Genomic DNA, 115343 nt, shown 5'->3' with positions numbered 1-115343 from the left:
GGTCCTGAAATACCGCCGACATGATCGGCTCGCGCTTAGCATGGGTAAGCGCACTGATTTGTCTCTCCTTAATGTAATCGTGATTACAGATTGCCAAGTAGTCGTTACTACGAAGTACTATCGAATCATCGTTTGGCAGCAAGCCCTGGACGATGTGTTTGCCGTTATTTCGTGAGTAAATGTTCTTCTCGAGGTAGTTCTCAAGTTTATTCTCAATAAAATTCGGCAGCGGTTTAGCTGTTAAGTTACTCATGATATTTCTCTTATGTGGATATTTGTGAGGTCAGCTGACCCTTTTATTAATATCCGGAGAAACTCAGTCGTCATTATGCAATATTTATGTTTTTGGTGCTTGTGGCAAAAATAGCTATCCTTTATTTATCTATTTATTTTCTAAAATACCCTTTCGGGGGTAGATACTTAATAAAATTTAAAAAATTTAATGAGCTTATTCCATTAGTTTCAGAAAAGCCTCTTAAGATTTGCGAATTTAAAGGGTAGCTCACAGTACATTTTGAGGTAATTGGCGGAAACCCAGACAACCAATATTGTCGCGATCGTGATTTCGAAAAAACCAAACCAATGTAGCCAGACCCAATTAGGGTGTTCTTCGGCAAACCAGGTGGTTAATCTTTGCATAGCGATTGCACTGATTACGGAAGGAAAGGTAACGGCAGCAATGGAAGGTTGGAATTTGAGCTTCATCAGCTTGATGTAACACAAATAAATCAGCAACGTCATGGTAATGGCGATACCCGCCAGCGCGCCCGCCAGAATGGGGTCAGGGTTGGGAAAGTTCACCAGATAAGCGGCAAGTGACAGGTTAACCGGGGCTGCCATGATTGCCAGTGTTGGTCGTGCGACTCTGGGTAGCTTTCCAGCAAACACCAGTCGATATAACACCAAAGGGAGCATGACGAAGTAGATTGCAATGCACACCATCGCCATGTTCTGAGAAAACACCGTATGCCCAAGCGCACTGCCTGCCAGCGTAGAACTGATAACGCCTACCGGATAAAGAAACCAGCTCGGTACAATGTTGGTGAACTTGAAGTTACTGATTTGAAAGGCGAAGAACAGCACCATCATGGTGATGTGCAGTGTTAAAGCGGCAAACCACAGAGGGTTAGCTATCTTGGGAAACAGTATGGCCAGGTAATCACACAGCACCAGCAAAGCCATGCTCATGGGCGCCATTAGGCTTCCCCGGAGCGGGTGTTTAATATCTTGCAGGAAAATCCGGGGAGCACTGATGTATCTCATCAAAACCGGGGCAAGAAGCAAAGAGCCAACAACAGAGCAGAAAGGGCGAATAAATTCACCAAAGGAAGGCAGGTAGAGAGCCCATGCCTGACCGAGACCAATAAAACCAAGTGCGAGTGAAGCTTGAGCGGTTGGGACGTGGTGGAAGTAGATAAAGCGTTTCCAGTCCAATGAAGTCATTCCTTATACTGCAAGATGTTGTAAGACTGACGTATTAAACCCAATCAGGCTTTTTGAGGGAAGTGAAATAATCGAAAAAACATCTTTCCAGAATCTTTTTCAGGAAATCGTTTGCAAAAGTGTGAATTTGGTTAATACTTAAGGAGTAGGGCTCGCGTGACCAATTCCATGAAGGAGAACTTCAGCCCTACATAAAATTTGGTAGGAAACATAAAAACATTAGGAAATCCTCGTAAGTTGTTAGTACCCGACTGGTAGCTAATTCGCAAACTCACGATTGAGAACGAGGTCTGAGGCGTATCACGTAAGTGATGCGCCTTTTTAGTTTGAGCCAAAGTGGAGTTGCGCCAGAACGTGGAGAATTTGATAAGTGTAACAATATAACAATTTGGGTATAATCTTGGGTTTGCTTACCGCTTTGTATTGCCCCTCAAGGAGAAACAATGGTCCCTACCAATATCATCACAGGTTTTCTTGGTGTAGGAAAAACTACCGCGATTTTGAACCTGCTAAAACACAAGCCAGAAGGAGAATCCTGGGCGGTACTGGTCAATGAATTTGGTGAAGTGGGTATCGATGGTGCTTTACTGACCGATCAGGGAGCCTTGATTAAGGAAGTACCCGGTGGCTGTATGTGTTGCACCGCGGGTGTACCCATGTCTGTGGGCATTACTGCTCTACTTAGACAAAAACCGGATCGACTGATTATTGAACCCACTGGGTTAGGTCATCCAAAGCAGGTGGTGTCTACGCTGACTTCTGACCAATACAAAGATCATATCGATCTTAAAGCCACGATTGCGTTGGTTGATCCTAGAAATCTTCTTGACGAAAAATACACGAGCAATCAGAACTTTGTCGATCAGCTAGACAGCGCAGATATCATAGTTGCCAACAAGGCAGACGAGTGCAGTGAAGATGTCATCAAGCACTTTGAAGCTTGGGCTAAAGAAAGAGAAGCGCTTTCTGACTACATTGTTACTTCTCTGGGCAAGATTAACCTGTCTGCACTGGATACAGATAAGCAACCAACTCAGCCAGTAGAACCTAAGCATTCCAGCACCCATTCACATTCTCATCACCACGCTATAGACGAACCAGAGTTCATTCTTGAACCTGGGCAGGCGTATATAAGAAAAGAAAACAAAGGACAGGGCTATTACAGTTGTGGATGGATATTTGGTGCCGAGCACCTATTCGACTTCGATATGCTGATGAGCATGCTAAGCGATCTGACCGCTGAGCGCGTAAAGGGCGTAATCAACACCAGTAAAGGTTGTTTTGCCGTTAACAATGCAAATGGTGTTATGTCCTATAACGAACTGAGCCTGGAAGGGTTTGAGACGCGGATTGAAGTGATCGATTCTCAGTTAATGCCATGGGATCAACTGGAAATGGTTCTGTTGAAAATTGCTGGAATGGAAAATTACAAATAGAGTGTTAAAAGAGCCTATCGATAGGGTCATCTTACTCTGACGGCGCAAGGTAAAGGCTCTGGTTTCGCAAACAGATACCCTTGGTAGAAATCGAGACCCAGAGCTTTCATCGCGTTGTACTGTTCCGGCTCTTCCACGCCTTCGATTACGGTTTTCGAACCTATGAATTTAGAAACCCGGACAATATCCAGCAAATCGGACTGCTCCCCCTTCATATAGTTCAGAAGAAGAGAGCGGTCGATTTTCACGATTTCAGGTTTCAACATTTTTAACCGATTAAAGTCTGAAGACTGCACGCCAAAGTCATCCATCGCTACCTGAAATCCGCTCTGTTGCATCGCAACGGTGGCGTCGACAAGCAACTGGTTGTCGAAAGCAGCACTTTCGACGATCTCCATAACCACCTGTTCGGTTTTCATTCCCAGTTCAATGATTCGCTTTTCCAGCAAACTGGCTTTAATCGCCATGAAAGCATTGTACTCACCAGAGACGGGGAGCACGTTCAGAAAGAGTTTGAGGTGGGTAACATTGGACTGTGCGAAATTACGGACATGTATGGCGCGGCTAAGGCGATCTATGTTGATTTTCTTAGCGATAGAAACCTGATCCGAATTGAACAGGGAGTCAGGGCGAATTGCTTCCCCAGTTTCTTCCGATTTAAACCGCGCCAACGCCTCAAACGCGAAAGGTTTCAGGTCTGGACTCATAATGGGTTGGTAAACGCTGGTTATAAGCAGGTTGTCATATTTGGCATAATGCAAGCCGTCATTGTCGATGAAACAATGGGCGTTAAAGTCTTCCCGGCTATTTAAAATCATAGGCAACCTGGCGAATACTAAAGGTTAAACAACAACCAATAAGCGACCTGCATTTGTAGATCATGCTTTACATCATGGAGCGAAAGCTCAGCGAAAAGTTTTCTCCCATAAGCTTAAGTACTATATCAAATTAATAGCAACTTGATACTGATACTTAACTGAGGTTTGAACGGTATCTCACTGAGGTGTCTCAATATTGATATCGATTACATATATCCGATTGCATTAGTGAATGTAACTCTAGTTAAGCATGGCACTATTCGCGTAAATTGCGAGGTTTTGTTGGAGTAAACTTGAGGTGAATGTGGCACTTAAGTTTGTTTTTAATGGTGTGGCGTACCTATAAAAAGTGCGAAAAAAGGCAGCTCGTGGCTGCCTTTTACTTGTTCTAATAACGTCTTAACGCTTGTTTTTGAGGTAGCGCTTACGTCTTTCTTCTTTCTTCTTGGCTTTTTCTTCTGCTTTTCGTTCCGCTTCTTTCTCTACTTCAATCAGCTCTTGAGTAATCATTTCTGGGCGCTCAAGGGTAATTTTACCAATGGTTCCACTGCGCAATTCATGAAGAAGGATTTCAGAAGCTTTGTGTAAATCGACACGACCACCAGAACGCAGTGCTCCCCGTTTACGACCGATCTCCTCCATAAGCTCTACGTCTGACTCAGGTAACTCGTCTAACTGATAGCGGTCTCTCAATAGATTTGGGTATTGCTCTGCAAGGTACTCGACGGTGTAAAACGCCACTTCGTCGTATTCCATCGCGGTATCTTTTACTGCTCCGGTCGCTGCTAGGCGGAATCCACTGTGAGGGTTTTCCACTTTTGGCCACAAAATTCCCGGTGTATCGGATAGCACGATACCGTTTTGCAAATTAATGCGTTGCTGGCGACGGGTCACTGCTGGCTGGTTGCCTGTTACCGCAATGGTTCTGCCTGCAAGGGTGTTGATGATGGTAGATTTGCCTACGTTAGGAATCCCCATGATCATAGTGCGAATGTTCTTGCCCATCTGTTCACGGTGTGGCGCTAGCTTACGGCACAGTTCCATGATCTTATGAACTTCCTGAGGATTAGTGGTGGTGATCGCCATGGCTTTCACCCCTTTTTCCTGCTCAAAATGCTCTATCCATTTCTCCGTCATTTCAGGGTCTGACAAGTCACGTTTGTTAAGCACTTTCACGCATGGTTTGTCTTTGCGTAAAGCAGAGATCATAGGGTTTTCAGAGCTGAAAGGAATTCGGGCATCCAAAACCTCGATGATCACGTCAACTTGTGGAATGACTTCTTCGATCTCTTTGCGGGCTTTGTGCATGTGACCCGGAAACCATTGGATAGACATAGTGAGAACCTAGAGAAATATTGAATTTGCGGTCATTGTAAAGGCAAAACCGCGAGAGTAAAGGAAGTATTGATTCAGGTGTTTGGTTAACGTACTGAGTAGAGCGGCTGAGGGTGAGCCAGGTGATAACCCTGAAACATGTCGATGTTTAATGAGACCATGTTTTCAAACTGCTCGTTAGACTCAATACCTTCAATTACCGTTTTTGCACCAACTTCAGTCGCAACGCTTAGGGCTGACAGTAGTGGAGAAGCGATACCACGCATGAAGTCATCCATCAGACTCTTATCAATCTTAACAATCGAAGGGTTAAGTAACTTCACTCTGTCTTTGGTTGAAGCTTGTTGACCGTAGTCGTCGACAGCAATCCCAAAACCGCTTTGGGTCAGTAGAGAGGTTACTCTGGACAACATGCTGTTATCGTTTACCTGAAGTTCCACAAACTCGATCACTATCTGGCGTGTACGAATTTTCAATTCGTCTAGGTGGCTAACAAGCAAAGCACTGCTCAGATCATGGAACATATTGTGTTCAGGATCGGGTAGGGCGTTGAGAAAGAGTTGTTTCTGGCGATGTTTTGACTGTGCAAAATTCAATATGTGGATGGCGCGGCTGAGTGCTTCAACATCAATGCGCGTTTCAATACTGAATGTGTTCGTATGGAAAAATAAATCCGGTCTTATGGTTTCGCCTTGTTGGTTTGAAATCCGAACCAAAGCTTCAAATCCAATAATGTCTTTACCTGCATTGAAAATAGGCTGGAATACGCTTTTTAATACGAAATCCTCGTATTCCGCGTAATGTTCGCCGGACTCATCCTGTTTAAGACACAGCGTAAAATTCTCTGAATTGGATAAGATCATACTTTCATACAAGCTCACGATATAACGGCGAGCAAACAGTTAAACTTTGGATTTACCTAAATACTATTCACTATTCTGGTCCTAAACTAAATATTGTCAAGCCTATTTATTTCGTATGTATAACCTAATTAATGATACCTGTTATTCACATTAGATAACCTTCTAATTGACTGTTATACATAAGTTTTAATGCATAAAGTATTTGCTAATATAATTATAAAATATCCCCGTTTTGTTTAAAGCTTTTGTGGAAAATACAGTATTCATCACAATATTTATAAATATTTAAAAGTATTAAATATTAAACGAAGCTCACATATAATTAGATATTGGTCGCATTAAATTTGTAACATTACCTTTCTAATATTATTAAATGATCATATTTACGATTTAGATCCAGAATAATAAATAATCTGTTAGAAAGATCTATACTGGATCTTTATTTAGATCTTCGAATATTAACGTTCATCGAAGAAATCTTTATTTCTTATGTATTTCCTCATTAAATGGTATGAGAAAGGACGGATCAACCAGCTGACGATAGATCTTACAAATCGGATCCCTGTAGGCGTATTTTCATAGATTTTCCCGTTGTAAAGCCAGAGCAACTTGCCAACATGCCAGTAAACAAATGGGAGAGGAGGCATAAATGTTACAATATCCAGGTCGCAACAGATTCGATATGTTCTCCTGGAAAGTTGGTAGTTTTTTCGAAACTTAAAGCTACCAACTGCAGGTTGCCCGAATGTCACAACCCGCTTTATACAGTGTGGATAGCGCTGTTCCAGATAATCCGCAATTACATTTCCAATCGCTCCACCAGATGAGTGTCCGGTTATAGTTATACGCTTTTTGTCGTTTTCTATAAGGGGTTTAACTATGGCTTCAATTCTCTCCATAACGGAGAGACCAAGGGTATCCTTTTTGTGGGCGGGTGTGCTTTCCTGTTCAAGTAGATAGTGGAAACCGGCATGAATGGAGTAATTGAGCCCCCAGTTTTTACAAGACTTTAGCCACATGACACTGTTGAGAAGCCAGTCCCATAGATTATGAGAGCCTTTAATGACGATAATGACTTCGTCTCTCTCCCGGCTCCAAAGTATCCTCATCAGAACTTTGCCAAATCGATTATTGACGATTCGTTGTCCGTTAGGGTCAAATCCGTAGCGGGTTTGTTTGAATGTCCTTGGATATGCAAGCTCGCATAGGACGGCATAGCGTTCGTACTGGTAGCGTTTAAGTTTTTTCACAACCGTTTCAAGGTTTTTGTTTTAGCTTGAACGCGTTTCATTAAAGCTTTATGACATCGTCTACCTATGCCATTCGAGAATTGAGTATAAATGGATATATTTGAGGATAGGATCTTGGTTGTTAGGTCTTCTTAGTGGATGGGCAAAGTTCATATAACAGGGGCTAATGGAGAACCGTTTTTCCAGCTCTTTGTAAATGGATTGCTCCGATTCCCAGAGCATCACACCCTGTTGTTTATAACGGTCTGTATCTTCAGGCAATTCCGTGTTCCACCAGCTGAATATTTCTCGGCTCCACTTACTTTTAGTAAACCAATGATCGGCGATCACAACCAGAAGATCGTTCGGTTGAATGGCGTATCCGTATTCTGCCTGCCATTGATGGATATCTCGCATCAGTTTTTCACGGCAGCTTTTGCTCGCGCTGATCAAATGGTGGCTGTGTACCCAAACGGTACCAATGTCTGACGACACCCTGAAGTGGAAAGGTTGGTCTGGAACTGGCAGGCTTTCTATGGATTCAAAGTAATTTGGATGGTCGTATTCTGTGAACTTACTTGCCATTCTACGGGCGAATGCAAGACCGAGATGATGCTCGCTCATGCCTCGGTTATGTACAGTAGGGTAGTGGCTCTCACACAGTTTCAGGCAGTCTTCCTGAAAATCAATCAGTCCTTGAATGACTAGGTCTTTTAACAAGCAAAATTCTCCCAGAGTAAGGAGAATTGACGCTCTCCTTACTTAACTAACCAACGTTTTACTTTATCTTTTCTAAATAATAGTAGTAAAAATGAAGAAGTTAGATACAAAACAGGCTCAATTCCTGTTGATTTAACAGACCAAAGATAATGGATCGGAATCAACAAGACTGCGATATAGACCCAATTATGTAAAGCTTGCCAGCGTTTTTTGAGTTTTCTTTGTGCTTGTTGCGTTGATGTAACTGTAAGAACTAAAAGAATAATCCAGCTAATCGCCCCGACAATCAGATATGGTCTGCTGATAATCTCATCAAAAATTAGCGCCCATTCATAAGCCAGATCAAGGGATATGTAAGTGATTAAATGGAGAGCTGCCCACATAAAGGTAAATACGCCAAGTAGTCTACGCGTTCGAATCAACTGACCGGCTTTGAGCCAGCGAACAATAGGAGTCACCAGCATGGTAGCAATCAAGGAGTTTAACGCCGCTTTCCCAGTAAAATGAATGATTTCGTCCACGGGTTCCGCACCAAGGTGACCATTCAAAGCAGCCATGAAAAGCCACACTAAAGAAAACCATTGAACAGCATGAATTAGGGTTTTGACGATCAATATGTGGGCATTACTCAGCGTCATTAATAGTTCCTGTTCAGATCAAGCCCAGTGTACAAGTTAGCGACTTCGTCTTCGTAGCCGTTAAACATCAGCGTATCCTGTCTTGTTGAACTGAATATCTTCCCTTCTCCGATAAAGCGTTCCGACGCCTGACTCCATCTAGGGTGATCCACATTGGGGTTAACGTTCGCGTAAAATCCGTATTCATGCGGCGCAAGCTGACTCCAGGTTGTGGGCGGTTGATGTTCAGTCAGGACAATTTTGACTATGGATTTGATGCTTTTAAACCCATACTTCCAAGGAACCATAAGCCTTAGCGGAGCGCCGTTTTGAGGAGCAAGTGTTTTCCCGTAAAGCCCAACAGACATGATCGCTAACGGGTGCATTGCTTCTTGAATGGTCAACCCTTCAACGTATGGGTAATCGATGCCTCCGCCAATACTGCGGGATTTCTGACCGGGCATTCTTTCAGGATCGTAAAGGGTTTGAAACGCTACAAACTTGGCGTTGCCCTTGGGTTTTGCTTTTTCTATCAATTTACTGATGGGGAAACCCAACCAAGGTACGTTCATCGACCACGCTTCTACGCACCGGAAACGGTAGTATCTGTCCTCTACCGCGAATTGATTCAGAATATCAGCAAAATCGATGGTATAAGGTTCATGCACTTCACCACCTATTTCCACTTGCCATGGGTCTGTTTTAAACCCCTTCGCATTTTCTGCTGGCTGATGTTTGGCGGTTCCAAACTCGTAAAAGTTGTTATAGGTAAGAATTTTTTCTTCTGGGGTCAGAGTCAGGGTGCGATTGGTGTACTTAGATGGAACTGATTTAAGAGGCTTACGAGGATCAATGGTTGGTTCCGGCTCTTTTGATTTAAATACATCGAAAATCCCAGCGTTTGCGGTTCCTGCTATAGGAGCTGTCGCAGCAAGAATACCCATCTTTTTCAATATATTCCGGCGTTCATTATAAACTGACTCGGAAGTAATATCGTTGTCTTTCAGCTGCCAAGATTTTGCGATCCGGATTAGCATAGTGGGCTCCTGGTATTGATACAATGCTTTCAATTATAGACCTGAAGGTATTAGAAAAACTTTCATTAGGTCAACAGACCCTAGTAAGCATAGGAGAATACGGCAATGACCGATATTAAGATCGAACGCGACAAGAAAAATGAATTAATAGAAGAACTTCAGCGGTATCTGATCGATGAACTGGATACAGAAGTAGGTCAGTTTGAAGCAGAATTTCTTCTAGACTTTTTTGTAGAAAAGGCAGGTCCTGCAATCTATAACCAGGCTTTAACGGACGCAAGAGCTGTAATTGAACGAAAAGTGGCTGACATTGATGATGAACTGTATGGTATTGAAAAATGAAGATTAAGTTTGATTCCCATCCAATTTTTACACTGTAAATTCTGTATCGACCTTCATCATTTGCAATAGTTCATCAAATTTCGTTCAAATTTTTCGAATGAGTCAATCAGTTTGTACTACTTTTTGGTAAGTAAATTTTGGTAAATACTTTGTTGCAGCTGACACAGGTTAGCTAACATGTGACAAACATAAATAATAACGAGTAGCAAAATGAGCAACAAACCAAAAAATTATTCGCTTACTGCAAGGATCATACACTGGGTCTCTGCACTGTCAGTCATAGGGCTGTTTGGTGTGGGTCTCTGGATGGTTGATCTGACCTACTACAGCGAGTGGTACAAGACAGCCCCATACTGGCACAAATCTGTCGGTTTGATCCTCGCGGTTGTAACCTTGTTTCGTTTGGTATGGAAGCATGTCAGCGCTCAGCCTTCTATTGAAGGGAAAGCGTTTGAAGTACTTGCGGCTAAATTGGCTCATATAGCGATGTACTTGTTACTGTTTACCTTGTTTGCATCAGGATATCTAATTTCAACGGCCGATGGTCGTGGAATCGAAGTATTTGATTGGTTTGTAGTGCCTTCTATGGGCGAGTTGTTTGCCAATCAACCAGACATAGCAGGGGCAATCCATTATTACGCGGCTTTCGCTTTAATCGGATTGGTGGTTATTCACGCTGCTGCTGCACTTAAACATCACTTCATCGATAAAGATGACACGCTACGCAAAATGATAGGAGTTTCAAAATGAAAAAATCGATTTTCGCAACAGGATTAGCTTTGGCAATGGCACTGCCATTCGGAGCAAGCGCAGCGGATTACGCCATTGATACTAAAGGTGCACACGCATCAGTGAACTTTAAAGTTCCGCACCTTGGTTACAGCTTTATTAAAGGTCGTTTCAACACGTTTAGCGGCGACTTCTCTTACGATGCAAACAATGTTGCGGCATCTAAAGTTAACGTTGTTATTGATACAACTAGCCTTGATTCAAACCACTCAGAGCGTGATAAGCACTTGCGTAGCTCTGACTTCATCAATACAGGTAAGTTTTCTCAGGCGACTTTCAAGAGCACGAAAGTAACTGATAAAGGTAATGGCAAACTGGCTATCGAAGGTGATCTTACTCTTCATGGTGTAACAAGCCCAATCACTATCGACGCTGATTTCATCGGTGAAGGTAAAGACCCGTGGGGCGGTTACCGTGCTGGTTTTGTTGGAACAACCCGTCTAGAGCTTAAAGATTTCAACATTGCTGTCATGGGTGCGTCAAGCTACGTAGACATGGAACTGCATGTAGAAGGCATCCGTAAGTAATTCATATCACATCCCTTCGTGTATGAATGAAGCCCCCAGAAATGGGGGCTTTTTTAATCAACAATGCTAGGCGATTTCTAAATTAGCTTTCTCGGCGTCCTTCTTTTCACCATAGATGGGGCGTAGTGCCTGGATAACATCCATTCTTGTCACCATTCCAATGTATTTTTCACCTTCCAGAACCGGGTAGCACTTCGGCTTATGTGTTTTCATGCTTTTTGCTCTTTCTTCAAGTGAAAGGGTGCTAAAACTGGTCGCGATGCCCATATCTGTTGTTGGGTAAAGCTGGTTTTTGTCGATACACACATACTCGGCAATGTTGAGAAGAGAATCTGAAGCATCTAACGCGACTACATCTCGGCTCATCAGGTCGACGACTTTTTGCCCTTTTGGTGGAATGTAGTCCTGACACCAAAGATCAACCAGTACATCATGTATTGAGAAGAAACCAACAAGGCGATCGTTTTTATCGGTTACTGCCGCACCTTGTAGCCCTGATTCAATCAACGTATCAATAGCTTGTGCAGTTGGTGTTTCTGCTGATAGAGAAAAAGCGGGAAGAGTAATGAGTTCCTTGATGGTGACGTTAGTGTTCATAGTGGTTTCCTTAAGCGAAGACGTTGTTAGTGTTGTTGTAATTGGGTGAATCTGGGCGGCTTTGAGTTTTGGACGGCTGTAAATGGACCAGTTTGCAAGCCCGACCAGGACTGCTCCGCCCACAATGTTGCCAAGCGTCACAGGTATTAGGTTTGCGGTAACAAACTGGACCCAGTTCAAATCCGCATACTGAGCGGGAGATGTTCCAACCTGTGTCCAGAATTCCGCTGGAGCAAAAGTCTGAATGCTCATTCCAAGCGGAACCATGAACATATTCGCAACGCTGTGTTCAAAGCCGCTACTGACAAACATGGCGACAGGCAATATCAACATGGCGGCTTTCGTTGCTGCATTGGTGGCGCAGAAAGACAACCAGATAGCCAGACAAACCAGCAGGTTACAAAGCACGCCAAGGGCAAAAGCCTGTAACGGAGTGTGGTGTACCTTGTGCTGAGCGATGTTCAGGGCGTTCAGTCCCCATTGCCCATGGTCAAGTTGGTACAAACCAGCTGCAGTAACTAACGCCAGAAGAAGCATTGCTCCGAAGAAGTTGCCTATGTACACCTTGCCCCAGGTTGCCAGCATCTTTTTGGCTGAAATCTGGCGGTTTGCCAGCGCTATCGCGGACAAAACAGAACTGGTAAATAGCTCGCCACCACCAATTACTATTAAGATCAGACCCAAACTGAATGCGATGCCGCCAGCCAGGCGACTTAGACCCCAAGACGAATTTTCACTTCCTGTTGTCACAGTGATATAGAAGAGAAAAGCCAGACCGATAAATGCACCCGCCATCATGGCAAGGTAAATAGTGGTACTTGTGGACTTAGCTGTCTTATTGACTGCGTATTTCTCTGCTTCCCCCATCATTTCAGGTGGGGTATTCATTAACTTCAAATGAGAGTCAGGTGCAGACATATTTGCTCCTTATACTCGTGTTCATGACGTGTTCTCCTTTATGAATCTGTGCACTTATCTGCACGGCTCATCTCCAGAATAGGGCGAAGCGTAACTCGATAAAAATTGATAATTTTCAGGATCCACATCAGTTTTATTGATAAGCGTTTGGATGCATGTAAAATAGCCAAAAAAAGATATACCCAAACCACCTCAAGATACTGGTTCAGCGAGAATTGCTTGGTTTTCAGACAAGAAATCGATTTGAAGGTCTAGTGGGTCTAAATCAAAAATCGATACCGAAGTATGAAAGCCAAGCAAACTCGCCCTTGGGAGCTCATCTTCTCTTCCATTTCATCGTCTAAGAACTTGGAAAGGACTGGTCATTACACTGCGTTCTTCTCCTTGAACTGAAAAAGAAGATGAAGCTCTGAACTCAGCATTTTGAGGTGGTTTGGGTATAAGAAAAACAAAGTTCTTCAAAGGAAACCTATGAGATACTCACTCAAACAGTTGGCTGTTTTTGATGCGGTGGCAGACACAGGCAGTGTTAGCCAGGCTGCTGATAACCTTGCCTTAACCCAATCCGCCACCAGCATGTCTCTCGCTCAACTCGAAAAAATGCTCGGTCGTCCCTTGTTCGAAAGGCAAGGTAAAAGGATGATGCTCACCCATTGGGGTACGTGGCTTCGCCCTAAAGCTAAAAAGCTATTACAAGACGCGCAGCAGATAGAGCTGGGTTTTTTCGACCAGCATTTGCTAAGTGGGGAAGTGAGGTTGTGCGCCAGTCAGACGCCTGCAGAACACCTTGTTCCAGACCTTATCAGTATTATTGATAACGACTTTCCAGAGATGCGCATCTCGCTGAAAGTGAAAAGTACGCGCAGTGTAATAGAGGGTGTTCTTGACTATAAATTCGACCTTGGAATCATAGAAGGGCGCTGTGATGACAACCGAATCAACCAAGAGGTTTGGTGTCGCGATCATCTGACGGTAGTAGCGGCGGCGCATCACCCATTTGCTAAAAGAGAAAAGGTGAGTCTCGCTCAATTGGAGCAAGCGAAATGGGTACTCCGAGAACACGGCTCAGGCACACGCAAAGTTTTTGATAGCAACATTCATAATTTAATTGCCGATCTGGATGTATGGCGTGAGTATGAGCACGTCCCCGTTTTGCGGAGCATGGTTGCCAATGGATCTTACTTAACTTGTTTGCCATACCTAGATGTAGAAAGGTTTATCGAATCGGGGCAACTGGTCGCTTTGAATGTGCCAGAACTTAAAATGGAGCGTACATTGTCGTTTATATGGCGAGCAGACATGGTTGATAACCCACTTATCGATTGCATCAAGCGCGAAGGTTTGAGAATGATGAAAAACAAACCAGCGCTTTTGTAGTTTCGAATGTTTAAGTAACAAAACCGAGCAGCATTGAATTGCTGCTTTTTTTGTATCAAAAGAATTGATGTATTCGATTGCCTTAACAGAATGATGCAATAACCCTAACTGAGTGATATATAAATGTGATGTAAGTCGTTTGAAGCGGTGATTGGTTTATATAACATCGCTTTTTGACTGCAATACAGGTTTTACAATGAGCGTACTTTTTGCCATTGCTATCACAACAGGCATTCTCTCGGGTATCTGGGGCTGGTTATCGGTTACTCTCGGCTTAATTAGCTGGGCTGGTTTTTTAGGCTGTACAAGCTATTTTGCGTCTCCTCAAGATGGATTGAAAGGGCTTGGAGCCTCAATTCTAACCAATCTCTCTGGCGTCTTCTGGGCAATGGTTATCATCACCTTTTCTGATTTACTGAGCGTAGAAATTCTAGGTTACGTTGTCACAGCAATTGTGGCATTCATCATGTGTATTCAGGCTAAGAAAAGCTGGCTAGGTTATATACCTGGTACCTTTATTGGATGCTGCGCGACGTTTGCAGCAAACGGGGATTGGGGCATCGTTATCCCATCACTGATTTTGGGTGGAGTGTTTGGTTTTTCCATGAAAGCCAGTGGACAATGGCTTCACACTCACCTTAAGCGTGAAGCCCAACCCACTTCTTAACGATTGCCATTAGCTAGGCTAACGACGCGTTTAAGCGTCCAACGAATCAATATAGGCACCAGCTCGGTGCCGTGATCTTCACAGTAACTCACAATCGCGAGTGCCAGGTCTGGTTTGGCGTACTTTTTGAGTGCCCGAGCGATGACTTTTTTAGGAGGAATAGGGTGATCCAAAGGGATTTTAACCAACTCTTTAAAGAAGGGTTCAAATCCGTTGGCATAAAGAAAATGTTCTATGTCTCTGTCGGGTAGCTCTGTTAACCGGTGCCGTTCCTGTTCGTGATCGAGCAAGCTCCTTACCGAAGCCGCGTACTTTTTACCAGCGGCATCTCCGTCGGTAATCACGTGCCAGTCTATATTGAACGACTGCGCGACCTTCACGAGCGATTTAAGCCCAGACTGAGCAAACTCAATAATCTGAACCCCCTCGGCTGCCAAGTTGTAATCAAGTAATCGGGCAAGCTCGTTAAATAGCCATACTTCCGTTTCGCCTTCTACCAGTAGCCAACAACGCGCAAAGAGTGCACTTGAACGATGAAAACGAATGTGGAATCCAATCTTTCGAAGTTCGTCTGCTGAAAGTCTTTTTAGCGAAATAGCGTGCGCAACGGTACGGTCAGAATGTCGGGACAAGCGACGAATCGAGGAAAGCGGAACGGCTCCAAGCAATTCGGCACTGTTTGTTGTAATGATTTTCTGCATCGGCAGAAGCTGAAAAATACTCCAGGCACGTATTAAGTGCGTTGGGTGCAGGCGTCCTTCGGGATCTTCTATGATAAGAATTGGCCTTGCACAGCGGCGCAACTCACCGGGTCCCTTTGCTTGCAGGTAGGCACTAAGTAACCCCATCATTAGAAGACGAGTCTGTTTATTGTTGTTCTTATCCGCCATTTGAGAAAGCGCGGTTTTGTCCGTGCTGGTGCTGCCAAAGAAAATGCGGTCACGCTGCCTTCTGGGGTTACCTCGGGATTGGCCTTTCACATTAAAGTAGTGTTCTACCAAGTTTTCCATGGAATTTAAGCTACTTCGCATTTCCCCCTTATTTACGTGCCCAGGCATAGCGAGAAGTCGACGGGAAGTGTTCTCGATACGCTTTTCGGCACGTGAGTTGATCTCTTTCTGTTGTTGACTGGCAATTTGCTTGCGGGCATCACGTAAACGGATCACCGGATGAAGTGCCATAAGTTCCTGAGCCAGCTTGTAGGCATGGTGAAGATGCAGTTGGTTACCAGAGCTATCGAGGAACATGTAATTGGTCGAGATCTTGTACTGGTCTCTGGTGGCACTAAGACGATAGATAATGCGCTTGACCCCATCGTCATCAGTTATCCAGACAGGTTTGATCTTTCGGTATCTTCCGGCTTTTTCTTCACCCTCGAAACTGGCTTTCCAGCTCAGAATAATCTGAAGGTGCTGGGTTTGGGGTTCAGAGATGGAGTAGTCGACATGAAAATCCTGCATCACAAACTCGTACGGTTCGCAGTCACTTGGTAAAGCAATCGACAGAGCGTCCAACAGGGAAGATTTGCCCCAGGTGTTCTCGCCAACCAAGGTAGTCAGCTCATCAAAAGCCAAAGATAAGCGCTTAATTCCACGAAATCCTGATATTTCAATTCGTTCTAACTGCATACACACCATACATGAATCAGAGGCTATGCTTTAAGCTTATACCATTTCGAATTTTAGAAGCAGTGATAGGATCACAATATCTAATAAACAATGACTTAGCGAGAGTTTCTAGATAGTTCATAAATATGTCATTAAGGTATAGCTATGATAGAATGGCAAAAAGACAAAAAGAAAAACAAATGAAAAAACAAAACAAAAAAGCCACGCTTACCATAGCGCACATCAACGACACGCACTCCTATTTCGAACCAAGTACCATTCAACTTCACTTAAATATCGGCGGCAGACAAATGTCTCCGTTTATCAGTGTGGGTGGCTTTGCTCGAATCTCAAATCGGCTTCACCAAATTCGCAAAAATGCAGAATCTCAAAACCGGCGTTTTCTCTTTTTCCATGCCGGAGACTGTTTTCAGGGCACGCTGTATTTTTCATTATTTAAAGGACGTGCGAACGCAGAAATGCTCAGCGCATTGAATCCAGATGCCATGGTGGTAGGCAACCACGAACTGGATATGGGTAACGAACCCGTTGCCGATTTCCTGGACCACATCAGTTTTCCAATGATCGCCAGTAACTGGGACCTTTCTTCTGAACTGGACAAGCCAAACCGTCTGAGTGAGAAAGCTAACCTTCATACCTACAAAAAAGAAAAAAGCCACGGCAGTTGGTTAACGTTTGATGCGGACGGAGAGGAGATTGCTGTTTTCAGTTTGTCGCTAGATAAAATGGCAGACATCTCAAACCCAGATGCAGATACGCCTTTCCTGAATGCTAAAGAAACGGCAGAGCAGACAATCAAAGCGATTCAGTCTTCTGGAATAAATAAGATCATTCTACTTAGTCATCTTGGTTACGAAGAAGACAAACAGTTAGCTGAAGAGATTGACGGGGTAAGCCTGATCATAGGTGGGCACACCCATGTAATTCAGGGTGATTTTACGGACATCGGATTAACCAAGCACGATGACTACGGGCTCCTGATAAACGGAACCAGAGTTGTTCAGGCAGGTTGCTACGCTCAGTTTATGGGGCATTGCGAAATTGACTTCGACGAATCTGGTAACGTTACTCGGTTTGAAGGCAAGAACGAACTGCTTGTTGGTCGAAGGCTGGCAATGGATGCAAGCCTGGATGAACTGGTTGATGACAGTGTGTACGACAGAACTCAATCTGTCATTTACTCACACCCTAATGTGATTCGCTGTACAAAAGATCAAGCCATCAAAGCCATACTGGACGACAAGTACCGACCTCAGGTTAATGAGATAAGAGCGAGAGTCATAGGGGAAGCGTCAAAAACTTATCGCCATGTGCGTATCCCAGACGAAGAGGGACCAAGCGAATTAGCGCCAATAGTTTGTCGTTCGTTTGTTGAGGTGATGAATAATGACGGTTATAACGTCGAGTTTGCGGTTCATAATGCCGGTGGGGTTAGAAATTCTCTTCCTGAAGGAAAGATAACGGTAGATGAAGTGGCAGGAAAACTTTTGCCGTTTGCCATTCCGGTGGGCTATTACGACATTAAAGGCAAGTATGTGCGGCAAATGTTGGAAGGTGCAATTAACAATGCACTAAGCAATGGTGTAGTTGGAACAGGCTCTGGCAGCTATCCATACACTTATAATCTCAGATTTGAATATGACGCAGACGCTGAGCTTGGGAACAGAATGTCAACATTGGAAATCAGGCGTGGCGAGCAGTGGGAAGAAGTTGAAGACGACAAAATATATCGTGGTTGTTCAACGGCTTACACCATGAAGGGCAAAGAAGGCTATGACGCTGTGCTGAAGATGGAAGACAAGGGATATGTTTCCAATCATTCCATGGCAGATTGCATGATTACACTGATCCAAGAGAATCCAGAAATATTTATTTGATCATAAATTGAACAGTTGGTCTGTATTTTGCTTTATGTAATTTGAGAGATGATTCACTGCCGGCTACTGAGTAGCCATGAGCATCACTTTTTTTGCATTGGGAGAGTACCTATGTGGAGTAGAGACTGGCTAGACACCGTTATGGTGTGTGTATGGATTTTTGCTTGGTCTGCATTGGTCTATTTTATTCCTTTGACTGGAATGTAATTGCGTATCGAATCCAGACGTTTCTGGAGAAGATACAATTAAGGAGCCGTTCGGCTCCTTTATTTTTTTAGTTAGATTTGAACTGTGACTGACGCATTCTGTTGAGTGCGGCCATTACGTCAATAACACGCGGTTTAGCAAGATCGCCATTATTTGGCATGGTGCTAAACCACTCAGGGTTACTGAGCATTTGTTCAATATCTTTGGCAGGATTTTTAGACCATCCCTGAATTTGAGCTAACTGGAACCAAAGCCAGCCTACAGCGTTAAGCTGGCTTTCGGATTCAATCTGCTCCAATGCACTAAGATCGACCCTTTCTTTGCCAAAACGCAGGCTTGACTTGCCTTTGGCACCGACTCGGAATTTACCGTCAGCCAGAATATTTTGAAGTGCTTTTGCATTGAAGGAGCGTGGCGACAAACGTTCTAGAGAATCAGTGGCTTCCTGAACGCGCTGCGTCGGGTGAAGTTTGATCACTTCTTTCGCTTTCTCGGTCACGTCAATGGCTTGGTAATCATGCATCTGAATCACAGTATCTGCGACATCAAGATAGTCTCCAGAGCCGCCCATAACGATCAGCGTTGAAACTGATAGTTCATCACGGATCTGACCAATTCGGTCAACCAAAGGGGTAATAGGTTCTTCGCCTTTACTGACTAAAGCCTGCATACGCTCATCGCGAATCATAAAGTTCGTCGCAGACGTATCTTCGTCAATAAGCAATGCAGTTGCTCCAGACTCCAGAGATTCCTGTAGCCAAGCGGCTTGCGATGTAGAGCCGGAAGCATCCTGAGTAGAAAACGACTCAGTACTTTTTCCTTGGGGCAGATGATTGATGTAGTTCGATAAGTTAAGCTCGTGCACGCATCGACCGTCTTCTGCACGAATTTTCATCGCATTGGCATCGGTCACGATTCTTTCGCGACCATCTCCGGGAATATGGTCATAAATGGAACGTTCCGCCGCATTGAGCAGAGTCGATTTTCCGTGAAAACCGCCACCCACAACAAGCGTAATTCCATTCGGGATACCCATGCCTTTTATTTTTCCTGAATTTGGAGTGTCCAATTCAACTTCCAAAGAGTCAGGAGATTGAAAAGCAACCGCATCTACCATTGGCAAATCGATGTTGCCCGCTTTACGCGGCAGCACACTGCCGTTAGCAATGAACGCAAGAAGGTTATGTTCAGCGAGTTGACTGCGCAGCGCAACCTGATCTTCCACTGCTTCACAATGTGCTTTTAATCTTTCAATGTCCAGTTCGCGGTTCAGGGTCGCTTTGCGGATGAACTTAGGTAGGTGGAAGGTTAGGATATTTATGGCTTTCTTACCCAACACAGTTCGACCGTCTGCTGGTAGATCAACACGGAATCTCAGTTCAATGCCTTCTTCAGTGAAAATCACAGCCGTTTGATCAAGCACAGTTTGACCGGTTAACGCGATTGTCACGCTGTTTTCCTGGGCAGCAAAATGGGAAAAGGAGCGTGCGATAAAATCTCTTGCGGCTCTTTGGTACGCTGATGAGGTGTCTTTTAGCCATGCGAGTTCGGTTAAAGACCATTTTCGGAAAGCGCGTACACGCGAAGGTGGAGCATATGGATCGGCTTGAGTGTTGTCTATGAACAGCTCAAAATCTCCGAAATCGTAGTTGCCTTTTATTTGCTGGTAACTGCGATAGTTTTGTTTTTCTATTTTTTTCAGTTTGGAGATCAGTTGATCCATGGAACGAGTCACTATTCAGAAAGGAATTAGGGCGAGATTATACCTGAGTACCCTTGAGATTCTAGAGGTAACGTGACGGAGTTCAACGAAAGATAAATCAATGACGCGCTGCGATTCTTTGCCCGTTGAATTTCTTGCTGATCAAGCTGTTCTCAAACTCTCGACTGTTCATTGGTTTTCCATACAAGTAGCCCTGAACATAATCACAGCCTTCATCAAGAATGAACTGCTCTTGGTCATGGCTTTCGACACCTTCCATCACAACTTTGAGTTTCAGCTTCTTCGCAACATGGATAATTGAACGGATGATTTCCTTGTCCTGCTCGCTACCTGAAATTTGATTGATGAAGCTTTTGTCAATTTTGATGCAGTCGAATGGGTATTTTTTTAGGTAACTAAAGGATGAATAGCCCGTTCCAAAGTCATCTAGTGACAGTGTCACACCTAGACCATGAAGCTTTCTTAGTGTCTGCCCGGCAAGAAATTCGTCGGCTATCAGGCTGGACTCGGTCACCTCAAGCTCTAAGCTGTTAGGATTTAGCTTATAGTAATCAAGGAGTTGTTCTATCTGGTCGACAAAATTAGGATCTCTCAACTGCACCGCTGACACATTTATCGCAACTCGAAAATCTTTCATGTATTTGGTCCATTCAGCTGCACGCTGAATGGCGCTGCGGAGTACATAATTACCGACCTCGAAAATCAGACCATTTTTCTCGGCGAGCTGAATTAAAGAGTCGTTCGAGACCTGGCCAAGTACGGGGTGGTTCCACCGAAGCAACGCCTCTGCACCCAACCAATAGCCATTTCTCGGTGAAACCTTAGGTTGAAAATACAGAGTTAAATCATCGTTTCGTACAGCTTGTAGCAGGTAGCTTTCAAGCTGGTTATTGGTGGGGGTAGTAATATTGGAGTTGGCATAAAACGCGTACTTTTTACCGGAATCCTTGCACGCCAGCATGGCTTCTCCCGCATGCTTTAGCATCAGATTGGCGTTGTCTGCGTCGTAAGACGTTGCCACGCCAATAAACGCATGTAGGTGCAAAGGCTGCCCATTAATGAAAAATTCCGACTGACCAATATCTACTAGCTTTTGGCAGAGAGCCGCGAGGTTATGCTGAGCTTCGTCGATTTCAAGAGCAAAGACCAGATCGATGGTCGATGTGCGTGCGGTTATGCTGTGTAACACATCGATGAAGCCAACTCGCTTTCGATACTCCTTGAGCACAGTATCAAACACTTCGTACCCATGCTTGGCAAGCAGGCGGCGACCATTGGTAAAGCCGACATGCACAAACGCCAATGTGTGATCCGTTGATTTCATCTGACCCAGCAAAGTCTGAGCTTCATCGATAAGCGCAAGACGATTCAGAAAGCCGGTTCCCAAATCATGCGACTGTTGGTACAGCACCTTTTGTTCTGCGGCTTTACGTCGGTCGATCTCAGTTCCCAAAGAATAGTTAAGACTGGCGAGATCTTGTGTGCGGCTCTGAACCCGGCTTCTCAACTCTTTATTTGTTTGTTCTAACTGATATTGCTGGTAGAGCAGCGTCAACTGAGATTCAACGGACTCCCGAAAAGAATCCAACAATGCCATTATTGTCGGAGTGAAAGCGTTTTCTTGGTTATCCAGAATACAGATGGTTCCAAATGGTTCGCCGCAAGGCCAGTTGAGAGGAAGACCGTGATAGGCGATCATACCGAGCGACACATCAGGGTTGTCATCCCATTCTTTATCTTTCAAGGCATTGGGAACACTCAATGATCGTTGTTCGGTGATGACCGTTTCGCAGTAAAGCTGACCATTAAGAGGCTCACATTCGTTTTCCCGGTAGGGTGATTCGGTAGAATCGTTGGCTTTGTAGACTTCGATAGAGTGTCGATGCACTTTCATGATCAGTGCAGACGGAACGTCCGATAATTCCGCGACTAAGTTTACGACTTGCTGCCAGCTCTTTTGCATGTACGCTGGGATTTCTATCTGACTGACGTCAATTTTCGACATGGAGTCCTTTCCGTTACTGCGATTACCTTGCTTTCATATGATCATTATATGACGGCGGATCGCCGTACAGCGGGTTAGATGTGGAATTGTCGCAAAATAGAGTCAGTACACCATTTTTTCACGGCGGTTTCAGTTCAATGCGTAAGTTTGAGATCTGAGTCTGAGCTTTTTAATAGGAAATGTTGTTTGAACATCATTAGAAACTAGCAGGCACTCTTCCCAAATAACAAAGAGTTAGAGTGCCTGACTGGTTTATCAAACGTTTAATTTAGCTTTGCTCAGAAAGGTAACCGTTAAGCTCCAGAAAATCCGATTTATACCCTTGGAAGTCGCCAAGCTCTTTGAAATTGTCAGCATTCATGTTTTTAAGTATTTGCTGAACTTGATTTTGTGTATCACTATCCAGCTCAAACTCGTCCAAGCGAATCAATCGTTCGCAATCCACGGGTACAGTGTCCATAAACAGTTTGTCACGGAATAAACGCTGCATCTGTTCGATACACCCTTCATGTGTTCCTTTTTCTTTCATGATTTTGTACAGCGCCAAAATATAAGGGCTGAACGTCGGAATAAACACAGAAGCCTTGGTGACAAGTGCTTTACAGACACAGGCATAGGCACCGCCTTGATACTGTGAAAGCTTAAGATTTAAGGAGTGACTGGTTTGGTGTAGATCGATTTTGGCGTGACCAAGTGTGCCATCGAGATAAATAGGGTGGGTGACCTCAGATCCAACATAAGAGAACGCGACGGTTTTACAGCCAGGGGCTATGGAATCGGCGTTAATCAGCGTGTCTATCCAGCTTTCCCAGTCTTCACCGCCCATCACTTTAACTGTGGATTCTAGCTCTTGAGGTGTGGCTGGTGGAATAGTTTGTTCTTCCCAAGTGTCGTTATCCAAGCGAATAGAGGCACCGACAACAGCTTCATCCAGTGGTTTAATGGAGGAGCACCAAAAATCGCCATTTCCAACAGGTCTTCTGCCTGCCGCGATACTGTATACGATGAGGTCGACTTCACCTTCAAAATACGTTTCGATGGCTTCAACCACCTGTTCGCGGGTTTGGGAAGAAAACGCATCGCCATTAATGTTTACGGCGACTCGACCTTCTTCGCTAGCGACCTGTTTAAAGTATTCATTATTGTGCCAGCCAGCACTGCCGCTGAATTCTTCGGTAGGGGCTTTTTCGTATGAAACACTGATAGTGTCTGCATTGGCACCACCAAAAGTCAGCGCAATTCTAGCTGCAAGTCCAAATCCAGATGAGCCGCCCAATATAAGTACACGTTTGGGTGAAGTGTTTACAGATTGACTGTTTTTTACACTTTCAATTTGTTTATCGACCGTTTTGCGACAACCTTCGGAGTTTGCTGAGCGTGCGATAACACCTTCAATGATTGGCTTGTTCTGCATTTTTTTTATCCTAGTTATATCGGCAACTGTTTAACCTTAACTTATTTGAGGATATATGGAATTGAGCTAGAACAGCAAACCGTTAGTAATTGGTGTCATTTTTTAGAATTGGGGCGATTTGTTGTGCTACAAAATCAGAAATCCAGGGTTGAGCTTCTGGTTTTGGGTGCAAACCATCACTCATCATCCATTCAGGTTTGATTATGACCTGTTCTAAAAAGAATGGAATGAGTGGAATTTTATACTCATCGGCGAGGTCTACGTAGATGTCTGCGAACAAATTGCTGTAGCGTGTACCATAGTTAGGTGGAACACGAATTTGCATTAAGATTGGGGTCGCTCCAGAATCTTCGCTCAATTCAATCAGTTTGCGAAGGTTTTTGTTGATCGTTTTGGGTGGAAAACCTCGTAAACCATCATTGGCACCAAGCTCAATGAGAACCCAATTTGGACTGTGTTCCTCAAGCAATCCTGGAAGTTTCGCCAGTCCATTACCTGTTGTGTCACCTGAAACACTGCCGTTCTGTATTGAGACATTCAGGTCATATTCATTTAGAGAATGCGAAAGTAAGGATGGCCAACTTTGTTCGGCTTTCATTTGATAGCCCGCACTTAAGCTGTCACCCAAGATGAGTAGGGTCTGTGCAGACGCTATAGTAGAAAACAGAAAACAAAATAAGACCGAAAGGAAACGTAACATGCCATCATCCGTCATAAAAGCTGATTCAATTTCTAAACAAGTTACTACTAATCAAGAACATTTAACAATCCTTGAAAACGTAAATTTAGAAATTAATCGTGGTGAGAGCGTCGCAATCGTAGGTACTTCTGGTGCAGGAAAATCCACTCTCATGACCCTACTGGCGGGGCTTGACACACCCACTTCAGGTGAAATCACTTTACTGGGTAAACCGCTTTCAAAATTAGATGATGAGGCACGAGCCGCTTTGCGAAGCGAAACCGTCGGCTTTGTTTTTCAGAGCTTCCTTTTAATTCCAAGTTTAACGGCAATCGAAAACGTGACGTTACCTTGCTTGCTCAAAGGTGAAGAGGAAGATATTGACCGAGCGCGCTCCCTTCTGGAGTCTGTCGGGCTTGGTCATCGTGAAAACCACCTTCCTACTCAGCTTTCTGGTGGTGAACAACAGCGTGTCGCCCTTGCCAGAGCTTTTATGATCAAACCGCAGATCCTGTTTGCCGATGAACCTACAGGCAATCTGGATCAGCACACCGCTTCTAATATTGTGGAGCGTCTTTTTGACCTCAATAAACAACATGGAACCACGTTGATTCTGGTTACTCATGATCCGGAATTAGCGAAACGATGCGATCGCACCTTCCACATGCAAGCTGGTCAGTTGGAGGTCGCGTAATGGAAGAAATTCAAGCTCAGGTTGTTCAACCTAAAATTAAAATGCCAAATCGGCAGCTTTTCAGTTGGAGTTTGAGAGAAATTCGTCAGGGTCAGTTGTGGCCTATTTCTGCTGCACTCACTCTTATCATCGCTTGTATTTTTGCTCTGACGGCACTCGCAGACCGAATGGAGCAGGTAATCGTAAAGCAAGGCAAAGACGCTCTTACTGCCGATTCTGTGTTTGTTTCCGCTAATCCCATTCCTGAGTTACTTTTGGGTCAGGTAAGAGATAACAATTTGGAAACCACCACTCTTACTCGCTTTGCCACCATGGCGTTCAGTGATGAAGACATGCAGCTTGTGACCGTCAAGGCAGTTGGCGATGCCTACCCACTGCGTGGTGAGCTTATCCTAACCGATGAGAGTGGTAATAAATCATCGGTGTCGCAAGGTGAACTCTGGCTTGAACAGCGAGTCATGGATCAGCTGAATGTAAATATTGGTGACAGCGTCACTATAGGTGATGCTGACTTACAAGTTACAGGTGTGATTACTGAAGAGCCCGGATTATCTTTTAACCCGTTTCAGCAAATGCCGTCAGTGATGATCAACAGTGCTGACATAGAAAAAACAGGAGCGTTACAGCTTGGTAGCCGTGTTCAGTTCCGGTTATTTCTAAACGGCGATTCCAATGCAATTCAGTCAATCGTCGACAGCACGGAGTTAACGCCGAGCGATCGTTGGTTAACTGAAAATACCCAAAGCCGCACGTCTGATGTCTTTTCCAGAACAAAACAATATCTTTCACTGACTGTTGCCATTGTAATATTGATGGCGGCAACGACGTTGGTATTGACCTGCCAGCATTATGTCTCTAACCGCCGGCAGACAATTGCAATGCTGAAGAGTATTGGTGCGAGCAAAAACTGGATTGCTCGCTGGTTGTGGGTGCAGTTAGGGGTTTTGTTTGCTATTGGAATTACTTTTGGTATAGCGATCGGAATTGGTTTAGAGGTTTTACTTCGATTGCCAATGGCTGACTTACTGCCAGACCCACTGCCTTCGTATGGCATCTCTCCATACTTATATTCAGTCGTGACTTGTATTCTGATCAGTGTACCCGCACTGGGGATTCCTTTGCTGCATCTTTTAAACACACCTGCGTTGAGTGTGATGCAGGATTCGGCACTGAAAGTTAATAGAAAATCACTATTGCTTCTTTTGGTTCCAGTGATTCCGATGCTTGTGGTTTATGGTAGCAACCTAATGGTGTGGATGGTGCTCGTCGGTATTGTCGTTTTGTTCGCGGTGCTTGGCTTGGTCAGTTCATTACTGACTCGATTGGTCAGCAAGCTTCCCATGAACACCACGATGAAGCTCGCAGTCAGCCGACTGAACCGAACCAGCGTAGCAAGTGGCGTACAGTTTGCTGCTCTGGCACTTTCATTAATGCTACTTTCAGTGATTTGGCTGGTCAGAACAGACTTGTTATCGGACTGGCAGCAAACATTGCCTGATGATGCACCAAACGTGTTTGCGTTAAATATTGCCTCTACCGAAGTCGACAGCTATCTGACCACGTTGGATGAAAATGTTCAGGATCGATCTGAGGCTTATCCTATTATTCGTGGTCGTGTAAGCACCATCAATGGTATCCCTGCGAAGGATTACGTTCTTAATAAGCGGGGAGCTGAAGAAGAGACTGATGCTCTGAGTAGAGAATTGAACTTTACCTGGGCTGATCAGATTCCGGCGCACAATGATTTGCTGGAAGGTGAGTGGGTAGGGAAAGGTTCTGTATCTGTTGAAAGCGATGTCATGTCAGAGCTTGGGCTGGAGATAGGAGACACTCTTACGTATGTGATAAATGGAGTTACTGTTGAAGCAAAAGTGGATTCGGTGCGTCATGTAGAATGGCGTGAGATGAAACCGAACTTTTACTTCATTTTCTCACCTGATGTGTTGGAAAGTATTCCTTCCACTTACCTAGTTAGCTTTCGCATCAATGATGAACAAAAACCATTCCTGAACCAGCTATCCAGAAGCTATCCAACGGTCAGTGTGATGGATATCAGTACCATGGGCGCTAAGATACAAGAGCTCCTCAGACAAATCGTCTGGGCTATTACTGTGCTTGCTGCATTAGGAGTGATTGCCGGTTTAATGCTTATTTTCACTTTGCTGCGGTTAAGCCTTTCACAGCGCCAGCAGGAAATACGCCTCTACCGCACGCTCGGAGCGTCGAAAAAGCGTATTTCTAATACTCTATGGTGCGAATTTGGTTTAATGGCAATTATTGCAGGAATAATTGCAAGCTTTGGTGCCGAGGTCAGTGTAGCAAGCTTAATGAAATGGGGATTCGAATTAACACCTAATGCACACCCTTGGTTGTGGTTAATTCTTCCAGTGCTCAGTTTTGCGACACTTGGATTAGTTCTTAACACCCTGATAAAACGGTTATTAATTCCTGTGAATAAAGGTGCATACTGACCTGCTGTGAATAACTAAGGGTGACTTATCCACAAAATCGGTGGATAAATATTGGGATAACTTTGGGCGAAATATCACTTGATATTCGCCCAAGCCAGTAGCTTAGGAACTTTGCAGCAATTTGTTATTCACAAAACTGAAATGTCCTTATCTTCAAGCCTATCGGTCAAGTATTTTTTAAGTTTTTTTTGATCCTTCTTTATAACTAATAAGTACAAGAAAAATGTGATTTTCTTCAAAACAATATCTGAGTAAAATACTTAGGTAATTAAAATACTTAGCAAAGACATGACCCTCAAAGCATTCAAAGAACACGAATCAGTTAAAGTTGGCATTATTGGTGGTGGAATAGCAGGTTCAACGGCCGCTCTGAAATTATCTGAGATGGGGTTAGACGTATCGCTTTTTGAGAAGCGAGACAGTTTAGTAAGTGGTCCACCCATCTGCCATTTACATGCAGGTGGCAATTTATATCGGGAGATTTCTGAAGTCCAGTGTATTGAGCTGCTTAGGCAATCCATAGATACGGTAAAATTGTATCGTCACACCATTAATATCCGACCTACCGTTCTCGCAGTTCCAAACAGCGATTCGGGCAGTGCGACAGAGATATTGCCTCGCCTAAATGCAATCAAAGCTTATTACCAGTCTCTGGTAAATCAGGACCCCACAAATAAAGTGCTTGGGGAGCCAGAAAGCTACTTTGTTGAATATTCCAAGGAAAAATTACTTTCCTTGAAAGACAAAACTCAGCCAAAAGAACCTGTGACCTTCGATGACTGGATGATTCCGTTTGCCCAACACACCGATCTTGAACAAATCAAGTTTCCAGTCATAGCGGTTCAGGAGTTTGGGTGGAGTGTATTCCGTCTCTCATCTACGGTTGATCTGGCTTTAGAGTCTTCAAGCCACTGTAAGGTTTTTCTTGAAACTGAAGTACAGTCTGTGAAACAGACAAATACGGGATGGGAGCTAGCGTACGTACACCGTAATGAATTGAAACCTGAAGTGGTTGAAATTGACTACCTCATTAACGCAAGTGGTTATGAAACGGGAACAGTTGACGACTGGGTGAACAAACCTAAGCAACGTCTGGTGGAGTTCAAGGCCGCTTACGTGACGAGATGGGAAGAGTGCGGGCAACTTTGGCCAGAGGTTATTTTTCATGGTCCAAGAGCAACTCCGGCAGGAATGGCGCAACTAACGCCCTACGCCAACGGTGTATTTCAGCTCCACGGGATGACGGAATCTATTACCTTGTTTGATGATGGGTTGGTCGCCAGTACCGAAAAAAGTTCGCAGCCAGAGTTGCCGAGTTATCTTTCCAACAAAATTAAACACGGTTGGACAGTAGAGCAACAATCGGAACGTACAAACCGCGCGATTCAGCATATGTCTAAATTTATTCCCTCATTTTCTGGTGCTAAAAGTGAAGGAAAGCCGTTGTTTGGAGCGCAGCAAGTGCCCGGAAATGATGTCACGCTTAGGGCGGCAGACGTATCATTTGAAGGGAGTAACTATGCCCGAATGGAAATTGTGAAAGGATCATCTGCCTTGGAAGCTGCCGATCGAATTGCTCGACACATGGCTGAGCAAGGTCTTGTAGGTCGAGGGGAACAATCTTTCAACTGGCAAATTTTGGATGGAATTGAGGAGTCGGATGTTGTCGGCAGAGCCGTTGAGCTAGCTAAAATGAGACAATACCCTGATGAACTCGCGCTTATTGCCGGGGTGTCTAAACCTATCTAGCTTTAGTTAATTTAAATTGAACTTGATAAGCCCGCTTACAACAGCGGGCTTATTCGTTTTACTTTTTAAATCAGCTTTTTACGAATTTGGATAACTAGAGCTTCTGCCAGTACAACCACAACAAATATACTGAGTAGTACGACTGAAACCTTCTGCCATTCAAACAGGTTCTGAGCGTCGTTCAATACAACGCCGACACCGCCTGCACCAACCAATCCAAGTACTGCCGATTCGCGAACATTGATGTCCCAACGGAATAGCACAATGGAATAGAACGCTGGCATTACTTGAGGCCAGTATCCTTTTAGCAAAATACTTGTTGTTGATGCCCCGGTTGCTCGGAGAGCCTCTATGGTTCCCATATTGACTTCGGTAATGGCTTCAGCGAGCAATTTGCCTACAAAGCCGATGCTTCTAATCGCAATGGCCATTATTCCGGCTAGAACGCCTGGTCCAAAGAGGGCGATAAAAAGCAATGCCCAGACTAAAGAGTTAACAGAGCGAGAAGACACCAGGAAGAATTGCGCAATCCAGTTTAGTGTTTTGCTCGGTGTTATGTTTGGCGCATTGAGCAGAGCCAGCGGCACAGCAAACATTAGGGTGAATAGGGTGCCCAGCGTAGCAATGTGTAGGGTTTCGATTAGGGCTGCGTGAACAGTTTCTGGGTAGAAGGGATAATCCAACGGCACCATTCGCTCAAACATATCAGCAAATTGAGCTGGCGCGTCGTACAGAAACTCAGGAATGACCTCCACGGTTTGCCACGACCAGACCAAAGCCAGTACAAAGCAAAAGTAGGCGGAAAAGCGCATCAGTTTTTCTGATAGCGTAAATCTTTGCCAGTGATGATCGATATTCTGGGTGGTCATCAGAAAATTCTCCTCACAATGTTTGACAGGAATTCACCTATCAAAATCAACGAAATAATGGTGATAAGAATTGCCGCAACAAAATCGTAATCAAAGCGCTGAAAAGCGGAGAACAATGTTCCTCCTAAACCACCAGCACCTACAATCCCGACCATGGTGGAGTTACGAAGATTCGAGTCGAGTTGGTAGCTTGAAAAACCAATAAACCGAGAAAACACCTGAGGCATGACCGCGAACAACACGACGCTGGCGAAGCTTGCTCCCGTAGCGCGAATGGCTTCCACCTGCTTGAAGGAGATTTCTTCTATTGCTTCTGCAAACAATTTTGCGATGAAGCCTATTGATGCAAATACTAAAGTTAGTATCCCAGCAAGCGCACCGAAGCCCACTGCCTTTACAAACAGAATGGCAATTATCACAGGGTGGAAGGATCGACAAAGTGCGATAAATCCTCTTACGGGTGCGTTGATGACTAAAGGCATCATGTTTCTGGCTGCGAGTAAACCCAGAACGAGGGAGATAACAATCCCGAAGAAGCTGGAAATAATCGCAATCTGCAAGCTTTCGGCAAGACCACTCAGCAGCAAGTTCGTACGTGAAAAGTCGGGCGGAAACATGCGAGACAGAAGTCTTTCACTTTCACCAATACCAATCACTATTCGGTCAATGCTTATGCCTAAAGAAGAAAAACTGTAAAAGAGATACGCGAGAACCCCAATCCAAATGGCTTTGCTGGACCAGTGGCTTTTAAATGGATTCTCATGGTGATGAGTTAGTCCAGCCATGATTCCCCTCCATAGATGATTTTTAAGTCCTCTTCGGTAATGCCATCAGGATGACCGTCGTAGTGCACTTTTCCGCCACACATCCCTATGATTCGCTTGGCGAAGCGTTTGGCCAGATTCACATCATGAATATTCACCAGAACTGGGATCTGGTTCTTCTCCGCTAATTGCTCCATCAATTCCATGATTTCGACCGCTGTTTTAGGGTCAAGAGAAGAAGTCGGTTCATCGGCGAGCAAAATGTAAGGGTCTTGCATTACCGCCCGGGCAATTCCGACTCGCTGCCTCTGACCACCAGATAAACTGTCGGCTCGCTGATTTGCAAAATCGTATAAACCAACAAACTTAAGTAGTTCAAACGCATTGTTGATGTCTTTCTGAGTGTAGTTTCGTCTCCAGGCATTCCATGCACTCATGTAGCCGAGGCGACCTGTTAATACGTTCTCTAACACTGAGAGTCTTTCGACTAGATTGTATTCTTGAAATACCATGCCAATGTGACGGCGTAACATACGTAGTGGTGTACCTTGAAGTTTCGTTAAGTCCTTGCCGTCAAAAAGAATTTCGCCTGAAGTTGGATCGTTCAGTCGGTTGATACAGCGCAACAGTGTGCTTTTACCTGTGCCTGAAGGACCGATAATCGCCACAATGCCTGGTTCGTCGATCTGAATATCGATGCCTTTTAAAATAGGTTTTCCTTGGACATAAAAATGTTGCAACTCATTGATGGCAATGCCACGTGGACTCGCTATTGTCATCGTTATTTCCTTGTTTTTGAGAAAGCCTATGCCCTACCCATAAGGGCATAGGAAATAAATGAATATAGGATTAGTGGGTTAGTTGTTTGCCTGTTTTGCTAATTCAGCGGCTTTCTTTTTAGCGCGCTTAGCGGCCTCTTTTTCCGCCAGCTTTTTAAGCCCGGTTTTGGTGTAAGCGGTACCTGTTGCGTGTGCAATGTTTCGAATCACTTCCCACTCTTCTTTGTAGGTGATGGGAGAGAAACGGTCAGCACCTTTAAAAGTTGCGCTCATTTCCGGAGTGAAGCGGTAGGTGGAAAAGGCTTCCTTGATTTTGGCAACCAGATCAGGGTTTAGATCGTGTGAATATCCGAACGCGGAAGTCGGGAAGCGGGGGCTGCGGTAAATGATTTTCAGCTTGTCGGCGTCGACTCGACCGGCATCAACCATTCGGTCATACACATCTGAAGCAACCGGTGCCGCGTCATAGTCTCCATTGAATACCCCCAAGATTGACTGATCATGTTTACCTGAATAAAGCACTTTGTAGTCCTTGTCAGGCGTTATACCTTTGCTTGGGAACAGGGCGCGAGGAGCAAGGTTACCCGAGTTAGAAGATGCAGAGGTATGCGCAACACGTTTGCCTTTAAGATCATCCATGGTGTTAATACCACTGTCTTTACGTACGATCGTGATCAGGTTGTATCCCTGGAATCCGTTTTCGTCACCTTTTACCGCAATTGGCACATAGCCAGCTAAGTTTACGGCGTATCCCGTTGGACCAGTTGAAAAGCCAGCGACGTGCAGTCTACCGGAACGCATTGCCTCAACCTGTGCTGAATTAGAGTGCACCGTGTAGTAGATCACTCGCTTACCAGTAATGTTACTTAAGTGCTCCTGAAAATCAGCAAATGCATCTTTGTAGATAGCGGGATCTTCAACAGGAGTATAGGTAAATACCAGGGTACTTGGGTCTCGCCAGTCGTCTTTATTTTTTGGCGTGTCAGCCACAAGGTCATTGTTCTCATCGCAGTATCTGTCGTCGAGAACGCCTTTATGGTTACAGGTATCTGCCAACGCAACGGAAGGCAGGAGTAGGGAGGTAGCAATGAGCAGTCCTTTATATGCTAATTTCATCTTGAAACCTTTTGTTTGATTATTTGTAAAGGGTCACTATTGCAATAGCGAGGAGTGTGCCAATTAATTATTTCTTTAATATCAATGATATGTGGCTTGTTGGTATTTTGTTTTTTTACATTTGTGTCACATTTGTCCCTAAGGTTCTTCTGTTTTGGGTCAAATCTGTCCAGTCGTTTTTGAAACTAACATTAACTTGGTGAGAAGGCTGAAAATGCTCAGCCTTCTCAGAATAATTATTTTAAACCCATGCAGTTAGCGTAGTAGGTCACGGTTGAAGGCCAGTCGCTGAATACGCCCAACACACCAACATCCTGTGCTAACGTATCAAGCATAACCATCATGTCACCATCGTTGTTGATGCTGTCAGTAACGCTCTGGTAGTACCATCCGCCGCCATTATTTAATGGTCCAGAACGTTCCAGTGTCCATGTGATAATGTCTAGCCCTGCTTCTTTTGCCAGCTTGGTGTAGTCTGACGCGACGATGTGTCCCTTTTCATCAAGAGTTACCAGGGCATACATCGGAGGTGCGATGATATTAACTCCAGAGTCTTTAAGCGCTTTCATATCAGCCAAATCTGGTTTGAAACCTTCTTGATTGTAGACACGGTCATCCAAGTAGACGGCTTGCTTACCAAACTTAGGGTTGTGCTTAATCCAGTATTTAACGTCTTCTAAATTAAACGACTGAACATAGGCATCTTGCGCTTTGATTCCAGCAGCCTTCAATTCATCGATCAGCTTCTGTGCGTAGTCTTGCTGAGAGAACCCATTAAATGGCATTGAGACGGCGGGAGATTTGAGTTCAGGTGTGACTTTAACCCCATGCTGTTTGAAAAGAGCGACACTTTCTGCGTGTGTCATCAATGTACCGGTGCTGGCATAAAGATCGGTTCGCCAGCCTGCGGTCCCATCCATGTACTCTTCAACAGTGGTTGCCATAGGGTTGAAGCCATCCATCTTACCTTTAAGCGATTTGAACTCCGCAAGTGTAAAATCAGAGGTTCTGCATTCAGCCTGCGCTTTTTCTCCTGCTTCAAGGTTGGCAGGTTTAAAAGGAACGGTACATTTTTTTGCAAGTTCAGGAATAGCTAAAACGTTAGTCGTGGTATGCAGGTCGCTTTGAGAATGTCGGCAGACAAGCTCTTTATCCTTGGTAAAAGTTACGTCACATTCGAGCACGCCCGCACCCGTGCGAATTGCAGCCAGATAAGACTCTTTTGTGTGTTCAGGAAACTGCATCGCGGCACCGCGATGACCAATCGAAAAATCACTTCGGTAAAATGGCCCTGCTTCACAGGCTTGAAGCTTGGCTTTTAAAGGGCTTTCATCCATGTTGTCGACTAAGTACATAGGACGAGGTCCTAAATCGGCGGTGACTTTAGCCTGCGCTATTCCAGCAGTTAAACACAGGCAAACAAGCGCCGATCCCTTAAGTACGTTATTCATTGTTTTCTCCATTTTTTAATAGCACCTTGTGTGCAAATGGAGAATTGCAGAGGATATGCCAAAATTAATTTCATTGAAAAACAATGAGATAAAAATCCTATCGAATGATTTGGGTCAAAAATGTCTTAGGGTCAACAGACCTTAATCACTTCGACACCTTGAAGCTTTCCTTACTGAGTTGATGCTTTTTCATTTTCCGATAGAGCGTTTTTCTTGGAAGATCCAATATTTCAGACACATGGTTGATGTTACCATTCGAACTAACCAGTGCTTTTGTCAGCAAGTCTTTTTCGTATTGATCCATTTGCTCTTCAAACCCAAGAGCTTGTTGAGTTTTAGACTGATTCATAGGGGCTTGAAGGTCGAAACCATCACCCACGATGCCCAGAACAAAACGCTCCGCTACGTTTCTGAGTTCACGAACATTGCCCGCCCAGTCATGTCTGTGAAGTTGCTGTATGTGCTCTGGATACAGGCTCGGAGCACGGGTTGAATACTTTTCACAAGCTTTAAGCACAAAGTGGCGAAACAAACTCTGAAGATCTTCTTTTCGATCTTTAAGAGGGGGCAGATGAATACTCGCAATGTTTAGCCGGTAGAAAAGGTCGGCACGAAAATCGCCTGCATCACTGAGCTGTGCCAAGTCCACTTTGCTTGCTGCGACAATGGTTATGTTGACCGTGATTAATTCGTTGCTGCCCACGCGCTCAATCACGCGCTCCTGTATCACTCTTAGCAGCTTAATTTGAATAGCGATGGGCATGGTTTCTATTTCATCGAGAAACAAAGTCCCGCCGTTGGCCTGTTCAATCTTGCCAATGCGTTTTCGGTTAGCGCTGGTGAAGGCTCCGGCTTCATGACCAAACAATTCGCTCTCAATAATACTTTCACTCATGCCACCACAGTTGATCGCCACAAAGGGTTTGCTCCTCCTTTTACTGAAAAGGTGAAGTGCTCTGGCGATGACTTCTTTTCCGGTTCCTGTCTGACCGTTGATGATGGTGTCGACATTGGATTTAGCCAGTGCGAGAACCTGAGAGCGGATCAGCTCCATTTTGTTGGAGTCACCAATAATTACGTCCTCGATATGAGTGGATGATGGAAGGGGGTGTTTCTCAAGTTGTAACTGACGAGACTGACATGCCATGAGTAACTTTTCAGTCAGTGTTTCAGGCTCAAGAGGCTTTTCAAGAAAATCATAAGCGCCATTTTTCATGGCTTCAATCGCCATAGGAATGTCGCCATGACCACTCATCAGAATCACAGGAACGCCAGGTGCTCTGTTCTGAATAGCGGCGAGCAGACTCAGCCCATCAAGTGTCGGCATTTTTACATCACATAAAACTGCACAATTGCTTTCTGGTTTGAGTTGTTTTAAACCCAGTTCTGGGTCGGTATAAGAATCAACGTCAAACCCTTCAAGTTCCAGCATTTCGCTGACAGCGTCGACAACATCATGTTCGTCGTCAATAAGTAAGATAGTGTGTTTCATTGTAATCGTTATTGGTGTCGTAGAGTTAAAGTAAAAGTGGTTCCAGTTGTTTGGTTGGAATCGGCAGAAATGGATCCTCCAAAGTCTTTAATTATGTTGTATGCGATAGAAAGCCCCAATCCCAAACCATCCCCAGTTTCTTTGTTGGTATAAAAAGGATCGAAGATATGGGGGATCTCGCTCTCTTTAATGCCGCTGCCATTGTCTCTGACGGAAACGACAACGTCGCCATTTTGTGAAAGTGAGCCGGAAATCGATATATCAGGTTCGGGTGTGGTAGAAATGGCATCCAATGCGTTACCGAGAATATTGACAAAAACTTGTTCCAGTCGAATCGCATTGGCACTGACCATTACGTCAGGTAAATCCTTTACCTTAATGATGTTGGAAGGTGTCCGGCTTTCAAGTAATTGTATGGCATCGGAAATGGTGCGTTTTAGCTCGACCTTTTCCATATGCCCGTCACTTTTTCTGGCGAAGGCTCTGAGGTGTTTGGTGATTGATGCCGTTTTGGCTAGCAGCACCTGAATTTTTTCTAAGTTAGTGATGGCTTTTTCAGGGGAGTTTTTACCAAGCCACAGTTTGGCGCTTCTTACATGGCTGGTGGCTGCGGTCAGAGGTTGGTTAATTTCGTGTGTAATACCAACACTGAGCTCTCCGAGGGCGGCTAATTTCCCTGCCTGAATAAGCTCGTCTTGTGTTGATCGGAGTTTTCTCTCAGCGTTTGTTCTTTCAATAACTTCCTGTTCTAGTCGCTTGTTGGTCTGCTCCACTTCAATGGCGGTTTGCTGGAAGAACTGAAGATCTTTGGCCATTTCTGTTACTTCGTCGCCCCCTGAAATGGCAACTGGAGTGAGCAGATGCCCGCTCGAAATAGCTTTCATATTCATTTGAAGCTGCCTTATGCGTTGCAGAATGTTTCGCTGAACATAAAACCATGAGACGGCTATGGCAGCTGCTACGCTGATAAGAGAGAAAAACAAGGCGATTCGTTGATTCGCTGCCAGAGAGTGCCTGGCGGTATTCAAAGAGCGGTCGATATCCGAATTGACCGTGTTTGTGTAGCGCTCAATTTGGACAGCTAATTGGTGAAGGTGGGTATTACTGTTCTCAAGAAAGAATTGTTGCTGATATTGCCTGTCAATAATTTCGTCTTTTAGGGCAAACAGACGCCCACCTCGAGACGTGAGGTTGTGGATCACGGTAAGTTGATCATCCAAAGTCGGGTTTTGTAGTGAGATGGAACTGCTTTTCCATATTTCCCACCACTGGTCGCCAATTGACTCAAGCCTCTGAATTGTGTCATCCAGTTCATTGAAGCTGTTATCGTTGTACAACTTCTCAGCCAAGCCAGATTGATAATAGAGGAGCGAGCGAAAGGTGGCGTAATCTATGGATGCCTTATCCTGGGCTGAAAGTTCGTCCAGCGATTCACCAGCGAGTTCTAGCAATGGGAAAAGCCCTTCAAGCAGAAAATTGAGCTGAGAAGACAGTTGTTCGGACTGAGCTTCACTTTGAAAAAGCAGACTCAGGCTATTTCCGATTTGAGTAATGACGTCTTTGAAATAGGCATGATAGTCCGGAAACTGAACCATGACCTGATTCATCTCGCCAATGGCCTGGTTGATGTCGTCCATAGCGCGATTACGAGCGACATTGGAGTCTGCGGTTCCGAGCAGAGGTGCAGTGGAAATGATTAGACGGACTTTATCATTGAGTTTTGCTGCGTAGTCGAGTGCTTTTAGGTCAGTGTTATTCAGATGTTCCAGCCGGGTATTAATGTCCGAAAACGTGTAGGAGGAGAGTGCTGACACGATGAGAGTAGTCAGAGACAACATCGCCATTGCCAACGCAAGGCGCAACCCCATACCTTTCCATCGAATTTTCATAACGGCAACTTGCTTAAGCGAACAGAGCTCTATATGACCAACTTTAGCTCTTTTATTCTAGCGAAGTTACGGTTTTGTTAATGAAATTCGGCGCTGGGTCACCAAACCTTTAAAAGCTCAGGGTTGAAGTAAGGGGGCAATGATCACTCAAACGATAGCTTAACGCTTCTTTTTTACTGAACGTGATTTGCTTTGACTGACTTAAATTCAGATCTGAGCTGGAAACCACGTGGTCGATTAGGTTTCGGTATTGGTGGGTTTTGGTTGGGTTGGTTCGGGAGCGCACCCTACATTCAGCGGGTGTATTTTTACTGTTTAACACGACTCGCCCCTTGGTTCCTTTAGACAATATCTTCCACAGCCAGTCGTTTGGGTACGCGAGATTGTGATTAAAGTCGCCGATGATGACAAAGGACTGATTGTTAGTCAGCCTTTCCGTTATCCATGCGTTGATACTATTTCCCTGCTTAGCCAGTACTCGGCAAGCATCGGTCTTTCTTTTGGCGGCAAAACAGCCAGATTTTAGATGAATCGAGAGTAGGTGTATTGGTTTTCCTGCTTTTGGCTTTGCCACTATGTAGGTAGCAAACCTAAGCTTGTTGAACTGACCGGGAAGGAGATTCAAATCGTCAGGGTCACTGACCTCGATACCTTCTGATACTGCAAACCCTGTGTATTGGTTGATGTCTTCAAACTGAAGATCCTGATGCTTTTTTCTCGCCCTGTCTGAGAAATAATATTGGTATCCGGGTCCTGTTACCTTCATTAACGCTTCTTCACTGTCTACTTCCTGAAAAGAAAAAATGTGCATTGGTTGTTCCGATACTCTGGAAAAAACATCTCTTAATGCAACAAAATCGCGATCTTTACGCTGGCTTGGTTCAATTCGCTTACTTGGATTTGTTGTCAGCCACTCGATATTCCAGGTGGATAAAGTAAGTTCAGTTGCTAAAGCTGGGTAGTGAATGGCGGTAAGCAAAAAGAGTAAAAAGCGTTTCAAAATAGATAGACTATTGTTATTAGTATTTTTCAAAGATAATAACGAAATTTTAATAGATAAAGTATGACGTTTGGTTCGAATTTAATAAAGAATTCAAATGTGCGATCTTCGCCACTAAGATCGATTTGATCTTGCACTGTAGACATCGTTTGTTGATTTGGATCAAAACAGTCGAATAGGGCATCCCTTTTAATACGCCACAATATATTGTGTCTGTATGCGTTCATGTTGTGCATATAGTGTGTTTTTTGAACTACTCGAATACAAGGGGATACGGTGAATACAGTTGTCATTAAAAGGGATGGTGCAAAAGCACCTTTTGATAAGGAAAGAATCGTTGCCGCTGTTGAAAGTGCTTCACATACCGTTGATGAAGCCCTTAGCCGTTATGCCCAGCAAGTTGCCAGTGCGGTATACAATTCGTTAGAAGAACGAGACGAAATTTACATTCAGGACATTCAGACTCTGGTAGAAAATGAACTGATGCAGGGTCCATACAAAGGGCTTGCGCGTTCTTATATTGAATATCGTCATGATCGCGACATTGCGCGTGAAAAATCGAGTGCTTTAAACAAAGAAATCGAAGGACTCATCGAGCAAAGTAACGCCGACTTGCTCAATGAAAATGCGAATAAAGACGGCAAAGTGATTCCAACTCAGCGTGACCTTTTGGCTGGCATTGTGGCAAAACACTATGCCAAAACACACATTCTCCCACGCGATATTGTCCAGGCTCACGAAGCAGGGGATATTCATTATCACGATCTCGATTATGCGCCGTTTTTCCCTATGTTTAACTGTATGCTGATTGACTTAAAAGGCATGTTAACCCATGGGTTTAAGATGGGTAATGCTGAGATTGATACGCCTAAATCAATTTCTACCGCAACAGCAGTAACAGCGCAGATCATTGCTCAGGTAGCGAGCCACATTTATGGTGGCACCACCATCAACCGCATTGATGAAGTACTTGAACCTTATGTAATGGCAAGTTTTGAAAAACACTTAGACATTGCGAAAGAATGGGACATCCATAACCCTGAAGCTTTTGCCAAAGCTCGAACCGAAAAAGAATGTTTCGATGCTTTCCAGTCACTCGAATACGAAGTGAATACGCTCCACACAGCGAACGGTCAGACTCCCTTTGTCACTTTTGGTTTTGGTCTTGGGACAAGCTGGGCATCCAAACTGATCCAGCAGTCTATCCTCAAAAACCGTATTGCTGGTTTGGGCAAAAATCGTAAAACAGCGGTTTTTCCTAAATTGGTATTTGCGATTAAAGATGGGTTGAACCATAAAAAATCGGATCCGAACTACGACATTAAAACCCTTGCTCTTGAATGTGCTTCAAAGAGGATGTACCCGGATATTCTGAACTACGACAAAGTTGTCGAAGTTACAGGTTCGTTTAAAACCCCAATGGGTTGCCGCAGTTTCTTAAACACTTATGAAGAAAATGGGGAGCTTATTCACGAAGGACGAAACAATATCGGTGTTGTCAGTCTAAATCTACCTCGCATAGCGCTACAGGCAGAAGGTTGTGAAAAGCGTTTCTACGAACTACTGGAGGACAAGCTGACACTTGCACGACGTGCACTTGAGACTCGCATTTCGAGACTTGAGTCCGTGAAAGCTCGTGTTGCGCCAATCCTATACATGGAAGGAGCTTGCGGTGTGCGTTTACAAGCAGATGAAAGCGTCGCATCTATATTCAAAAATGGAAGAGCATCCATTTCCCTAGGCTACATCGGTATCCATGAAACCATGGTCGCGCTATATGGCGAAAATGAACACATGTACGACAGCGATGCCCTAAGAAACAAGGGAGTCGAAGTTGTTAAATTCATGAAGAAACGCGTCCAAGCCTGGACTGATGAAACGGGTTATGGTTTTAGCTTATATGGTACGCCAAGTGAAAACCTGTGCAGCCGTTTTTGTCGTATCGATACCAAAGAATACGGTGTGATCAATGGCGTTACCGACAAAGGGTATTACACCAACAGTTTCCACCTAGACGTTCAGAAGAAGGTTAACCCGTACGACAAGATCGATTTCGAGATGCCTTACCCTGAAATCTCAAGTGGTGGTTTTATCTGCTATGGTGAATTCCCGAATATGCAGCGAAACATCGAAGCGTTAGAAAACGTTTGGGACTACAGCTACACTCGCGTTCCATACTACGGTACGAATACGCCAATTGATGAATGCTACGATTGCAGTTTTACCGGTGAATTTGAGTGCACTAGCAAAGGCTTCACCTGCCCAAGTTGTGGTAACCATGATTCCACTCGCGTGTCAGTGACGCGTCGCGTTTGTGGTTACTTGGGAAGCCCTGATGCAAGACCGTTTAACTTTGGCAAGCAAGAAGAAGTGAAGCGCAGGGTCAAACACCTTTAATGAACTACCACCAATATCACCCCATTGATGTGGTAAACGGACCGGGCACACGCTGTACACTGTTTGTGTCCGGCTGCGTGCACCAGTGTCGCGGTTGTTACAACAAATCCACCTGGTCTCTCTGTTCTGGTCATCCATTCACACAAGAACTGGAAGACAAAATCATTGAGGATCTGTGCGACACACGCATTCCAAGAAGAGGGTTATCTCTGTCGGGAGGTGACCCGCTTCATCCTAAAAATGTACCTGATGTTTTACGTTTGGCGAAGCGTGTAAAAGAAGAATGCCCGTCCAAAGACATTTGGATGTGGACAGGTTATCTTCTGTCTGAACTCGATGCGCTTCAAAAAGAAGTGGTTGATTTTGTAGACGTATTAATTGATGGAAAATTTGAACAGTCGCTTGCCGATCCAAGGCTGGAATGGCGAGGAAGTTCTAACCAAATCATTCACTACATGAAAGTGTAAAACCTGATGTTCAGCGTCTGGCTTTAACTTGCTCAAACCAAACACAATTTCCTTTCGATTTTTTGTTGTAACAGTGTTAACGTGCTTACCACTATTGACTTTCAAAGGGTTGTGAATTTCATGTTATCTCATCTTCCGGAGCCTAAACAGGATCCGATTCTTTCGCTTTCTGTCGCTTATAGAAACGATCCCCGCAATGAAAAAGTGGATCTGGGCATTGGTGTCTATCGCAATAGCGAAGGGGCAACGCCAATTATGAAAGCAATCTCTCTGGCGCAGGAAAAAGTAACATCAACACAGACAACAAAAGCCTATGTTGGTCTTGCGGGTTGCGAAGAGTTCAACCAATGCATGGTTGATTTACTTTTGAAAGGCACATCGGCGTATGACAGGGTGTCTGTTATCCAGACTCCTGGAGCAAGTGGTGCCCTTAGAATGCTTGGTGACCTCCTTAAAGTTGCTCAGCCGGGCACTACGGTATGGCTAAGTAATCCGAGTTACGTGAATCACCAACCTGTTATGGAAGCGGCGGGTCTGAAAGTAAAACACTACCGCTACTTTAGCCCATCTACCAAGCAAGTTGATGTTCCGGGCATGCTTGAAGACATTTCAAAAGCAGGCAAAGAAGATGTGGTTCTGCTTCACGGTTGTTGTCATAACCCAACCGGAGCAGACATCGATTTTGATGCATGGAAAGCGATAACCGACATGGCAGTAAAACAAGGTTTTACTCCGTTCGTCGACATCGCGTATCAAGGTTTTGGTGATGGATTAGAGGAAGACGCAAAAGGTCTTCAGTTTATGGCAAACAACGTTGAAGAAATGCTGATTACCACCTCTTGTTCAAAGAATTTCGGTTTATATCGTGAGCGTACAGGTGCGGCAATCGTAGTCGGTAAGAATGCAAAGGAATCCGGGAATGCTAAAGGCAAGCTTCTTCAGCTGGCACGAGCAACCTATACCATGCCGCCTGACCACGGTGCGGCACTGGTCAAAACGGTATTGAGTGATGACAACTTGCGCCAGATTTGGCGTGAAGAGTTGCAGCAAATGCAGCACCGTCTTGTCTCCCTGCGTTTGGGCTTATGCGCGGAGTTAAAAAATACACACAACTCTGACCATTTTGACTTTATCCAGTCACACAAGGGCATGTTCACTGTGTTAGGCTTTTCTTCCGAGCAAATGCTTCGCTTACGAGAAGAATATGGGATCTATGGTGTTGGTGACGGGCGAATCAATATCGCTGGTTTAACTGAAAAAGACATCCCTTACGTTGCGAATGCGATATTTACTGTAGCAAACTGATAAGAGGGTGGAGATGAAGTCGAGCAGACCTATCATTTTTCTTGCAATAACTGGAGTCCTTAGTGCGTGTATCAACATTCAGCAGGGTGGAGTCCCTCAGGTTGTAGATGATGCAAAGGTTTCGGAAGAGAAGGTAGCAGGTATGCTAAAAACACAGGATGGAAAGCTGATCCTTGGCGAAAAAGAATGGGTTTACATTTCAGGATTGGATGAGAGCTTTAAGGCTCGAGTCGATACTGGTGCAACGACTTCATCCATCAGTGCTGTCGATATCGATAAGTTTAAAAGTGGTGGGCAAGATTACGTTCGTTTTCGAATTGCCCATGACGGAACCAAAAGTCAGCTTTTGACTTTGCCTGTTCAAAGATGGGTGCGGATTAAACAGTCCAGCAAAGAAGGTTATCAGAGGAGAGCTGTGGTCGAGGGTGAAATCCAGATTGGAGATTTAAAAACCTCCACGGAATTTACACTTGCAGATCGTTCCCACCTGACGTTCCCAGTATTGCTGGGAAGAAGTTTCTTCCGAGACGTTGCCGTTGTAGATGTCAGCAAACAGTATGTACAAAAGAAAGTAAACTAAACAAAGAAAGCCTTCAAAATGAAGGCTTTCTTTCTATTTGACCTGTACTTAAGGTCAGCAGACCCTAGAACATGAATCTTGCGCCCATGATAAGTTGGGAGCCGTAGACACCGTTATCGGCAATATTGGCACCAATGGATAATTGGTCGGTGGAATGGAATCGTCCGCCAAAGCTGTATGTTAGCTCGGTAGTATCACTGTATACCAACTGTCCGACTTTAACGTTTGCTTCGATGTTATCCAGTACCCAGATTCTGGCACCGATGTTTAACTCTGGAACAAACTGGTTACCAACAAACTTGTCGTCACTGGTTTTGATGTTGTGAAGTAGCATCTGACCGAAGATATCGGCAAAACCTGTAGCAGGACCATTGAAACCTACGCCAACGGCAATGTCGTAGTCGCCTTCAAATCGGGAATCTAGACGACCAATAAAATGTGTATTTTCAGTAAAGGTTAGATTACCTTCAACACCGTATGATGTTGGGCTAGCACCCACGCGAAACTCTACAGAAGAGTAATTAAAGTTGTTTGCTAGAGCAGCCGCAGGGGTTAGTGCAGTAAGTAAAAGTGCTAGGCGGTGTTTGCGTCCAAACATATGTAATCCATCCATTTTAGTGCTTTGGCGAAGTGCCGTAATACAGGTATACAAAAGGTCTGCAAAAAGCAGACCAATTATTCAAAACGGATGAGATTTCAATAAGATCTTAGAGAATTTGTAGATGATTAACTTCAATTTCTGGTGTTGAGCCACCTTCGTATTCTCCATAAAGACGGATTTTTGACTCCGCATTCAGCGGTTGTGTCAATGTAATGTCATCCAGCTCTATCTGAATTTCGGCTTGTCCGTCGGTGAAAATAAAGGTGTCTTTACTTATTTGCTTAACGATATGACCTTCAGTCACCACATCCATTTCGGTCATCCAGCTAGTGTCTTCTAGCATTTGCGATACGGGCGTGAGATCAACGGGGCCATTGTAGTTTAAGTAGGCATCTTCTCTGTCTTTGTCGCCCGCCAAAGCAATGGTCGGGAAAGCAATGATAGTTGCAGCAATGGCTAATACAGTGTTTTTCATCTTGGAATCCTTTTTTCCTATTGAGTTCGAGGTTAATTAAAGCAGCGTTTGTTTTAACCAACCGTGAGCGTAGGATTCATGTTGAATTCATTTTAGGTTGGGCTTCTGAGGTAATGAAGCTACTATTAGCCAATTCAAAATTAACAATAAAATGAAGCGATTATGATCCCAGCAGTTGAAGCTTTAATGGTTCAAGGCACCACATCTGATGCCGGCAAATCGGTACTAGTGGCAGGCTTATGCCGCGTGCTTACCAGAAAAGGGATAAAAGTTGCCCCTTTTAAGCCACAAAACATGGCGTTAAACAGTGCGGTGACCAAAGATGGGGGAGAAATCGGCAGAGCGCAGGCGGTTCAGGCACTGGCATGTCGTGTTGAACCGACTGTCCACATGAACCCAGTTTTACTCAAACCGAACTCAGATACTGGTGCTCAGGTGATTTTGCAAGGGAAAGCGATCACCAACATGGAAGCAAAGGGCTACCATGATTACAAAAAAGTTGCCATGGAAAGTGTCATGGACTCGTTTGGTCGATTGCGACAGGAATTTCAATCAGTAGTTATTGAAGGCGCTGGGAGCCCGGCTGAAATTAACCTTCGTGCTAATGATATTGCGAACATGGGTTTTGCAGAAAAAGCCAATGTTCCTGTCATCATTGTTGCAGATATTGACCGTGGTGGCGTTTTTGCTCATTTGTATGGCACGCTTGCTTTACTCTCTCAATCAGAGCAGGACAGAGTCGCTGGGTTTGTCATCAACCGTTTTCGCGGTGATATAAAGCTTTTAGAATCCGGTTTGGACTGGTTAGAAGAAAAAACAGGCAAACCTGTATTGGGGGTTTTACCTTACCTACATGGACTGAATCTCGAAGCAGAAGATGCAATTACCGCAGAACAGGTGAAAGGCTCAGATCAGCAATTGTTTAAAGTCAAAGTCCCTGTTCTTACCAGAATCAGCAATCACACCGATTTTGATCCACTTCGACTCAATCCAGATATTGATTTTGAATACGTAGGAAAAGGCGAGTCACTGCAGGGAGCCGATCTCATCATTTTGCCCGGAACGAAATCGGTGCGCCAAGATCTTGCGTATTTGCGCTCTCAGGGGTGGGATAAAGAAATTCTCAGACATATTCGTCTGGGAGGAAAGATAATGGGTATTTGCGGTGGTTATCAAATGCTGGGTAAAACACTGTCTGATCCAGAGGGTATAGAAGGTAAAACAGGAAGTAGTGCGGGGTTGGGGTTAATTGATTCCGAAACGATACTACTACGAGAAAAACAGCTTAAAAACGTGAATGGGCAACTTAGCCTGAATGGCAAGACGGTTTCTGTGTCTGGTTATGAGATTCATGCCGGCGTGACTCAAGTCAACGAATCTCAGCCAATTACTCTAGACAATAACGAAAGTGATGGTGTTATCAGTAAGTGTGATCAGATATTTGGCAGCTACCTGCATGGTATATTTGAAGAATCTGAAGCGATGCAACTGATTTTGGGTTGGGCGGGTTGTAAAGAAGTTACACCTGTTGATTTTGAATTGCTCAAAGAGCAAGCGATCGACCGCATTGCGGACGCTATTGAAGATCACATGGACTTAGAAAAGCTTTGGGGCAAAGATTGGTCAAAACACGTTTAAGGTTATTACTCGCTCTTATTGTTTGTTTAACAACTGGAGCGGTTAATGCGGAAGTCAGAATATTAGCTGCTTCGTCTATGACAAATGTCATCAACGAATTAGCGAAGAACTATAAAGAACAAACGGGTCTGAGTATTAAACTTGTGTTCTCTAGTTCTTCTTCTTTGGCGCGTCAGATTGTTCAGGGCGCTCCCACTGATCTTTATTTGTCTGCCAATACCAAATGGGCAGATTACGTGATGAATAAGCTAGCGCTAGCAAAAGACAGAAAGTCAGACTTTGCTGAAAATCGACTTGTGTTAGTTTCACCTGCCAATAGCAATATAGAAACAGCAGAGCTGGATTCGAAAAATTGGTGGCAATCTGTGCTTAAAAGTGACCGTATTGCCATCGGCAACCCCAATGCCGTCCCTGCTGGGATATACGCTAAAGAAGCACTTCAGTCACTGAATGTCTGGGATGAAGTGAAAAACAGGCTTGCACAAACAAATAACGTGAGAGTTGCTTTGGCGTTGGCAGAAAGAGGCGAAGTGCCTTTGGCGATTGTATATCAGACGGATGCCTTGCAGAGTGACGCTGTCACTAAATTGATGGTTTTCGATAGTCAACTTCATCGCAACATTACTTACCCGTTGGTCAACGTATCCGATTCGAACGATGCTAGATTGTTTCAAAGTTACTTACTTTCAGATGAAGGTAAAGCCATACTGACTAAATACGGTTTCTTGATATCACACTAATGCTGACAGATTTTGAATTAGAAGCGCTTGTTCTGAGCTTAAAAGTCGCTATATACGCCGTTGTATGGCTAACACCTTTTGGTGTGGGGATAGCGTGGCTACTGGCACGTAAACACTTTTTTGGCAAAAGTGTGGTCGATGCCTGTATTCATTTACCGCTTGTTTTACCCCCGGTCGTCATTGGGTATTTGCTACTTGTTGCCATGGGTAAACAGGGGGTTGTAGGAAGCTGGCTTAATGAAACTTTCGGGATAGCTTTCAGTTTCAACTGGAAAGGGGCTGTATTGGCGTCTGCTGTAGTTTCACTTCCTCTAATGGTTCGAGCTATCCGGCTAAATTTAGAAAGCATAGATAGGAAACTAGAACTGGCAGCCAGAACATTGGGGGCTTCACCAATCAAAGTGTTCTTTACCATCACTCTACCTCTGATCCTACCGGGGATCATCACGGGGATGATGCTTGCTTTTGCCCGAAGCCTAGGAGAATTTGGCGCTACCATCAGTTTTGTATCTAGTATCCCAGGGGAGACTCAAACTCTGCCGTTAGCCATGTACAGTTTTATTGAAACACCCGGAATGGAATATGAGGCTGCCCGGTTATGTGTTATATCCATTGTTGTCGCTTTAGGATCTCTACTTATTTCAGAAGCGCTGACCAGAAACGCTAATCGGAAAATCGGAAACACGGGTAGGGCAAACCGATGATTGTTCTCAAATTTAAGCACCAGCTCGGAGACTTGTTACTCAACGTAGATACCCAATTACCCAAAAAAGGGGTTACGGCTGTATTTGGTCGCTCTGGGGCGGGTAAAACTTCTCTTATCAATGTTCTTGCCGGGCTGACCAATCCTGACGAAGGGGAAGTGTCTATAAATGGCGCCATCGTCTATTCAAGTCAGGAACAAATAAATACCCCTATTGAGAAACGCAACATAGGCTATGTGTTTCAAGATGCACGCCTGTTTCCTCATTATTCTGTTAAAGGCAATCTTCTTTATGGCGTAAAGGAACAAGATCCTAGTCATTTTCAGTCAATCTGTAATTTACTTGAACTCAACCACTTATTAGACAGAAAGCCTTTTTCGCTGTCAGGAGGTGAAAAGCAAAGAGTGGCAATAGGGCGAGCGCTGTTGTCAAAACCTGCGCTGCTACTTATGGATGAGCCATTGGCTTCGCTTGATTTACCTCGAAAACGAGAGGTCATGCCATTCTTAGAAAAGCTTGCTCAGGATATTCAGATTCCTATTGTCTATGTCACTCACAGCTTGAGTGAAATTATCAGGCTTGCCGATCACATGCTTCTTCTGAATAACGGAATGTTAGAAGCCTCAGGACCGCTGGTTTCTGTCTGGGATTCGAAAGCCATGCGACCGTGGCAGTCTTTTTCCGAGCAAAGCACGCTGTTTGATGCCACAGTAAAACAACATCACGACCAATATTCACTTTCTCAGCTTATGTTGTGCGAGAACCGATTTCTGTGGGTGCAAAAAGTTGATGCCGAATGTGGGGCGTCTGTTCGAGTTCAGGTAAGGGCAAACGATGTGTCAGTGTGCTTTACGGAGCCTAAAGATACGTCCATTCGAAATGTGATCAGAGCAGAAGTAGGAGAGATCGAATCCCAGAGCCCGGCACCTGACAGACAAAGCGTTTCAATACGGCTTTTACTTAATGAAGAGTGCTCACTTTGGTGCAACATAACCCAATGGGCTGCAGACGATCTCTCGTTAAAAGTCGGAGATACCGTCTACGCCCAAATCAAAGGGGTGAGTGTTACTCAAAGGGATGTTATCCAGCATTGACCAGTGACATGCTATCACTGGGAGAGTAGCCAAACTGCTTTTTGAAGGCGTTAGTAAAGTTTGAAGGGTGTTGGTAACCCGCGTCATACGCCGCTTCAGTTATGGTTTTGTACCCTTGATCTAATGCCTGTTTCGCTCTTGCTAATCGTCTATAGCGTATATAACCCAAAACCGTGTATCCCACTTCCTGTTTAAAACGCCTTTGTAGATTAGAAACACTCATTGCCGCATAAGATGCGATAGTTTCAAGCGTAAGATCTTCATCCAGTTTGGATTCCAGATACGTAATAAGGTGTGTAATATCCCCATTAAACTGAAAAGGTTGTTCGCGTTGATTGGATGCGTGAACCCCCGAAGCTACCTGTTCAAAAACCAAGGACATTACCTGAAGTGCGTGAGACTCAAACATCAAAGTCTCAGTAAGAGATTGAGGTTTTCTCATGTCTAAAATCGGTTGAATCAAGGACAAAATATTCTGATCGATATTGATGATTTGATGCGACTTGTCAGCGTTTAAAAATGCCCAGAGCGAGTCGTCGGAAGACAGCTCTAGCCTTGCGTTAAACCATTCAGGTTTGATCACGATATTGATCTTCTCAACGCAATTTCCTTTCAACGTTCGCTTATGAAATGTAGCAGGCTTTTTAAGGTTGGTAACTACAGCCTGAGGCGCATTAATGGCGTCAAGCTCAAAGTGCAAATCATCGTAGCCAAATACCAGCTTGCCTTTCAAAAGGACGGTAATAATGACAGATGAGGGCGAGGTGGCAACAATATGTCGTGATGCAAGATCTAAAGTTTCGCCTCCATGAACGGTTATACCATCCCTAGATTGGTAACTGACAAATTGTCCTTCTACAAGCACGTCTGGCTTAGATTGATTACACGTAATAACGCTCTGTTTTTCGGAACCTGAATCTACGAATTGGGTGATAGCAACTGGCTCGCGTAACGGTGTTTTGGAAACATCATTAGCGGATGTCATCTTGTATATTCCTAATAATATTTTAGCGATTTTGGATAAGGGTTTATTCTTTCCAATAATAATATCAGCAAATACCATATCTGCGAATAATTATCATTTATGAACTAGGATGTGGTAAATCATGGACAAGTTTCGTTCAATAAAAGTGCGTAGAACGATGTTAAGCCTTGCTGTAGCAGGTATTTGTGCTCCTTCTGCTGTTTTGGCAGAGGAATCTAAATCTCACCTTGAAGAAGTTATGGTATGGGGAGCAAGCGTAAACAGTAGCTCTGAAGCACTAAGCTCTGACGATTTTGCATTAAAGCAAGCTGATCATATGTCTGACTTATTGCGTGACATCCCAGGTGTGGATGTGGGCGGTACGCATTCCGTTAACCAGCGCATTAACATTCGCGGAATGGGTGAAACGGATCTCGATATTCGACTCGATGGTGCTTCACAGAATGCAAACATGTTCCACCACGTCGGAAATCTAACGCTCAATCCAGATATCATTAAATCTGCTGACATTCAGGTAGGTGCGAACTCAGTAACGAGCGGAGCCCTTGGTGGTGCAGTTTATTTTGAAACCAAAGATGCTAAAGATCTTCTGCGCTACGACGAAACTTTCGGTGCGCGTATTTACGGTGGTTATGGCTCCAACGCTTTTGCTACTGGATCTTTAACAACCTATGGCAAGCTGGGTGAAAATGCAGACGCTTTGGTTTACCTATACGGTATCAAACGCGACAACTTCAAAGATGGCAACGGAGACGAAACTTTCGGTGCAGAGGGTAAAGTGAACAACTTGCTAGCCAAGGCGGGTTGGGATCTTAGTGATACTCAACGTATTGAGTTCTCATACGACTACTACAAAGATCATGGTGACTACAACCCTCGACCTAACTGGGGGGCTGCGGGGAACGCAACTCGCTCAAAAGACGCATTGATCGACACTCGCTATACTCGTCACACATACACTCTTGGCTATGAGTGGACTACAGAAAAGCATCTTTTAGAAGCCTCTTTGTATCAGAACAAAATCGATCTTTACCGTAATGAAGTCGGCGTTCCAGGTTTCTGGCCAGCCGATCGTGTCGGCGAAAATACCGGCAAAAATACGAATACTGGTGCCCAGGTGAAAGGTCAATCAAACCTGGCACTGTCTGGTCTCGATCAAACTCTCGTCTATGGCTATGAGTATAAAAAACAAGATACTGAGAATGAGTATGCGAAAGGTGACACAAATGAGGCAAGTCTGAGTTCTCACGCTATCTACCTAGAAGACAAAACTCAGGTAGTTGAGAGTGTTGATGTGACCATTGGCGCTAGATACGACTACATCGATCGCGAGACTAAGCTCGATAATAGTTCTTACAACAAGGTAACTTGGGCAGGGGCAGTAGATTGGCATGTCACGAGTAACATCACTCTATTTGCTAGTACAAAGACTCTGTTCAAAGCACCAGAACTGATTGAAACTTTCATCAACTACGAAGCAAAACTCGCTCAGGATTTAAAACCTGAAACAGGTTACAACCACCAGGGTGGTGTTAAGTTCAACCAGGAATTTGGCGCTCACACACTAGGTGCAAACCTGACTCTGTTCCAGACAAGGGTAAATGATTACATTCTTAAGCGTGACGTTGACCCTTCAAGAGCAGTCAGCTACGAATTCCAAAATGTTGATGACGCAGAGTTCACCGGTTTCGAAGCAAGCGTTAATTATGCATACGATGCGTTGCTAACACGCGTGTCTTACTCACGATCTAACAACAAGTTTTTGGAATCTGGTGAGCCTATTAATACACAAGATCGCTCGGCGAGAAGTACCGATATCGGTGACAGTATTTCATTAAACCTTGAGTATGCTGCTTATGACTTGGATCTATTGGTAGGCTGGAACTCTAACTTTGTATTGGAAGAATCCAATGTACTGGAAGGTAAACCAGTGAAAGAGGCGTACAACGTTCATAAACTTTACGCACAATGGGCACCTAGCCAGGTAGAAGGGTTAGCCCTGACGTTTGGGATCGATAACCTATTCGATGCCGCTTATGTTTCTCATGCGTCTACCACTGGCAGTTCGAAACTAAGAAATGGTTCGGAGTTCGATTTGGATGATTTAGAGCCAGGACGAAATGTAAAGCTGTCAGTTGCTTACCAGTTCTAATTTTAGAAATAGTCTGAAGAAGCAATAAAAAACGGCCCCCAATATGGGAGCCGTTACTTTATTCAGGTCAATTTACTCTTCAACAGTAAATTCTTCGATTGTCACTTCTACACGACGGTTTTGTTCACGTCCTGCAGCTGTGTCGTTTGATGCCACTGGGTTAGCTTCACCTTCACCTTTAACAGTGATACGGCTTGGATCTACGCCTTTAGCAATCAGGTAGTCAGCAACCGCCTGAGCTCGTTGCTCAGAAAGTTTCTGGTTGAATTTAGCGCTACCACGGCTATCTGTGTGACCAACTACATCCACTTTAGATTGAGGGTAAGTGGTTAGCAGAGTGGCAACAGACTCAAAACGACGAGTACCAGCAGCACTTAGCTTGCTGCTACCTGTTTCAAACAGGCTAACATCTTGCTGTGACTGGAATGTAATAGTCTGCTTTTTAGGCGGCTCTGGTTTCTTCTCTTCAACAACTGGCGCTGGCTCAGGTTTCGGCTCTGGAGCCGGACGTGGTTCAACCTTAGCAACCGGCTCTGGACTTTTAACACCGAAGTGGTAGTTCAAACCCAGTGTAAACATGCTTGCAACTGTATCGTCAGCAGGACCTGCATTTATTTCGGTCATAAGTTGATATTCGATACGCGCACGCAGTGCTTCCGTTAGTTTTCCTTCAAATCCTAATCCAGCCAAAAGATTTAGATCGTCTTTTGCTTCTTCGTATTGTGAGTATCCAGCACCCAGTTTACTGAAGAAATCCAGATCATCCGTTAGAGGTATGTTGAACTTTGGAGCGAAAGTAATGGCTGTCATAGAACCATCAATAACATCCAGAGTGCCACCATTTTGGTAATTAGAAACAAATTTACCGTAGTCATCGTAACCCAACTCTAAGGCTACATTGTCTAATAGTTGGTAGCCAACATAAGCACCAAACGCTGAGCTAGCATCATCACAATTACTGTCGACAGCACAGGAATTGCTTAGAGAGGATGCCCCGGCTTTACCACCAATGTAGATTTGAGAGCTGGCAGTAAACGGTAACGATGAAAGTAGCGTAAGAACAACTAACTGCTTTTTCATAGATAATTCCTTTTTATAATATACAATGCGATTATGTGTACAGATTGTTATAATCAGGCATCATTATGAGAATCCAATTTCAGGAAAGCAAAACTCCCAATGAGAATTGTATTTTCAATCTCATAATCAAGACGCTTTTGTTCTACAGCTCAAAATAGACAAAAGGCCGCGAATTGCGACCTTTTTATGAAAGTTTTCAGTGTTTACTTAAGAAATACCTGATTGAAGTCACGTTTAAGTATGGCATCTCGTCGTGCTTTCTTAAGTTGTTTGGTCATGTCCTTAACGCAATTGTGAAGTACTTGATCCAAAAGAGAGGCGCGATAATCTTCTTTTTCTTCCTCTGTCATGTCCTTTGGAAGGTTCAGAGTCGGAAACTCTTCCATAACATTTAAGCCAGCGAATGCCTGACTTACAGAAATCAGGGCATGAAACTGCTCAAAGTTATCTAGTACATTTTGTGCACTTGCTGGAAGGGCATCCCAAGCTTCTCTTACTGCTTCTTCGGACACCTCATGTATAGATGTCACCATCAGGTACATTTCTTCAGGAACATTGTCAAACTCAATAACTTGACGTAATTCTGCAGACACTGCGGACAAGTCGACTTTCTGTTCAGTATTTGGTGTTTCGTTTGACATAAAAATTTCCTGTTACTTCAAAAGGGCACATCCTAGGAATATCGCGATAAAAGTCAACAAATTACTGACAATATCTAGGGGGCGTTGCGCGTCGCATGCTATATTCATTTCATACCGAGTGAAATTATAACAGCAAGAGTTTATGAAATCTCCGAATACATCTATGCGGGTACTGTTGGTTGATGATCTTCAATTTGAGCGAATGCAACTTGCCATTCGCCTCAAACAGTTGGGTCATATTGTGGAAGTAGTAGAAAGCGGACAACAAGCTCTGGAGATGTATACCTCATTTGACCCGGAACTCATATTACTTGATATCAACATGCCTGAGATGGATGGGTTTGAAGTTGCCCATGAGATTCGGAGTCGGTTTGAAGAGTGGGTTCCTATCATCTTCCTAAGTAGCCATGAAGAGCCAGAGACCATCGCTAAAGCCATTGAAACAGGGGGCGATGACTATCTGGTTAAGCCTGTAAACAAACTGGTTTTAGGCGCAAAGATGAATGCGATGCAGCGGATCGCCCAAATGAGGCGAGAACTTAAACTGGTGACTTCGCAGCTTGAACAAGTGAATATGCATTTGCAACAGCAAGCCAATGAGGATGGACTTACCCAGGTTTATAACCGTCGCTATGTCGATAAGGAATTGAGAGACATGGTATCTTGGCATGGTCGACATCAGTTACCTCTCACAGTTATTTTGCTGGATGTCGATCATTTCAAAGCCTACAACGACCACTACGGGCATATTGAAGGTGACAACTGCTTACAGCAAATAGCGTCAACCTTGGATAAATGCTTTGCACGCTCAGGAGAATTGGTGGGGCGATATGGTGGTGAAGAATTTATCGTTATTGTCAGTAATGCCGATCAAGAAGATGCGCTAAAGCAAGCTGAACGTATTCATCGCTCTATCCATTCCTTGGGTATCCCGCATTCTAAGTCTTCTACAAGTAATTACGTTACCCTGTCACAAGGTGTCTACTCCTTTATTCCTACCGGACGAGAGACGGTTGAAGACGTCTACAGTGCTGCAGACGTCTTACTCTATAAAGCCAAGGCGGAGGGGCGAGACAGATATGCGACAGGGTAAGATTCACGGATTTCGAACAAAGATCCTAATGAGTTAGGAAGAACAGCTCAGCGCTAGCCCTTGTGCCCATTCTGGAGCGGGCTTAGTATCTTCCTCAGTTCCTGAATTCTCATCAAATGGGAAGTCTAGTAGCTTCTTCAATCGTTTCACTTCTGAAAAATCACCTTCCTGAGCACGTTCAATAGCCGTTTGAGCCATGTAATTTCTTAAGATGTACTTAGGGTTGTTAGTTCGCATTTGGTTACATCGTAACTTTTCATTACTTTCCTCGCTTTCAAGCCGTTCTTGGTACGAGCTAAACCATTCTAGAGCAGAGTCACTATTTTTAAGCTCTGCCAAGAATTCGCTTTTACCCACCTTATCTACGTTTGACAGAGCCCTGAAGGTATTTGTGTAATCCGCTTGGTTTTCTTTCATCAAAGCGAAAAGTCGATTGAAGAGTTCAGTATCCTCTGGTTTAGATTCCAGTAAACCAAGTTTATTCCTCATTAAAACGCTGTATTCCTTAGTTAGAGTGGTGTAGTAGGTATCCAGCGTTTTCTGAAGATCTTCTTTTGCAATAAGTGGTGAAAGTGCCTGTGCTAATGCAGTGAGGTTCCAAAGACCAATAGACGGTTGATTGTCAAAAGCATAGCGACCCTGATAATCAGAATGGTTGCAAATGAAACTTGGATCGAAATTTTCCATCATCCCGAAAGGGCCAAAATCAAAAGTTTCCCCTAATATAGACATGTTGTCGGTATTCATAACCCCATGCGCGAAACCAATAGACTGCCATTTTGCAATCATAGATGCAGTCCTGGAGACGACTTCCTGAAACATTGCCAAATATGGGTTGGGTTCGTCCGTAATGTTGGGAAAATGATGGTCAATAACGAAATCTGAAAATTGCTTTAAGTCTTCAATTTGATTGGTGTAGTACAGATATTCAAAATGACCGAACCGGATGTGGGTAGTTGCAACACGCACGCATATTGCACCAGTTTCGATTTCTTCTCTGTAAACCGGTGTATCGCTTGTCAGTAAGGCTAGTGCTCGAGTGCTTGGAATTCCAAGCCCGTGCAGGGCTTCTGACATGAGATATTCACGAATGCTGGAACGAAGAACGGCTCTTCCGTCACCTTGCCGTGAGTATGGAGTCAGCCCCGCGCCTTTTATATGAATATCATAGCTTTTGTCATCAGTATCAACTTGAAAGAGGAGCAGTCCGCGCCCGTCACCGAGATCAGGGTTATATGCACCGAACTGGTGACCGACGTATTTCATCGCTAAAGGGGGGAAAGCGTCTAATACAGAATTACCTGAGAGCAGATCCAGCAGCTCGCCATCTGGTGATTCAGGTAGCCCTAATTCTAAAGCCAGGTTTTCATTCCAATCTACCCACCGAACGTTTTCAAGAGGGGTTGGTGTTACTTTAGAAAAAAAGTGAGAGGGCAAATGGGTGTATGGGTGTGAGAGCTTAGCGCCTTTATAGGTGTGCATACTGCGGTCTCATGCAAAGTCTGATGTTGTCATCGTAGCATAGGGGCAGCAAGTGAAAAACGCAGATATATTGTGGATATGAAAAAGCCACCTCAATAAGGTGGCTCTTCTAACTAGCAGCAAGCTAATAATAATCAGATGGCACTGACGTCTTCGGCTTGAGGTCCTTTTTGTCCGTCTGTCACAACAAACGATACTTTCTGCCCGTCTTCCAGATTACGACGTCCCGTACCCTGAATAGCAGAAAAATGAACAAATACGTCTTTACCACCCGCTTCAGGAGTGATGAATCCGAAACCTTTATCTTGGTTAAACCACTTTACCGTGCCATTGACTTTTTGACTCATAATTAAACTCTTCTATATACAAATTGATGCAGATTGTTAGCTGCAAAATCGAACTTACAATAAAGTCGGAATAGAGGCTAGTGAATAATGAATGAACAATTTAAAGGTGTGATCTTAGACCATGTTAGTGGTAAGAATGTTATAGAATGTGCGAAAAAAAAGAGAGATATCAAAAGAGTTAACTACAAACTACGCAGTTACGACCCTTTTTCTTCGCCTTATACAAGGCTTCGTCTGCCGCTTTCAGTACTTTCTTCGGGTGCTTGATTTCAGAGTTATCTGCAACTCCAATGCTGATCGTGACGTTTACGGTTTTCTCTGAACTGGCGGAACCGCGCTTTTTTGAGCCAAGCTTGTCGTCTTTTGGTCTGTCTGAGCGGTTACGCACAATCATATCGTAATCAGCAACGCTCTCTCTCAGGTCTTCTAAGAATTGCATGGTTTCTTCTGCTGATTTTCCTTTAAACAGCACCGTAAACTCTTCACCACCATAACGATAAACTTTCGCTTTACCTTCGACTTTTTTCAATTGCTTCGCAACCAGTCGTAAAACGTCATCACCAGTATCATGCCCGTGTGTGTCATTAAACTTTTTAAAATGATCCACATCCAGCATAGCGATTGAATAGCTCCGACCCAGATGTCCCATTTCATTTTCTAACGCACGTCGACTCGGAATTTCAGTAAGCTGGTCAATGAAAGCGAGAGAATGACTTGTCGACATGATGTTGTAGATCAAAAGGACTCCGGCAAGTGAAAAGAACACAGCAGAGATAAAAGATATCTGGAAAAAGCCAAAGGTAACGGTGGACAAAAGAAGGCAGTTGTATACGGCATAGTCCAATGCTTCACGGCGTGTTAACACCATGATGGCAGAGACTCCCACGAAAATCACGCTATAGAGCACAGCCAAAAAAGGCAGCTTGGATACTTGGGGGAGGCTGAAAAGAATGCCATCCCACAGTTCTTCCATACCATTTACTGAAAAGTGCTCAACGGTAAGAAAAGCCCAGCCAATAAAAAGACCAAGCAGTGCGAGATAGGCAAGCCCGGTATTTGAAAAAAAACGTTTATTTGGAAACAGGTAGACCGTCATACAAGAAACGGGCATTAGAAATGCCAAGATTGAGAATTCCAGTTTCGTTGTTCCAGTATTCAGTGGAACTTGTAATCTTTCCTGGATAACAAGATAGGCGAGCATCATGGCGACCGCTATCATGCCCATACGCCCTTGATTGAAGCTATGGCACAACACTAAAGCGATAGAAAACAGCACATAAGGGAGAAAACCGATTGCGCCCTGATTCTGGCTGACTAAAGGAGTGAGGTAGTCGATACCATACAAAACGCCTGTTACCAGGAATAGAGGAAAGAGAAATCGAACCAGATTTGCATTAATTGCAGGGATAGTCATTATTGTTCAAAAAATCCGTCGACAGCAGCCACATACAGCCGGATCAGCTTAAAGGAATAGGATACTTTTATTCCCATAATTTCCAAGCGTTTTGCTAAACTTATTATGAAAAATAGCGTATTAGCGCGCATTTGCCTCAATTTTTATGATACAAAGTGAATAATTCTGGATGTCAGTAAGCCACAATTTCTTTTTACTTGAGTAACTTATTGTGATTACTGGGAATATTGTCAATGAAGGATAGGGAAGTACATAGATGAAAATAAGCGTTGATGTGCATAACTATATGGAAACGTTAGTGGGAAATCGACTGGGTGATCCTGATTACGTAGACGCATACGACAGTGAACAGCTAGCGGATTTGGCTTGTATTGCGCTTAACCAACTCCGTCCCATCTACATAAGACACGACATTGATTTTCTTTCAGCCCTGCCCGAAGAGCGGCTGGTTGTTCTGAGAAAACAGGTGAACGACGCGCTTCAAGCCTCTGAAAGCATGATCAAAGACGATCGCAGAAGACGAACCGAAGACAACGTTCCGGTTGTCTTTACCAAACCTAGACGCCACGATGACGATGAATTAGAGTGGTACGAAGTACCTATTCTTAAAAAGAAAGATGATTAAGGAGTAAGTAGTGGGACTCTTCTCTCGTTTATTTGGTGGTTCGAAAGAGCAAGTTGTTCAGGAAGCTGAGCCAGTGGAATACAAGGGTTATCTGATTTATCAGGAGCCTAAAGCAGAAGGTGGTCAATACCGAATCGCAGGTCGAATCATCAAGGAGTTTGAATCTGGAGAAGTGAAATCACACACCTTCATACGATCAGATGTTTTAGCCAGTGAACAGGATGCAAATGAGTTCATGCTAAAGAAAGCTCAGATGTTTATTGACCAAATGGGCGACAGCATTTTCAACTAAAATAGTTTTTTTGCAGCACATCGAATTGATTTTAGTCACCTTTTTGCGAGCCATTAAGCAGTATGCTTAATGGCTCTTTTATTTGTTTTTGAATTTTTCAAAACTTTTTGAGTGACGAGCGTCTTAAACAAATTGAATTGCGTTGTTTTTTAACAAACTAATGGCAGGGAAATCTCATTCCATAGGGTTATATGTAATGAAAAACTGTATTTTTCTTTCACTTTACTTGAACTTAGCTCTGTCGTTAGATAAAAAATGAATATTAATTGTGCATTTAGTAGGGAATAGCTATGCAAATTGGTGTGCCTAAAGAAACACTCGCGGGTGAAACGCGGGTGGCTGCAACGCCGAAAACGGTTGAGCAGTTATTAAAACTGGGATTTGATGTCTCAATTGAGAGCCAGGCTGGGGTACTGGCGAGTTTTGATGATGCTGCCTTCGAAGCTGCCGGAGCAAAAGTAGTCACTAAAGAAGAAGTATGGTCCAGCGACTTGATTCTTAAAGTGAATGCTCCTGACATCGACCCAAGTACGGGGACCGATGAGTTTGATTTGATAAAGGAAGGCGCGAGTTTAATAAGCTTTATTTGGCCTGCTCAAAATGAAGCGTTGATGGAAAAGTTGTCCTCCAAAAAAATTAACGTGATGGCAATGGATGCAGTTCCTCGTATTTCCAGAGCTCAGGCATTAGATGCTTTAAGCTCCATGGCAAATATTGCGGGCTACCGAGCTGTGGTAGAAGCAGCTCATGAATTTGGTCGTTTCTTTACTGGTCAAATTACTGCGGCAGGTAAAGTACCACCAGCCAAGGTACTTGTTGCTGGGGCTGGCGTTGCAGGCTTAGCCGCTATCGGTGCGGCGGGAAGCCTTGGCGCAATCGTAAGAGCGTTTGATGTTCGTCCAGAAGTAAAAGAGCAAGTCCAGTCTATGGGCGCAGAATTCCTCGAAGTAGACTTCAAAGAAAATTCTGGCTCCGGCGACGGTTACGCTAAAGAAATGTCTGATGAGTTCAACAAGAAAGCGGCAGAGCTTTATGCTGAACAGGCTAAAGACGTCGATATCATTGTTACTACCGCATTAATTCCTGGTAGGCCTGCTCCAAAACTGATTACCAAAGAAATGGTAGACAGTATGAAGGCAGGTAGTGTGATTGTTGATTTGGCTGCGGCTAACGGTGGTAACTGTGAATATACGGTTGCGGACCAAGTAATCACCACGGAAAATGGTGTGAAAGTTGTCGGTTATACCGATATGGTTGGACGCCTTCCTACCCAGTCTTCTCAACTTTACGGAACCAATCTGGTTAACCTTCTCAAACTTCTGTGTAAAGAAAAAGACGGTAACATCGATATCGATTTCGAAGATGTTGTGTTGCGTGGTGTAACCGTAATTAAAGAGGGTGAAATTACCTGGCCAGCACCACCGATTCAGGTTTCTGCTCAGCCAGAGGCAAAACCTAAGCCTCAGCCACAAGCGGTTGAAAAAGTCGAAGAGCCGAGTTCACCTTTCAAGAAGCTTGTCGCCATGGGTGCAGGTGTCCTTGCTTTCGGTTGGGTTGCATCTGTCGCACCTGCTGATTTCCTCGCTCACTTTACAGTATTCGTCTTAGCGTGTGTGGTGGGTTATTACGTGGTTTGGAACGTATCTCATTCACTCCATACTCCTTTAATGTCGGTAACAAATGCGATTTCAGGGATCATTGTTGTTGGTGCTCTGTTGCAGATAGGTCAGGGTAGCGGTGTCGTCACCTTCCTGTCGTTTATTGCCGTATTGATTGCAAGCATTAACATATTTGGTGGCTTTACCGTGACCAAACGCATGCTTGAAATGTTCCGTAAAGATTAAAGGAGAAAGAAATGTCTGCAGGATTAGTACAAGCCGCTTACATTGTTGCCGCTGTTCTCTTTATCATGAGTTTGGCGGGGCTTTCTAAGCAAGAATCTGCAAAAGCAGGGAATTACTATGGCATTGCCGGTATGGCAATTGCTCTTATCGCAACAATTTTTGGTCCTGACACATCAGGTGTTGTATGGATTATTCTAGCGATGATCATTGGTGGTGCGATTGGTATCCACTACGCTAAAAAAGTTGAAATGACTGAAATGCCGGAACTGGTGGCTATCCTACACAGTTTTGTAGGTATGGCTGCTGTACTCGTTGGCTACAACAGCTACATCGATCCACCGGCAATAGCAGTAACCGATGTTGATGCACACGCTAAACACGTTATCCATTTAGTTGAAGTCTTTCTAGGTGTGTTTATTGGTGCGGTGACATTTACCGGTTCTGTTGTAGCGTTTGGTAAGCTAAGAGGTGTGATCAACTCTGCCGCTTTAAACCTTCCACACAAGCATAAAATGAACCTTGCCGCTATCGTGGTTTCTGCTTATCTGATGATTCACTTCGTTCAGGCAGACGGAAGCATGTTTGCGTTGATCGTCATGACGCTGATTGCTTTTGTTTTCGGTTACCACTTAGTCGCGTCGATTGGTGGTGCAGATATGCCAGTAGTGGTGTCCATGCTTAACTCTTACTCAGGTTGGGCGGCTGCAGCTGCAGGATTTATGCTAGCCAATGATCTTCTGATCGTAACTGGTGCTTTGGTTGGTTCTTCAGGTGCGATTCTTTCTTACATCATGTGTAAAGCGATGAACCGCTCTTTCATCAGTGTGATTGCTGGTGGATTTGGTCAAGAAGTTTCTGTTTCTAGTGGCGACGAAGAACAGGGAGAGCACAGAGAGGCGTCAGCGGAAGAAGTAGCTGAAATGCTGAAAAACTCTAAGTCAGTAATCATCACTCCTGGATACGGTATGGCCGTAGCTCAAGCGCAGTATCCAGTGTATGAAATTACTGAAAAGCTTCGTTCACATGGTGTCGAAGTGCGATTTGGTATCCACCCAGTAGCTGGGCGTTTACCTGGTCACATGAACGTTTTGCTGGCAGAGGCGAAAGTGCCATATGACATCGTTCTAGAAATGGATGAAATTAACGATGACTTCTCCGAAACTGATACAGTTTTGGTTATCGGCGCTAATGACACTGTTAACCCAGCAGCGCAAGAAGATCCAAACAGCCCGATTGCAGGTATGCCTGTCCTTGAGGTCTGGAATGCTCAGAATGTTGTTGTCTTCAAACGTTCGATGAATACAGGCTATGCAGGCGTTCAGAATCCGTTGTTCTTTAAAGAGAACACACAGATGCTGTTCGGAGATGCTAAGGAATCTTGTTTACAGATTTCAGCACACCTATAAATCGCTGAAAACCTCTATTAATAGAAGGGAACCATCGGGTTCCCTTTTTTCTTATTGAAATAGGTGACGCCGTCACAATGTTAGATGAATGTAAGAAGGGTGACCATAAACACAGCAAATGTCAGGTATTGGTTAATAACGCCGAGCCGCAGTTATAATCGCAAAGTTATTAGTGTTATATTGACTCTCCATTTACAAATGCCATAGAGATCGAACCCGCTTTGCTAAGGAACCTTGTTTATTTGTCTTTAAGCTGCCTTGTTTCTTCGGGCGCTTACGCACAAAGCTTGCCGGAAAGAATCGAGGAGTTCAAAAGCCAATTTGACACTTCCAAAGCAATAGATTCCTATGACATGCGAGTAATCCAATCGGATTTCCCAAACAAACTGTTGACACCAGAGTCAATGCTTCCTCAAACAGCCAGCTATCCTCTTCGCGATATTCAACGCTTATACAAACTGTCTGAATCCTGTAAGGGGAAATTGCCTTTAAGCCCTCTGATCACTGAACCACTGGTATTCACACGTGCAATATGTAAAGGCACGAGACTTCCTATCAAGTGGTTTGCGCGTTCTGGGTTGATTCACCCAGGTGGTGGTACTTATGCTGCACGTTACGCTGTAACATATCCTGCAATGTATGATGAACTTGAATACTACATGCACATTGAGGAAAGACCTGAAGCCAGTCCAAATAGCTTACTAGGTCGCCTTCAGAGAATGGATTACATCGCGATGAAGGCTCTGCTATCTGGCTCAGAGATGCTGATCAGTGAAAATGAACTTTGGTTAAGGCAAGGGGATGATTATCTACTGTATCAGGAGAATATTTGGAATCCTCTTCTCAAAGAGCTTCAAATCCAGGCATCGCTCTACAACGGAAAAGGTAACTGCTTTGTCAAAAGTGGGAACATTTGTTGGGAAGTAGAAAATCATTCCGATTTGTTGCTTCACGTCATGATTGGACTGGCAGTTTTCAATGTAGCATTGATTTTGGGTTGGGCAGTTACTCGATGGAATAGTAAACGGAAAGAGATGAAAAGCCGTATGTTGGTTCTTCAGATCTTAACCCACGAATTAAGAACACCTATTGCCAGCTTGTCTTTGACGGTTGAAGGTTTCAGAAGGGAGTTTGAGAATCTTCCGGAATCCGTATACGACGAATTTAGACGTTTGTGTGAAGATTCCCGAAGGTTGCGTCAATTGGCAGAAGCAAGTAAAGACTATCTTCAGTCTGATACCCAACAGCTTTCTACGGAATGGCTACCTTCTGTCAAAGAATGGTTAGATTTTAGGTTCGAAGATCTCGAACAGCCAATTGAAATTGAACTCGATAGGGACAGCGCAATCAAAGTTAATATTTATTGGTTGGGCACGTGTCTAGATAATTTAGTCAATAATGCGATCAAATACGGTGTCGCCCCGGTTTCACTTAAGGTCGATACCAAAAAGAATTGCGTCATTTTTAGTGTTACCGACCAAGGTAACTTGACCAAGAAAGATTGGAAAACACTCAGAAAGCCTTTTGTGAGTAAGAGTGGATTAGGGTTAGGTTTGACCATTGTTGAATCAATGGTTGAGCGAATGGGAGGCAAGATGTCTCTACAAGGCCCACCTACAACATTTAAATTGGAGATACCCTGTGAAACAGACACTGCTTCTGGTTGAAGATGATAAAAACTTAGCGGACGGATTGCTTGTTAGCCTGGAGCAAGCAGGATATGAATGTCACCATGCAGAAACTATCGCGGAAGTTAGCCCATTGTGGGACAAAGCTGACCTCGTAATTCTGGACAGACAGTTACCGGATGGTGATTCTGTTGGTCATTTACCTGAGTGGAAAAAGATAAAACAGGTGCCAGTCATACTGCTGACTGCTTTAGTTTCCGTTAAAGATAAAGTGAATGGTTTAGATGCGGGAGCAAATGACTACTTAACCAAGCCATTTGCGGAAGCGGAATTGTTCGCTCGAATTAGGGCTCAAATGAGAGCACCGGATGGCGAAGAGCTAGACGAAGCACGCGTAACCACTGACAACCTGATCATCGATAGAAATACCCGAGATGTTATCTACAAAGACGAGTCGGTTACTCTTACCCGCACAGAGTTCGACCTTCTTCTGTTTTTGGCTACCAACTTAGGACGCGTATTTACGCGAGACGAGTTACTTGATCATGTATGGGGATATAACCATTTTCCAACTACACGAACAGTCGATACGCATGTTCTTCAGTTACGACAAAAGCTACCTGGCATCGACATTGAAACCCTTCGCGGTGTTGGATATAAGATGAAAAGCTAATGGTAAAACACCTAATTGCCAGCTTGGTTTGTCTACTGCCACTGACTGGAAACGCCACCAATCAGTGGTTTGAGCAGCAGACTTCTTTAACTAGTGCGCATCAAAAGTTGCTGGAGGATAATCTCGAAGGCACCTTTGATGCGATCGTGGAAGTCTGGCAGCAAAACCCTTCCAAGTACGTTTCCGATCATCTTGATCAACTGTTTCTAAAGTCGATTGAAAAAGACTGTGGGCGGTCTCTGAATAGTGAAGGGCTTCCTGATTGGTTAGATGAAGTGGTCATTCGAAGACAAATGATCCAATCTCCCGGTAGAAACAACTCAAGTGTGATCATTGATGTACTAAGCAACAAAGACGTTGAGTCCATCGAGCTAGATCGATGGGGAGAACAAAACATTTCAAATGAGTCCACATTTGAGAAGTTGAGTTCAGAAACATCCGAGCAAAGTATCTATCAAAAAAGATACAGCTTAAATACTCGCCTTACGAGTGGTTTGTATTTATTGAAAATTAAGCCTGTCAACGAAGAGGCTTGGGTTACGTGGGCTGTTATGGCTGAACCCCAAGCGAAGCAAGTTGTGCGCTGGCAGTCAAAAGACAACTGGAAGGTGGAGAAAACGAGTCTCCTGAACAAACATTGCCCTCTACCTGTTTTGAACATTTCTTTGTTTGATTACCTTGATGGCAAATATCAAAAAGTTTGGACTCAAGACTATGAAAGCGACTACCCAAATTCCATTCCGTTAAGAGACTTAGACCCCGATAGATATGTTTTGGCGGTTTCAATAACTCATAGACGCTGGCAAGGTGCAGTTTCTATTGAAGATCAACAAGTAATTAGTAAAACCTACGACATTTCGGTGGATTAAAAATTCTAAAGATCTGATAATTTAAGCCGATAATGAATAAAAGGACAAAGTTACGGTTTGATTATGAAAAAAATCAGTTTATCCATATCCACTGCGGTTGCGTTAGCTCTGGCTACTTCATCAGTTTCTGCGGCTAATTACTCTGTTGATGGTCGAGGGGACGCGATGGGAGGAGTGGGTGTTGTATCGGCTGATTTCCTGTCAGCACCATTTTATAACCCTTCACTTGCTGCGTTATATCGTCGTGATGACAATGCAGGGATGATCATTCCAGGTGTCGGTGTCAGTTATGTCGACAACGGCAAGATGCTAGCCGATATTAAAAATGCTGCTGATGCAATTGATGGCAATGACCCTGCTCAGATCTTATCCGTTTACGACGACCTTGTCGGGGATGAGATTGCACTTGATATTGGTGTAGTCGGTGCTTTCGCTATCCCCAATCAGTTTGTTTCGATGAATGTTTTTGGCAAGGTCTACACAGAGTCATACATTACAGCGGATATGGCACCTAGCTCAGTGCCGGATATAGACAAACTCGACCAATCTCTGATTAAAGTGATGGGGATAGGTGTTACCGAGCTCGGAGTTACTTTCGCAAAATATTACACGCTATTCGGTCAGCATGTATCGATAGGTGCCTCACCAAAAATTCAGCGTGTTTATACCGTCGCAAGTCATGCATCGTTTTCTAACTTTGGGTTTGGCCGAATCACAGATTCCACGTCAGGCGAGACCGCATTCAACCTGGACTTGGGTGCAGTATGGTTTTACGGTCCTTTTCGCGTAGGCGCTTCAGCCATGAACATTATGACTAGAGATATCGAAACCGCGCAGGAAACGGTTAGCGCTGGTGGACGCAATGTTCAAATTGGTGATACCTATGAACTTCGACCAAATTACACCGTTGGTGCTGGTTTAGTTGGTGACTATTATACGTTCAGTGTTGATTATGATCTGGTTACTCGTAAGAAATTCCAGGGAATGTCCGGCGACGATTCCCAAATGCTTCGAGCAGGGTTGGAAGTTGATCTAATGAGGCAGCTACAATTGCGAGGCGGATACTACACCAACTTAGCCAAAGAAAACGATGAAGGTACGTTTACAGCGGGTATAGGATTATCTCCACTGGGCATTATTACTATGGACATAGGCGCGAGCTATACCAACGCAAACTCTATGGGTGTATACGTTAATTTCCTTGGCAACTATTAAAATATCCTGTAAATTTTGCCTCCTTTAAACGGAGGTAGAAATGTTTCAAGATTTACCTAATCTCACACATGAAGAACAGCAAGAAGCGGTAGAGCGCATTCAAAAATTGATGGAGCAGGGTGTGAGTACTGCAGAGGCAATTAAAATCATTGCCGACGAAATTAGAAATGAAAAGAAAGGCTAGGGGAGACCCTAGCTTTTTTGTTTTCTTGCACCTGCAAATTCCACCCGACCAAACTTAACTTTCCTCCTACCAATTCGCTTTTTCACGCCAACATTACCCTTACTAAGAATCCTTTAGTTTTTTCAAGCGGTATTTTTAACCCAATAAAAGTGACAGGGAAGATATGTGACATCCTGAGCTTTTAAGTAAAACAACGGATTTCGATGTAGTGATTAGTGCTGTATTTGGTTTATTTGCATTTAAAAACAATGGTTTATATATCAGGTGAATGTTCTGACCAAGTTTGAGTAGTAAGCACTTACTGCGACTGTAGAGGGGCATTGTGCTAGTTATCCACAGGATATTATCGGTCTTCATGCTTTTTGATTTTGGTAGGACCAAAAAAAGACCCGCTAAATGCGGGTCTCTAAATGAAATAGTTAAGTCGGAGTGTAATGACTATTTTGAGGCGATAATTTTGCAGTTAGGTAAGGTGTAATGGGTTTTCGTTAGGCATAGCCTTATTGCTGCTTCCTCTGCATCAACCTTAGAGCTTTCATCTGAAGAATAGCCAAGCAAACCCAGTTTGTTGCCAGCAATTGCTGAGTGAGTGGTTGCCTGACTAAAGCGTTCAAATACATCAATATCCTGCATGCTTGAAACTTCCTTCGGATAACCGTTTGTATCGACAGTAACCTGAGTTTCTTCATAAGCGACGACTTTGCATCCCTCAGGGTTAGTCGCACGGGCGCTGCATAAAAATAAAGCTTCTTTCTTTGCCGCTTCCAGACTTATTTTGTCGGTCGCAAAACCAAAGGACATCGCTCTTTTTCCTTTCCAGTAAACAGCGAACGCTTTATTACCGGGTTTTTCTAAATAGGCGTTATATCTTTGTGTCATCCATGAGTGGGGATAGTATTCAATACTTTCTTGAAGTGTTTCGGAGGCATAGCTATCTAAACTTAAGCTATTAACTTTCTCCGAGATCGTTGTAGCACAGCCTTGCAAAGCTAAAATGCCGGCAGCCAAAACCCAGCGGTATTCCATATAATTCTCGTGAAAAATTGCTTCTGTATAAAAGTGGATATTCGTTCAATAGTATGCGATTCGCCATAAGAAATGTATAGGTATTTCAACTGTGAACTGTGATGTTGGTGCGAATAATTCACGGCGTGAATTCCAAGTGCTTTAAATATGTCCTAGTAATTATTTTCTTGTCAGTAAAATTACTTGCGGACAGCATGCATACTTAAATCATGTATTCTTTTAAGAGTTCGATATTAGAATGAAATCCAAGGGAACAGCCATTACGAGATTGGTCATAAGTTCTTTGTGGTAGAGCTTTCCTTTATGATATTGTGGTGCGTATTATCTATCTTATGTTAAATGGAGTATCAATCTACGTCGATTCTGATGCATTCAGCTCTCCCTTTCCCTTCAAAAGCCATGCAATTTAACAATAAGCGTATTTACCATAAAATAGCTAATAATCATTTCTTTAATCAGAGATTAAGTAATGACTATTAGCTGTGAGTCCATACTATGACTGTTTGTCAGGCACAAAAAAGCCAAGCGCTTTGCTTGGCTCGAACTTCTTCTGAATTCTATCAACCGCCGGCTAACTTAACGGTGTGTCCTTTTTTCTCAAGGTGCGCTTTTATCTTATCGCGGTTGTCACCCTGGATCTCGATGTTGCCATCTTTTACTGAGCCACCGCATCCGCAAACCTTCTTCAGTTCTGCTGCCAATAGTTTTAAAGGTGCATCGTCAAGGTCCAATCCTGTTACGATGCAAACACCTTTGCCTTTTCTGCCTTTTGTTTGGCGTTGGATACGAACAATGCCGTCTCCTTTTTCTCGTTCTGGCTTGGCTTCTTCGGCTTTAATTCTTCCAACTTCTGTTGAATATACAAGAGACATTTCAATTTCTCGATTTCAAATAGTGTTGAGTATTTTAGCCTTTTTTGGCGGCGGCAGCCAAGTGCGCATCAATGTGTTTCTGAATAGCCAGCTTACCACCTTTGATCAGGCGACCATTGAAAAAACAGTACCATGCGTTAGGTGCACCAGTATCGTTTTTTAATTGAAAACCGTTATAGTTCTCTTCAGTTCCAGCTGCCACGGGTTTCGCTTCAAGAGAAGCAAATTCCTTCGGATCAATCAGTGACGCAGTTTCACACCACCAGTCAATGCTCTTTTTCACAGATGCTAAGCTTCCAGAAAGTACTCTGTTTTTAATCTTTACTTGCCAGACTTGTCCATTAGATGACTGCAAAGTAAATCCGCGATGCATGCTATTTGCCATAATAGTGAACTCTTAGTTCTTTGTTTCTATTAATAATAATTGTAATCCTTGGATTCGCAAGTAGAATTACTTAACAAATGCATGGTTATGGTGCGTTAAATTGAGAAAAAATATCACTCCGATCACAAATCTAGAAATTAAGACTGCAAGCATAAGGCAATTTTCCGATGCAGTTAACTTAGATATGCTAGACAGCTTGACTCAAGGGTGTTACTCGGTTAACTCGTTGAAATCCATGCTTAACGATTGGAATTCGTTCGTAGCATTTTGCCAAGATAGACATGTTTCTCCCCTGCCCGCTTCTGTCACCGCCACCAGATTGTTTCTTAGTACTGAGAGTAAAAAGAAAAAATTTCCATCCATAAAAAGATTCGCGTTGACGATTGGAACCATCCACAAAATTCACAACTTGAGAGACCCAGCAAACCATCGCCAGATAAAGTTTCTATTGAATGAGCTTCGCGCATCCAAAAGTGAAGACGTTAAAAGCGCAAGTGCTTTTACCAAGGCGTATCTAGACAAACTGCACACACTGCTTTCCCCCTCAATTCTGCTTAAAGATATGCGTGACTTGGCGATTTATCACGTGATGTTTGAATGTGCTTTGAAGCGTTCAGAGCTAAGGCAACTCAGTTTTGAAGACATTTCTTACGCTAATAGCCTTGCTCACATAGAGGTGCAAGACAAAGTGTATGAATTGAGTTCTCAAGCTTCGACAACATTGAAACGTTGGTTGAGCCACAATACGACGGACATCCCTTTTTGTCGTATCGATAAACACGAAAACCTTTATGACTCCAGGCTTGACGATTCTTCAATCTATCGCGTGTTTCGTAGGGCAAGTGATTTACTTTGTTTGTCGGACGATCAGAGGCTATCGGGGCAATCTAGTCGAGTTGGTGCGGCACAGGAACTGGCTTCTCAAGGATATCGACTTAAAGATATTCAAGATTTCGGGCGTTGGTTGAGCCCGGTTATGCCCGCTCAATACCTTGGAAGAACGGGCAAGTCCAGTGCTGAAAAATTAAAATTTATCTCGATCAAGCCGTGGGATTAGATAAAGCATTGTTTATAGCGTTACTCAAGAAGTCCTTGAAGCTGACGCCATGATGTTCAACCATTTTAGGGAACATGGAGATTGGCGTCATACCCGGGAAGGTGTTCACCTCGTTTAGGTAGATTTCATTATCTTCAGTTAGGAAGAAATCAATTCTGGAGAGATCTTTCAAACCCATTTGAAGAAAGACTTTTCTGGAATGTGACTGAATTTCTTCGATCTGTGCGTCAGTCAGCCCTTCTGCTTCAACTACCGTGAGTGAATGGCTGTCTGCTCCATACTTTTCTTCGTATGTGTAGTACCCATTCTCTGGAGCGATGACTTCTCCAGGCTTCGAGATGATCAGTTCTCCGTTATGTTCAAACGCTGCAACTTCCAACTCTCTTGGTTTCACGGCTTTTTCGATTAATACCTGATCCGAGAAAGTGAACGCTTTGTTTACTGCTTCACTTATTTCTTTCGATTCCGTGACCTTGTAACATCCGACTGAAGACCCTTGACGCGCAGCCTTTACAAATAAGACTCCCCACTCTTCAAATGCTGTTCTTGCCTTTTCATGAGCGTCTTCATTGTTTGAAGATAGGAAAACGTATGGCGTGTTTGGAATGTCTAATGCGTCATACCATAACTTAGAGGTAATTTTATTGAAGCTATTGATGCTTGCTTCAGGTCCGCAGCCAAGATATGGAATTTTTGCCAGCTCAAAGATTGACTGAACATCGCCAGTTTCGCCCGGAAAACCATGCAGGCAAGGAACGATATAGTCGATGTGAATTTCGTGAGATTCACCTTTAAGATTTGAATGCGAAATGTCCAGCTCAGTTTTTTCTCCAGAGCTTAGGCGCCACTCCTCTTTCGTCATTTCAACTCGAATGACATTGAAGCTTGGATCTAACTGAAGCTGTTGCTGAACATAGTTTGCGGAAACTAACGAGACTTCATGTTCGTTTGAGCCCCCGCCGCATAGCACAAGGATGTTTTTTCTAGTCATTGATGGGTTCTTTCCATGAAAAACTGCATGCCAATATTCTAATAGTTTGACTATTAATTATCAGTAATTTTTGAGTCAAATCTCGGCTAAACGGTTATTGCTAGCGCAATAGCCCGCGACTTTGGGTAAATATTAAACGTTAAATTTAAGTGATGAGCAACAAAAAAGGGCTGACGCCCTTCTTTGTTAATTTAGTTTATCCATTACCGGATATTCAGAGTTTTTAATCGCATCAATACTTTTCGGGAAAGGTTTAAGCTTTTGGAACTCTTCTGGCAGTGAAGCGATGGCAGCTTTAGCTTCCGCTGACGTTGCGTAGTCACCATAAAGAATGGTGTACCAGTTAGTGCCTTTCACTTGCTTGTAGTTACCCCAGATTGGCTGACCCACAGGCAGGCGTTTTGCGAAGTGCTCAAGCTTGCTTTCACGGTCCAATGCTATTACTTGGATCGTATAACCGTAACGAGGATTTGATTTTAGCTGATTGTCTGTTGGAGGGAGAATCTTGATCTTTTTCTTTTGGACTTGAGGTTTTGGCGCAAGTTTCACCACTTTTTTCTCTTCTTGCATTGGTGCAGCAGCCACCATAGCGGTATCAGGTTTTTCTGCCATAGGCATGATTTCCTTCACCGTTTCTTCTTTTATCTGTGCTTGCTGAGTAATCGGAGCTTGTATTGAGTCTACCTTGTAATCCTCTTTGTAGGATTCAGATGTCACTTCTTTTTCGTACGTGTCCGATGCACAAGCTGCTAGCAGCATAGAGAGACTGATAATTGATATCTTTTTCATGGGTCATTATTACGCTAATTAATTCTTTCCAAATCATGCACATTGATTCAAAGAGAATCAAGTGCAGCTCTAGATTAATTGTAAACTATCTCGTGACGATTCCCACATAATTCACGTGTCAAACCAAAGTGTTGAAACTTTTTGCGAGTATTGTGGAACCGACAACACCAATTGCTGTGACAGATCACATCCGCTGTATTCAGATCAGCGATAATAAACATGGATGCTTTACTATGCGGTGAGTCTAATCAACCGCTTAAACGTATTTGAGGTGTGAATGAACCGACTGGATAAGCTGCTAAAACCGACGTCTGTCGCCGTAATTGGCGCTTCGCAAAAGCCCTACCGAGCTGGTGAAATCGTTATGAAGAACCTTCTCCAAAGCGGTTTTCAGGGCGCAATCATGCCAGTTACGCCCAAGTATAAATCGGTTTGCGGTGTACTAGCTTATCCGAATGTTGAGTCTTTACCCATCGTCCCCGACCTTGCCATTCTCTGTACTCATGCTGATCGTAATGTCGAGTTGTTTGAGCAAATTGCAAGAAAAGGCGTTGGTGCGGTCGTCATTCTTTCCTCCGACATGCATGGCAAAGACGCCGAAGGCATCTCTTATGAATCCAGGTGTCTTGAGATTGCCAAGCGATTTAACGTGAGGATCCTAGGTCCGAACAGCCTTGGTCTGATATTACCCTGGCATAACTTTAACGCCTCTTTCTCACCAGTAACCGCACTGCCCGGAAAAATCGCGTTCATTTCACAATCGGCGGCGGTGTGTACAACAATACTCGACTGGGCGAACGACAAGCAGATTGGTTTTTCAGCTTTTATTTCTATAGGGAACGGAGCGGATGTCGATTTCGATGAACTGCTGGACACCTTATGTACAGACAGTAAAACCGAAGCCATATTGCTCTACGTAGACAGTATAAAAGAAGCGAGACGCTTCATGTCAGCTGCTCGTGCGGCTAGTCGAAACCGTCGGATTCTGGTCTTAAAAGGCGGTCGTTCTATCGCTGGCCAAAAAGCGGCAACCCTTCATACCGGAAGCGTCCCAAGCCTTGATGTAATCTATGATGCTGCGATTCAACGTTCCGGTATGCTACGGGTAAAAAACACTCATGAATTGTTTGCCGCCGTAGAAACCTTGACTCACTCTGTCCCGCTTAGAGGGGAACGTCTTGCGATAGTTACCAATGGTGGCGGTCCTGCCATCATGGCGATTGACACACTGATGGACAAAGGAGGCAAACTCGCGGAATTGAGTCAGGAGACCACTGAAAAGTTAAACAGTCACCTGCCTTCAAGCTGGTCGGGGTGTAACCCCATAGACATGATCGGTGACGCCAATAGCCAGAGATATATCGATACCATCAATACTCTGATGGATGGCGATGAGTTTGATGCCCTGCTTATTATGCACAGCCCATCTGCTGTCGCTCATTCAACCGATACAGCAAAAGCGATCATTGATTGCGTCAAATCGCATCCCAATTATAAGCGATTCAATATTCTTACCAACTGGTGTGGTGAGCAGAGTACAAAAGAAGCCAGAAAGCTGTTTACCCTTTCAGGTATTCCAACCTACAGAACACCTGAAAGCGCCGTCACTGCATTCATGCATTTAGTGGAATACCGTAGAAACCAAAAACAGTTGATGGAAACCCCAGCCTCTGCGGGGCAAATAGAACTGAATGATGTGGATTTGGCGCGTAACTGGATAAATGAACAGTTGTCAGAAGGAAGTACCACTCTCGATACTCACCAGATTGCCTTTTTACTAAAACAATATCGATTTACGGTGCTTCCAACCTGGCTTGCCAGCGATCAGAGTGAAGCTGTGCATATCGCCGAGCAGATTGGCTATCCTGTTGCAGTTAAGCTGCGTTCGCCAGATATTGCGCATAAGTCCGATGTGCAAGGCGTTATGCTTAACCTGAGAAACAGTGCTGAGGTGGCTTCGGCTGCTCAGTCGATATTGGATCGAGCTTCCCTCACCTACCCGTCTGCCAGAATTCACGGTCTTTTGGTTCAAGGCATGGCAAGCCGTGCCGGTGCTCAGGAAATCAGAATTAAAGTGAAGTCTGATCCAACTTTTGGTCCGGTCATACTGATTGGTGAAGGTGGATCGGAATGGAACGAGGCGCTGGATGCCACAGCAGCTATTCCTCCACTAAACATGACGCTAGCTCGTTATCTGATTATCCGAGCCATCAAACGAAACAAATTACGTGTTCAGCAGCTACCTAACCCCATGAGTATTGACGGACTGAGTGAGTTTTTAGTTCGCATTTCTCAGATGGTCATAGATTGCCCACAGATACATGAGCTGGATATTCATCCAGTACTGGCGAACGGAGAAGACTTTACCATCTTGGATGCCGATCTGACGTTGTGCGAATTTGAAGGAAACTCTCATCAAAGACTCGCCATCCGACCTTATCCCGTGGAGCATGAAGAAAAAGTAAAACTTAAAGACGGTAGCGATATATTACTCCGCCCTATTCTGCCAGAAGATGAACCCGACCACGCTGAATTCATTTCCAATGTTTCCAAAGAAGATTTGTACAAGCGATTTTTCAGCGACGTTGGAGAATTCAATCATGAGGCGCTGGCCAATTTCACCCAAATTGATTATGACCGGGAAATGGCATTTGTCGCACAACAAAGCTTTGCGGGAGAAAAACGAATTATAGGCGTTGCCCGGGTACTTTCTGACCCAGAAAACTTCGACGCTGAATTTGCCATTCTGGTTCGTTCTGATCTGAAAGGTATGGGTCTTGGGCGTGTTTTGATGGAAAAACTAATAAGCTACTGCAAAGAGCGTGGAACAAAACAAATGTCCGGAATGACCATGCCTACTAACCGAGGCATGCTCATGTTGGCTCAAAAAATGGGATTCGAGCTCGATATTCAGTTTGAAGACGGCATTGCGGATATGAGGCTGCCTTTAAATGAGTAATCGACTTTCCAGTTCTTCTTGATGTATTGAATACACCAGGATTTGCTCTTACCCATTTTATTTCTTCGCCACGCAAGGACAATTTCAACAGGGGCATCTTCTGTCCCTTCTATTTTGCGGAGCAGCTTTTTCTCGATCATTTCATTGGCGATATGTGTCGGAATTGTACCAATACCTAATCCAGCAATCAGAGCTTCAATTTTTGCATGGAAGCTTGTAACGGTTAAACGTGGCTGTTCGTCTAATATGTTTCTGCTAAGCGCCGGAGCTTCGCGGGCAGTATCTGCAATCACAATGGCTCTATAGTGACTGCGCGAATCATTGTCGAAATCGCCTTTTCGCTGGTGGATATAGTGATCGTAAGCCGCAACCCAAGTCATTGACATGGTGCCTATTGGCTCTGCTTTTACATCCTGCGGGTAAACTTCTGGTTTTGGGCAAATAAGAAGATCTGCTCTATCATATGCGAGTGATTCCCAGCACCCTGCCAGAATCTCTTCCTGTAACTTTACTCTGGTTTTACTTACCGCACCTAAATGCTCGACCAGTGGAAAAAACGTATTACCTGGAACAATGCCATCATGAGCGATGGTAAGATCTAACTCCCACCCGTGAGCCAGAACATTCGCATCAGAGACCATATCTTCTGCCGCGCTTAAAAGCATGCGACCTCTTTCCAGCAACAACTTACCCGCGTGAGTAAATGTTGCTTTGTGCCCTGACCGGTCAAAGATAACTAAGTCGAGATCCTGTTCCAGTTTCTGAATCTGATAACTAAGAGAAGATGGCGCTCGGTTCAATTCATTTGCCGCCGCTGCGAAACTGCCTCGACGGTCAATTGCATCAAGAATATGCAATGCTTCTAAGGTGATTGGGCTGTTCAAGAAGAGATCTCTGTTTGATGATTATCCTATTTACAATACGACACCTTACTTTTCATTGTCTTAACGTGTTAGATAAGCGTGATTAAGATCACGAATACTGAAAATTTACGCTTTCTTACACTTCGAATACCGAACTTTATACTGAAATTAAAACAAAGAGTTAGCGTATTTGCATATTTCCTCCATTGTCTGTTTTTGCATCGTAATGAGAAGTGTAATGATAGTTATTATCATTTTGATCAATTACAATCCTCGCACCATTTAAAGCGATTCATGGAAAAACAAAAATGTCGCAACCTAACTTTAAGAAGCCTTTGCTCACGGCTTCAATCTTAATTGCCCTTTCTGCGCCTACTTTGGCAAACGAGCAAGTTGATGAAACTGTCGTAGTAACTGCTACAAAAACAAACCAGGCCCTTGAAGATGTGGCAGCGTCTGTAGCAGTGATTACCGATGCCGAAATTGAATCAAATATGTCCAACAATATCGCTGACGTATTTGACTACACGCCAGGCGTTACCATTGAAAACTCGGGACGTCAGGGTATTCAAGGTATTAATATCCGCGGTCTTTCGGGCAACCGCGTTCAGATTGTTGTTGATGGCGTAATTCAACCTGATCAGTACGATCCAGGTGGTCCTGGCTTTGTTCGTTCTGGGCGTCTGAACTTTGATCCTGAATTGATTAAATCCGTTGAAGTTGTTAAAGGTTCTGCATCTAGCCTTTATGGTAGTGATGCTATTGGTGGTATTGCAGCCTTTACGACAAAATCAGCGTCTGATTTCTTGGCACCATCTGGCGATGACTTTGGTGGTTACGTAAAACTAGGTTACTACTCTGCCGATAAGACTTTAAGTGAATCTGTTGCGTTAGCAAATCGCTCTGGGCAGCTTGAGACCCTAGTGGCTTATACTCGTAAAGATGGCAAACAAGTAGACAACTTTGGTAAGCCAGATGAGCAAGACTATGCGACAGATAACCTGCTAGTAAAGCTTGGCTATGAAGTTAACGATGCTCATACAGTGGAACTGCGTGGAACCTATGTTAAAGGTGATACCAAAACTCAATTACAAAGTCCGAGCTACAAATATTTTAACTCTCAAGATGTTTCTGACTCCAAAAGTCTCGGAGTAAAGCATACTTGGAATGCTAATATCGGTGCTTTTGACAATCTTACATGGCAAGTAGACTGGTTGAGTCAGACAGAAAATGCAGATACTCATCGTGAATATTTGTCTGATGGAAACGTGCAACATAAAGACTATATCTATCGTGAGAAAGGATTCCAAGGCTATATTCAGGCGGATAAATTTATCTCTGGTGACAGCATTGACCATTTCTTAGTTTATGGTTTGTCTTTCAAGAACAAAGATATACACAACGTAAACGAGGAAAAAAATAGCAGTCGACCAGATAAAGTCATTTATTACATGCCAAATGCTTCTGAAACTCGATTTGGTGCATTTGTTCAAAATGACATGGCTATGCTGGATGGAAAGCTTCGCCTAACCCCAGGTGTTCGTTTTGATTCTTTCAAAACCAATCCAGAAGGGAATGTGCCGTCTAACTCAGCAGGCTACACACCTGATAGCTATGACAAATACAGTAATTCCGCTGTCACAGGTCGAATTGGAGCTGTATACGAAGTAGTAGACAATCATAAATTGTTTGCTCAGGTGAGTCAGGGTTTCCGTGCTCCTAACTTCCAAGAACTTTTCTACTCGTTCTCTAACCTAACCCACGGTTACATGAACAAACCAAACCCAGACCTTAAAGCAGAAGATAGTATCTCATACGAGCTTGGTTTCCGTTCGAACTTTGAACATTCTGACTTGGAGTTCAGCGTTTTCTATAATGATTACGAAAACTTTATTGAGCATAAAGAAGTTCAAAAAGGCAATCGCGCTACAAGAACACCAAGAATCCTGCAATACGTAAATGTTACAGAAGCGACAATCAAAGGTGCAGAAATTGCGAGCAAGCAAGATTTATCTGGTCTTGTTGGATTGCCAGAAGGTTTCTCATCCGGTATTGCTGCCGCTTACACAGAAGGTAAGTCTGGTGAAGGTGACCCGCTAAACTCTGTAAGCCCATGGCAGGCAGTTGCAAAGCTTAGCTATGATGCGCCTACATCTGACTGGGGTACATCGCTAAAAGTTGTCTATACAGCAAATAAAAAAGCTAAAGATATTACACCTGCGGTTGACGCAAGATCCGGTAAAACACTACAAGTCTTTGAAATGCCTTCAGCTACGATTGTAGACATAACTGCATACTACAAGCCAATTGAAGACCTGACTTTACGCGCTGGTGTTTTCAACGTAGGAAATAAAGAATACTACCGTTGGAATGATGTTCGTTCCCTTACCGAAGCGGACTTGGATTACACTCAACCAGAACGTAACTTTGCGATTACTGCAAAATACGATTTCTAAGCTTAGTGTTTGATGAAAAAGAAAAGACCGAGAAATCGGTCTTTTTTGCGTTTATAAGATCAAATTTACAAATGGCTAAATACAAAAAATCCAGCTTTAAGCTGGATTTTATCAAGTTCGAAATATTCAAAAAGGTTATCAAAAAGTGACTGAATTATTTCGATATTATTTGTTTTCTGCCATCTCTTTCTTAACCATTACAGCTGCTGCAATGATGAAAGTGATGATAAGCGCTAGCTCCATCAGTGTCCCCTGAAAGTGGTATTAGAAAATGTTCAATGAATCGTTAACAAAGTGTTTTTTAACGTTCAAAATTAAGCTTCGGACATATTCTAGCAGGTTATAGAATGTACGAAACCCCTTAACGAGATTTTTACGAAAAATATCGATTCAGATCAAAAAAGAGGCTCGAAAGCCTCTTTTTTCAATTTTGCTAATCTTGATAGCCTTGCGGATTTTGTGACTGCCATCGCCAGGTATCTACAGTCATATGTTCTAAAGAACGTTCTGCTTTCCAGCCTAGCTCGTCGATTGCTTTCTTTGGATCAGCCCAACATTCTGCAATGTCACCTGGTCGTCTATCTACAAGTTTGTAAGGAATTTCCTGACCACTTGCTTTCTCAAAGGCTTTAACCATATCTAAAACACTGTAGCCATTACCTGTGCCTAAGTTATAGATATGCAGACCGTTTTTCCTGCCAACGGCATTTAGTGCTGCTAAGTGACCGTCTGCTAAGTCCATCACGTGAATGTAGTCACGGACACCTGTTCCATCCTTTGTTGGATAGTCACTGCCGAAAACAGACAAAAACTCACGGCGACCAACTGCAACCTGGGAAACAAAAGGCATCAAATTGTTTGGAATGCCTTGCGGGTCTTCACCCAAGTCACCACTCGGATGCGAACCTACCGGGTTGAAGTAACGAAGAAGTGTAATACTCCAGTCCGGGTTTGCTTTTTGGAAGTCGGTTAAACACTCTTCCACCATCAGTTTGCTGCGACCATATGGGTTGGTGGCACTAGTTGGAAAATCTTCCGTAATTGGCACAGAAGCCGGGTCACCATACACAGTAGCAGAAGAGCTGAATACCAATGACTTCACACCAGCTTCGCGCATCGCTTCAACCAGAACCAAAGTGCCATGAACATTGTTGTCGTAGTATTCCAGCGGCTTTTCTACCGACTCCCCTACTGCTTTTAGTCCGGCAAAATGAATACAGGATTCTAAGTTGTGCTCTTTCATGGTTTTAACAAGAAGGTCTTTGTTACGAATGTCACCTTCTACGAAAACTGGGCGGGTTCCAGAAACCTTTTCAATTCGGTCTAATACGCTGGATTTGCTGTTGTACAAGTTGTCTAGAATCACTGGCGTCATGCCAGCTTCGATCATTTGAATGCAAGTGTGGCTGCCGATATAGCCCATGCCACCAGTAACAAGTACTTTCATGGTTCTTCCTAAATGGTGTAATTAACTTAATTCTACTTAACCTGTATGGGGATTTGTAGTCTCATATCTCAAAGTAATTGGATTTTATAGAAAAAGCTTCCGCAAATTTATTGAATTGTTAGCAAAAATGAAACTCGAGCTCTAAAGCTTCTCAATTTAATGGAATACAATTAACCTTAACGGTAAGTCATCAGTGGGATAGCAGACAAATGACCAAGGAAAGGTTGAAACTAAATTGTGATATGGGCGAAAGCTTTGGTTCATGGAAGATGGGCTTAGACGAAGAAGTAATGCCATGGGTCGATATGGCAAATATTGCCTGCGGTTTTCACGCATCCGACCCGAATGTCATGTCCACCACCCTAAAGTTAGCAAAGCAATACCGGGTTAGCGTTGGCGCTCATCCTGGCTACCCGGATCTGAATGGGTTTGGTCGTAGAAGTATCCCCATGTCTCAGGATGAAATCGTACACAATGTGGTGTACCAAGTGGGAGCAATTCAATCTCTCGCTAACCTCAATAGCGTTAAAGTTGAATATATAAAGCCCCATGGCGCACTTTATAACGACATGATGAAAAGTGAAGAAGTGTTTGTTGGCATTCTGGCGGCAGCTGAAAACTTCTCTTTGCCTGTTATGATCCTGGCTGGCACCGATAATTCTAGATATCTCGACCTTGCGGATCAGTTTAACGTTCCCCTACTCTTTGAGGCATTTGCCGACAGAGCCTACCTAGACAACGGACTTCTCGTCCCTCGCAGTCACCCTGATGCCGTGTATCACAAGGAAGATGATATCTATCTTCAGGTGATGCAGCTTGCCCGTTACGGCAGCATCACCAGTATCAATGGCAGTAAGATTCAGATTGAAGCGGACACGGTTTGTGTTCATGGTGATAACCCTGAATCCGTTGCCATGGTCCAGAGAATATCCCAAAGCTTAGCGGTGCTGTAAGAGAGACTGAAATGATCAAGTTTGAAATCCAGCCTGTCGCTGAGTGCAGTCTTATTGTGTATTTCGGTAGTCGTATTGACCCTAAGCTAGCTCCTTTTATTGGCGAGGCTGCGAAATGCATTGCGGAAAGATTTTCGGATCAGGTTATGAATGTCACCCCTTCTTACACCTCTATTTTGATTGATTATCTTCCGTTTCGAATCCATCAAGAGCAGTTTATTACTCAGTTGCGAAGTTTGCTGAATGAGCAAAGTCAGGCTTTTACAATCGAGAGCAAATTTACCCTACATAAGTTGCCAGTCTATTACGGTGGAGATACCGGACCTGATTTAAAGGCTGTTGCCGAGTTTGCCGAAATGACGTCTGATAATGTGATAAAGCTGCATACAGAGAGTTCCTTTCGGGTTTGTGCCATTGGTTTTTCTCCCGGTTTCGCATTCTTAGCTGAAGTACCGAATGAAATAGCCAAACCCAGACATGATACTCCCAGAGTGTTTGTTCCTTCCGGCAGTGTCGGTATCGCATCTAATCAAACCGCAGTCTACCCATCTCGTTCCCCAGGTGGTTGGAACATTATCGGTAACTGCCCAACACCACTTTGGGATTCCAAAAATCCAGACTCAACACCTGACATCAATATTGGTGATGTTGTTCAGTTCTACTCAATTACAGAGAAAGAGTTCGTTTCTTTAGGGGGTGAACAATGGGTGTAATGGCGGTTACTAAAGCTGGGCAACTTTCTCTTGTTCAGGACTTTGGACGATACGGGTGTAGCCAGTTGGGGCTAACGCAAGGTGGACCGGTCGATGACTATGCGTTTAGCTGGGCTAACTACTTACTGGGTAACGACCTTAACGCCGCTGCGATTGAAATCACCCTTGGTCAGGCATTATTTACTTTTGAGCAAGACGCCATGATTGCCATTTGCGGCGGCGATTTACAACCAAGAGTCAACCAAATACCCGTGGCAAACTGGTCAAGACATTGGATAAAACGCGGTCAGACACTCTCTTTTTCGTTACCACGTAACGGTTTGAGGGCTTACCTTGCAATAAATGGTGGGTTCAAATGTACCCCCCACTTTGGGAGTGCTTCGACGGTTCAAAGGGAAATGGTTGGTGGACGACAGCAAGATGGAAGTGCGCTGGAAGTCGGAGATCAAGTTGAATTCTCCGATGAGCAAACGAAGTTGACCTCAAAACAGGTCACATTCCGGTTCATCCCTGACTACAACCTACCGCTGACTTTACGAGTTATCGAGAGCTACCAGAATAAAAGCTTCCATCCGGATTCGTTGCGAAAATTGTATAGCGGATCGTTTTCAATCAGTCAGAACAGTAACCGCATGGGCTATCGCCTGGAGGGAGATACCATCAATCCTCCAAGTGGGAATCTGATATCTGAAGGTATTGCTCTGGGGTCCATTCAGGTTCCGCCGGACGGAAATCCCATTATTCTGCTCAATGACAGGCAGACTCTGGGCGGTTATCCAAAACTAGGCTGCGTTGCCCGAATTGATTTACCCAGACTTGCGCAAGCCAAGCCCGGTCAGAAAATCCAGTTTGTAAAAGGCGATCTGGAAGGACTACAGAAAGTCTGGTGTAAGTGGGCAAGGTTTTTTGGATACTAAACAAGAAAGCGACCCGATTGGGTCGCTTCCGTTTTACTTTCTAATTCAATTTTAATGGATTTAGAACCACTTCATCCCCTTCGTGAAGTCCTTTTCTTACCTGATTGTTTTGTCCAAGTTGAACCAGTTGAGTTTTGATTTTTCCTTCCTCGACAATTCGAACATAGTCGAGCTGTCCAACCTGATACACACTGTTTTCAGGCAAAGTTAGAACAGACTCACTATGGCTGAGTACATGCACCTTTCCGTACACCCCAGGGTAAACTGAAGGGCTTACAGGTAACGAAAGCTTAACCAAGAAACTGCGTGAGGACTGATCCGCGGAAGGTGAAATTTCAACGATGTTTGCCCGCCCTGTATGCCTTGAAGTTGGCAAATTAAAGTTAAGCTGATCACCCACTGCAATACTTGCTATCAAAGACTCAGAAATATTGACCTCAAGTTGCAATGATTCTGGGTTGTATAAGGAAACTAGCAAAGCACCTGGTGTTGCAGTATCCCCTTCATTAACTGGCTTTTGAGTTACCACGCCATCAAAAGGAGCGGTAATAATACTAAAGCCAAATGTCGTTTCAGCTTCCTTCACTGCAGCTTGTGCTTGTTTGAAACTGGCTCTTGCCGTTTCAAGCTGCGATTCCACACGGTCAAATTCTGATTGCGGAAGTAACTTCCTTTCCACCAATTCTGATATCCGCTTAAACTCCTTACGCGCAGCATTCAGATTAGCCTGAGCGGAAGATAGCCCCTGCTCTGTTTGCTGTACTCGTGCATCAAGGTCGTCACTTTCAAGGCGCATAATGACATCACCCTTGGTGACGCTGTCACCTATGTCTACCAACACTTCAACTACTTTTGCGGTAACGCGTGCAGAAAGCTGAGCTTTTTGATCGGCAATCACTGTGCCTGTAAATTCTCTGATTTGAGGCGTTTCCTGATACCTCAAGGTGACGGTTTCTATGTCAGAAGTATCTGTTGTGGTCAGCGCTTTCTGATTCACTTTTTCTGTAAAACCACCAGCCATGAAAATAAACAATACTATCAGCACTGAAAAAAGACCGATCCCTAACAGGAGTTTTGATGATTTCATGATTCTTCCTCATTGGTTACAGGCAGACCATGCCCTTCTACATTTGAATACGCCAAGTGATAAACCACTGGGATGACTAATAAAGTAAAGATGGTTGATGCGGTTATTCCGAATATGATTGCCCAAGCCAGACCGTTAAATATCGGATCCAGCGTTATCACGATATTTCCGAGCAATGTTGTGCCTGCCGTCAGTAAGATTGGGCGCATTCTAACCGCGCCGGATTCGATTAAAGCTGCTTTAAGAGGTTTGCCCGCCGCTAGAGATTGCTGAATAAATTCGATAAGAACTAAGGAGTTCCGAACTACAATCCCGGCAAGTGCGATCATTCCAATCATGGCTGTTGCGGTAAACAAAGCGGGATCTGGGTAGCCATTAATGTCTTCACCAAGAAGATTCAGGAACCAGAACCCCGGCATGATACCAATAACGGTTAGAGGAATCGCGAGCATGATGATGCCAGAAACAGCAGGTAGCCCAGTCTGGATGAGCATGACGATGAATACGCCAAGTAGCGCCGCGCCATAGGCAATTCCCAGATCACGGAACACATCTATAGTGATTTTCCATTCTCCCTCGCCACTCCAAACGACTTGAATATCGTCATCCACTGACCAGCCTTGATTACCACCATTGCTTAAGTAGCTTCTCTCACCCAGTGCTCTTGGTTCATCCGAGTAGGCTTTATCTTGATCTGCAATAACGTCAGCAACAATTTCACCCGGTACCCGCCCTGCGGATTCGGCATATACGTAAACCACAGGTTTAAGGTTTTTATGATAGATAGGCTGATCTTGAGTTCGTTTAACAAACTTACCCAACTCGGACAATTGGACGAGCGGTTGAGGTGCATCTTCCAGGCTTCCCTTCACATTCTGTTTCGCAATTCCTGTCGGTCCACGAACATATAACGCTTCTAAGTTAGTGAGATTATCCCGCTGCGAAATCGGAAGCTTAATGATTACTGGCAGAGGATCGATTTCTCTCTCCATTTTCAGGTTGGCAAGTTTGATGCCCTTATTCGCAGCCAGTATGGTCTGGTTGATGTCGACGGTGGAAATGCCAGACAACGCTGCTTTCTCCCGATCTACCATGAATTGCCAAACTTCCGTCGGTTCTTCGATACTGCTATCGACTTCGGATACAAATGGTTCTTGCTCTAAACGCTGGATAACATTGAAAGCCTGTTGTTGCAGTCTTTCGTAAGACGTTGTCTCCTGACCGTATACTTCGGCTGTCAGGGTCGCAATAACCGGAGGACCGGGAGGTACTTCCACCAATTGAATTTTCGCGTTGTGCTTGGCAGCAATCGATTCAACGTCATCTCTGATTCGGGTCACAATCTGATGCGACTGAAAACTGCGTGCATCTTTGTCAACAAGGACGATTCGTAGTTCTCCCTGGTGTGGTAAGTCACGCATAAAGTAATGACGAACCATGCCGTTGAAATCCATTGGTGATGCGACACCAGCAAAACCGGAAACCGATATCACCTCCGGTTGCTCAACCAGATAACTTGAAAAATCACGCAGAGCATTTGATGTGGTTACGAAGTCGGTACTTTCGGGCATGTTGACGATCAACTGGAACTCATTCTTGTTGTCGTACGGAAGAAGCTTCAGGGGAACCAGTCGAAGTGCGGGTAACATGGCTGCCCCAACAAACAGCATCGCAACGATTCCCAGAAATATCCAGCTCTTTTTCCGCGATTCAAGCAAAGGTAAAAGCAGCTTGTTGTAACCGCGATAAAGCAAAGTAGATTCAATGTTGTATGTCCCCTTGTCCTGCGCAGCACGAAGGATCTTTCGGGCAAGCCAAGGCGTGATTAGGAATGCAACTAGGGTACTGAATATTACTGAGACGGGCACATTAAACGCCAGCGGAGCCATATAGGGCCCCATCATCCCGGTAATGAAGAACATCGGCGTGAACACGATAACAATAGCCACCGTGGACATCAAAAGTGCTGAACGGATTTCCCCCATTGCGAGAACAATGGCTTTGGTTTTCGACAAGTCTTTGCGTTTTAGGTAACGCTCAATGTTGTCGATACTGGCAATAGGATCATCCACGATCAGACCAAGAGCAAGAATCAACGCAAACAACGTAACTCGGTTGATGGAGTACCCAAACGCGAGATCCATACCAATCGCTGCACCATAGCTGATAGGAATGGCAATACCCACCACCAATGCGCTGCGCCAGTTCAAGAATAAGCCGACAAACACCACAACGGTGACAATTGCTATACCTAAGCTAGATACTAAGTTGTTGACCTTGTCGCTGGCAGTCTGACCATAGTTTCGGATGATATCCAGCTTAACTGATTCTGGAAATTGCTCGGCTTTGAGTGTGTTTAACTCTTTAAGCACTTCGTCGGCAACACCTACGGCGTTGGAACCATTTTGTTTTGCTACGGAGATAAAAACAGAAGGATAGGATTGAAAATCGCCATGACCGTATTGAATCCAGGTGTCTGTAGAAGCTTCTTCCGGACCATCAGTAATGGTTGCCACATCCCCTAAATAGACCGGTTTACCATCGATAACATTGACGACTAACTGGCTGAGCTCATGGGCGTTTTGGAAAAACTGCCCAGATTCGAGTAAGAATACCTCTCCCTGCTGATGTAAATACCCGGCACTTTGTTTGGCATGGCTTACGTTAAATGCGCGTTGTAAATCGTCGATAGTTGTTTTTCGGCTCGCCATCGCCGACGCATCCAGTGCTACTTCTACAACCCGAGACTGACCTCCGGTGACCTTCACGATATTGGTGTCGTCTAGCGAGTTTAAGCGCTGGGTTGCCTGTGTTGCGATACGCCTTAACTCATAGGTTCCAATTTCATCGGGATCCGTTGAGTAGAGGGCTGCGACAACGATAGGCACATCATCAATCTCTACTGGTTTAACAGCCCAGTTTGATACGGAGGCAGGGATTGTATCCTGGTTGGAATACAGCTTGTTATACAGTTTAACCAGAGCATTTTCGCGATTCTCGCCCACATAGAAACGCACAATGACCTGCGCCTTATTCTCCATGGATGCAGAATAAACGTACTCTACACCGTCGATTTGGCTGAGTAGTTTTTCAAGAGGTTCTGTTACCTGCTTTTCAACTTGCTTCGCACTGAGACCGGGAGCATCAATCAGTACGTCAGCCATTGGAACAACTATTTGTGGATCTTCCTCTTTAGGTGTTAGCCACAGTGCGATACCACCAAGTATCAAGGCAAATGCGATGAGTATTGGCGGGAAAAAACTGTTCATTACCGAATGAACAAAGCCTTGTGAAGAACTGGCTCTCATTGACTGTCCTTTTGAATATTTCCGCTTGAAGGTGATGAGTGGGTTGAGATGTTTCTCGCCATTACTCGCAGAAAACCTTATGTAGGTTATGAATGAGTGCCGCTATCCTCTCATCAGCAAGGGAATAGAAAACTTGCTGAGATTCTTTGCGTACTTTTACCAGATTGTGCTTCCTGAGAACGGTTAAGTGCTGCGAAAATGCGGATTGGCTTAATGTCGAGCTGTTTTGCAATTGCCCTGCGCCCAACTCTCCTTCCATTAGCTGGCAAAGTACCAACAGTCTTTCTGGATGAGAGAGGATTCTTAGAATTTCGGCAACTTCAGCAGAATTTGTTCTCATTTGGTCAAGATTCATATTAAACCTTCTCTTTCAAATAAATCTAATTTAGATTGCACTAATATTACGCTCGTAGTCAACATTTATATAAGAAAAAACTAAAATAGATCTATCAATATTAGGTTAATCTAAATATCAGTAAGACTATGAGGGGTAAATGACATGCGTGACCGCGTCACGCATGTGAGTGGCTTTTCAGGAAAATTTAAAAAATCTGAGTCATATTTATACATTCCTGCCCTTAACACGCTTCCGCCTGCCTTATATTCTTAAAGACAAACTGAATGTTAATAACGCATGTTTGTTGCTAGTTAGCTTCAATATGAAAATAATTATTTAAAGGAATAGATAATGAGTAAGGTTTGGGTTACTGGGGATGCAGTGGTGGATTTGATTCCAGATACTGAGATGACGTACTTAAAATGCCCTGGCGGTGCCCCTGCCAATGTCGCTGTAGCAATCTCTCGACTTGGTGTGGATAGCGGGTTCTTTGGTCGGGTTGGTGACGATCCTTTTGGTAAGTTCCTCAGTGAAACCCTTGAGTCTGAACGTGTCGATGTTACTCCTTTAAAGCTCGACCCCGCCCGAAGAACATCAACAGTCGTTGTCGATCTAGACGATTCCGGTGAACGTAGCTTTACATTTATGGTAAAGCCCAGTGCGGATCAGTTCACTCAACCCGAAGATATCCCGACTTTTCAACATGGAGACTGGCTTCATATCTGTTCTATCGCACTGGCAAACGAGCCAGCGAGAAGTACGACGCTACTTGCTATGGAAAAGATGAAGCAAGCTGGTGGATATGTCAGCTTTGATCCCAACCTTCGTCACGAAGTATGGGCAAATCAGGATGAGATCATCCCAACTGTGTTGAAAGCGATTGGAATGTCGGATGTTGTGAAGTTCTCTGATGATGAGCTGGCATTTTTGACGGGAAAGCCCTCAATCTCTGAGGGGCTTGATAGCTTAAAGACGTATCATTTACCTATGATTCTGGTGACTCAGGGGGCAAAAGGTGCGCTGCTGGTTACTGAAGAAGGCAAAGAGCTGATAAGCGGAAAAACCGTGTCTCCTGTAGATACGACCGGAGCTGGCGATGCGTTTGTCGGCGGGCTGCTGTCTTACCTAGCTCAGGTTGAAGATTGGTCTAAATTAGACAATGCCAAAAATGCGGTTAAATGGGCAAACGGGTGTGGAGCGCTGGCGACCACTCAAAAAGGCGCAATGACGGCATTGCCAACCATTGATGCGCTAAATGAGTTTATAAATTAACCTGAAGTCAGATTAAGTAACGAAAAAATCAGCCGCTTAAAGCGGCTGATTTTTTAATTCTGCTGTTTGTTTTTACAATGCTCTATAGCTTCAGAAAGCAGTTCTAGTGCAGTGGAATCACAACTAGGTAATTCTGCATCGCTTTCTTGCAGTGGAGTTACCCTGTCACCCCATTTGATGTGCCCAGCACCCCAGGTCAATCCAGCACCGAATGCCGCTGTCAGAATATCACTGCCCGGTTTCACTTTTCCTGATTCCACAGCTTCACATAATGCGATAGGAACTGTTGCCGCGGATGTATTCCCGTACTTGTGAATGTTCACAAATGCTTTGTCTTGCGCAATTTCCGCGTGATCGCACAAGGTTTGAATAATGCGCACATTAGCCTGATGTGGAATGACGATGTCTATGTCACTGGTATTCAGTTGAGAGCGCTTTAATACCGTTTGAGCGGCAGCTCCCATTCCACGTACAGCGCGTTTGAAAATCTCTTTGCCTACAAAATTAAATTCCCAGTACCCGTTATCGGCAGCAAATCGATCCATTGCTGTGCCGTATTTAGGAACCGCCAGAATATCGCGCCCTTCAGCGTCACACCCAAGCTGCGCTTGTTGCAAACCCAACGGTTTATCGGTTTTGCTTAAGACAACCGCACCGGCACCATCACCAAACAGAACGGCAGTATCGCGTTGAGTCCAGTCTAAATAAAATGTCAGCCGCTCAGCACCGATCACCAGTGCGTGTTGATAGTTGCCCGCCTGAATCAAACGGGTCGCTGTTTCCAGCCCATATACAAACCCGGTACACGCGGCATTTAAGTCAAATGAAGCGCAGCTTTTGATGCCAAGATTGGTCTGAACTTTGGATGCAATATTTGGAATTAACGTATCAGGAGAACACGTTGCAACGATAAGGCAGTCAATATCTTCAGCGTTGATACCTGCACACGCAATGGCTCGCTGAGCCGCTACGGTTGCAAGGTCAGACGTATTAACATGACTGATGCGGCGTTCTTCAATGCCCGTACGGGTACGGATCCACTCATCAGAAGTATCAAGGAATGTACTCAGGTCTTGGTTGGAGAGCTTGGCAGGAGGCAGGCATTTCCCCCACCCTGTAATTTCTGCAAAATACGGTTGCATGTAAAATCACCTGTAATTTTAGTTTTATGGTTGGGTAAGTTTTAAACAGGGTTACTGTTGCGTGCTTACCTTTCAAGCATATATAAATTCACAGAAGTGTAAACTTTTGACTATGAAATATGAGTTTTAATTTTGAATTGAAAAAAAACAAAAAAGACCCGCATAAATGCGGGTCAAACCTTGTGGAGCAACGGTGTCATTAACTCAAACATCAGTACTTAATGATGCTATTGCGCATTGTGAGCCTTTAACAATGCAAATGTTTTGCTCGCAAATACATGTTGTTAGGGGGAGCCATGTACTCGCTGCAAAACGTATTTGTAGAAAGCCCTACACTTACTACAAATTCTTTAAGCTGGTATTGCGTCTTTCTCATCAAGATTGACCATCCAGCATGTATTTACTTCCCCCTGTCCTTCCAAGCTCGACAGTTTCACGATAAGCAGCGATTCTAAATCGAACTGAGTGGTATGGTCGGACAGCATTTGGGTCACAGATTCCAATAAGTCGTCTTGCTGCGCCCCGTTGAAATAAGTGGGTATCACGCCACGCAGTAAGGTCATCTTCCCTAACACCTTTTCATTAGAAGATAGCCCCCATACTTGTGCATCACTCTGGCAACGGGACATAAGTCTTGGCGTTTGACCGTCGCTCGTTAAAATGGCGACGCCCAGTTTTCTGTTTGCTTTTGTCGCTGAGATGATGGATGAAATGGCAAAACTTTTGTTTGGGTTATCGCACAAGGAATCAAGTTCATCCCAGTGCTCTTGCGAAGAACCGGAGTCAAACTCTACACCCGCTGCAATCCGAACCATCGCTTCGATCGACTCAACCGGGTATTTCCCAGCCGCAGATTCTGCAGAAAGCATAACGGCGTCGCTCCCATCTAAGATGGCATTGGCAACATCGAGCACTTCAGCACGCGTGGGTAATGGGTTCTCAATCATAGATTCCATCATTTGCGTTGCAGTAATTACCGGTTTGCCCGCCAGCCTTGCTCGTTTGATTAGGCGCTTTTGAATCGTCGGTAACCGCCCATCGCCAATTTCTACCCCTAAGTCGCCCCTTGCCACCATGATGGCATCGGAAGCGGCGATAATGTCGTCCATGCTTTCATTACTTGCGACTGTTTCTGCGCGCTCGATTTTTGCAACGACATCAGCTTGGGAGCCAGCTTTTCTGATCAGTGAGCGAGCGTAATCGATATCCGCGCCGTTTCTTGGAAAAGAAATCGCAATGAAATCCGCTTGAATAGCAGCCGCAATATCAATATCAGCAATGTCCTTTTCAGTTAATGCAGGGGTAGAAAGACCACCGCCCAGAAGGTTAATGCCTTTACGATCTGACAAGGTGCCAGAATTCAGCACTTCGGTTTTTACCCAAGAACGATTTGGATCAAGCTCCTGCACTTTTAACTGAATGCGACCGTCATCAAGCAACAAAATATTCCCTGTCTCGAGATCTTGGATTAGATCCGGATAATCCAGACCAACCCGCTCAGCGTTGCCTTGCTTGGCACCTAATGACGCATCCAAGAAAAATGTCTGTCCTTGCACCAAATGGACCTTTGAATCTGAAAAGGTCGAAATTCGAATCTTAGGTCCCTGCAAGTCGGCAAGCACTCCAACGGTTTTCCCTTTTTGTATGGCGAGTTTTCTTACTAGGTTCGCCTTTTCAATATGTTCCTGAGCCGTACCATGAGAAAAGTTAAGACGAACAACGTTTACGCCAGCATCCAGCATTCTCGATAGAACGCCTTCATCCTGACTGGCGGGACCAAGCGTTGCGACGATTTTTGTTTTACACATCTTTGAGTTCCTGTAACCGAATAATCTAAAAGAGAAATAAAATGAATCAGCTGGGAGCTACCTCCCAGCTTTGGTTGATTAATCGATATCAGTGACTTTTTTCGCGTTCCATACCGTCAGTGCGAGCAGCAGAGACACAACGCCAGCTGCGAGCCAGAAGTACTGTGCCTGGCTGAAGTCATAGGTTTTCACACCGTCGATCTCTTCGATTTTAATCAGAGAAGCCGAGACCACCTCCTGACCAGATGCTGCAATGTAAGAGAACAATCCAATGAATCCCTTAACCGCACCAACCGCGTTTTTAGGCATAAGATCGCAAGCAGTAAGACCTGCAAGGAAAACAACAAGACCACCAATTGCAAAACCGATAAGACCCAATGCGACGGCATCAATGAAACGGTTGTCTGGTCCGAAGAACATCAAACACATGCCTGCGATGTTGGCAATTCCGTATAGCAAAGTTGGAATATGGCGGTTTGCGTTAAACAACTTATCCGAAACGATGCCAGATAGAATGGCTCCCGCCAGACCGGCAATTGGATAGGTAGACATTGCAAAACCAGCGTCAATCAGTGAATAGCCTTTGCTCTCCTGAAGGTAGAGAACCGCCCATGAAGACATTGCGTAGCGTGATATGTACATCGCCGCACACGCTGCTGCAATCAGCCACACTGTTGGTTGTTTCAGAATGAAAAGCTGAGCGCGGCGTGTTTCAGTCGGGTCGTTCTGCTTTTTGATTTCGGGTTCTTCATCAAATACCGTTGCGGCATCCGGCAAACCGTAAGTCTGAGGACGGTCTTTCAATGCCAGGAACATACACAGTGCGGCGGCAATGGCTGCGATACCTGCACCGATGAATCCGGCTCTCCAACCCAGATAGCTCACCAGCGTTGCCGTTAGGATCCAGGTAATACCTTCACCTATGTTACGAGAGCCTCCCCACACGGAGTAACGGCTGCCTCGTTGTTTCGGCGAGAACCACTGGAACAGCGAAACGCACGAAGGTGCAGACCCAACCGACTGGAACCATCCGTTTAAGCCCCAAAGTAAAACAAAGAAAAAGGCGGTGGTGTTGAGCCCCATAACAATGGCGGTTAAACCAGAAAGAAGTAAAGAGAACGACATAAATCGTCCAATGTTGGCGTAATCGGACAGGAATCCGTTGGAGAACTTACCAATTGCGTAAGTGAAGAAGAACGCAGACCCCATGATCCCCAGTTCTTCTATGGACACTATCCCAGCATCGAGCATGGGTTTTTTCACTACGCCTAAGGACATCCTTACAACGTAGAAAACGGCGTAACCAAATACCAGCCCTAGGAATACCTGCCATTGGTAGCGCTTAAAGCGAGATTGCATTGCCTCTTTTGAACCATCCGATAACGGTAAGTCCGGTCGAGTTTTAAAGAAATTAAGCATATTGTGCTCCGTTCAAGTGAGTCGTCGATTTCAGACGAAATTCTGTTGACGGAGCGAATCATCCAAAAACACAGTTCCAAGCTCAAAAGTGGCGAATTGAGGCAGTTTTGACTCATTTCGATGATTTGGGCGAGTCAATAATGGGAATTCTGAAGTCAGTAATTCAGTTTTTGCTGATAGAATTCTCAAAGTAAATGCGTCACAAATGACCCATGAAGAAAAGAAAACATTTTTCCAAAAGTTTTCTCATATTTGATTAAACGCACACTTTTAATGGAATTGTGATATGAGAAGTCATTTCCAGATTTTGGCTTGTAAGATTGCTCTTCTGCTTACCTGTATTTCTCCGTTTGGCGTTCATGCTTCAACGGATGAACTGGTGATCCTGACTACATTTTCAAGAGAGCCTTTGATCCCCTTAGTGGAGCAGTTCAGTAAAGAACATAAAAACGCAAAAATTAAGGTAATTCATCGCCCCACAACATCAAGTATGACGTTACTCAGTAAGAGTTATGTTGAAGACATTGATCTTGTCCTTACCTCATCGCCATTGGTGATTTCCAGCTTGGCTAAGCAGGGAAAACTGGCGAATGTGCCGGATGAAATGCGTGCGCCAGAAGTGCTCAAACCTTACATCTTGCCTAGTTCAGACTCAGTCGTCACTATCGGATATTCAGGGGCGGGTGTTGTCTGGAACAGCGACTATTTAAACAACCATCAGTTACCCCAGCCTCAGGGGTTTCTCAGCCTCGCAGATCCTGCCTATTTTGGCCACGTTACGATGAGCACACCTTCCCGTTCCGGAACAACTCAGCTCATGATCGAAAGCACCTTGGAACACTACGGCTGGAACAAAGGCTGGACTGTAATCAACAACATTGGGGCGAATTTAGGAACCCTGTCGTCACGCAGCTTTGGTGTCAGTGATGCCATTGCCAGCGGAAGTTTAGGTCTGGGACCGACCATAGACAGTTATGCAAAAATTCTGATGCGCAAACTGGATTATGTGGGCTTTGTCCATGATACCAGACTTACATTAATGCCTACCTATATTGGTCTGGTAAAAAGAGAGTCTCAGGATGCTTACTTAACCTCATTTGTTGAGCGTTTGCTTTCCCCAAACGTTCAGGCTTCTATTCAGGAAAATGCCTTTGCAAAGTATTCCGTTTTGAATACGGAGTTACTTTCTAACGATCACGTTCAACTCAATCTGGATACGATCAGCTCCCGTGAAGAAGGGGTAAAACTTCTCTTTGATATTACGGTAACCAAGCAGCTCCCTGCCCTGCAAGATGCGTGGTTAAGAGTTATTAGCGCACGGGAAAAGTACTATCTCGATACCACCGCGCTTCACGAGCTGGATTCAATTGAAAGCCTGCTCTTTGCTCCACCAGTGTCCCTTGAGATGTTTAGCCAGCAAATGGATAACATTTTCAATACAGGAAAAAGTAACGCGGAAATCAGTGCATTGCTCGCTCAATGGCAGCACAACATCAGGGTGATTAGAGAAGATACGCTGGAGATCGTCGCAGACAGGATACGGATGCTTTCAGGGGGCTTGAAATGAAGCTTCGCTCCCACACCATCGGCACTAAGTTACTTCTGGCGTTTTCCGCATCAACCGGTTTAATTGCGGTTGTAATGGCGGTTTCTTGGGGAACCTGGAGCCTGCTTGATAAACAGGTTGGCGATTTACTGAAAGATAATGTTCCCAAGTACAACGCAAGCTACCAAGTGGAAAGCAGCAGTTCTCAAATTCGAAGTGCCATTGATTATGCCCCTCAAATTGAAAGTAAATCGATTCTTGAAGACTACATGCAGTCTCTTCAATCTGAGCTGACAACGATCGAATCCATTCTGGCGACTCTGACGCGCAATGGCGAAACCGACTCCCTTCTTGCGGGGTATCAGGTCTTGTCTCAACAAATCCAAACGTTTGGTGAAATGCTTCTTGAACACATCGATAAGGAAAGGACGCTTTCCCTGCTCAACGGAGAAATCCGGTGGATCCATCAGGATATAGGTTCGGAGTTACGCCCATTACGTCAGGAAATTGAGTGGCAACTCGAAAAAGAAAAGCGTCAGAACCTGGTTGAAAAGCTTTTGGCAAATATGCGCGTGATTCACAGTATTAATGATCAGGAACAGGCCTTGTATGAGCTACTACTGGATGTGTCAGATTCTGCCCATGTGAGTCAGGTGGATAATGGCATGAAAGTCGTTCAATACCGTTTGGGTGATTTAGAGAATGTTAGCACAGCACTTTACCTGCTTCCCTCGGCTATTTCGTATCAGCAGCTAATTGAAACTATGGGTGAATTACTCCGGTTTGATGGTGAATTCCATTCAGCGGTTAAGGCCTTTGTTACATCGAAAAACAGAATCCAGAAACAGCAGAAGACGATTCTGACTCAACTTGATTTACTTCACCGCAACGTTGCCTCACTGGCTTCCACTGCCGACGCTGAATTTGCTCAGGTCAAACTGGATACTGCCCAGCTCGTTTCTAGCGGAAATCGGGTATTGGTTATCTGCTTTAGCCTATCAATCGTGATCAGCTTGCTGCTGACTTATTACTTTGTTAACCGCCGAATTGTTTCCAGGTTAATTGCGTTGAGCGAAACGTTAGACGCCATGACTGAAAACCAAAGTGATATCGCCTTCCCTGTTGATGGCAAAGACGAAATCGCCAGAGTCAGCCACAAGCTGAAGCAGTACTATCAGGCGATGCGCGAAATGGAGAAAACCAACGCACTAAACTTAATCAATAACGCTCATTCCAGCCTGATCACATGTGATATGTCGGGCACCATTGAATCTGCAAATCTCAGTGCCAGATCCTTGTTTAATCTGTCTGACAACGCTCTAAACAGCAAGCTGTGGGTTTGGGTATCAGTAGAAGAACAAGGTTTAATGAAACGTGTGTTTGCAGGAGATTCATCTCTTATCTCCAATGGAGAATCTTGCATCACTTTGTGTTTTAACCGAGCAGATAGCATTTGTTATCTCCAGTTTTACTTCAGTGTCTACAAACAATCTGGGGTTCCTAAAGTGATGGTGACGGTAACGGATATCACTGAACAGACTCAGGCCAATCTTATTCTGGAAGAACGAGTGACAGAAAAGACGCGTGATTTAGTGATGGCTAACTTGGAGTTACAGGCTGAAGTGGAAGAAAGACGAAAAGCTGAAACTCACCTCAAAGAAACACAATCTGAACTTATTCAAGCCGCAAAAATGGCGGTTGTTGGTCAGACTATGTCTTCGATGGCCCATGAACTCAATCAGCCACTATCCGCGATAAATACGTATCTGTTTAGTGCCAAGATGGCTCTGGATTCGAATAATGACGAAGAAGTGGAAAGCAGTATTGAGCAGATCAAAGCGATGACAGAGCGAATGAGTAAAATCATCAATAGCCTGCGCCATTTTGCCAAGAAGCAACCGAAGGACACATCGTTAGAATACGTTGGTATTCTCGACGCGATTCAACGTGCAGGTGTATTGGTTGAAACCCGACTAAGGAAAATACAATGTCGTCTGACGTGGCACGTGTTCGAAAACGAGAAAGTATGGGCAGAGAGCGTCGGGCTGGAACAAGTATTAGTTAACCTATTGGTGAACAGTTTGGATGCTGTCGCCGAAGTAGACCACAGAGAAATTGAGATTTTCACCCAACGCGAAACTGACGGAATTACTCGATTGTGCATCTCTGATTCGGGAATGGGATTCTCTCATTCTGTGATAAACCAGATCTTTACCCCTTTCACGACAACGAAAGAAGTCGGTTTAGGTCTCGGGCTTAATATTTGCCGTTCCATCGTTAAACAGTTTAATGGTGATATTCTTCTTGCTTCGTCCCTTTCTGGCGGGGCGTGTGTTGTGTTGGAGCTTCCGAATGACCCTCAATAAATTCTCGGTTCTGATGGTCGATGACGACCAAGATGTACTGGATTCTTACGCCCATCTGATGTCTATTGCCAATTTACCTGCCAAGTGCGAGTCAGACTCCACCAAAGTGTGTCAGTACATTGATGCAAACTGGGCAGGTGTTGTCATTGTCGACATGTACATGCCCAAGCTCAATGGCATGGAATTGCTTACAAAAATAAAAGCTATCGACCCTGATATACCAGTAATTGTGATCACGGGACATGGGGATATTCCCATGGCAGTAGACGCCGTGAAAAAAGGCGCCAGTGACTTTCTCGAAAAGCCGATCGACCCCCCTGCACTGCTCGAATTGATCCATAAGCAGCTAAACATTCGAAAATCGTTTATCGAGCAAAAGCAAAACATCGCTGAATCAGTTAGAAAGGAAGTCATTGGCCAGTCCCCGCAAATGGTCATCATCAAAGATCATATCGCTCAGCTGTCATTGCTAAAGAGCCATTTGGTTATCAGTGGAGAATCCGGTTGTGGCAGACGCAGTCTGGCTCATCTGGTTCATCAATTAAGTTCGAGTTCAGATGGCACGTATGTGCAGGCTCAGGGAAATTTGATTGGCTCTAAAGAAGACATCGACAACTTGTTAGAGAGAAGCTGCGGTGGAACGCTGGTGGTGACCAATATTCATGAATCGCCAGTTTCTGCGCAACAATATTTAACACAGGAACTGTTAAAACAGGAGCGAACCGCGTGCAGCAAAACCAGACTCATCGGCATTTTCAATGAAGATCCCGAGCAATGGATACGCGATGAAAAACTGCATCCGGAGCTTTATTATCTCCTTAGCCAGGGAAAGATAGACGTACCACCGCTTAGAAAGCGCCCAGACGATATCGCCATTTTGTTTCACTATTTCTTAAAGCAGAGCTGCAATAAGCTGGGCAAACCACTTCCTACCATTGATAACCACTATCTCAATACACTCAGGAATCATCATTGGTCTGGCAATGTTCGGGAACTGAAGAATGTGGCTGAACTCTACGCTATCGGCATCATCAAGTTAACCGGACAAGACCGACTGGCGCATCATGACGTGTTGCAAACACCGTTGGATGACTTGATTGACGACTATGAAAAACAAGTGATTGAAGACGCGCTTTTTCTGTTCTCTGGGAAAGTGACAGAAGCTGCCAATCATCTACAGGTGCCCCGTAAAAAACTCTACCTTAGAATGAAAAAGCATGGGATAGAAAAAGATAAGTTTAAAAGTCGCAGCTGAGGTTTGATAAAATACTCAAAAAAATAAGGAGTAACTATGTCTAGCTTCAATTCTCGTTGCCCGTCTTGCCAAGGGGTAAACCGAGTTCCACTGGAACGTGTGTCGGATGCGGCAACTTGTGGCAAATGTAAATCTCATCTTTTTGATGGTGCGCCCATTGAAGGTACAGAGCAAAATATTGATGCCCTACTACAAAGTGACCAGCCCGTGGTAGTCGACTTCTGGGCGCCTTGGTGTAACCCTTGTGTTGGCTTTGCTCCTGTGTTTTCCGATGTGGCACAGGAAAGAAAAGGTAATGTGAGATTTGTTAAAATTGATACGGAAGCTCAGCAGAACCTTGGAGCTAAATACCAGATAAGAAGCATCCCGACAGTGATGGTTTTCAAAGGTGGCAAAAGAGTCGATGTTATCAACGGTGCTCTTCCTAAATCCCAGTTTGATCAATGGCTAAACCAGGCACTGTTTAAATAAAATTCATCGTTAAGGTCAAATAAATTCCCGTTATTTGACCTTTTTTCTTTCTAAAATCTCTCCTTTTCTTCGACAAATATTTTCTATCGTCTGAACTAAAATTATTCGTTTTACTCAGCGTCAATCCGACCCCATAGTCGCGTCTCCAAATTCACTTACATTAGGAGATTCCGGCATTGGAAAATACACCAACTGCACCACTCAAAATCTTTGTACCGGTGGTTGCGCTTTCCCTATTTGCAGTCGCTTCTGGCTACTTGATGAGCATCATTCCATTGATGTTGAGCGAGTACGGTATGAGCAATGAAATTGCAAGTTGGATGGCGAGCAGTTTTTATACCGGGCTTCTAATTGGCGCCGTATCAATAGAGCCACTCGTGGCTAAAACGGGTCACAAATACGGATTTGTTGCCTGTTTAGCAATATTTGCCGTCACCATTGGGATCATGCCCCTTTTTGCGAATGCAGAAGTGTGGATCTTTGCGCGATTAGTGGCCGGTATGGCTGTAGCTGGTGTGTTTGTCATCGTCGAATCCTGGTTACTGGCAGGTAGCGCGTCAGGGCGAGCTAAGCGTCTGGGCATCTACATGGCGTCACTTTACGGCGGTTCTTCTCTTGGGCAACTGGGTATCAGCGTATTTGGCGTAACGGGACTAATCCCCTTTATCGCTATTCTGTCTCTGGTTTTCATGGCAATGGGATCCTTGGTGGTACTTCGCTCTACTCAACCTACGTGCGGACAACACGGCAGCATGTCAATGCGCCAGATTTTGTTATTGAGTAAACCCGCGATCGTTGGATGCGTAGTTTCCGGGCTTGTATTGGGAGCGATTTACGGATTGATGCCTCTTGAGTTAACCACTCGTGACGTTGAGCTAAACCATGTTGGCAGTTTGATGGCGTTGGTGATTCTTGGTGGAATGGTAGTACAACCTATTGCTTCTTGGCTGTTAAAGTACGCGGGCAGAACTTTGTTACTCGCGTTATTCAGTTTCATTGGTGCCGGTGCAATTGCTCTGCTGACACTGTTTGAGTCTGATCTCGTGATGGCGTCATCTTTGTTTGTACTGGGGATGGCAAGTTTCGCCTTATACCCTATTGCAATCAACCTAGGGTGCGACAATCTGGCAGAGAACCATATTGTTTCTGCCACTCAGGTGATGTTGTTTAGCTACAGTGTTGGCTCCGTATTTGGTCCTGTCGTCGCCGATCTGTTTTTGGGAAGCGGCGAAGGATTGATGGGCTACTTATTTATCACTTTGCTGGCAACCAGCTTATACATGCTGGTCGTAAGTGTCAGGCACAAGCCTACCTTGGTTGCGGGCGAGTAAACGGCTTCGTTCGTTGTATTCACATTCATATCGCTGTATTCTGCGCGTCATTGAGCGAAGTGGAATACAGCAATGAACCGAAAAAAGAAAATCAACGAGATTCTGAAAAAGAAGCAAAAAAAGAAAAACGCGAAGCTTCATAAAAGCAACAAACCTAAATACATCTCCAAAGCAGACAGAGCCAAAATGGAAGCAGAACAGGCTTCTACTGAAGAGTCAGGAGTTGAAACGTCAGCCCCTTCTGATTCCTAAGCTATGCATTGAATGAAGCGCTACTCGTTAGCGCTTTTCTTTATCTCCGACTTGAATAAGTTTCACTCGTGCCTCGATAACCTCGCCGTTTACCGAAAACTCTGAGTGATCATTGGTGTTCAGGTTCACAACGACTTCATGTTCCCCTACTGGAAAGTCTGAAAGATAAAAGTATTTACCGTACAAACGGGTAATCTTCTCACCGTTAACATAAAGATGTGCATGTCCCTGGTTTGGCTGGTTACTTTGATTTACCTTTTCAGGAGTAAATTCAAAGTTGCTTGTATGCAGAATCAAGTTCCAACCGGATTTGGTATCTTTGAGTAGCTCAAGCTCTATTTTTGGCGCGACTGATTCTGCTACCTCATATCTTTTATGACTCATCGAATGATCATGCGTGTAATGAGAGCTGTGATCTTCTTCCTCAATTTCTGAAACATTAACGAATGGAGCAATCCATATCCCGACAAAGACAAAAAATAGCGCCCAGTAAATGGAGTATGGAAATTTAAAGTCGAGTATCATCCAACGTTCCCTCGGCTACAGTTTTTTCAGATTGGCGAAACAAAGACGTGATTTTTAAACGCTGCCCGTAGCCAAAGAACATAAGAACCAGAGCGGATGCGATAATTGGCATATGACCGATTAGCTCCATTAATGCGGCGTCTTTATTGTTCTGAACGAGAAATGTTACGTTGGAAAGGAACATGAAGCTGGAAATAACCAGAACATTTAGTCGTGTGGTTGTTCCCAAAATCAGAATGGTTCCGAACACCACTTCCATAATGCCTGCGGACAGCACTAGCAGCCGATCAGAGTAAAATTCAAACCCTAAGTTCTCCATAAAATTCCATTGATACATCTCGATAAACGCTTCCCCGTATAGCGCTCCAGTCAATTTTTCGGATACACCGAGAGTAATCAACGCGACCCCAGTGAAAATGCGCAGTGAAGCTACCGAGTAAGGTTTGTATTTTTCCTGAAGTTCTGGCTTGGAAAAACTGTTGAACATGAGGAACAAAGCGATGCCCAGAATATTGCAATATTCCAGTGTTTCGATGAATCCGTATTGTGCAATTGCACCCATGAACAACAAGATAAGTAAGATCGAAGCATGGAAAATCAGCCGGTTACTGATGAGCATGATTCCAATGGTCGCTTGAAAGAACACCAGGAAGGTTCCGAAGTGCCCATACGCGTCATAATGCGGGGCGATGATTGAGCCATCATAAGCAGTAAGCAGCAATGCCATTCCGGTGAATATTCTGAGAATTTCAATTACATCTTTGCGGGCTTTCGCATCAATGATCGGAATGGTAGGCAATCTCGGGTCAAGAAATATGGAAGCACAGACAAGAAATATAGCGATGACGATCCATACCAAAACTTCGATATCAGTGAATGAGTATGGCTGGAAGTTTTGTACTGCTGCGTTTTCTGTGTCGACGAACCACTTAACGTGCGCTGAGCTTTCAAGGCTAAATAGAAAGAGTGGAAACAACAGAAATACTGCGAGAAAAGGCCTAATCGTTTTTTGCATAGCTCGCCCCTAATTTAATATGAAATCTAAACTTACTCATAAAGTTAGATGTTTTTTCCAATATTAAATTTAGGAAGCTTTTGAGCTTTTACAAGATTATCAAAGCGAGTCTGCTTTTATCCCACGTATTGTCGGGCATACTCGCTGAGCTGCAGTTAAAATCTTAAAGGAGAAGTTCTCCTTCGATGGGTACGTATTGGCTGGCGCTGTTAGCCAGAGACAGAGCAGTAAGCGCTTCGACTCCGTATACTTCGACTCTCTTTCCGTATTTCTCACGAATTCTGTTTACCAACACTTCGAAATCACCATCACCAGAAACCAGAACTAATGTGTCTATCTCTGGTGCGATTTCAATCGCGTCAATGGCAATACCAACGTCCCAATCACCTTTAGTGCTGCCGTCCATCCGTTGAATAAATGGTTTCAGAATCACATTAAAACCAATGCCACGTAAAATATGGTGGAACTGTCGTTGTTTCTCCTGCGTACTCGAAATCGCATAGGCGTTAGCGTAAACCACTTCGCGATTTTTGGTCACTTTTCGCCAAAAAACGTTGTAATCAAAATTCTTCTGAAATGTCTCGCGCGTTGTGTAGTACACGTTTTGAACGTCAACTAATATAGCAATTCTTTCCACAATCAAACCTTTAATGGAGTTAAGCGCGTACAAGCATACAGAAATAACCAGAAATCTCGACTTTAATACCACTTATTTGCTCTTTATTTCCGTAAGAAGACCATACTTACCCTATTCCAGATGCCTGAATTGAGCACCCAGAAGGCATGGAATCTAACCGAAACGGAGGGGCAATATGTGTCGACTACCTCTTCTTGCATTGATTGCGTTCAGTGCATCCGTCGCTTCTTACCCGGCTTACGAGCCAAGCTGGACCCACAGAAGCATCTTGTATTTCGCCCCTTCTGAGGATGAATACGTGCGTCAGTTTCTGTATGAAACACTGACCAATGAATGTGCATTAAAAGAACGTGACGTGGTCACATTGGTAATGACCCACGACGGATTTACCGAGCCTTCGTGGCTTAAACTGGAATTTGACGTGGCGAAACTCGCGAAAATTTACCGAATAGACGAAGACGAACATACCGCAATTCTTATTGGTAAAGATGGTGAAGAGAAGTATCGCTGGGGCAAAGAGACGGACTGGTCTTTCATCAATGAGCTGATCGACTCAATGCCTATGAGACAGAGAGAAATGAGGCTGCAAGGCAGCCCTTGCAGCATTTAGGGAATTAATCACGCAGGACATGCCATGCTTCGCATAAGGTGCGAAAACGTTCTGCGTTTCCACCGTCTCTATCCGGATGCCACTTGAGTGCCATACGTCGCCACTGTTTTCTGATTTCGGGGTATGTTGCATTTTCATCCAACTCAAACAATCCCAGCGCTTTCTGACGTGTCATGTCACCATTACCTGAACCAACAAAGTTTCTATAGCGTGTCCAGAATTCATCAAGCAGCCTTTTTACTTCGCCACTTTCGGCTTCGTAGTTGCTCCAGTCTGTGTAGTAGTCTCGCAATGGATCTTCGACGTCTATTTTGTGCCCTCTCGCTTCAATCTCGTTCATTAGCTGGATATCCATCGCCTGAACCTGCACCCAAGATTCAGGATACAGTGTGTCCTGAAGCTGGTATAAAGCGTTCATCATAAGAAAGTTACGCTTAAACAAGTCTTTCTCTGGGGATGAATCAAGAAACGGAATAATTCCAAGCTCGGATAGATGGGAAGCTAAGGTATGCACTTTCCAGCCCTGATGCTGTTTTTTCAGAACTTCCAAAATCGGCCATACTAGCGGGTTTTCCATATGCGGGTCATGGCTATGGATAAGATCGTTGTTCGACATAAGCACTCTTCGTTGGATCTACTACTTACATTCAAAGCTATAGATGAGAATTTGTCATTCCTGATACGTTAACGGATATCACAGATTTTAATTTGTATACAGCTCAATATTATGGTACTGGTTTCTTTTGAATTTGAATCAAAGACTTACACCAGACTCTTACCTATGCTTATCTCTCCTGATGTTGCACATGAAGATGCCTTTATCGATTTTTACAACGATATTCAAACTCTCGATCCTCTTGGTTGCGATTTCTATAGCGAAAGCATTGAAGACTTCCAAGCTTACATAAAATCCTTACTTGATGAAGAGCAAGGTATAAATTTGAAACCGGGCTATGTGCCCTGTTCCCATCGATGGTACTTAGATGAAAGAAGTAACATTGTCGGTACGCTCCGTATTCGTCATCGGTTAGACAGTGAGTTTCACAAACAGGAACTTGGTCATATTGGATTTGATATTGCGCCTTCCTACAGAAGAATGGGTTACGCGGTTAAAATGCTATTAAGCGGGTTGGATGTAGCCAGACAGCTTGGGATTTCTGAAGTTTTAGTCACAACAAGTGAAGACAATAAAGCGTCACAAAGCGTGATCAAAAAGAGTGGCGGGATGCTCGAGTCTAAAATCTTCTCTCCGGTATTTAAAGACGTGGTGGAGAGATACTGGATAAAGACCAGCGAATTCGCTGGTCTTTAAATTGGTTGCTTAGATAACCCCAAGCTCGCGCAGGCGTTCTGTTAAGTAACTGCCGGCAGTGTGTCTTTCAGACAGCACAACTTCTGGTTTAGGATGCAAAAACAGGGGCAGAGAGATACGCGAATGAGTTTGTTGTTCTCCCGTCGGGTTAATCACTCGATGCGTCGTCGATGGGAAGTAACCGCCTGACGCTTCTTGCAGCATGTCGCCGATGTTGATGATCAAATTACCGAAATCACATGGCACATCTAACCAGTTGCCATCTTTCCCAAGAACCTGAAGACCAGGCTCATTAGCGGCTGGTAGAACGGTTAGCAGGTTGATGTCTTCGTGAGCAGCTGCGCGAATTGCACCTGGTTCTTCGCTTCCTGTCATTGGTGGATAATGGAGCACGCGAAGCAGAGTCTGTTCGCTTCCGTTGATCATTTCTGAAAGCGCGATTGAGAACTTTTCCTGTACGTCTTGCGGAGCATGTTCTTCAACCCAGCCTAATAATTCCTGCGCAAAGGCATTCGCTTGCTGGTAGTAATCTAGGATTTGTTCTTTCAAAGAAGGCGGTATTTGTCCCCATGGGTAAACGTGAAAGTACTCTTTGATGTCTTTCACTGTATGCCCTTTAGCGACCTCTGAAACGCTTGGTGGAAAATAGCCGTCCTGTGTCTCTACGTTGAATTGATACTGCTCTTTTTCTTCTGATGTGAAGAACTTGTACCAGTTCTCGTAGATGGATTCTACGAGTTCTTTTTGAATGGGATGATTGCTTAAAACACCAAAGCCCGTTTCGCGTAGGGACTTTACGAATTGCTCCGCAGCATTTGGAGAGCGGTAGTCTACAGTTTCTAATTTCATGACTGTCTTTTCTTTGTTATTGAAAGGTTAAAATTGTAGACAGATGCGTGATTCAAGACAAATATTTGAATATATACTCTACATTGTTTAGTTAATAAATTTGATTGGGATCTCCTTTCCCACACTTAACGCCACTCAAATTTTTGAAACATCATGTGGTAGATACAACAAAAGCAGCCTGAGTCAGGCTGCTTCATTGATATCTACTTGTTACGGCTACGACTTCGGATCGATGGCTTCTTGCAGACCGTCACCTAAGAAGTTGATGGTGATTACAGTAAACAGAACCATGATTCCCGGGTAAACTGCTGCCATTGGGTAGCTCCACATCGCTTCACGAGCGTTTTGTAGCATGTTACCCCATGATGGTGTTGGTGGGTTGATACCAAAACCAAGGAAGCTCAGTGCACTTTCTGTCAGAATTGCACCACCGATACCCAGCGTGGTTGCTGTGATAACTGGCGCAATGACATTAGGTACGATATGACGAGTCATTACAAACCAGTGGCTGGCACCATAACCAATTGCTGCCTGAACGTATTCACGGTGCTTAACGGAAAGCGTGTTTGAACGAACAAGACGAGCGGCAAATGGCCAGCCCAAAAGTGAAAGTACAACAACCAAGCGGTAGATACTGAAGCTGTCTGAACGTACTAACTCTTCAGAAAAACCCAATTTAGTCATATCGATACTTTGAATCAGGATTAAAAGCATAATGCCTGGCAAGCTGATGATGAAGTCAGCTGCACGCATGATGAATGCGTCGACTTTTCCGCCATGGTAGCCTGCAACCACACCTAGGATGGTGCCAATAACGGAAGTTGCAATGGCTGCCATAAATGCAAAGGTTAGCGATACCTGACCACCAAGAAGTAATCGAGTGAAAATATCGCGACCCAATTCGTCAGTACCCAGAATATTGTCTTCATCCGGCACTTCGAAGCGGCTGAATAGATCATCAGCATACGGATCAACACCTAACCACCCTGCAATCGAGTTTGCGCTGAAACAGACGACCGTCAGAGCAGCTAAGAAGAACAGCGAAACCATCGCCAATTTATGGCGGTACAAACGCTGACCGACCTGAACCCAAGGGTTTTGACTTCGTTTAGCAACGTAACTCATTTGTTACCCCCTTTGGTAAGATCAATGCGTGGGTCGACTTTTGAATACAAGATGTCGGCAATAAAGTTCATCACCAAGATCGCAGTGGTTGCGACCATAAAGCACAGCATAGCCACGTTGTAGTCACTGCCATTGATGGAATCAACGGTAAGCTTACCGATTCCCGGCCAGCTAAAGATGGTTTCAGTCAGTACAGCACCACTCATTAGAGCTGCAACATCCATTGCCAATACGGTGATCATTGGCAGCATGCCGTTTTTAATACAGTGCTTGAAAAGAACACGTGTGGATGAAGCACCTTTTGCTTTAGCTGTACGTACGAAATCTTGTCTGAACACTTCCAGCATACTGGAGCGCATGAAACGTGAAATCGACGCGATACTCAGCAAAGTCAGGCTGAGAATTGGAAGAACCATGTATTGAAGTTTTTCCAAGCCTTCAGCACCATCTGCTTCACCCGTTCCCCCTGCAGGGAAGATTGGGTAAACCACAGAGAAGATCATGATCAGCATAAGTGCTAACCACGCTGCTGGAGTCGACAGGAACAGGTAAGTCAAACCACTGATGATGTAGTCAGTTGCCTTGTTTTGTTTAACCGCACAGATAATGCCAAGTGGAAGTGCAATAAGAATTGAAAGTAATGTACCGCTACCGACCAGAACCAATGTGTTCTTCATTGCGTCCCACAAAACGTCAATGGCTGGTTGCGAGAACATACGTGAGTAACCCAGATCACCTTGAAGCGCATCTCCTAGCCATACGAAGTAACGTACATAAACAGGTTTATCCAGACCCTGCTCTGCTTTTAGTCGGGCGATGTCTTCAGAAGTGATGTTCGGGTCGCTCTGAGCCAGCAAATCGATAGGATCGCCGGGCATCAGACCCATAAGGTTGTAAGCTGCAAATGAGGCTAAAAATAGCACCAAAAACATTTGCAGTATCCGTGAAATAAAAAAGCTTTTCATATTAACGTCCGAGCTGTTGTTTCAGCTTCTTAATCTTGCTTGCCATCGTTACGCCGATTTCCTATCCGGTTGATTTCGGCGGCGAGTGTTTCCAATGTCTGGAACTGCGTTAAGCAATTCTTGGCTGTATGGATGCTTAGGACTTTCGAAGAATTCTTCTTTCGTCGCCTGCTCCACAATTTCACCACTCTTCATCACAACCACTTCATGCGCTAAGTGGTAAACCACTGCCATGTCATGACTGATAAAGAAGAAGGCGATGCCATGTTCCTCTTGAAGATCTTTAAACAAGTTGAGGATTTGCGACTGTACAGACACATCCAGAGCGGAAAGTGGCTCATCTGCAATAATGAGCTCTGGTTTGAGCATCAATGCACGTGCGATTGCGATACGCTGACGTTGACCACCGGAAAACTCGTGCGGGTAACGGGTTAATACGTCTTCACGCATACCTACCCACTCCAGTACTTCAAGTGCGCGAGCACGTTGCTTTTCTTTGTTGCCAATGCCGTTCACTTTCATTGGCTCAATCAATGAATCCAGAATGGGCATTCTTGGATTGAGTGCGGAATACGGGTCCTGGAAAACCAGACCAATTCGCTGTCTAAGCGGGCGCTGTGCTCTGGAACTTAGGCGAGAGATCTCTTGCCCAGCAAGGTAGATATCACCAGAATCCGGCACATCTAGCATGCTCACCATACGACCGAGTGTGGATTTTCCTGAACCTGACTCACCTACTACGGCGAGCGTTTTACCCGGTTCGAGTTTTAGAGATACGTTTTTTGTTACGTGCAGGTATTGTGGCTCGCGACCAAACATTGAGCCTGCTTCAAGCACATAACGTTTTTGAAGGTTTTTTACTTCCAAAAGAGCCATCAGGATACGCCTCCTTTGCTAAGTTGACGCTTTTTCGCTACTTCTACATAGTGATCGTAAAGCTCTGGGCAGCGGTCACGGAATGTGTAGTTATCACCGCGTTGATCGAGTGGAGGTACACTACCTGGAATCGCAGGTAAGCGATCGACATTCACACCAACTCTTGGGATGGTATCAAGCAATGCCTGAGTGTAAGGGTGTTGAGGGTTGTCGAAGATTTCATTTACATCTGCCAGTTCAACAACCTGCCCCGCATACATAACCATAACTCGGTCAGAGATTTGGGACACAACGCCCAAAGAGTGACTGATGAATTGAATTGCAGTGCCAGTGGTTTCGCGAAGTTCTTCAAGAAGATCCAAAACCTGCGCCTGAACTGTTACATCAAGTGCAGTTGTTGGTTCGTCGGCAATCAGAACTTTTGGCTTACAAGCCAGCGCCATTGCAATCATTACACGCTGACGCATACCGCCTGACAGTTCATGAGGGAAAGCTTTTGCCCGTTTTTCAGGGTAAGGAATATGAACCTGTTTAAGCATTTCGATTGCACGGTTCATCGCTTCAGCTTTTGAAGCACCTTCATGAATGATGAACATTTCTGCAACTTGTTCACCAACGGTTACTACTGGGTTAAGCGCGGTCATTGGCTCCTGGAAGATCATGCCAATGCCTTCACCACGAATTTGTTGATAGCGCTTTTCTGGCATGCCGACCAGGTTTTCACCTTCGAAGACAATTTCACCAGATAGCTTCAGTTTTTTATCAAGCAAACCCATAACGGATAACGAGGTGAGAGACTTACCACAGCCAGACTCCCCTACGATACCCAGGATTTCACCCGATTTGATTTGATAATTGACATCCTTTACAGCGTAGTGCGGCCCGAGGGCCACACTCATATTGCGAACGTCTAGTATTACATCACTCATAGACATTCCAATCGCTTATTTTTCTCGAGTCCAGTTTTCAGCCCAGTAGCTTGAATAGTTCTGGTGACCTGTTGGAGCGATACCTTTTAACCATTTAGGTTTAATGTAGCTGTCTGAACGGTAGTAAAGAGGCAGTGCTGGTAGTTCGGTTGCGTAAAGATTCTGGAACTCTTTCCACAACTCCATGCGTTTTTCGAAGTTGAGTTCTTCATCAATCTTGTTGATCAATTCGTCCATTTTCGGGTTTTTGTAGCCCGCATAGTTTTGACCAGACCAACCATTCTCTTTAGTTGGGATGTATTCAGAATGAAGAGTCGTTCTTGGTAGCTGTTCTGGAGAAGAGCCCCAGGCAAACATTGCTAAACCTTTGTGCTGACGCTGGTTCAGTGTAGTACCGAAGTAAACGCGCGCAGTTTGGTTATTAATGATTGTTTTGATACCAACTTTTTTCCACTGTCCCTGAGCAAACTGCTGAACCAATTCACGAGTCTTGTTACCAGAGGTAGTCATGAATTCAATTTCTAGTGGTTTGCCGTTCTTCATCTGGACGCCATTCACCAGCTTGTAGCCAGCTTCTTTTAGAAGTGCTTTGGCTTTTTCAGGATCGTAAGAATACGAAGGTGCATTCGGGTCAAATGAAGCATCAAGTGGACTTACGTTTGAGTTAGCCACTTTTTGTTTACCAGCGAACAGTTTCTTAGTCAGTAGTTCGCGATCCAGACCGAACAGCAGTGCCTGACGAACGCGTACGTCTTGCAGATGTTCATTTTGCAGCTGCACGTCAAGATGCTCATACAAAGCAGCTGGGCGAATATCAACGTCGTACTTGTTACCGAACTTCTTCTCGAACTGAAGCGCCTGGTCAAGAGTCAGACCCATTTCACCCGGGATGTAATCCACGTCGCCAGATAGGAGGTTTGCCTGAAGTGCTTGTGTATCCGAAACAGTTTTGATTGTGATGTTGCCAAAATGAGGTTGCTTGCCTTTCCAGTGCTCATTCAGACCAAGAATAACAAACTGACCTTGCTTCAGGTTCTTAATAGTATAAGGGCCGTTGTATAGAGCGGCATTGGTTGGGTCTGTTACGTACTTAGTTTTAAGGTGATATTCCTTAGGATTGGCATTGAAAACAGATTCTTCAACGTGACGTGGTAACACACTTGGAATGTAGTATGCGTTGTACTTGTAAGAAACACGGTCTACATAGACGTTTACGGTGTAGTCATCGACAACTTCAAGTTTTTCCATGTGTTGGTATGTAGAAAGACCGGCATTGCCTTGCACTTCAGAAGAAGTCGCTACGTCATACCAGAATTTAACGTCTTTAGTCGTGATTGGCGTACCGTCACCCCAGAAGAGGTCTTTTTTAAACTTAACGGTGATCTTAACGCCTTTTTCGCTTTCGCCCTCTTTAGCGTGGGGACGGTCGACAACAACAGCTAGGCCATTTTCGAAAGATGGGACTTCTTCACAAAGAAAACACATCAGCTTCCATTGCTGATCAAAACCAATAGTGTCGCGAAACGTAAAACCGTGGGTATAGGTTTTCGCAACCATACTATCGATAATTGGGTGAAGAGTTGAAGGGTATTGAGAGATGCCCAGAGTCAGTTTGTCATCGGCTGAGAGAGCTTGGCTGCTCATCAGTGCAGCAGCGCCTGCTAGCGCCAATACGGATTTTTTTAACTTCATTTTAATCTCCATATCTTTATATTTGAGTTCTCCACATTCGGAAATTGAATGTCTTGAAAAACTCGAATCCTTGAGTGATAAGTGCGGAATCCAATGGTGATAGATAGCAATCTTCACCTTAAACGCCGGATTGTCGCAGAATTTTATACACAAATTCAGATAATCAATGTTCTTTCTTTATAAAAGGTGATGCAATTATCATTTGTAATAAATTCTTAAGCCGCAATTCATAACGTTTTTATATAAACCCCGCACTTTAGTTATCTAAGTAGTTATTAGTTAAGTAAAAACTGCTAGTCTCATTTCCTTTTTCAGATCGAAATCTCACTTTGTTCTGTAACATCTCACGCTTTCTCTGAAACATTTACGATTAAACATTATTCACCTTGTTATCAATTGATATTTATAAGTGGCTTTAAAATTTAATTGAACAGTGTTTTATTGTGTGTATAATCGCTTCAAACAAATGATTAGGGAAAACGAAAATGTTGAAATCTCTACTTTCTAACCGCGTGCTTTCTTTACTTTCAGTTAACTATATCGCCGTTCTTATCTTTTCGATGATCAACCCTGCTTCCTGGGCTGTTTGGATAGCTGAAATAATTCCAGTGCTTCTGGCATTTGCTTTCATTGTGTTGACTCACCACAAATTCCGATTCAGCAATACCGCTTATATATTGATGTTTGTCTGGCTTTTCATGCACACCATCGGAGCCAAATTCACATTTGCAGAGGTCCCTTTCAACTGGTTTAACGATTTAATTGGCTCAGAACGAAATCATTATGATCGCGTGGCTCACTATTCCATCGGATTTTGGGCTTACCCAATTGCGGAATACCTGTACAGAAAAAATCACGCTTCGGTTGTTATTTCTACACTGTTTGGTTTATTTGCCTTAATGAGTGTGGCGGCGGGATATGAAATTATTGAGTGGTGGTATGCGGAACTGGCTGGCGGCAATGAAGGTATTGCGTTTTTGGGATCGCAGGGTGACATCTGGGATGCTCAGAGAGACATGTTGTGCGACACCTTAGGAGCCATCACCGTTCTCATCGCATTCTACTTTAATAGCCAATCCATGGCTGTCGAGAAGGCTAAGCCTGAGTATTCGATTTAACCCAGTCTAGGTATTCTGATAACCCTGAACTGATCGGAAGCTGCACGACTTGAGGAACCTCATAGTTATGCAGCTTTTTTATTACCTCTTCTACATGGTGGTATCGAGCGCTTTGAGTCTTAATCACCAATAGCTGCTCACCGTCTTCACATACCTTTTCTTCCCAAAGATAATAGCTTTCAATCGGTAGTACCTGAATACAAGCAGCCAGCTTCTCTGTTAATAGTGTGCTGACAATTCCACGTTTGGTTTCATTATCGTTAACCGTAGTGAGGACGACGCAAAATTCTGATTCTGACATGATTGCCCCTTGGTTTAGATTACTTAGCGAAGACTTTACCACCGACGATTTTATTCGCTGGGACACCCCGAATAAGTGTTTGGCGCGCAAATACTGTCCCGCATTCCGGGCACTCACAAGGTGTAGTTGTGTAGTCTTCTACAATACGTTCGACAAAACACTTTACCAGCGCCCCTTTTCCGCCCTTTCTGTAACGGTAGAGTTTTGTTCTGCATTTAGAACAGAAAACATCGACAGCCTTAGAGGGTAACTTTTTATTGGGTTTTGCCATCTTTCAGTTTGCGAAAATCTAGGTAGTGATATTTTACCTAATTAACCGAAGAAATTAACCTTTCGTTACTAAAGTAATCGCGATACCACCCAGAACAAGTAGAGATGACACCAAAAACCACACAGTGATAGGTTCACTGACAAAAAGCACCCCGCCCAGAGCCGCGATGACTGGGACAGACAACTGAACAACACCCGCCTGAAGCCCGGATATGTGCTTCACCACCCGATACCAAATTGCATAGCCTAGACCAGATGCGATGCTACCTGATAAAAGTGCGTAAAGGATGCCTTCGCGAGAGGCGGAATCCCACTCCACCAACCAAGGCAGTAACAAGAAAACTGGGATCGATGCCCCAATGAAGTTTAACTGGGTCGAAACAAGCGGATTAGAACTCGATTTTCCATTTAACGTGTATCCGCCCCAACATATACCGGAAACGACCATCAAAATTGCTCCTGTTAAGTCAGGTTGAGTTGCCCCCGGCAGCAATAGTATGGCTAAACCACTAAACGAGATAATTACTCCAGCGATTGCAGCCGCTTTGAGTTTTATGCCTGCTAATAAAGACACAATGATAATGGTCAGTTGAACCGCGCCAAACAACAATAAAGCGCCTGTTCCAGTGGCTAGATCGATATACGCATAAGAAAAGCAAATGGCGTATCCAAACAGCAGTGCACTGCCCTTGAGGTTAAAATCATCAGAAAAAAGAGAGAATCGTCGTCCGGAACGAGTCAGGTTTACCAAAATGAAGAGCGTAAATGCGCCGGAAATAAGACGAATGGCGGTAAAGGTACCGGGGTCTATTTGACTATCTGCAAGCGCAAGTCGGCACAATACGGAATTGCCAGCAAATGCTACCATGGCAACGAGAATGTAGAGTTGGTTTTTCAATGAAGGCATGCCGAGTTCCTAACTTAGTCACCACTTCATCATGACTTCAATGAAATAATATAACCAGCATGTTTTTGCTGGTTTTATAACCGATGGGAATATGGCGTTGTTAACTGTTGTTGCCTTCCGTATTCAGAGATTCAAGCTCTAGTTCGGGTTTCACCCAGACTTTGCTGAAATCGAACCACCCAAGCGCGTTAGTTTTAGCATTCTGTAACGAACCGCACTGGTCTTTACTCAAACCAAGCCAACCATGGAACATCGGAATCAGAATCTGGCTTTCTACCAGTTCTTTGCCAAGTCGCTTCGCAGGGAACGCCATTTCTGGTTGTGCTCGCCATTCGTTTATGATTGTACGCCACTTGGTAAACTGTTCTTCTCTACACATGTTGTGGATGTCACCGTAGCTAAGAAACCAGCCGAGTAATCCGTCATCGCGATTAGTGCTGATCCCCATTGGCTTAATCCAGATATCGATTTCGCTCATGTTTTCCGGTTCTACATCGTAACGTATGTATTCAACGTTCAGTCCGTCTTGCTTAAGCAATTGTTCAATTGCTGCAGCATACATTTTGAACCCCGGATGGAAGCAGTGGTAAGCGACTTTGATGGTGACCTGTGCCGGTGGCTTGGTCTGGGAACCTGTCGGTCGATTGTGAAACCAGCCTGGCTTTAATCCATGAGCGTGCAACAACCCCTGCTCTACTATTTTATCTTTAGGCATTAATTCAAACACATCGAAGCAGTTAAGGCGTGAGCAGAAATAATTTGCCCACTCCTGATCTTTCGCCAGCCCATGCTTTTGATTAAGTAAAAGGTAAGTACAACCGGGATCCAGTTCGACATCTTCATGTTCGCGATGCTGGGGTTTGGTTGGATGCTGCAAACTTGGATAAACAAGAGTGGAATAAGCTTCATCAATCACCCAGACTTCTACCTTATCGATAAGAGGTCGAAAGCCGAAATAGCCATCAAAAGCTTCTAGCACTAGCCTCTTATCATCATTGATCAGTACTCGATAAGGACCAGTCCCAACGGGCGTTCGATCCATCTCATCATCTGGTAACTGATGGGACGGAAGTATTTTGGCATTCGTTTCGGCAAGAAGCAGGGGTAAATGCCAGTCTGGCAATGAAAGGTGAATATCTACCACCCAAGAAGAAACTTCCTCTACTTTACTGATATGGTCGAACATCTGGCAATTGGCGGAACAGGTCAGGCTCTCAACAATGTCTTGCGATGTTAGCAGATTGCCATTATGGCATCGAACTCCGGGACGAATATAGAAACGCCAGTGCTTATCAGAAATCATTTCCCAGTCGTGCGCTAAGTCGCCTTGAACCTGTTCGTTTTCGTCTAACTTGGTCAAGCCAGAGAAAACTTGTCTGATGATGTGCTGTTCTGAGCGGCGCGTGGGCTTGTGAGGATTGAGCATTCTGAGTGCTCGATAATAAGGTAAGCGGACAACTTGCTGTCCTTGTTGGTGTTGAAGACCAAGGTAATCCTGAATCACCTGCGTCAGGCGAGAGGCATCGCGTTCCAGAACGTTCAGCGCCTGACCAATTTTGCCTTCTTCTAAGTATCGCTTGGCGAGATTTTCACTGACATCCTGTTTGTTTCTGAGGAAGATAAGTTGTGAGAGCTTCCCCCTGCCCGCCGCCGGGTGCCACTCGATCCAGCCCTCTTCTGCAAGCTTGTTTAACACAATACGGGCGTTGCGTCGGGTACAAAAAAGAATGTCGGTGATATCTTCTAACTGAACCTCTGAATCGGTTCCGTTGTAATGCTCGAATAGAGTTTCGAATTGGCTTCGAAGGCGTGGGCTGCTCATAATGAGGAAAAACTCTCGACAAGTGGAATCTCAGAATTTCCTTATTTTAGCACCAGCGAAATTAAAGCACTATTAAACTTACTGGATAGAGATCCCAAGTTGTTCTGCTAGCTGTTCCAGCTGTTGGTGGTTATCTAACTTTATGGACCACTTACATTCTGCACCATTTGCAGCGACGACATTTGCACCGTTGCCTAATAGGGATATTGCGTCTGTCTGGCTTTGCAGAGTAACAAAATGTTCGCCAGTTAGCTTCACAACAACCTCGTGCATTGTGGCAATGATTTTTCCGCTTTTAAAAGTAATGACCATCAGGATTTCGCTTTCTTGGTTTTTACCGCAATCGTCAAGCGACTGGTGCAAATGAGTCGATCTTGTTCGTCAACAAGATTTATCTGCCACACTTGGGTTGAAATACCTAAATGAAGTGGGCTCGCGGTTCCGGTAACTACGCCTTTTCTCATCGCCCTCACATGGTTGGCGTTAATATCGAGTCCAACGCAATATGAATCATCGTCTACAGCAAAATTAGCAGCAATGGAACCAAGAGATTCTGCTAATACGACAGATGCCCCGCCGTGCAGCATTCCCAAAGGTTGATGGGTAATGGACGAAACAGGCATTGTGGCTGAAATCGTATTTTCCGTGAAATTGGTGTAAACGATATTCAAGTGTTCCATCAGGGTATTCTTGGAAGACGCATTCAAAATTTCGAGACTTACGGGTTTCTTCCAAATGCTATTGCTCATATCCATTCAATTTTACCTAATGTGAGTGATATAATTTGTTATTAAGAAAGATAGGAAATAATAACACGGAGCCCGTTTATGAGTATAAAGCGGACACTAGTTACAGGGCTTACAGCAACGCTACTTGTATCCTGTACAACATCACCAACAGGTCGCGATCAATTAC

106 protein-coding genes (2 of these 106 cut by a window edge) are annotated in these 115343 nt (G+C 44.2%); 46 read left to right on the top strand and 60 right to left on the bottom strand.

Going from position 1 to position 115343, the window contains the following annotated elements:
- Positions 1 to 253: the 5' end (the start) of an alpha-hydroxyketone-type quorum-sensing autoinducer synthase gene (cqsA, locus tag QMG91_RS23835; RefSeq protein ID WP_004408985.1), read on the bottom strand. The gene continues 920 nt to the left of window position 1, outside the view; the window shows 253 of its 1173 coding nt (coding positions 1–253); it begins with the start codon at positions 251 to 253; its stop codon lies off the left edge, out of view.
- Between the two features lie 209 nt (positions 254 to 462).
- Positions 463 to 1443, bottom strand: coding sequence for a TDT family transporter (locus QMG91_RS23830; protein ID WP_409351269.1), 981 nt, complete (start codon positions 1441 to 1443; stop codon positions 463 to 465).
- Between the two features lie 443 nt (positions 1444 to 1886).
- Between QMG91_RS23830 and QMG91_RS23825 the strand changes: the two genes are divergently transcribed.
- Positions 1887 to 2879 carry a CobW family GTP-binding protein gene (locus tag QMG91_RS23825; RefSeq protein ID WP_281830551.1) on the top strand — a complete coding sequence of 331 codons (993 nt, stop codon included), beginning with the start codon at positions 1887 to 1889 and terminating at the stop codon, positions 2877 to 2879.
- Between the two features lie 26 nt (positions 2880 to 2905).
- On the opposite strand, the gene QMG91_RS23820 is transcribed toward QMG91_RS23825, so the two are convergent.
- The 7 genes from QMG91_RS23820 to msrP form a co-directional block, all read right to left on the bottom strand.
- Positions 2906 to 3697 carry an EAL domain-containing protein gene (locus QMG91_RS23820; protein WP_004408980.1) on the bottom strand — a complete coding sequence of 264 codons (792 nt, stop codon included), beginning with the start codon at positions 3695 to 3697 and terminating at the stop codon, positions 2906 to 2908.
- A gap of 399 nt (positions 3698 to 4096) precedes the next feature.
- Positions 4097 to 5032 (bottom strand): ribosome biogenesis GTPase YlqF, encoded by a 936-nt coding sequence (gene ylqF, locus QMG91_RS23815; protein WP_022591890.1) that lies wholly within the window; start codon positions 5030 to 5032, stop codon positions 4097 to 4099.
- 86 nt (positions 5033 to 5118) lie between these two features.
- Complete coding sequence (locus QMG91_RS23810) at positions 5119 to 5895, bottom strand: EAL domain-containing protein (protein WP_022591891.1); 777 nt, start codon at positions 5893 to 5895, stop codon at positions 5119 to 5121.
- Between the two features lie 458 nt (positions 5896 to 6353).
- A complete protein-coding gene (locus QMG91_RS23805) occupies positions 6354 to 7145 on the bottom strand; it encodes a lipase family protein (RefSeq protein WP_022561479.1) in 792 nt (263 codons plus the stop codon).
- A gap of 60 nt (positions 7146 to 7205) precedes the next feature.
- Positions 7206 to 7844 (bottom strand): hypothetical protein, encoded by a 639-nt coding sequence (locus QMG91_RS23800; protein ID WP_004408974.1) that lies wholly within the window; start codon positions 7842 to 7844, stop codon positions 7206 to 7208.
- 38 nt (positions 7845 to 7882) lie between these two features.
- Positions 7883 to 8482, bottom strand: a complete 600-nt coding sequence (gene msrQ, locus QMG91_RS23795) for a protein-methionine-sulfoxide reductase heme-binding subunit MsrQ (RefSeq protein ID WP_022561478.1) — start codon at positions 8480 to 8482, stop codon at positions 7883 to 7885.
- Positions 8482 to 9498 carry a protein-methionine-sulfoxide reductase catalytic subunit MsrP gene (msrP, locus tag QMG91_RS23790; protein ID WP_022561477.1) on the bottom strand — a complete coding sequence of 339 codons (1017 nt, stop codon included), beginning with the start codon at positions 9496 to 9498 and terminating at the stop codon, positions 8482 to 8484. The genes msrQ and msrP overlap by 1 nt, the downstream gene beginning before the upstream one ends.
- 105 nt (positions 9499 to 9603) lie before the next feature.
- On the opposite strand from msrP, the gene QMG91_RS23785 reads away from it, so the two are divergent.
- The 3 genes from QMG91_RS23785 to QMG91_RS23775 all read left to right on the top strand — a co-directional run bounded on the left by QMG91_RS23785 (position 9604) and on the right by QMG91_RS23775 (position 11156).
- On the top strand, positions 9604 to 9840 hold the full coding sequence (locus tag QMG91_RS23785) for a DUF2164 domain-containing protein (protein WP_281830550.1): 237 nt from the start codon (positions 9604 to 9606) through the stop codon (positions 9838 to 9840).
- Between the two features lie 210 nt (positions 9841 to 10050).
- Positions 10051 to 10590: a cytochrome b gene (locus QMG91_RS23780; RefSeq protein WP_004408967.1), complete on the top strand. Its 540-nt coding sequence runs from the start codon at positions 10051 to 10053 to the stop codon at positions 10588 to 10590.
- Positions 10587 to 11156 (top strand): YceI family protein, encoded by a 570-nt coding sequence (locus QMG91_RS23775; RefSeq protein WP_004408965.1) that lies wholly within the window; start codon positions 10587 to 10589, stop codon positions 11154 to 11156. Before QMG91_RS23780 ends, QMG91_RS23775 begins: the two co-directional genes overlap by 4 nt.
- Positions 11157 to 11222: 66 nt before the next feature.
- Here QMG91_RS23775 and focA read toward each other — a convergent pair whose 3' ends face one another.
- The gene (gene focA / locus QMG91_RS23770; RefSeq protein ID WP_004408962.1) at positions 11223 to 12671 is read right to left on the bottom strand and encodes a formate transporter FocA; all 1449 of its coding nucleotides are present in this window, start codon (positions 12669 to 12671) and stop codon (positions 11223 to 11225) included.
- A gap of 471 nt (positions 12672 to 13142) precedes the next feature.
- Between focA and QMG91_RS23765 the strand changes: the two genes are divergently transcribed.
- Positions 13143 to 14048, top strand: a complete 906-nt coding sequence (locus QMG91_RS23765) for a LysR substrate-binding domain-containing protein (RefSeq protein WP_004408961.1) — start codon at positions 13143 to 13145, stop codon at positions 14046 to 14048.
- Positions 14049 to 14244: 196 nt separating this feature from the next.
- Positions 14245 to 14715: a DUF1097 domain-containing protein gene (locus tag QMG91_RS23760; RefSeq protein ID WP_281830549.1), complete on the top strand. Its 471-nt coding sequence runs from the start codon at positions 14245 to 14247 to the stop codon at positions 14713 to 14715.
- Here QMG91_RS23760 and QMG91_RS23755 read toward each other — a convergent pair.
- On the bottom strand, positions 14712 to 16343 hold the full coding sequence (locus QMG91_RS23755) for an ATP-dependent endonuclease (protein ID WP_022561474.1): 1632 nt from the start codon (positions 16341 to 16343) through the stop codon (positions 14712 to 14714). The two genes, QMG91_RS23760 and QMG91_RS23755, sit on opposite strands and share 4 nt — an antisense overlap.
- Positions 16344 to 16522: 179 nt before the next feature.
- Between QMG91_RS23755 and QMG91_RS23750 the strand changes: the two genes are divergently transcribed.
- Complete coding sequence (locus tag QMG91_RS23750) at positions 16523 to 18220, top strand: bifunctional metallophosphatase/5'-nucleotidase (RefSeq protein WP_281830548.1); 1698 nt, start codon at positions 16523 to 16525, stop codon at positions 18218 to 18220.
- 274 nt (positions 18221 to 18494) lie between these two features.
- Here the strand turns inward: QMG91_RS23750 and QMG91_RS23745 are convergent, their stop codons facing one another.
- The 4 genes from QMG91_RS23745 to QMG91_RS23730 all read right to left on the bottom strand — a co-directional run bounded on the left by QMG91_RS23745 (position 18495) and on the right by QMG91_RS23730 (position 24269).
- The gene (locus QMG91_RS23745) at positions 18495 to 20150 is read right to left on the bottom strand and encodes an ABC-ATPase domain-containing protein (protein ID WP_281830547.1); all 1656 of its coding nucleotides are present in this window, start codon (positions 20148 to 20150) and stop codon (positions 18495 to 18497) included.
- A 97-nt stretch (positions 20151 to 20247) separates the two neighbouring features.
- Positions 20248 to 22155: a putative bifunctional diguanylate cyclase/phosphodiesterase gene (locus QMG91_RS23740; protein WP_022591901.1), complete on the bottom strand. Its 1908-nt coding sequence runs from the start codon at positions 22153 to 22155 to the stop codon at positions 20248 to 20250.
- Between the two features lie 268 nt (positions 22156 to 22423).
- Positions 22424 to 23569, bottom strand: a complete 1146-nt coding sequence (fabV, locus tag QMG91_RS23735; RefSeq protein WP_281830546.1) for an enoyl-ACP reductase FabV — start codon at positions 23567 to 23569, stop codon at positions 22424 to 22426.
- Positions 23570 to 23651: 82 nt separating this feature from the next.
- Positions 23652 to 24269 (bottom strand): GDSL-type esterase/lipase family protein, encoded by a 618-nt coding sequence (locus QMG91_RS23730; RefSeq protein WP_004409353.1) that lies wholly within the window; start codon positions 24267 to 24269, stop codon positions 23652 to 23654.
- Between QMG91_RS23730 and QMG91_RS23725 the strand changes: the two genes are divergently transcribed.
- The 3 genes from QMG91_RS23725 (at position 24268) to QMG91_RS23715 (ending at position 29162) form a co-directional block, all read left to right on the top strand.
- Positions 24268 to 24942: an ABC transporter ATP-binding protein gene (locus QMG91_RS23725; RefSeq protein WP_281830545.1), complete on the top strand. Its 675-nt coding sequence runs from the start codon at positions 24268 to 24270 to the stop codon at positions 24940 to 24942. The two genes, QMG91_RS23730 and QMG91_RS23725, sit on opposite strands and share 2 nt — an antisense overlap.
- Complete coding sequence (locus QMG91_RS23720) at positions 24942 to 27413, top strand: ABC transporter permease (RefSeq protein WP_281830544.1); 2472 nt, start codon at positions 24942 to 24944, stop codon at positions 27411 to 27413. Before QMG91_RS23725 ends, QMG91_RS23720 begins: the two co-directional genes overlap by 1 nt.
- Before the next feature lie 288 nt (positions 27414 to 27701).
- Positions 27702 to 29162 (top strand): NAD(P)-binding protein, encoded by a 1461-nt coding sequence (locus tag QMG91_RS23715; protein ID WP_281830543.1) that lies wholly within the window; start codon positions 27702 to 27704, stop codon positions 29160 to 29162.
- Positions 29163 to 29227: 65 nt separating this feature from the next.
- On the opposite strand, the gene phnE (QMG91_RS23710) is transcribed toward QMG91_RS23715, so the two are convergent.
- The 8 genes from phnE (QMG91_RS23710) to QMG91_RS23675 all read right to left on the bottom strand — a co-directional run bounded on the left by phnE (QMG91_RS23710) (position 29228) and on the right by QMG91_RS23675 (position 38522).
- Entirely contained in the window at positions 29228 to 30031 is an 804-nt protein-coding gene (gene phnE, locus QMG91_RS23710) for a phosphonate ABC transporter, permease protein PhnE (protein WP_281830542.1), read from the bottom strand.
- Positions 30031 to 30816, bottom strand: coding sequence for a phosphonate ABC transporter, permease protein PhnE (gene phnE / locus QMG91_RS23705; RefSeq protein WP_281830541.1), 786 nt, complete (start codon positions 30814 to 30816; stop codon positions 30031 to 30033). Before phnE (QMG91_RS23705) ends, phnE (QMG91_RS23710) begins: the two co-directional genes overlap by 1 nt.
- On the bottom strand, positions 30804 to 31574 hold the full coding sequence (phnC, locus tag QMG91_RS23700; RefSeq protein ID WP_281830540.1) for a phosphonate ABC transporter ATP-binding protein: 771 nt from the start codon (positions 31572 to 31574) through the stop codon (positions 30804 to 30806). Before phnC ends, phnE (QMG91_RS23705) begins: the two co-directional genes overlap by 13 nt.
- Before the next feature lie 78 nt (positions 31575 to 31652).
- Positions 31653 to 32690, bottom strand: a complete 1038-nt coding sequence (phnD, locus tag QMG91_RS23695) for a phosphate/phosphite/phosphonate ABC transporter substrate-binding protein (RefSeq protein ID WP_004409365.1) — start codon at positions 32688 to 32690, stop codon at positions 31653 to 31655.
- 236 nt (positions 32691 to 32926) lie between these two features.
- A complete protein-coding gene (locus QMG91_RS23690) occupies positions 32927 to 34141 on the bottom strand; it encodes a glycerophosphodiester phosphodiesterase family protein (RefSeq protein ID WP_281830539.1) in 1215 nt (404 codons plus the stop codon).
- A 145-nt stretch (positions 34142 to 34286) separates the two neighbouring features.
- Positions 34287 to 35633 (bottom strand): sigma-54-dependent transcriptional regulator, encoded by a 1347-nt coding sequence (locus QMG91_RS23685; protein ID WP_409351268.1) that lies wholly within the window; start codon positions 35631 to 35633, stop codon positions 34287 to 34289.
- Positions 35634 to 35641: 8 nt separating this feature from the next.
- On the bottom strand, positions 35642 to 37522 hold the full coding sequence (locus QMG91_RS23680; protein WP_281830538.1) for an ATP-binding protein: 1881 nt from the start codon (positions 37520 to 37522) through the stop codon (positions 35642 to 35644).
- Positions 37523 to 37631: 109 nt separating this feature from the next.
- On the bottom strand, positions 37632 to 38522 hold the full coding sequence (locus QMG91_RS23675; protein ID WP_281830537.1) for an endonuclease/exonuclease/phosphatase family protein: 891 nt from the start codon (positions 38520 to 38522) through the stop codon (positions 37632 to 37634).
- Between the two features lie 276 nt (positions 38523 to 38798).
- Between QMG91_RS23675 and nrdD the strand changes: the two genes are divergently transcribed.
- From nrdD to QMG91_RS23655, 4 genes are all read left to right on the top strand, one after another.
- A complete protein-coding gene (gene nrdD, locus QMG91_RS23670; RefSeq protein WP_281830536.1) occupies positions 38799 to 40919 on the top strand; it encodes an anaerobic ribonucleoside-triphosphate reductase in 2121 nt (706 codons plus the stop codon).
- Positions 40919 to 41386: an anaerobic ribonucleoside-triphosphate reductase-activating protein gene (gene nrdG / locus QMG91_RS23665; protein WP_045964371.1), complete on the top strand. Its 468-nt coding sequence runs from the start codon at positions 40919 to 40921 to the stop codon at positions 41384 to 41386. Before nrdD ends, nrdG begins: the two co-directional genes overlap by 1 nt.
- Before the next feature lie 120 nt (positions 41387 to 41506).
- Positions 41507 to 42691 carry an amino acid aminotransferase gene (locus QMG91_RS23660; RefSeq protein ID WP_281830535.1) on the top strand — a complete coding sequence of 395 codons (1185 nt, stop codon included), beginning with the start codon at positions 41507 to 41509 and terminating at the stop codon, positions 42689 to 42691.
- 13 nt (positions 42692 to 42704) lie between these two features.
- The gene (locus QMG91_RS23655) at positions 42705 to 43271 is read left to right on the top strand and encodes an ATP-dependent zinc protease family protein (RefSeq protein ID WP_022561457.1); all 567 of its coding nucleotides are present in this window, start codon (positions 42705 to 42707) and stop codon (positions 43269 to 43271) included.
- 64 nt (positions 43272 to 43335) lie between these two features.
- On the opposite strand, the gene QMG91_RS23650 is transcribed toward QMG91_RS23655, so the two are convergent.
- Entirely contained in the window at positions 43336 to 43869 is a 534-nt protein-coding gene (locus QMG91_RS23650) for a hypothetical protein (RefSeq protein ID WP_004404802.1), read from the bottom strand.
- A 109-nt stretch (positions 43870 to 43978) separates the two neighbouring features.
- A complete protein-coding gene (locus QMG91_RS23645; RefSeq protein WP_281830534.1) occupies positions 43979 to 44347 on the bottom strand; it encodes a YgiW/YdeI family stress tolerance OB fold protein in 369 nt (122 codons plus the stop codon).
- A 162-nt stretch (positions 44348 to 44509) separates the two neighbouring features.
- Between QMG91_RS23645 and QMG91_RS23640 the strand changes: the two genes are divergently transcribed.
- The 4 genes from QMG91_RS23640 to modC are packed head-to-tail and all read left to right on the top strand — an operon-like array spanning position 44510 to position 48523.
- Positions 44510 to 45985 (top strand): cobyric acid synthase, encoded by a 1476-nt coding sequence (locus QMG91_RS23640; RefSeq protein ID WP_281830533.1) that lies wholly within the window; start codon positions 44510 to 44512, stop codon positions 45983 to 45985.
- Positions 45955 to 46725, top strand: a complete 771-nt coding sequence (gene modA / locus QMG91_RS23635; protein WP_409351267.1) for a molybdate ABC transporter substrate-binding protein — start codon at positions 45955 to 45957, stop codon at positions 46723 to 46725. Before QMG91_RS23640 ends, modA begins: the two co-directional genes overlap by 31 nt.
- Positions 46725 to 47429 (top strand): molybdate ABC transporter permease subunit, encoded by a 705-nt coding sequence (gene modB / locus QMG91_RS23630; RefSeq protein ID WP_281830531.1) that lies wholly within the window; start codon positions 46725 to 46727, stop codon positions 47427 to 47429. Before modA ends, modB begins: the two co-directional genes overlap by 1 nt.
- Entirely contained in the window at positions 47426 to 48523 is a 1098-nt protein-coding gene (modC, locus tag QMG91_RS23625; RefSeq protein WP_281830530.1) for a molybdenum ABC transporter ATP-binding protein ModC, read from the top strand. The genes modB and modC overlap by 4 nt, the downstream gene beginning before the upstream one ends.
- On the opposite strand, the gene QMG91_RS23620 is transcribed toward modC, so the two are convergent.
- The gene (locus tag QMG91_RS23620) at positions 48510 to 49508 is read right to left on the bottom strand and encodes a helix-turn-helix transcriptional regulator (protein ID WP_281830529.1); all 999 of its coding nucleotides are present in this window, start codon (positions 49506 to 49508) and stop codon (positions 48510 to 48512) included. The genes modC and QMG91_RS23620 overlap by 14 nt on opposite strands.
- Before the next feature lie 121 nt (positions 49509 to 49629).
- On the opposite strand from QMG91_RS23620, the gene QMG91_RS23615 reads away from it, so the two are divergent.
- Positions 49630 to 51660: a TonB-dependent siderophore receptor gene (locus QMG91_RS23615; protein WP_281830528.1), complete on the top strand. Its 2031-nt coding sequence runs from the start codon at positions 49630 to 49632 to the stop codon at positions 51658 to 51660.
- A gap of 72 nt (positions 51661 to 51732) precedes the next feature.
- Here QMG91_RS23615 and QMG91_RS23610 read toward each other — a convergent pair whose 3' ends face one another.
- Complete coding sequence (locus QMG91_RS23610; RefSeq protein WP_004404818.1) at positions 51733 to 52740, bottom strand: OmpA family protein; 1008 nt, start codon at positions 52738 to 52740, stop codon at positions 51733 to 51735.
- Between the two features lie 203 nt (positions 52741 to 52943).
- Complete coding sequence (locus QMG91_RS23605; RefSeq protein ID WP_004404821.1) at positions 52944 to 53381, bottom strand: DUF3069 domain-containing protein; 438 nt, start codon at positions 53379 to 53381, stop codon at positions 52944 to 52946.
- 142 nt (positions 53382 to 53523) lie between these two features.
- Here QMG91_RS23605 and QMG91_RS23600 point away from each other — a divergent pair, with 142 nt between their 5' ends.
- A complete protein-coding gene (locus tag QMG91_RS23600; RefSeq protein WP_004404823.1) occupies positions 53524 to 54474 on the top strand; it encodes a GGDEF domain-containing response regulator in 951 nt (316 codons plus the stop codon).
- A 33-nt stretch (positions 54475 to 54507) separates the two neighbouring features.
- Here the strand turns inward: QMG91_RS23600 and QMG91_RS23595 are convergent, their stop codons facing one another.
- From QMG91_RS23595 to QMG91_RS23585, 3 genes are all read right to left on the bottom strand, one after another.
- Positions 54508 to 55956 carry a protein adenylyltransferase SelO gene (locus QMG91_RS23595; protein WP_281830527.1) on the bottom strand — a complete coding sequence of 483 codons (1449 nt, stop codon included), beginning with the start codon at positions 55954 to 55956 and terminating at the stop codon, positions 54508 to 54510.
- A gap of 134 nt (positions 55957 to 56090) precedes the next feature.
- Entirely contained in the window at positions 56091 to 56303 is a 213-nt protein-coding gene (locus tag QMG91_RS23590) for a cold-shock protein (RefSeq protein WP_004404830.1), read from the bottom strand.
- Between the two features lie 178 nt (positions 56304 to 56481).
- On the bottom strand, positions 56482 to 57717 hold the full coding sequence (locus tag QMG91_RS23585) for a GGDEF domain-containing protein (RefSeq protein WP_281830526.1): 1236 nt from the start codon (positions 57715 to 57717) through the stop codon (positions 56482 to 56484).
- A 256-nt stretch (positions 57718 to 57973) separates the two neighbouring features.
- Between QMG91_RS23585 and QMG91_RS23580 the strand changes: the two genes are divergently transcribed.
- The 9 genes from QMG91_RS23580 to QMG91_RS23540 all read left to right on the top strand — a co-directional run bounded on the left by QMG91_RS23580 (position 57974) and on the right by QMG91_RS23540 (position 66453).
- Positions 57974 to 58342: a late competence development ComFB family protein gene (locus tag QMG91_RS23580; RefSeq protein ID WP_281830525.1), complete on the top strand. Its 369-nt coding sequence runs from the start codon at positions 57974 to 57976 to the stop codon at positions 58340 to 58342.
- Between the two features lie 10 nt (positions 58343 to 58352).
- Complete coding sequence (locus QMG91_RS23575) at positions 58353 to 58634, top strand: HlyU family transcriptional regulator (RefSeq protein WP_281830524.1); 282 nt, start codon at positions 58353 to 58355, stop codon at positions 58632 to 58634.
- A gap of 290 nt (positions 58635 to 58924) precedes the next feature.
- On the top strand, positions 58925 to 60478 hold the full coding sequence (gene pntA, locus QMG91_RS23570) for a Re/Si-specific NAD(P)(+) transhydrogenase subunit alpha (protein WP_281830523.1): 1554 nt from the start codon (positions 58925 to 58927) through the stop codon (positions 60476 to 60478).
- An 11-nt stretch (positions 60479 to 60489) separates the two neighbouring features.
- On the top strand, positions 60490 to 61884 hold the full coding sequence (gene pntB / locus QMG91_RS23565) for a Re/Si-specific NAD(P)(+) transhydrogenase subunit beta (protein WP_004404845.1): 1395 nt from the start codon (positions 60490 to 60492) through the stop codon (positions 61882 to 61884).
- 221 nt (positions 61885 to 62105) lie between these two features.
- Positions 62106 to 63551 carry a sensor histidine kinase VxrA gene (gene vxrA / locus QMG91_RS23560; RefSeq protein ID WP_409351266.1) on the top strand — a complete coding sequence of 482 codons (1446 nt, stop codon included), beginning with the start codon at positions 62106 to 62108 and terminating at the stop codon, positions 63549 to 63551.
- On the top strand, positions 63526 to 64185 hold the full coding sequence (gene vxrB / locus QMG91_RS23555) for a response regulator transcription factor VxrB (protein WP_004404848.1): 660 nt from the start codon (positions 63526 to 63528) through the stop codon (positions 64183 to 64185). The genes vxrA and vxrB overlap by 26 nt, the downstream gene beginning before the upstream one ends.
- Positions 64185 to 65054, top strand: coding sequence for a DUF2861 family protein (locus QMG91_RS23550; protein WP_281830521.1), 870 nt, complete (start codon positions 64185 to 64187; stop codon positions 65052 to 65054). The genes vxrB and QMG91_RS23550 overlap by 1 nt, the downstream gene beginning before the upstream one ends.
- 63 nt (positions 65055 to 65117) lie before the next feature.
- Positions 65118 to 66269 carry a conjugal transfer protein TraF gene (locus QMG91_RS23545; RefSeq protein WP_281830520.1) on the top strand — a complete coding sequence of 384 codons (1152 nt, stop codon included), beginning with the start codon at positions 65118 to 65120 and terminating at the stop codon, positions 66267 to 66269.
- 40 nt (positions 66270 to 66309) lie between these two features.
- Entirely contained in the window at positions 66310 to 66453 is a 144-nt protein-coding gene (locus QMG91_RS23540) for a YoaH family protein (RefSeq protein ID WP_004404854.1), read from the top strand.
- A 438-nt stretch (positions 66454 to 66891) separates the two neighbouring features.
- On the opposite strand, the gene QMG91_RS23535 is transcribed toward QMG91_RS23540, so the two are convergent.
- From QMG91_RS23535 to QMG91_RS23525, 3 genes are all read right to left on the bottom strand, one after another.
- Positions 66892 to 67479, bottom strand: a complete 588-nt coding sequence (locus tag QMG91_RS23535) for a hypothetical protein (RefSeq protein ID WP_022561439.1) — start codon at positions 67477 to 67479, stop codon at positions 66892 to 66894.
- A 560-nt stretch (positions 67480 to 68039) separates the two neighbouring features.
- Positions 68040 to 68351, bottom strand: coding sequence for a stress response translation initiation inhibitor YciH (gene yciH / locus QMG91_RS23530; RefSeq protein ID WP_004404856.1), 312 nt, complete (start codon positions 68349 to 68351; stop codon positions 68040 to 68042).
- 34 nt (positions 68352 to 68385) lie between these two features.
- Entirely contained in the window at positions 68386 to 68736 is a 351-nt protein-coding gene (locus QMG91_RS23525; protein WP_022561437.1) for a DUF3319 domain-containing protein, read from the bottom strand.
- 376 nt (positions 68737 to 69112) lie between these two features.
- Here QMG91_RS23525 and QMG91_RS23520 point away from each other — a divergent pair, with 376 nt between their 5' ends.
- Positions 69113 to 69793, top strand: a complete 681-nt coding sequence (locus QMG91_RS23520; protein WP_281830509.1) for a tyrosine-type recombinase/integrase — start codon at positions 69113 to 69115, stop codon at positions 69791 to 69793.
- Here QMG91_RS23520 and QMG91_RS23515 read toward each other — a convergent pair.
- Complete coding sequence (locus tag QMG91_RS23515; RefSeq protein ID WP_281830508.1) at positions 69777 to 70784, bottom strand: D-alanine--D-alanine ligase; 1008 nt, start codon at positions 70782 to 70784, stop codon at positions 69777 to 69779. The genes QMG91_RS23520 and QMG91_RS23515 overlap by 17 nt on opposite strands.
- Positions 70785 to 70970: 186 nt before the next feature.
- Positions 70971 to 71573: an SPOR domain-containing protein gene (locus tag QMG91_RS23510; protein ID WP_022561434.1), complete on the bottom strand. Its 603-nt coding sequence runs from the start codon at positions 71571 to 71573 to the stop codon at positions 70971 to 70973.
- Positions 71574 to 71850: 277 nt separating this feature from the next.
- On the opposite strand from QMG91_RS23510, the gene QMG91_RS23505 reads away from it, so the two are divergent.
- Positions 71851 to 74532 (top strand): bifunctional acetate--CoA ligase family protein/GNAT family N-acetyltransferase, encoded by a 2682-nt coding sequence (locus QMG91_RS23505; protein ID WP_281830507.1) that lies wholly within the window; start codon positions 71851 to 71853, stop codon positions 74530 to 74532.
- Here QMG91_RS23505 and QMG91_RS23500 read toward each other — a convergent pair.
- Positions 74484 to 75416 carry a LysR family transcriptional regulator gene (locus QMG91_RS23500; RefSeq protein WP_281830506.1) on the bottom strand — a complete coding sequence of 311 codons (933 nt, stop codon included), beginning with the start codon at positions 75414 to 75416 and terminating at the stop codon, positions 74484 to 74486. The genes QMG91_RS23505 and QMG91_RS23500 overlap by 49 nt on opposite strands.
- Positions 75417 to 75703: 287 nt before the next feature.
- Between QMG91_RS23500 and QMG91_RS23495 the strand changes: the two genes are divergently transcribed.
- Positions 75704 to 77851 (top strand): TonB-dependent hemoglobin/transferrin/lactoferrin family receptor, encoded by a 2148-nt coding sequence (locus QMG91_RS23495; RefSeq protein ID WP_281830505.1) that lies wholly within the window; start codon positions 75704 to 75706, stop codon positions 77849 to 77851.
- A 433-nt stretch (positions 77852 to 78284) separates the two neighbouring features.
- Here the strand turns inward: QMG91_RS23495 and galE are convergent, their stop codons facing one another.
- Positions 78285 to 79298: a UDP-glucose 4-epimerase GalE gene (gene galE, locus QMG91_RS23490; protein ID WP_022590586.1), complete on the bottom strand. Its 1014-nt coding sequence runs from the start codon at positions 79296 to 79298 to the stop codon at positions 78285 to 78287.
- 209 nt (positions 79299 to 79507) lie between these two features.
- Here galE and QMG91_RS23485 point away from each other — a divergent pair, with 209 nt between their 5' ends.
- Genes QMG91_RS23485 through QMG91_RS23475 form a run of 3 tightly spaced genes read left to right on the top strand, consistent with a single transcriptional unit; the run spans position 79508 to position 81881 of the window.
- Positions 79508 to 80251, top strand: a complete 744-nt coding sequence (locus tag QMG91_RS23485; protein WP_281830504.1) for a 5-oxoprolinase subunit PxpA — start codon at positions 79508 to 79510, stop codon at positions 80249 to 80251.
- Positions 80252 to 80262: 11 nt separating this feature from the next.
- On the top strand, positions 80263 to 80964 hold the full coding sequence (gene pxpB / locus QMG91_RS23480; protein ID WP_281830503.1) for a 5-oxoprolinase subunit PxpB: 702 nt from the start codon (positions 80263 to 80265) through the stop codon (positions 80962 to 80964).
- The gene (locus QMG91_RS23475; RefSeq protein WP_281830502.1) at positions 80955 to 81881 is read left to right on the top strand and encodes a 5-oxoprolinase subunit C family protein; all 927 of its coding nucleotides are present in this window, start codon (positions 80955 to 80957) and stop codon (positions 81879 to 81881) included. Before pxpB ends, QMG91_RS23475 begins: the two co-directional genes overlap by 10 nt.
- A gap of 40 nt (positions 81882 to 81921) precedes the next feature.
- On the opposite strand, the gene QMG91_RS23470 is transcribed toward QMG91_RS23475, so the two are convergent.
- The 3 genes from QMG91_RS23470 to QMG91_RS23460 all read right to left on the bottom strand — a co-directional run bounded on the left by QMG91_RS23470 (position 81922) and on the right by QMG91_RS23460 (position 86631).
- Positions 81922 to 82968, bottom strand: a complete 1047-nt coding sequence (locus QMG91_RS23470) for an efflux RND transporter periplasmic adaptor subunit (protein ID WP_281830501.1) — start codon at positions 82966 to 82968, stop codon at positions 81922 to 81924.
- Positions 82965 to 86276 (bottom strand): efflux RND transporter permease subunit, encoded by a 3312-nt coding sequence (locus QMG91_RS23465; protein ID WP_281830500.1) that lies wholly within the window; start codon positions 86274 to 86276, stop codon positions 82965 to 82967. The genes QMG91_RS23470 and QMG91_RS23465 overlap by 4 nt, the downstream gene beginning before the upstream one ends.
- A gap of 61 nt (positions 86277 to 86337) precedes the next feature.
- Positions 86338 to 86631, bottom strand: a complete 294-nt coding sequence (locus QMG91_RS23460; RefSeq protein WP_004398956.1) for an ArsR/SmtB family transcription factor — start codon at positions 86629 to 86631, stop codon at positions 86338 to 86340.
- 333 nt (positions 86632 to 86964) lie between these two features.
- On the opposite strand from QMG91_RS23460, the gene QMG91_RS23455 reads away from it, so the two are divergent.
- The gene (locus tag QMG91_RS23455; RefSeq protein ID WP_281830499.1) at positions 86965 to 87885 is read left to right on the top strand and encodes an aminoimidazole riboside kinase; all 921 of its coding nucleotides are present in this window, start codon (positions 86965 to 86967) and stop codon (positions 87883 to 87885) included.
- 53 nt (positions 87886 to 87938) lie between these two features.
- On the opposite strand, the gene QMG91_RS23450 is transcribed toward QMG91_RS23455, so the two are convergent.
- The 3 genes from QMG91_RS23450 to QMG91_RS23440 all read right to left on the bottom strand — a co-directional run bounded on the left by QMG91_RS23450 (position 87939) and on the right by QMG91_RS23440 (position 92254).
- Complete coding sequence (locus QMG91_RS23450; protein ID WP_281830498.1) at positions 87939 to 89027, bottom strand: ketoacyl-ACP synthase III; 1089 nt, start codon at positions 89025 to 89027, stop codon at positions 87939 to 87941.
- 350 nt (positions 89028 to 89377) lie between these two features.
- Positions 89378 to 90835: a pyruvate kinase gene (gene pyk / locus QMG91_RS23445; protein WP_281830497.1), complete on the bottom strand. Its 1458-nt coding sequence runs from the start codon at positions 90833 to 90835 to the stop codon at positions 89378 to 89380.
- 78 nt (positions 90836 to 90913) lie between these two features.
- Complete coding sequence (locus QMG91_RS23440) at positions 90914 to 92254, bottom strand: MFS transporter (RefSeq protein ID WP_281830496.1); 1341 nt, start codon at positions 92252 to 92254, stop codon at positions 90914 to 90916.
- Between the two features lie 286 nt (positions 92255 to 92540).
- On the opposite strand from QMG91_RS23440, the gene QMG91_RS23435 reads away from it, so the two are divergent.
- The 6 genes from QMG91_RS23435 (at position 92541) to QMG91_RS23410 (ending at position 99475) form a co-directional block, all read left to right on the top strand.
- On the top strand, positions 92541 to 93821 hold the full coding sequence (locus QMG91_RS23435; protein ID WP_281830495.1) for an ABC transporter substrate-binding protein: 1281 nt from the start codon (positions 92541 to 92543) through the stop codon (positions 93819 to 93821).
- Complete coding sequence (locus tag QMG91_RS23430; RefSeq protein WP_281830494.1) at positions 93818 to 96166, top strand: ATP-binding protein; 2349 nt, start codon at positions 93818 to 93820, stop codon at positions 96164 to 96166. The genes QMG91_RS23435 and QMG91_RS23430 overlap by 4 nt, the downstream gene beginning before the upstream one ends.
- Positions 96153 to 97421, top strand: coding sequence for a sigma-54-dependent transcriptional regulator (locus QMG91_RS23425; RefSeq protein ID WP_281830493.1), 1269 nt, complete (start codon positions 96153 to 96155; stop codon positions 97419 to 97421). Before QMG91_RS23430 ends, QMG91_RS23425 begins: the two co-directional genes overlap by 14 nt.
- Positions 97422 to 97457: 36 nt before the next feature.
- Positions 97458 to 97892, top strand: a complete 435-nt coding sequence (gene trxC, locus QMG91_RS23420; protein ID WP_022597120.1) for a thioredoxin TrxC — start codon at positions 97458 to 97460, stop codon at positions 97890 to 97892.
- A gap of 176 nt (positions 97893 to 98068) precedes the next feature.
- On the top strand, positions 98069 to 99223 hold the full coding sequence (locus tag QMG91_RS23415) for an MFS transporter (protein WP_281830492.1): 1155 nt from the start codon (positions 98069 to 98071) through the stop codon (positions 99221 to 99223).
- A 72-nt stretch (positions 99224 to 99295) separates the two neighbouring features.
- Positions 99296 to 99475 (top strand): DUF2986 domain-containing protein, encoded by a 180-nt coding sequence (locus tag QMG91_RS23410; protein ID WP_022590568.1) that lies wholly within the window; start codon positions 99296 to 99298, stop codon positions 99473 to 99475.
- A gap of 27 nt (positions 99476 to 99502) precedes the next feature.
- Here the strand turns inward: QMG91_RS23410 and QMG91_RS23405 are convergent, their stop codons facing one another.
- The 3 genes from QMG91_RS23405 to QMG91_RS23395 all read right to left on the bottom strand — a co-directional run bounded on the left by QMG91_RS23405 (position 99503) and on the right by QMG91_RS23395 (position 101652).
- Positions 99503 to 100000: a hypothetical protein gene (locus tag QMG91_RS23405; protein ID WP_281830491.1), complete on the bottom strand. Its 498-nt coding sequence runs from the start codon at positions 99998 to 100000 to the stop codon at positions 99503 to 99505.
- Complete coding sequence (locus QMG91_RS23400) at positions 99984 to 101015, bottom strand: DoxX family membrane protein (protein WP_281830490.1); 1032 nt, start codon at positions 101013 to 101015, stop codon at positions 99984 to 99986. Before QMG91_RS23400 ends, QMG91_RS23405 begins: the two co-directional genes overlap by 17 nt.
- A gap of 163 nt (positions 101016 to 101178) precedes the next feature.
- Entirely contained in the window at positions 101179 to 101652 is a 474-nt protein-coding gene (locus tag QMG91_RS23395) for a LabA-like NYN domain-containing protein (protein WP_038124227.1), read from the bottom strand.
- A 175-nt stretch (positions 101653 to 101827) separates the two neighbouring features.
- Here QMG91_RS23395 and QMG91_RS23390 point away from each other — a divergent pair, with 175 nt between their 5' ends.
- Positions 101828 to 102262, top strand: a complete 435-nt coding sequence (locus tag QMG91_RS23390; RefSeq protein WP_281830489.1) for a DUF4174 domain-containing protein — start codon at positions 101828 to 101830, stop codon at positions 102260 to 102262.
- A 4-nt stretch (positions 102263 to 102266) separates the two neighbouring features.
- On the opposite strand, the gene QMG91_RS23385 is transcribed toward QMG91_RS23390, so the two are convergent.
- On the bottom strand, positions 102267 to 102878 hold the full coding sequence (locus QMG91_RS23385) for a DNA-J related domain-containing protein (protein ID WP_281830488.1): 612 nt from the start codon (positions 102876 to 102878) through the stop codon (positions 102267 to 102269).
- 165 nt (positions 102879 to 103043) lie between these two features.
- Here QMG91_RS23385 and QMG91_RS23380 point away from each other — a divergent pair, with 165 nt between their 5' ends.
- Positions 103044 to 103574: a GNAT family N-acetyltransferase gene (locus QMG91_RS23380; protein ID WP_281830487.1), complete on the top strand. Its 531-nt coding sequence runs from the start codon at positions 103044 to 103046 to the stop codon at positions 103572 to 103574.
- A gap of 9 nt (positions 103575 to 103583) precedes the next feature.
- On the opposite strand, the gene QMG91_RS23375 is transcribed toward QMG91_RS23380, so the two are convergent.
- The 6 genes from QMG91_RS23375 to QMG91_RS23350 form a co-directional block, all read right to left on the bottom strand.
- Positions 103584 to 104423 (bottom strand): isopenicillin N synthase family dioxygenase, encoded by an 840-nt coding sequence (locus QMG91_RS23375; protein WP_281830486.1) that lies wholly within the window; start codon positions 104421 to 104423, stop codon positions 103584 to 103586.
- 216 nt (positions 104424 to 104639) lie between these two features.
- Positions 104640 to 105548, bottom strand: a complete 909-nt coding sequence (locus QMG91_RS23370; RefSeq protein WP_022561408.1) for an ABC transporter permease — start codon at positions 105546 to 105548, stop codon at positions 104640 to 104642.
- Positions 105545 to 106513, bottom strand: a complete 969-nt coding sequence (locus QMG91_RS23365; protein WP_223097287.1) for an ABC transporter permease — start codon at positions 106511 to 106513, stop codon at positions 105545 to 105547. Before QMG91_RS23365 ends, QMG91_RS23370 begins: the two co-directional genes overlap by 4 nt.
- A 48-nt stretch (positions 106514 to 106561) precedes the next feature.
- Positions 106562 to 107389 (bottom strand): ATP-binding cassette domain-containing protein, encoded by an 828-nt coding sequence (locus QMG91_RS23360; RefSeq protein WP_022561406.1) that lies wholly within the window; start codon positions 107387 to 107389, stop codon positions 106562 to 106564.
- Positions 107389 to 108318, bottom strand: a complete 930-nt coding sequence (locus QMG91_RS23355) for an ABC transporter ATP-binding protein (RefSeq protein WP_038122875.1) — start codon at positions 108316 to 108318, stop codon at positions 107389 to 107391. The genes QMG91_RS23360 and QMG91_RS23355 overlap by 1 nt, the downstream gene beginning before the upstream one ends.
- A gap of 15 nt (positions 108319 to 108333) precedes the next feature.
- Entirely contained in the window at positions 108334 to 110010 is a 1677-nt protein-coding gene (locus tag QMG91_RS23350; protein ID WP_281830485.1) for a peptide ABC transporter substrate-binding protein, read from the bottom strand.
- Positions 110011 to 110495: 485 nt separating this feature from the next.
- On the opposite strand from QMG91_RS23350, the gene QMG91_RS23345 reads away from it, so the two are divergent.
- Complete coding sequence (locus QMG91_RS23345) at positions 110496 to 111128, top strand: DUF2238 domain-containing protein (RefSeq protein ID WP_281830484.1); 633 nt, start codon at positions 110496 to 110498, stop codon at positions 111126 to 111128.
- Here QMG91_RS23345 and cutA read toward each other — a convergent pair.
- The 6 genes from cutA to QMG91_RS23315 form a co-directional block, all read right to left on the bottom strand.
- The gene (gene cutA / locus QMG91_RS23340; RefSeq protein ID WP_004400408.1) at positions 111106 to 111429 is read right to left on the bottom strand and encodes a divalent-cation tolerance protein CutA; all 324 of its coding nucleotides are present in this window, start codon (positions 111427 to 111429) and stop codon (positions 111106 to 111108) included. The genes QMG91_RS23345 and cutA overlap by 23 nt on opposite strands.
- 19 nt (positions 111430 to 111448) lie before the next feature.
- The gene (locus QMG91_RS23335) at positions 111449 to 111700 is read right to left on the bottom strand and encodes a hypothetical protein (RefSeq protein WP_281830483.1); all 252 of its coding nucleotides are present in this window, start codon (positions 111698 to 111700) and stop codon (positions 111449 to 111451) included.
- Positions 111701 to 111754: 54 nt separating this feature from the next.
- Positions 111755 to 112606, bottom strand: coding sequence for a DMT family transporter (locus tag QMG91_RS23330; RefSeq protein ID WP_022611136.1), 852 nt, complete (start codon positions 112604 to 112606; stop codon positions 111755 to 111757).
- 100 nt (positions 112607 to 112706) lie between these two features.
- Positions 112707 to 114428 carry an SgrR family transcriptional regulator gene (locus QMG91_RS23325; protein WP_281830482.1) on the bottom strand — a complete coding sequence of 574 codons (1722 nt, stop codon included), beginning with the start codon at positions 114426 to 114428 and terminating at the stop codon, positions 112707 to 112709.
- A 78-nt stretch (positions 114429 to 114506) separates the two neighbouring features.
- Positions 114507 to 114740 (bottom strand): DUF3389 domain-containing protein, encoded by a 234-nt coding sequence (locus QMG91_RS23320; RefSeq protein ID WP_281832657.1) that lies wholly within the window; start codon positions 114738 to 114740, stop codon positions 114507 to 114509.
- Positions 114740 to 115177: a hotdog fold thioesterase gene (locus QMG91_RS23315; RefSeq protein ID WP_281832654.1), complete on the bottom strand. Its 438-nt coding sequence runs from the start codon at positions 115175 to 115177 to the stop codon at positions 114740 to 114742. The genes QMG91_RS23320 and QMG91_RS23315 overlap by 1 nt, the downstream gene beginning before the upstream one ends.
- A 78-nt stretch (positions 115178 to 115255) precedes the next feature.
- On the opposite strand from QMG91_RS23315, the gene QMG91_RS23310 reads away from it, so the two are divergent.
- Positions 115256 to 115343, top strand: the start of a protein-coding gene (locus QMG91_RS23310) for a M48 family metallopeptidase (RefSeq protein ID WP_004408239.1). It continues 692 nt past the right edge of the window; the window shows 88 of its 780 coding nt (coding positions 1–88); its start codon is at positions 115256 to 115258; its stop codon lies off the right edge, out of view.

It is taken from the genome of Vibrio nigripulchritudo (assembly GCF_027924785.1).
In the GTDB taxonomy this organism is placed as follows: Bacteria; Pseudomonadota; Gammaproteobacteria; order Enterobacterales; family Vibrionaceae; genus Vibrio; species Vibrio nigripulchritudo.
The sequence above is the reverse complement of the archived record's forward strand: the minus strand, read 5'-3'. Positions and strand labels throughout refer to the sequence as shown.

Bases quoted from the DNA above. Each gene is read 5' to 3' on its own strand.
- QMG91_RS23830 (WP_409351269.1), bottom strand. From the start codon at position 1,443: ATGACTTCATTGGACTGGAAACGCTTTATCTACTTCCACCACGTCCCA.
- QMG91_RS23825 (WP_281830551.1), top strand. From the start codon at position 1,887: ATGGTCCCTACCAATATCATCACAGGTTTTCTTGGTGTAGGAAAAACT.
- QMG91_RS23820 (WP_004408980.1), bottom strand. From the start codon at position 3,697: ATGATTTTAAATAGCCGGGAAGACTTTAACGCCCATTGTTTCATCGAC.
- ylqF (WP_022591890.1), bottom strand. From the start codon at position 5,032: ATGTCTATCCAATGGTTTCCGGGTCACATGCACAAAGCCCGCAAAGAG.
- QMG91_RS23810 (WP_022591891.1), bottom strand. From the start codon at position 5,895: ATGATCTTATCCAATTCAGAGAATTTTACGCTGTGTCTTAAACAGGAT.
- msrQ (WP_022561478.1), bottom strand. From the start codon at position 8,482: ATGACGCTGAGTAATGCCCACATATTGATCGTCAAAACCCTAATTCAT.
- msrP (WP_022561477.1), bottom strand. From the start codon at position 9,498: ATGCTAATCCGGATCGCAAAATCTTGGCAGCTGAAAGACAACGATATT.
- QMG91_RS23785 (WP_281830550.1), top strand. From the start codon at position 9,604: ATGACCGATATTAAGATCGAACGCGACAAGAAAAATGAATTAATAGAA.
- QMG91_RS23780 (WP_004408967.1), top strand. From the start codon at position 10,051: ATGAGCAACAAACCAAAAAATTATTCGCTTACTGCAAGGATCATACAC.
- QMG91_RS23775 (WP_004408965.1), top strand. From the start codon at position 10,587: ATGAAAAAATCGATTTTCGCAACAGGATTAGCTTTGGCAATGGCACTG.
- focA (WP_004408962.1), bottom strand. From the start codon at position 12,671: ATGTCTGCACCTGACTCTCATTTGAAGTTAATGAATACCCCACCTGAA.
- QMG91_RS23765 (WP_004408961.1), top strand. From the start codon at position 13,143: ATGAGATACTCACTCAAACAGTTGGCTGTTTTTGATGCGGTGGCAGAC.
- QMG91_RS23760 (WP_281830549.1), top strand. From the start codon at position 14,245: ATGAGCGTACTTTTTGCCATTGCTATCACAACAGGCATTCTCTCGGGT.
- QMG91_RS23755 (WP_022561474.1), bottom strand. From the start codon at position 16,343: ATGCAGTTAGAACGAATTGAAATATCAGGATTTCGTGGAATTAAGCGC.
- QMG91_RS23750 (WP_281830548.1), top strand. From the start codon at position 16,523: ATGAAAAAACAAAACAAAAAAGCCACGCTTACCATAGCGCACATCAAC.
- QMG91_RS23745 (WP_281830547.1), bottom strand. From the start codon at position 20,150: ATGGATCAACTGATCTCCAAACTGAAAAAAATAGAAAAACAAAACTAT.
- QMG91_RS23740 (WP_022591901.1), bottom strand. From the start codon at position 22,155: ATGTCGAAAATTGACGTCAGTCAGATAGAAATCCCAGCGTACATGCAA.
- fabV (WP_281830546.1), bottom strand. From the start codon at position 23,569: ATGCAGAACAAGCCAATCATTGAAGGTGTTATCGCACGCTCAGCAAAC.
- QMG91_RS23725 (WP_281830545.1), top strand. From the start codon at position 24,268: ATGCCATCATCCGTCATAAAAGCTGATTCAATTTCTAAACAAGTTACT.
- QMG91_RS23730 (WP_004409353.1), bottom strand. From the start codon at position 24,269: ATGTTACGTTTCCTTTCGGTCTTATTTTGTTTTCTGTTTTCTACTATA.
- QMG91_RS23720 (WP_281830544.1), top strand. From the start codon at position 24,942: ATGGAAGAAATTCAAGCTCAGGTTGTTCAACCTAAAATTAAAATGCCA.
- QMG91_RS23715 (WP_281830543.1), top strand. From the start codon at position 27,702: ATGACCCTCAAAGCATTCAAAGAACACGAATCAGTTAAAGTTGGCATT.
- phnE (WP_281830542.1), bottom strand. From the start codon at position 30,031: ATGACCACCCAGAATATCGATCATCACTGGCAAAGATTTACGCTATCA.
- phnE (WP_281830541.1), bottom strand. From the start codon at position 30,816: ATGGCTGGACTAACTCATCACCATGAGAATCCATTTAAAAGCCACTGG.
- phnC (WP_281830540.1), bottom strand. From the start codon at position 31,574: ATGACAATAGCGAGTCCACGTGGCATTGCCATCAATGAGTTGCAACAT.
- phnD (WP_004409365.1), bottom strand. From the start codon at position 32,690: ATGAAATTAGCATATAAAGGACTGCTCATTGCTACCTCCCTACTCCTG.
- QMG91_RS23690 (WP_281830539.1), bottom strand. From the start codon at position 34,141: ATGAATAACGTACTTAAGGGATCGGCGCTTGTTTGCCTGTGTTTAACT.
- QMG91_RS23685 (WP_409351268.1), bottom strand. From the start codon at position 35,633: ATGAAACACACTATCTTACTTATTGACGACGAACATGATGTTGTCGAC.
- QMG91_RS23680 (WP_281830538.1), bottom strand. From the start codon at position 37,522: ATGAAAATTCGATGGAAAGGTATGGGGTTGCGCCTTGCGTTGGCAATG.
- nrdG (WP_045964371.1), top strand. From the start codon at position 40,919: ATGAACTACCACCAATATCACCCCATTGATGTGGTAAACGGACCGGGC.
- QMG91_RS23660 (WP_281830535.1), top strand. From the start codon at position 41,507: ATGTTATCTCATCTTCCGGAGCCTAAACAGGATCCGATTCTTTCGCTT.
- QMG91_RS23655 (WP_022561457.1), top strand. From the start codon at position 42,705: ATGAAGTCGAGCAGACCTATCATTTTTCTTGCAATAACTGGAGTCCTT.
- QMG91_RS23650 (WP_004404802.1), bottom strand. From the start codon at position 43,869: ATGTTTGGACGCAAACACCGCCTAGCACTTTTACTTACTGCACTAACC.
- QMG91_RS23645 (WP_281830534.1), bottom strand. From the start codon at position 44,347: ATGAAAAACACTGTATTAGCCATTGCTGCAACTATCATTGCTTTCCCG.
- QMG91_RS23640 (WP_281830533.1), top strand. From the start codon at position 44,510: ATGATCCCAGCAGTTGAAGCTTTAATGGTTCAAGGCACCACATCTGAT.
- modB (WP_281830531.1), top strand. From the start codon at position 46,725: ATGCTGACAGATTTTGAATTAGAAGCGCTTGTTCTGAGCTTAAAAGTC.
- modC (WP_281830530.1), top strand. From the start codon at position 47,426: ATGATTGTTCTCAAATTTAAGCACCAGCTCGGAGACTTGTTACTCAAC.
- QMG91_RS23620 (WP_281830529.1), bottom strand. From the start codon at position 49,508: ATGACATCCGCTAATGATGTTTCCAAAACACCGTTACGCGAGCCAGTT.
- QMG91_RS23615 (WP_281830528.1), top strand. From the start codon at position 49,630: ATGGACAAGTTTCGTTCAATAAAAGTGCGTAGAACGATGTTAAGCCTT.
- QMG91_RS23610 (WP_004404818.1), bottom strand. From the start codon at position 52,740: ATGAAAAAGCAGTTAGTTGTTCTTACGCTACTTTCATCGTTACCGTTT.
- QMG91_RS23605 (WP_004404821.1), bottom strand. From the start codon at position 53,381: ATGTCAAACGAAACACCAAATACTGAACAGAAAGTCGACTTGTCCGCA.
- QMG91_RS23600 (WP_004404823.1), top strand. From the start codon at position 53,524: ATGAAATCTCCGAATACATCTATGCGGGTACTGTTGGTTGATGATCTT.
- QMG91_RS23595 (WP_281830527.1), bottom strand. From the start codon at position 55,956: ATGCACACCTATAAAGGCGCTAAGCTCTCACACCCATACACCCATTTG.
- QMG91_RS23590 (WP_004404830.1), bottom strand. From the start codon at position 56,303: ATGAGTCAAAAAGTCAATGGCACGGTAAAGTGGTTTAACCAAGATAAA.
- QMG91_RS23585 (WP_281830526.1), bottom strand. From the start codon at position 57,717: ATGACTATCCCTGCAATTAATGCAAATCTGGTTCGATTTCTCTTTCCT.
- QMG91_RS23580 (WP_281830525.1), top strand. From the start codon at position 57,974: ATGAAAATAAGCGTTGATGTGCATAACTATATGGAAACGTTAGTGGGA.
- pntA (WP_281830523.1), top strand. From the start codon at position 58,925: ATGCAAATTGGTGTGCCTAAAGAAACACTCGCGGGTGAAACGCGGGTG.
- pntB (WP_004404845.1), top strand. From the start codon at position 60,490: ATGTCTGCAGGATTAGTACAAGCCGCTTACATTGTTGCCGCTGTTCTC.
- QMG91_RS23550 (WP_281830521.1), top strand. From the start codon at position 64,185: ATGGTAAAACACCTAATTGCCAGCTTGGTTTGTCTACTGCCACTGACT.
- QMG91_RS23545 (WP_281830520.1), top strand. From the start codon at position 65,118: ATGAAAAAAATCAGTTTATCCATATCCACTGCGGTTGCGTTAGCTCTG.
- QMG91_RS23540 (WP_004404854.1), top strand. From the start codon at position 66,310: ATGTTTCAAGATTTACCTAATCTCACACATGAAGAACAGCAAGAAGCG.
- QMG91_RS23535 (WP_022561439.1), bottom strand. From the start codon at position 67,479: ATGGAATACCGCTGGGTTTTGGCTGCCGGCATTTTAGCTTTGCAAGGC.
- yciH (WP_004404856.1), bottom strand. From the start codon at position 68,351: ATGTCTCTTGTATATTCAACAGAAGTTGGAAGAATTAAAGCCGAAGAA.
- QMG91_RS23525 (WP_022561437.1), bottom strand. From the start codon at position 68,736: ATGGCAAATAGCATGCATCGCGGATTTACTTTGCAGTCATCTAATGGA.
- QMG91_RS23515 (WP_281830508.1), bottom strand. From the start codon at position 70,784: ATGACTAGAAAAAACATCCTTGTGCTATGCGGCGGGGGCTCAAACGAA.
- QMG91_RS23510 (WP_022561434.1), bottom strand. From the start codon at position 71,573: ATGAAAAAGATATCAATTATCAGTCTCTCTATGCTGCTAGCAGCTTGT.
- QMG91_RS23505 (WP_281830507.1), top strand. From the start codon at position 71,851: ATGAACCGACTGGATAAGCTGCTAAAACCGACGTCTGTCGCCGTAATT.
- QMG91_RS23495 (WP_281830505.1), top strand. From the start codon at position 75,704: ATGTCGCAACCTAACTTTAAGAAGCCTTTGCTCACGGCTTCAATCTTA.
- galE (WP_022590586.1), bottom strand. From the start codon at position 79,298: ATGAAAGTACTTGTTACTGGTGGCATGGGCTATATCGGCAGCCACACT.
- QMG91_RS23485 (WP_281830504.1), top strand. From the start codon at position 79,508: ATGACCAAGGAAAGGTTGAAACTAAATTGTGATATGGGCGAAAGCTTT.
- pxpB (WP_281830503.1), top strand. From the start codon at position 80,263: ATGATCAAGTTTGAAATCCAGCCTGTCGCTGAGTGCAGTCTTATTGTG.
- QMG91_RS23475 (WP_281830502.1), top strand. From the start codon at position 80,955: ATGGGTGTAATGGCGGTTACTAAAGCTGGGCAACTTTCTCTTGTTCAG.
- QMG91_RS23470 (WP_281830501.1), bottom strand. From the start codon at position 82,968: ATGAAATCATCAAAACTCCTGTTAGGGATCGGTCTTTTTTCAGTGCTG.
- QMG91_RS23465 (WP_281830500.1), bottom strand. From the start codon at position 86,276: ATGAGAGCCAGTTCTTCACAAGGCTTTGTTCATTCGGTAATGAACAGT.
- QMG91_RS23460 (WP_004398956.1), bottom strand. From the start codon at position 86,631: ATGAATCTTGACCAAATGAGAACAAATTCTGCTGAAGTTGCCGAAATT.
- QMG91_RS23455 (WP_281830499.1), top strand. From the start codon at position 86,965: ATGAGTAAGGTTTGGGTTACTGGGGATGCAGTGGTGGATTTGATTCCA.
- QMG91_RS23450 (WP_281830498.1), bottom strand. From the start codon at position 89,027: ATGCAACCGTATTTTGCAGAAATTACAGGGTGGGGGAAATGCCTGCCT.
- pyk (WP_281830497.1), bottom strand. From the start codon at position 90,835: ATGTGTAAAACAAAAATCGTCGCAACGCTTGGTCCCGCCAGTCAGGAT.
- QMG91_RS23440 (WP_281830496.1), bottom strand. From the start codon at position 92,254: ATGCTTAATTTCTTTAAAACTCGACCGGACTTACCGTTATCGGATGGT.
- QMG91_RS23435 (WP_281830495.1), top strand. From the start codon at position 92,541: ATGAGAAGTCATTTCCAGATTTTGGCTTGTAAGATTGCTCTTCTGCTT.
- QMG91_RS23430 (WP_281830494.1), top strand. From the start codon at position 93,818: ATGAAGCTTCGCTCCCACACCATCGGCACTAAGTTACTTCTGGCGTTT.
- QMG91_RS23425 (WP_281830493.1), top strand. From the start codon at position 96,153: ATGACCCTCAATAAATTCTCGGTTCTGATGGTCGATGACGACCAAGAT.
- trxC (WP_022597120.1), top strand. From the start codon at position 97,458: ATGTCTAGCTTCAATTCTCGTTGCCCGTCTTGCCAAGGGGTAAACCGA.
- QMG91_RS23410 (WP_022590568.1), top strand. From the start codon at position 99,296: ATGAACCGAAAAAAGAAAATCAACGAGATTCTGAAAAAGAAGCAAAAA.
- QMG91_RS23405 (WP_281830491.1), bottom strand. From the start codon at position 100,000: ATGATACTCGACTTTAAATTTCCATACTCCATTTACTGGGCGCTATTT.
- QMG91_RS23400 (WP_281830490.1), bottom strand. From the start codon at position 101,015: ATGCAAAAAACGATTAGGCCTTTTCTCGCAGTATTTCTGTTGTTTCCA.
- QMG91_RS23390 (WP_281830489.1), top strand. From the start codon at position 101,828: ATGTGTCGACTACCTCTTCTTGCATTGATTGCGTTCAGTGCATCCGTC.
- QMG91_RS23385 (WP_281830488.1), bottom strand. From the start codon at position 102,878: ATGTCGAACAACGATCTTATCCATAGCCATGACCCGCATATGGAAAAC.
- QMG91_RS23380 (WP_281830487.1), top strand. From the start codon at position 103,044: ATGCTTATCTCTCCTGATGTTGCACATGAAGATGCCTTTATCGATTTT.
- QMG91_RS23375 (WP_281830486.1), bottom strand. From the start codon at position 104,423: ATGAAATTAGAAACTGTAGACTACCGCTCTCCAAATGCTGCGGAGCAA.
- QMG91_RS23370 (WP_022561408.1), bottom strand. From the start codon at position 105,548: ATGAGTTACGTTGCTAAACGAAGTCAAAACCCTTGGGTTCAGGTCGGT.
- QMG91_RS23365 (WP_223097287.1), bottom strand. From the start codon at position 106,513: ATGAAAAGCTTTTTTATTTCACGGATACTGCAAATGTTTTTGGTGCTA.
- QMG91_RS23360 (WP_022561406.1), bottom strand. From the start codon at position 107,389: ATGGCTCTTTTGGAAGTAAAAAACCTTCAAAAACGTTATGTGCTTGAA.
- QMG91_RS23355 (WP_038122875.1), bottom strand. From the start codon at position 108,318: ATGAGTGATGTAATACTAGACGTTCGCAATATGAGTGTGGCCCTCGGG.
- QMG91_RS23350 (WP_281830485.1), bottom strand. From the start codon at position 110,010: ATGAAGTTAAAAAAATCCGTATTGGCGCTAGCAGGCGCTGCTGCACTG.
- QMG91_RS23345 (WP_281830484.1), top strand. From the start codon at position 110,496: ATGTTGAAATCTCTACTTTCTAACCGCGTGCTTTCTTTACTTTCAGTT.
- cutA (WP_004400408.1), bottom strand. From the start codon at position 111,429: ATGTCAGAATCAGAATTTTGCGTCGTCCTCACTACGGTTAACGATAAT.
- QMG91_RS23335 (WP_281830483.1), bottom strand. From the start codon at position 111,700: ATGGCAAAACCCAATAAAAAGTTACCCTCTAAGGCTGTCGATGTTTTC.
- QMG91_RS23330 (WP_022611136.1), bottom strand. From the start codon at position 112,606: ATGCCTTCATTGAAAAACCAACTCTACATTCTCGTTGCCATGGTAGCA.
- QMG91_RS23325 (WP_281830482.1), bottom strand. From the start codon at position 114,428: ATGAGCAGCCCACGCCTTCGAAGCCAATTCGAAACTCTATTCGAGCAT.
- QMG91_RS23320 (WP_281832657.1), bottom strand. From the start codon at position 114,740: ATGGTCATTACTTTTAAAAGCGGAAAAATCATTGCCACAATGCACGAG.
- QMG91_RS23315 (WP_281832654.1), bottom strand. From the start codon at position 115,177: ATGAGCAATAGCATTTGGAAGAAACCCGTAAGTCTCGAAATTTTGAAT.